General features: G+C 40.9%; 95 protein-coding genes and 2 pseudogenes (2 of these 97 only partly in view). 50 read left to right on the forward strand and 47 right to left on the reverse strand.

Features of this window, described 5'->3' with window-relative positions; genetic code table 11:
* From LV83_RS13360 to LV83_RS13410, 10 genes are all read left to right on the forward strand, one after another.
* Positions 1-61 carry the 3' end of a tetratricopeptide repeat-containing sensor histidine kinase gene (locus LV83_RS13360; RefSeq protein ID WP_111612045.1) on the forward strand. It extends 1,877 nt beyond the left edge of the window, so the window shows 61 of its 1,938 coding nt (coding positions 1,878-1,938); its start codon lies beyond the left edge, outside the window; its stop codon occupies positions 59-61.
* Positions 62-216: 155 nt separating this feature from the next.
* Entirely contained in the window at positions 217-1,425 is a 1,209-nt protein-coding gene (locus LV83_RS13365) for a glycoside hydrolase family 18 protein (protein ID WP_245947056.1), read from the forward strand.
* 135 nt (positions 1,426-1,560) lie between these two features.
* The gene (gene purH, locus LV83_RS13370) at positions 1,561-3,087 is read left to right on the forward strand and encodes a bifunctional phosphoribosylaminoimidazolecarboxamide formyltransferase/IMP cyclohydrolase (protein WP_111612047.1); all 1,527 of its coding nucleotides are present in this window, start codon (positions 1,561-1,563) and stop codon (positions 3,085-3,087) included.
* A 126-nt stretch (positions 3,088-3,213) separates the two neighbouring features.
* Positions 3,214-3,483, forward strand: coding sequence for a type II toxin-antitoxin system HicA family toxin (locus LV83_RS13375; protein WP_111612048.1), 270 nt, complete (start codon positions 3,214-3,216; stop codon positions 3,481-3,483).
* A gap of 71 nt (positions 3,484-3,554) precedes the next feature.
* Entirely contained in the window at positions 3,555-3,773 is a 219-nt protein-coding gene (locus LV83_RS13380; protein ID WP_211320483.1) for a type II toxin-antitoxin system HicB family antitoxin, read from the forward strand.
* Between the two features lie 307 nt (positions 3,774-4,080).
* Positions 4,081-5,571 (forward strand): cysteine--tRNA ligase, encoded by a 1,491-nt coding sequence (gene cysS, locus LV83_RS13390; protein ID WP_111612050.1) that lies wholly within the window; start codon positions 4,081-4,083, stop codon positions 5,569-5,571.
* The gene (locus LV83_RS13395) at positions 5,561-6,541 is read left to right on the forward strand and encodes a M28 family peptidase (protein WP_111612051.1); all 981 of its coding nucleotides are present in this window, start codon (positions 5,561-5,563) and stop codon (positions 6,539-6,541) included. Before cysS ends, LV83_RS13395 begins: the two co-directional genes overlap by 11 nt.
* A 70-nt stretch (positions 6,542-6,611) precedes the next feature.
* Entirely contained in the window at positions 6,612-7,634 is a 1,023-nt protein-coding gene (locus LV83_RS13400) for a LacI family DNA-binding transcriptional regulator (protein ID WP_111612052.1), read from the forward strand.
* Between the two features lie 4 nt (positions 7,635-7,638).
* Positions 7,639-8,784 (forward strand): galactokinase, encoded by a 1,146-nt coding sequence (gene galK / locus LV83_RS13405; protein ID WP_111612053.1) that lies wholly within the window; start codon positions 7,639-7,641, stop codon positions 8,782-8,784.
* A 127-nt stretch (positions 8,785-8,911) separates the two neighbouring features.
* The gene (locus tag LV83_RS13410) at positions 8,912-12,349 is read left to right on the forward strand and encodes a ThuA domain-containing protein (RefSeq protein ID WP_111612054.1); all 3,438 of its coding nucleotides are present in this window, start codon (positions 8,912-8,914) and stop codon (positions 12,347-12,349) included.
* Positions 12,350-12,447: 98 nt separating this feature from the next.
* On the opposite strand, the gene LV83_RS13415 is transcribed toward LV83_RS13410, so the two are convergent.
* From LV83_RS13415 to LV83_RS13440, 6 genes are all read right to left on the reverse strand, one after another.
* Positions 12,448-12,810, reverse strand: coding sequence for a hypothetical protein (locus LV83_RS13415; protein ID WP_111612055.1), 363 nt, complete (start codon positions 12,808-12,810; stop codon positions 12,448-12,450).
* 70 nt (positions 12,811-12,880) lie between these two features.
* Positions 12,881-13,627, reverse strand: a complete 747-nt coding sequence (locus tag LV83_RS13420) for an NIPSNAP family protein (RefSeq protein ID WP_111612056.1) — start codon at positions 13,625-13,627, stop codon at positions 12,881-12,883.
* An 83-nt stretch (positions 13,628-13,710) separates the two neighbouring features.
* On the reverse strand, positions 13,711-14,073 hold the full coding sequence (locus tag LV83_RS13425) for a transmembrane 220 family protein (protein WP_111612057.1): 363 nt from the start codon (positions 14,071-14,073) through the stop codon (positions 13,711-13,713).
* Positions 14,074-14,727: 654 nt separating this feature from the next.
* Positions 14,728-15,747, reverse strand: coding sequence for an SMP-30/gluconolactonase/LRE family protein (locus LV83_RS13430; RefSeq protein WP_111612058.1), 1,020 nt, complete (start codon positions 15,745-15,747; stop codon positions 14,728-14,730).
* Positions 15,748-15,924: 177 nt separating this feature from the next.
* On the reverse strand, positions 15,925-17,412 hold the full coding sequence (locus LV83_RS13435) for an arylsulfatase (protein WP_111612059.1): 1,488 nt from the start codon (positions 17,410-17,412) through the stop codon (positions 15,925-15,927).
* Between the two features lie 28 nt (positions 17,413-17,440).
* Positions 17,441-18,715 (reverse strand): sugar isomerase, encoded by a 1,275-nt coding sequence (locus tag LV83_RS13440; protein WP_111612060.1) that lies wholly within the window; start codon positions 18,713-18,715, stop codon positions 17,441-17,443.
* A 778-nt stretch (positions 18,716-19,493) separates the two neighbouring features.
* Here LV83_RS13440 and LV83_RS13445 point away from each other — a divergent pair.
* The 6 genes from LV83_RS13445 (at position 19,494) to LV83_RS13470 (ending at position 26,824) form a co-directional block, all read left to right on the forward strand.
* Complete coding sequence (locus LV83_RS13445) at positions 19,494-21,614, forward strand: bifunctional aldolase/short-chain dehydrogenase (RefSeq protein WP_111612061.1); 2,121 nt, start codon at positions 19,494-19,496, stop codon at positions 21,612-21,614.
* A 57-nt stretch (positions 21,615-21,671) separates the two neighbouring features.
* Positions 21,672-22,706: a GntR family transcriptional regulator gene (locus tag LV83_RS13450; protein ID WP_111612062.1), complete on the forward strand. Its 1,035-nt coding sequence runs from the start codon at positions 21,672-21,674 to the stop codon at positions 22,704-22,706.
* Between the two features lie 10 nt (positions 22,707-22,716).
* The gene (locus LV83_RS13455) at positions 22,717-24,042 is read left to right on the forward strand and encodes an FGGY-family carbohydrate kinase (protein ID WP_111612063.1); all 1,326 of its coding nucleotides are present in this window, start codon (positions 22,717-22,719) and stop codon (positions 24,040-24,042) included.
* A 111-nt stretch (positions 24,043-24,153) separates the two neighbouring features.
* Positions 24,154-24,912, forward strand: coding sequence for a (Fe-S)-binding protein (locus LV83_RS13460; protein ID WP_111612064.1), 759 nt, complete (start codon positions 24,154-24,156; stop codon positions 24,910-24,912).
* The gene (locus LV83_RS13465; RefSeq protein WP_111612065.1) at positions 24,909-26,267 is read left to right on the forward strand and encodes a lactate utilization protein B; all 1,359 of its coding nucleotides are present in this window, start codon (positions 24,909-24,911) and stop codon (positions 26,265-26,267) included. Before LV83_RS13460 ends, LV83_RS13465 begins: the two co-directional genes overlap by 4 nt.
* Complete coding sequence (locus LV83_RS13470; protein WP_111612066.1) at positions 26,264-26,824, forward strand: LutC/YkgG family protein; 561 nt, start codon at positions 26,264-26,266, stop codon at positions 26,822-26,824. Before LV83_RS13465 ends, LV83_RS13470 begins: the two co-directional genes overlap by 4 nt.
* Here LV83_RS13470 and LV83_RS13475 read toward each other — a convergent pair.
* The 3 genes from LV83_RS13475 to LV83_RS13485 form a co-directional block, all read right to left on the reverse strand.
* Entirely contained in the window at positions 26,821-28,128 is a 1,308-nt protein-coding gene (locus LV83_RS13475; protein WP_158530576.1) for a sensor histidine kinase, read from the reverse strand. The genes LV83_RS13470 and LV83_RS13475 overlap by 4 nt on opposite strands.
* A gap of 113 nt (positions 28,129-28,241) precedes the next feature.
* Complete coding sequence (locus LV83_RS13480; protein WP_111612068.1) at positions 28,242-28,622, reverse strand: VOC family protein; 381 nt, start codon at positions 28,620-28,622, stop codon at positions 28,242-28,244.
* A gap of 46 nt (positions 28,623-28,668) precedes the next feature.
* On the reverse strand, positions 28,669-29,712 hold the full coding sequence (locus LV83_RS13485) for a 6-bladed beta-propeller (protein WP_111612069.1): 1,044 nt from the start codon (positions 29,710-29,712) through the stop codon (positions 28,669-28,671).
* A gap of 88 nt (positions 29,713-29,800) precedes the next feature.
* On the opposite strand from LV83_RS13485, the gene LV83_RS13490 reads away from it, so the two are divergent.
* From LV83_RS13490 to LV83_RS13510, 5 genes are all read left to right on the forward strand, one after another.
* Positions 29,801-30,640 (forward strand): sugar phosphate isomerase/epimerase family protein, encoded by an 840-nt coding sequence (locus LV83_RS13490; protein ID WP_111612070.1) that lies wholly within the window; start codon positions 29,801-29,803, stop codon positions 30,638-30,640.
* Between the two features lie 127 nt (positions 30,641-30,767).
* Complete coding sequence (locus LV83_RS13495; protein WP_111612071.1) at positions 30,768-31,913, forward strand: geranylgeranyl reductase family protein; 1,146 nt, start codon at positions 30,768-30,770, stop codon at positions 31,911-31,913.
* A gap of 84 nt (positions 31,914-31,997) precedes the next feature.
* Entirely contained in the window at positions 31,998-32,603 is a 606-nt protein-coding gene (locus tag LV83_RS13500) for a DUF2911 domain-containing protein (RefSeq protein WP_111612072.1), read from the forward strand.
* Between the two features lie 133 nt (positions 32,604-32,736).
* Positions 32,737-34,509 (forward strand): arylsulfatase, encoded by a 1,773-nt coding sequence (locus LV83_RS13505; protein WP_111612073.1) that lies wholly within the window; start codon positions 32,737-32,739, stop codon positions 34,507-34,509.
* Between the two features lie 11 nt (positions 34,510-34,520).
* Positions 34,521-35,108 carry a hypothetical protein gene (locus LV83_RS13510; protein WP_111612074.1) on the forward strand — a complete coding sequence of 196 codons (588 nt, stop codon included), beginning with the start codon at positions 34,521-34,523 and terminating at the stop codon, positions 35,106-35,108.
* Between the two features lie 84 nt (positions 35,109-35,192).
* Here the strand turns inward: LV83_RS13510 and LV83_RS13515 are convergent, their stop codons facing one another.
* The 4 genes from LV83_RS13515 to LV83_RS13530 form a co-directional block, all read right to left on the reverse strand.
* The gene (locus tag LV83_RS13515; RefSeq protein WP_111612075.1) at positions 35,193-36,077 is read right to left on the reverse strand and encodes an energy transducer TonB; all 885 of its coding nucleotides are present in this window, start codon (positions 36,075-36,077) and stop codon (positions 35,193-35,195) included.
* 308 nt (positions 36,078-36,385) lie between these two features.
* A complete protein-coding gene (locus LV83_RS13520; protein WP_111612076.1) occupies positions 36,386-37,600 on the reverse strand; it encodes an exo-beta-N-acetylmuramidase NamZ family protein in 1,215 nt (404 codons plus the stop codon).
* Between the two features lie 254 nt (positions 37,601-37,854).
* Positions 37,855-38,178, reverse strand: a complete 324-nt coding sequence (locus tag LV83_RS13525; RefSeq protein WP_111612077.1) for a nucleotidyltransferase domain-containing protein — start codon at positions 38,176-38,178, stop codon at positions 37,855-37,857.
* A 148-nt stretch (positions 38,179-38,326) separates the two neighbouring features.
* Complete coding sequence (locus LV83_RS13530; protein WP_111612078.1) at positions 38,327-38,902, reverse strand: hypothetical protein; 576 nt, start codon at positions 38,900-38,902, stop codon at positions 38,327-38,329.
* Positions 38,903-39,653: 751 nt separating this feature from the next.
* Here LV83_RS13530 and LV83_RS13535 point away from each other — a divergent pair.
* The gene (locus tag LV83_RS13535; protein WP_111612079.1) at positions 39,654-41,222 is read left to right on the forward strand and encodes a PKD domain-containing protein; all 1,569 of its coding nucleotides are present in this window, start codon (positions 39,654-39,656) and stop codon (positions 41,220-41,222) included.
* 313 nt (positions 41,223-41,535) lie between these two features.
* On the opposite strand, the gene LV83_RS13540 is transcribed toward LV83_RS13535, so the two are convergent.
* The 4 genes and pseudogenes from LV83_RS13540 to LV83_RS13555 all read right to left on the reverse strand — a co-directional run bounded on the left by LV83_RS13540 (position 41,536) and on the right by LV83_RS13555 (position 46,565).
* The gene (locus LV83_RS13540) at positions 41,536-43,896 is read right to left on the reverse strand and encodes an ABC transporter permease (protein ID WP_111612080.1); all 2,361 of its coding nucleotides are present in this window, start codon (positions 43,894-43,896) and stop codon (positions 41,536-41,538) included.
* A gap of 108 nt (positions 43,897-44,004) precedes the next feature.
* The gene (locus LV83_RS13545) at positions 44,005-44,700 is read right to left on the reverse strand and encodes an ABC transporter ATP-binding protein (protein ID WP_111612081.1); all 696 of its coding nucleotides are present in this window, start codon (positions 44,698-44,700) and stop codon (positions 44,005-44,007) included.
* Between the two features lie 119 nt (positions 44,701-44,819).
* A pseudogene (locus LV83_RS13550) lies at positions 44,820-45,188 on the reverse strand (four helix bundle protein).
* A gap of 129 nt (positions 45,189-45,317) precedes the next feature.
* Entirely contained in the window at positions 45,318-46,565 is a 1,248-nt protein-coding gene (locus LV83_RS13555; protein WP_111612157.1) for an efflux RND transporter periplasmic adaptor subunit, read from the reverse strand.
* 329 nt (positions 46,566-46,894) lie between these two features.
* On the opposite strand from LV83_RS13555, the gene LV83_RS13560 reads away from it, so the two are divergent.
* The 3 genes from LV83_RS13560 (at position 46,895) to LV83_RS13570 (ending at position 50,680) form a co-directional block, all read left to right on the forward strand.
* On the forward strand, positions 46,895-48,283 hold the full coding sequence (locus LV83_RS13560) for a sigma-54-dependent transcriptional regulator (protein ID WP_111612082.1): 1,389 nt from the start codon (positions 46,895-46,897) through the stop codon (positions 48,281-48,283).
* A complete protein-coding gene (locus tag LV83_RS13565; protein ID WP_111612083.1) occupies positions 48,273-49,625 on the forward strand; it encodes a sensor histidine kinase in 1,353 nt (450 codons plus the stop codon). The genes LV83_RS13560 and LV83_RS13565 overlap by 11 nt, the downstream gene beginning before the upstream one ends.
* 533 nt (positions 49,626-50,158) lie before the next feature.
* Positions 50,159-50,680, forward strand: coding sequence for a TerB family tellurite resistance protein (locus LV83_RS13570; protein ID WP_111612084.1), 522 nt, complete (start codon positions 50,159-50,161; stop codon positions 50,678-50,680).
* Between the two features lie 100 nt (positions 50,681-50,780).
* Here LV83_RS13570 and LV83_RS13575 read toward each other — a convergent pair whose 3' ends face one another.
* Entirely contained in the window at positions 50,781-53,153 is a 2,373-nt protein-coding gene (locus LV83_RS13575; RefSeq protein WP_111612085.1) for an outer membrane beta-barrel family protein, read from the reverse strand.
* Between the two features lie 185 nt (positions 53,154-53,338).
* Between LV83_RS13575 and LV83_RS13580 the strand changes: the two genes are divergently transcribed.
* Together LV83_RS13580 and LV83_RS13585 are read left to right on the forward strand one after the other, a co-directional pair.
* A complete protein-coding gene (locus tag LV83_RS13580; protein ID WP_111612086.1) occupies positions 53,339-54,373 on the forward strand; it encodes a sensor histidine kinase in 1,035 nt (344 codons plus the stop codon).
* Positions 54,370-55,056, forward strand: coding sequence for a LytR/AlgR family response regulator transcription factor (locus tag LV83_RS13585; protein WP_111612087.1), 687 nt, complete (start codon positions 54,370-54,372; stop codon positions 55,054-55,056). The genes LV83_RS13580 and LV83_RS13585 overlap by 4 nt, the downstream gene beginning before the upstream one ends.
* A gap of 368 nt (positions 55,057-55,424) precedes the next feature.
* Here the strand turns inward: LV83_RS13585 and LV83_RS13590 are convergent, their stop codons facing one another.
* Complete coding sequence (locus tag LV83_RS13590) at positions 55,425-56,132, reverse strand: LytR/AlgR family response regulator transcription factor (protein WP_111612088.1); 708 nt, start codon at positions 56,130-56,132, stop codon at positions 55,425-55,427.
* Entirely contained in the window at positions 56,129-57,040 is a 912-nt protein-coding gene (locus tag LV83_RS13595) for a sensor histidine kinase (protein WP_245947057.1), read from the reverse strand. Before LV83_RS13595 ends, LV83_RS13590 begins: the two co-directional genes overlap by 4 nt.
* A 382-nt stretch (positions 57,041-57,422) precedes the next feature.
* On the opposite strand from LV83_RS13595, the gene LV83_RS13600 reads away from it, so the two are divergent.
* The 7 genes from LV83_RS13600 to LV83_RS13630 all read left to right on the forward strand — a co-directional run bounded on the left by LV83_RS13600 (position 57,423) and on the right by LV83_RS13630 (position 63,573).
* Positions 57,423-57,872 carry a nuclear transport factor 2 family protein gene (locus tag LV83_RS13600; RefSeq protein WP_111612090.1) on the forward strand — a complete coding sequence of 150 codons (450 nt, stop codon included), beginning with the start codon at positions 57,423-57,425 and terminating at the stop codon, positions 57,870-57,872.
* 114 nt (positions 57,873-57,986) lie between these two features.
* Positions 57,987-58,400: a helix-turn-helix domain-containing protein gene (locus LV83_RS13605; protein WP_245947058.1), complete on the forward strand. Its 414-nt coding sequence runs from the start codon at positions 57,987-57,989 to the stop codon at positions 58,398-58,400.
* Between the two features lie 170 nt (positions 58,401-58,570).
* A complete protein-coding gene (locus tag LV83_RS13610) occupies positions 58,571-59,464 on the forward strand; it encodes an alpha/beta hydrolase (RefSeq protein ID WP_245947059.1) in 894 nt (297 codons plus the stop codon).
* Between the two features lie 39 nt (positions 59,465-59,503).
* Complete coding sequence (locus tag LV83_RS21750; protein WP_317046682.1) at positions 59,504-60,121, forward strand: sugar O-acetyltransferase; 618 nt, start codon at positions 59,504-59,506, stop codon at positions 60,119-60,121.
* Positions 60,122-60,174: 53 nt separating this feature from the next.
* The gene (locus LV83_RS13620; RefSeq protein WP_111612093.1) at positions 60,175-60,669 is read left to right on the forward strand and encodes a cupin domain-containing protein; all 495 of its coding nucleotides are present in this window, start codon (positions 60,175-60,177) and stop codon (positions 60,667-60,669) included.
* A gap of 163 nt (positions 60,670-60,832) precedes the next feature.
* Positions 60,833-61,291 carry a (2Fe-2S)-binding protein gene (locus tag LV83_RS13625; protein WP_111612094.1) on the forward strand — a complete coding sequence of 153 codons (459 nt, stop codon included), beginning with the start codon at positions 60,833-60,835 and terminating at the stop codon, positions 61,289-61,291.
* An 11-nt stretch (positions 61,292-61,302) separates the two neighbouring features.
* Positions 61,303-63,573 (forward strand): xanthine dehydrogenase family protein molybdopterin-binding subunit, encoded by a 2,271-nt coding sequence (locus LV83_RS13630; protein WP_111612095.1) that lies wholly within the window; start codon positions 61,303-61,305, stop codon positions 63,571-63,573.
* Positions 63,574-63,644: 71 nt separating this feature from the next.
* Here the strand turns inward: LV83_RS13630 and LV83_RS13635 are convergent, their stop codons facing one another.
* The 8 genes from LV83_RS13635 to LV83_RS13670 all read right to left on the reverse strand — a co-directional run bounded on the left by LV83_RS13635 (position 63,645) and on the right by LV83_RS13670 (position 74,213).
* On the reverse strand, positions 63,645-65,267 hold the full coding sequence (locus LV83_RS13635; RefSeq protein ID WP_111612096.1) for a hypothetical protein: 1,623 nt from the start codon (positions 65,265-65,267) through the stop codon (positions 63,645-63,647).
* Positions 65,264-67,432, reverse strand: a complete 2,169-nt coding sequence (locus LV83_RS21630; protein ID WP_245947060.1) for a hypothetical protein — start codon at positions 67,430-67,432, stop codon at positions 65,264-65,266. The genes LV83_RS13635 and LV83_RS21630 overlap by 4 nt, the downstream gene beginning before the upstream one ends.
* Complete coding sequence (locus LV83_RS13645) at positions 67,429-68,601, reverse strand: BatA domain-containing protein (RefSeq protein WP_111612097.1); 1,173 nt, start codon at positions 68,599-68,601, stop codon at positions 67,429-67,431. The genes LV83_RS21630 and LV83_RS13645 overlap by 4 nt, the downstream gene beginning before the upstream one ends.
* A complete protein-coding gene (locus tag LV83_RS13650) occupies positions 68,601-69,470 on the reverse strand; it encodes a DUF58 domain-containing protein (RefSeq protein WP_111612098.1) in 870 nt (289 codons plus the stop codon). Before LV83_RS13650 ends, LV83_RS13645 begins: the two co-directional genes overlap by 1 nt.
* Positions 69,457-70,455, reverse strand: a complete 999-nt coding sequence (locus LV83_RS13655; RefSeq protein WP_111612160.1) for an AAA family ATPase — start codon at positions 70,453-70,455, stop codon at positions 69,457-69,459. The genes LV83_RS13650 and LV83_RS13655 overlap by 14 nt, the downstream gene beginning before the upstream one ends.
* 5 nt (positions 70,456-70,460) lie before the next feature.
* On the reverse strand, positions 70,461-71,075 hold the full coding sequence (locus LV83_RS13660) for a DUF4159 domain-containing protein (protein ID WP_111612099.1): 615 nt from the start codon (positions 71,073-71,075) through the stop codon (positions 70,461-70,463).
* 155 nt (positions 71,076-71,230) lie between these two features.
* Positions 71,231-72,553: a TldD/PmbA family protein gene (locus tag LV83_RS13665; protein ID WP_111612100.1), complete on the reverse strand. Its 1,323-nt coding sequence runs from the start codon at positions 72,551-72,553 to the stop codon at positions 71,231-71,233.
* A gap of 16 nt (positions 72,554-72,569) precedes the next feature.
* Positions 72,570-74,213 carry a TldD/PmbA family protein gene (locus tag LV83_RS13670; protein WP_111612101.1) on the reverse strand — a complete coding sequence of 548 codons (1,644 nt, stop codon included), beginning with the start codon at positions 74,211-74,213 and terminating at the stop codon, positions 72,570-72,572.
* A gap of 497 nt (positions 74,214-74,710) precedes the next feature.
* Here LV83_RS13670 and LV83_RS13675 point away from each other — a divergent pair, with 497 nt between their 5' ends.
* The gene (locus LV83_RS13675) at positions 74,711-75,436 is read left to right on the forward strand and encodes a PA3715 family protein (RefSeq protein WP_111612102.1); all 726 of its coding nucleotides are present in this window, start codon (positions 74,711-74,713) and stop codon (positions 75,434-75,436) included.
* A gap of 137 nt (positions 75,437-75,573) precedes the next feature.
* Here LV83_RS13675 and LV83_RS13680 read toward each other — a convergent pair whose 3' ends face one another.
* From LV83_RS13680 to LV83_RS13690, 3 genes are all read right to left on the reverse strand, one after another.
* Positions 75,574-76,182 carry an alpha-ketoglutarate-dependent dioxygenase AlkB family protein gene (locus LV83_RS13680; protein WP_111612103.1) on the reverse strand — a complete coding sequence of 203 codons (609 nt, stop codon included), beginning with the start codon at positions 76,180-76,182 and terminating at the stop codon, positions 75,574-75,576.
* A gap of 13 nt (positions 76,183-76,195) precedes the next feature.
* Entirely contained in the window at positions 76,196-77,038 is an 843-nt protein-coding gene (locus LV83_RS13685) for a methylated-DNA--[protein]-cysteine S-methyltransferase (protein ID WP_111612104.1), read from the reverse strand.
* A 523-nt stretch (positions 77,039-77,561) separates the two neighbouring features.
* Positions 77,562-78,707, reverse strand: coding sequence for a cystathionine gamma-synthase (locus LV83_RS13690; protein ID WP_111612105.1), 1,146 nt, complete (start codon positions 78,705-78,707; stop codon positions 77,562-77,564).
* Positions 78,708-78,743: 36 nt separating this feature from the next.
* Between LV83_RS13690 and LV83_RS13695 the strand changes: the two genes are divergently transcribed.
* On the forward strand, positions 78,744-79,532 hold the full coding sequence (locus LV83_RS13695) for a TVP38/TMEM64 family protein (RefSeq protein ID WP_111612106.1): 789 nt from the start codon (positions 78,744-78,746) through the stop codon (positions 79,530-79,532).
* 77 nt (positions 79,533-79,609) lie between these two features.
* Here LV83_RS13695 and LV83_RS13700 read toward each other — a convergent pair whose 3' ends face one another.
* The 8 genes from LV83_RS13700 to LV83_RS13740 form a co-directional block, all read right to left on the reverse strand.
* Positions 79,610-79,750 (reverse strand): DUF2256 domain-containing protein, encoded by a 141-nt coding sequence (locus tag LV83_RS13700; RefSeq protein WP_111612107.1) that lies wholly within the window; start codon positions 79,748-79,750, stop codon positions 79,610-79,612.
* The gene (locus LV83_RS13705) at positions 79,747-80,376 is read right to left on the reverse strand and encodes a flavin reductase family protein (protein WP_111612108.1); all 630 of its coding nucleotides are present in this window, start codon (positions 80,374-80,376) and stop codon (positions 79,747-79,749) included. The genes LV83_RS13700 and LV83_RS13705 overlap by 4 nt, the downstream gene beginning before the upstream one ends.
* A 17-nt stretch (positions 80,377-80,393) precedes the next feature.
* A complete protein-coding gene (locus LV83_RS13710) occupies positions 80,394-81,506 on the reverse strand; it encodes an FAD-binding domain-containing protein (RefSeq protein ID WP_111612109.1) in 1,113 nt (370 codons plus the stop codon).
* Positions 81,506-81,769: a TIGR03643 family protein gene (locus LV83_RS13715; RefSeq protein WP_111612110.1), complete on the reverse strand. Its 264-nt coding sequence runs from the start codon at positions 81,767-81,769 to the stop codon at positions 81,506-81,508. Before LV83_RS13715 ends, LV83_RS13710 begins: the two co-directional genes overlap by 1 nt.
* A gap of 552 nt (positions 81,770-82,321) precedes the next feature.
* Positions 82,322-84,505 carry a xanthine dehydrogenase family protein molybdopterin-binding subunit gene (locus LV83_RS13725; RefSeq protein ID WP_111612112.1) on the reverse strand — a complete coding sequence of 728 codons (2,184 nt, stop codon included), beginning with the start codon at positions 84,503-84,505 and terminating at the stop codon, positions 82,322-82,324.
* A gap of 7 nt (positions 84,506-84,512) precedes the next feature.
* A complete protein-coding gene (locus tag LV83_RS13730; protein WP_111612113.1) occupies positions 84,513-84,983 on the reverse strand; it encodes a (2Fe-2S)-binding protein in 471 nt (156 codons plus the stop codon).
* Between the two features lie 577 nt (positions 84,984-85,560).
* Positions 85,561-85,767 carry a GDCCVxC domain-containing (seleno)protein gene (locus LV83_RS21635; RefSeq protein ID WP_111612114.1) on the reverse strand — a complete coding sequence of 69 codons (207 nt, stop codon included), beginning with the start codon at positions 85,765-85,767 and terminating at the stop codon, positions 85,561-85,563.
* A gap of 172 nt (positions 85,768-85,939) precedes the next feature.
* A complete protein-coding gene (locus LV83_RS13740; RefSeq protein ID WP_111612115.1) occupies positions 85,940-87,583 on the reverse strand; it encodes a serine hydrolase domain-containing protein in 1,644 nt (547 codons plus the stop codon).
* 675 nt (positions 87,584-88,258) lie between these two features.
* On the opposite strand from LV83_RS13740, the gene LV83_RS13745 reads away from it, so the two are divergent.
* Positions 88,259-89,125, forward strand: a complete 867-nt coding sequence (locus LV83_RS13745; RefSeq protein WP_111612116.1) for an alpha/beta hydrolase — start codon at positions 88,259-88,261, stop codon at positions 89,123-89,125.
* Positions 89,126-90,165: 1,040 nt separating this feature from the next.
* On the opposite strand, the gene LV83_RS13750 is transcribed toward LV83_RS13745, so the two are convergent.
* The 5 genes from LV83_RS13750 to LV83_RS13770 form a co-directional block, all read right to left on the reverse strand.
* Positions 90,166-92,499 (reverse strand): ABC transporter permease, encoded by a 2,334-nt coding sequence (locus LV83_RS13750; protein ID WP_111612117.1) that lies wholly within the window; start codon positions 92,497-92,499, stop codon positions 90,166-90,168.
* 375 nt (positions 92,500-92,874) lie between these two features.
* Positions 92,875-93,177 (reverse strand): type II toxin-antitoxin system RelE/ParE family toxin, encoded by a 303-nt coding sequence (locus tag LV83_RS21800; protein WP_111612118.1) that lies wholly within the window; start codon positions 93,175-93,177, stop codon positions 92,875-92,877.
* The gene (locus LV83_RS13760; RefSeq protein WP_111612119.1) at positions 93,161-93,394 is read right to left on the reverse strand and encodes a hypothetical protein; all 234 of its coding nucleotides are present in this window, start codon (positions 93,392-93,394) and stop codon (positions 93,161-93,163) included. The genes LV83_RS21800 and LV83_RS13760 overlap by 17 nt, the downstream gene beginning before the upstream one ends.
* A gap of 238 nt (positions 93,395-93,632) precedes the next feature.
* The gene (gene porU2 / locus LV83_RS13765) at positions 93,633-98,651 is read right to left on the reverse strand and encodes a putative type IX secretion system sortase PorU2 (protein WP_111612120.1); all 5,019 of its coding nucleotides are present in this window, start codon (positions 98,649-98,651) and stop codon (positions 93,633-93,635) included.
* Positions 98,648-99,781, reverse strand: a complete 1,134-nt coding sequence (locus tag LV83_RS13770; protein WP_449353832.1) for a putative type IX sorting system protein PorV2 — start codon at positions 99,779-99,781, stop codon at positions 98,648-98,650. The genes porU2 and LV83_RS13770 overlap by 4 nt, the downstream gene beginning before the upstream one ends.
* A 677-nt stretch (positions 99,782-100,458) precedes the next feature.
* On the opposite strand from LV83_RS13770, the gene tnpA reads away from it, so the two are divergent.
* The 10 genes from tnpA to LV83_RS13820 all read left to right on the forward strand — a co-directional run bounded on the left by tnpA (position 100,459) and on the right by LV83_RS13820 (position 110,847).
* Entirely contained in the window at positions 100,459-100,905 is a 447-nt protein-coding gene (tnpA, locus tag LV83_RS13775) for an IS200/IS605 family transposase (protein ID WP_111612122.1), read from the forward strand.
* A gap of 505 nt (positions 100,906-101,410) precedes the next feature.
* On the forward strand, positions 101,411-101,740 hold the full coding sequence (locus tag LV83_RS13780) for a PadR family transcriptional regulator (protein ID WP_111612123.1): 330 nt from the start codon (positions 101,411-101,413) through the stop codon (positions 101,738-101,740).
* 94 nt (positions 101,741-101,834) lie between these two features.
* A complete protein-coding gene (locus LV83_RS13785; protein WP_111612124.1) occupies positions 101,835-103,829 on the forward strand; it encodes a PspC domain-containing protein in 1,995 nt (664 codons plus the stop codon).
* Positions 103,830-104,283: 454 nt separating this feature from the next.
* Complete coding sequence (locus tag LV83_RS13790) at positions 104,284-105,684, forward strand: MBL fold metallo-hydrolase RNA specificity domain-containing protein (RefSeq protein WP_111612125.1); 1,401 nt, start codon at positions 104,284-104,286, stop codon at positions 105,682-105,684.
* A gap of 47 nt (positions 105,685-105,731) precedes the next feature.
* Positions 105,732-106,199, forward strand: coding sequence for a carboxypeptidase regulatory-like domain-containing protein (locus LV83_RS13795; protein ID WP_111612126.1), 468 nt, complete (start codon positions 105,732-105,734; stop codon positions 106,197-106,199).
* A gap of 272 nt (positions 106,200-106,471) precedes the next feature.
* A complete protein-coding gene (locus LV83_RS13800) occupies positions 106,472-107,041 on the forward strand; it encodes an RNA polymerase sigma factor (RefSeq protein WP_111612127.1) in 570 nt (189 codons plus the stop codon).
* On the forward strand, positions 107,034-107,837 hold the full coding sequence (locus LV83_RS13805) for a prolipoprotein diacylglyceryl transferase (RefSeq protein WP_111612128.1): 804 nt from the start codon (positions 107,034-107,036) through the stop codon (positions 107,835-107,837). Before LV83_RS13800 ends, LV83_RS13805 begins: the two co-directional genes overlap by 8 nt.
* Before the next feature lie 117 nt (positions 107,838-107,954).
* The gene (locus tag LV83_RS13810; RefSeq protein ID WP_111612129.1) at positions 107,955-108,986 is read left to right on the forward strand and encodes an outer membrane beta-barrel protein; all 1,032 of its coding nucleotides are present in this window, start codon (positions 107,955-107,957) and stop codon (positions 108,984-108,986) included.
* 118 nt (positions 108,987-109,104) lie between these two features.
* Positions 109,105-109,905, forward strand: coding sequence for a hypothetical protein (locus LV83_RS13815; protein ID WP_111612130.1), 801 nt, complete (start codon positions 109,105-109,107; stop codon positions 109,903-109,905).
* 12 nt (positions 109,906-109,917) lie between these two features.
* A complete protein-coding gene (locus LV83_RS13820) occupies positions 109,918-110,847 on the forward strand; it encodes a DUF4097 family beta strand repeat-containing protein (protein ID WP_111612131.1) in 930 nt (309 codons plus the stop codon).
* A gap of 280 nt (positions 110,848-111,127) precedes the next feature.
* Here LV83_RS13820 and LV83_RS13825 read toward each other — a convergent pair whose 3' ends face one another.
* Positions 111,128-111,670 carry a hypothetical protein gene (locus LV83_RS13825; protein ID WP_158530578.1) on the reverse strand — a complete coding sequence of 181 codons (543 nt, stop codon included), beginning with the start codon at positions 111,668-111,670 and terminating at the stop codon, positions 111,128-111,130.
* Positions 111,645-112,748 carry a ferredoxin--NADP reductase gene (locus LV83_RS13830; RefSeq protein WP_111612133.1) on the reverse strand — a complete coding sequence of 368 codons (1,104 nt, stop codon included), beginning with the start codon at positions 112,746-112,748 and terminating at the stop codon, positions 111,645-111,647. The genes LV83_RS13825 and LV83_RS13830 overlap by 26 nt, the downstream gene beginning before the upstream one ends.
* Positions 112,749-112,967: 219 nt before the next feature.
* On the opposite strand from LV83_RS13830, the gene purB reads away from it, so the two are divergent.
* The 3 genes from purB to LV83_RS21410 all read left to right on the forward strand — a co-directional run bounded on the left by purB (position 112,968) and on the right by LV83_RS21410 (position 115,256).
* Positions 112,968-114,311, forward strand: coding sequence for an adenylosuccinate lyase (gene purB / locus LV83_RS13835; RefSeq protein WP_111612134.1), 1,344 nt, complete (start codon positions 112,968-112,970; stop codon positions 114,309-114,311).
* 144 nt (positions 114,312-114,455) lie between these two features.
* Positions 114,456-114,833: a hypothetical protein gene (locus tag LV83_RS13840; RefSeq protein WP_146613722.1), complete on the forward strand. Its 378-nt coding sequence runs from the start codon at positions 114,456-114,458 to the stop codon at positions 114,831-114,833.
* A 285-nt stretch (positions 114,834-115,118) separates the two neighbouring features.
* Positions 115,119-115,256, forward strand: a complete 138-nt coding sequence (locus tag LV83_RS21410) for a hypothetical protein (RefSeq protein WP_158530580.1) — start codon at positions 115,119-115,121, stop codon at positions 115,254-115,256.
* Between the two features lie 19 nt (positions 115,257-115,275).
* Here the strand turns inward: LV83_RS21410 and LV83_RS21720 are convergent.
* Positions 115,276-115,343: pseudogene (locus LV83_RS21720) on the reverse strand (arginine deiminase-related protein); its annotated part runs 49 nt beyond the window's last position; the annotation flags it as partial.

The following is a 115,343-nucleotide window of genomic DNA, read 5'->3' on the forward strand; positions in this document are numbered from 1 at the left end:
TGCTACTATTTCTGTAAGTAGCGAGCTAGGAAAAAGCACAACTTTTAGATTAGAATTTTAAGAAATGCAGGGTGGATAAATGTGATCATTCCAATTTGAATGAAATTTATTGCCAACTTCTATTCTTTTAACCTGTGAATTAGTGGTGAATATTTTAAATTAAGTAATTTCAACTTATTCGAAATTATTTAATAAGTATCATAACCCACTACTCCTTTGAAAAACCTTAACTTCTCCTACTTACTTCTCTTTTTTAGTATCCTCAGTTGCTCTGCGCCCGCTGACAATCAGACTACAGAACCCCAAGTAACCTTTTTGACCCCTGATCCAGTAATCATGGCCTATTATGTAGCGGAGCGTGATTATCAACCAGAAAAAATTCCGGTAGAAAAACTCACTCATATCATCTACTCCTTTACGAATGTGATTGGCGGAGAAATGAAATTCCGAAATGAAGAAGTCGCTGGACCTAAGCTTGAAGCGCTAGTAGCTCAAAAGGAACGAAATCCTGATCTAAAAGTAATGATCGCCTGTGGTGGTTGGGGAGCAGACGGTTTCTCAGATATGGCTTTGACGGAGGAAAGCAGAGCAAAATTTATCAAAAGTGCTTCTGAATTCATCAGTAAATATCAACTTGACGGCATGGATATGGACTGGGAATACCCTGGAATATCCGGTGCTGGCACAATGGCTCGTCCAGAGGACACTACAAATTTCACAGAATTAATGAAGGGCCTGAGAGAAATGCTGGATGAGTTTGACTCCCCAAAAGTACTGACTTTCGCTTCAGCAGGCTGGAAGCGCTACTACGATTTTGTGGATATGGATGAAGTGATGAAATACGCAGATTACACCAATGTGATGACTTATGACCAAGTCTCTGGCGTGTCCATTTATACAGGTCACCACACGCCTCTTGGAGATGTAAAACGTGCAGACATAGAAGGAACTCCCTTTCAGGCACATCTCGATAGTTTGTTCGCAAATGGAAACAATCAAGATCCAGATCCAAGATCTGCACAGAAAATCGTTGATTTCCTTATTGAAGAAGGAGTGGATCCAAAACAGATTGTGATTGGTGCAGCATTCTATGGCCGTGTATGGGCTGGTGTACCACCTGTGAACAAGGGTTTACACCAATTAAGTGGTGGGCTACACATTGGCTGGATGGCCTATCACCAGATTCGAGAGAAGTATGAAAAAGACAGCAACTTTCAGCGTTTTTGGGATGAAAAAGCAGAGGCGCCTTATATGTACAATGCGACTGATAGCCTATTTGTATCCTACGACGACACAGTTTCTGTGGCTTTAAAAACCAAGTACACGATGGAAAAAGGTCTAGGTGGAATCATGTTCTGGGAATTAGGAAACGACACTAAGGATGAAGGTAGTTTGCTTGATGCCATTTATAAGGCTGCAAACTAAAAGGCATTTAACATATCCTTACCCTTTGGAGTAAATCTAAATTCGAATTTTGTAATTCAAATTTCTTCTACCTCCCTTCCAAGCAATTTTCTTACCTTTGCAGCTTGCTAAGTTTTCTAATCAACCCATTTCCAAATGGCAACAAAAAAAATAAAATCCGCACTTATTTCTGTCTTTTATAAAGACAACCTTGAACCAATCATCGCCCTTTTGAAAAAACATGATGTCACCATTTATTCTACCGGTGGTACTCAGAAGTTTATCGAGGAACAAGGTGCGGAAGTTATCCCAGTGGAAGAGTTGACCAGCTATCCTTCTATCTTTGGAGGCAGGGTAAAAACCCTTCACCCTACTGTTTTTGGAGGGATTCTTTATAGAAGAGAAAATGAAGGCGATTTAGCCCAAGCGGCTGAATACAACATTCCGGCGATCGATTTGGTCATTGTGGATTTGTATCCCTTCGAAGAAACGGTAGCCTCTGGAGCTTCTGAGCAAGATATTATCGAGAAAATCGACATCGGAGGAATTTCATTGATCCGTGCTGCCGCCAAGAACTTCAAAGACGTGACCATCATCGCTTCCAAGGATCAATACACCGAATTGGAAGGTAGATTGACTTCTCAAGATGGAGCTACTACCCTAGCCGACCGTCGTTATTTTGCTGCACAAGCATTCCAGGTTTCTTCCAATTACGACACTCATATTTTCAATTACTTCAATGCTGAGGAAAATATCCCTGCTTTGAAAGTATCTGAAACCAAAGCAAAAGCCCTTCGCTACGGAGAAAACCCACATCAAAACGCCCACTTCTATGGAGACATGGAAGCACTTTTTGACCAATTGAATGGAAAAGAGCTTTCTTACAATAACCTAGTCGATGTAGATGCGGCGGTGAATTTGATCGCAGAATTCAAAGGAGAAACAGCCTTTGCTATCTTGAAGCATACCAACGCCTGTGGAGTGGCTTTGGCACCTACGGTAAAAGAGGCATATCAAAAAGCATTTGACGCGGATACTACTTCTGCATTCGGAGGTGTTTTGATCACCAATCAAACCGTGGATAAGGATGCCGCTGAAGAAATGCATTCCTTGTTTTTCGAAGTGTTGATCGCTCCTGACTTCACGGAAGAGGCTTTGGAGGTCTTGATGGCTAAGAAAAATAGAATTTTGCTGAAGCAGAAAATGGATCTTCCTGGTACTAAAATGATCAAAACGCTATTGAATGGCGTGATCGAGCAAGACAAGGATTTGGCTACAGAATCAAAGGCTGATTTCACCGTTGCTACCAAAAAAGCGCCTACAGAAGCTGAGCAAAATGCGTTGGTATTCGCAGCCAAAATCTGCAAGCACACCAAATCTAACACGATCATCCTTTCTAACGACAATCAATTATTCTCTAGCGGAGTTGGGCAAACTTCCCGTGTGGACGCCTTACTTCAGGCAATTGAGAAAGCGAAAGCATTTGGCTTTGATCTGAACGGTGCTGTGATGGCATCCGATGCATTCTTCCCTTTCCCAGATTGTGTTGAGATCGCTGGCAAAGCTGGCATCACCGCAGTAGTTCAGCCAGGCGGATCGATCAAAGATCAGTTGAGCATAGACTACTGTGACGCTAACGGCATCGCTATGGTGATGACGGGTGTGAGACATTTTAAGCATTAATTACTAGATTATAGAATCAAGATTCAAGACCTTCGGAAGTAAACATTCCGAAGGTCTTTTTTTATTCAGGAAAGATTTTAGGACTGTGAAAAGCGTTGGAAATCAGAAGTTTCTATATATTTATTCATGGGAAAGTATGAGAAGATCCTATTGAAAATCCTTAGAGGCACATCAGATCAAAACATTGATTTTGAAGATCTTAAAAGGTTATTACTCGTTTTTGGGTTTGAAGAAAGAATTAAGGGCAGTCACCATATTTTCTCTAAATCTCATTTAGAAGAAATTATCAATATTCAGGAAAAAGGAGGAAAAGCTAAACCTTATCAGGTCAAACAAGTAAGAAATCTTATATTGAAGTATAGATTAAGGCTAGATGATGAAGCTGCTAATGACTAATAAAATCATTTAGAACCATGATTTTATCCTTACCTACATCATATGATCTTTCAAAATCAAACATGAAAAAAATGAAAATTAACCCTCGCTACGAGATAATCATTTACTGGAGTGAAGAAGATCAAGCATTCATTGCAGAAGTGCCAGAATTGGCTGGTTGCTTGGCCGATGGAGAATCATACTCAGAGGCATTATCCAATGTTGAAATCGTCATTGCGGAATGGATTGAAACAGCAAAATCTTTAGGAAGATCCATCCCTGTCCCTAAAGGGAAATTGATGCATGCTTAAAATTACTCTGTTTTTATGCTAAAGTAAAAACGGAAAGTGGCAGACACTTTTTAAATTGTATATAAAATTAGTCTCAGTTTAAATTTCTATAATAACCTCAAAACGGAATTGATTGAGCTGCTGAGATCAGCTGGTCCACTATGGCCTCAGAGCAAATTCTTATTGATTGAAAAAACATAGGTATCCTTACCGAAAGGTTATTTTCATTCCCTTTCATTTCCCCGCCTGAATCCCCTATTTTGCAGGCTGAATCAATTATGGGCTTTCCCTGTTCTTGGTTCTTGATACTAGAATCTTGATTCTCAACATGAAATCGCATAATCTCAAATTATACAATACACTTTCACGTCAGAAAGAGGAGTTCCAACCCATCAATCCGCCATTTGTAGGCATGTATGTCTGCGGTCCAACCGTTTATGGTGACGCTCATTTGGGGCACGGTCGACCTGCTATCACTTTCGACACAGTCAACCGCTACCTGACTCACCTAGGCTTTAGAGTTCGTTATGTTCGAAACATCACCGATGTAGGTCACTTACAAGGAGATGCAGATGAGGGCGAGGATAAAATCGCCAAAAAAGCGAAGCTAGAGCAGCTGGAGCCGATGGAAGTTGCCCAACAATATACAGACAGCTACCACCGTGACATGGCTCTTTTGAATACTTGGAAACCTAGCATAGAACCTCGTGCGACTGGTCATATTCCTGAGCAGATTGCTTTGGTGGAAGCTATTTTGAAAGAAGGATTGGCTTACGAAATCAATGGTTCTGTTTATTTCGATGTCTTGAAATACAACGAAACGAGCAATTATGGTAAGCTTTCAGGACGTGATTTGGAAAATCTCTTGAGCGGAAGCCGTACGCTGGATGGTCAAGATGAAAAGCGAAACCCTGTGGATTTTGCACTTTGGAAAAATGGCTCCCCTGAGCATCTGATGAAGTGGGATTCACCTTGGGGCATTGGTTTTCCGGGTTGGCATCTTGAATGTACAGCTATGAGTTCCAAATACCTAGGCAAGCAATTCGACATACACGGAGGCGGAATGGATTTACTTTTCCCTCACCACGAATGTGAAATCGCTCAGGGAAATGCTTGCAATCATCAGGATCCTGCCAAATACTGGATGCACAACAACATGATCACCATCAATGGTCAGAAGATGGGCAAGTCGCTGGGTAATTTCATCAACTTGCAGGAGCTTTTTACCGGAAATCATAAACTTCTGGATCAGGCTTACAGTCCGATGACCATCCGTTATTTTATTCTGACGGCACATTATCGCTCTACTTTGGATTTTTCCAATGAAGCACTTCAGGCTGCGCAAAAAGGCTATAAAAAACTTATAAATGGACTCCGAATCGCCAAGCTTTTGAAATATGAAGTGAGCGAGGACGAAAAAGATGAAGAGCAAATCAAGCAAGTGGAACAAATCATTACCAATGCCTACCGAGCGATGGACGATGATTTCAACACCGCGCAAGCGATTGGGCATTTGTTCAATTTGCTGAAGAAAATCAACTCCATGTACACCGGACAGCTGAAGTCCTCGGTCTTTGGCGAAGAGGTTTTCAATAAACTGATTGAAACATACACCATTTTCATTTCAGATATTTTAGGATTGATCGAAGAGAAATCAGACAGTCAAAATGAAATGCTGAATTTGCTGCTACAACTCTATTCTGAGGCTAAAACCGCCCGTGATTACGGGAAAGTGGACGAGATCAGAGCAGGATTAAAAGCGCTAGGGTTTGTAGTGAAAGACATGAAAGATAAAATTGACTGGGCATATGAAGAATAGATTTTGGTTGGTCGGCTTGCTTGCGCTTGCTTGGGCTTGTAGCAGTCCAGAGAAAAAAACTGAGGCAGTTGAGCAAGCTCCAGCAAAGCCCTACCCTACTTTTAACCCGGATTCTGCCTATGCATTTGTGCAGAAGCAAGTGGAATTTGGTCCACGTGTTCCTGAAACCGCGCCTCACGAAGCAACCAAAAATTGGCTTTTGGGTAAATTTGAGAGTTACGGATTTGCGGTAGAAACACAGGATTTCCAAGCAAAAACCTACGATGGCCTGACTTGGGACCTGAGCAATATTATTGCTTCACATAATCCAGAAGCTACCAAACGAATACTTCTTGCCGCGCATTGGGACACCCGTAGAATCGCGGACAAAGACACCGAACGATTGGATGAACCCATAGATGGGGCTAATGACGGTGCTAGCGGTGTGGGAGTTTTACTGGAAATCGCGCGAACCATTGCTTCTCAGGATCTAAAGCCAGATGTCGGCATTGACATCATCCTTTTTGATGGGGAAGATGACGGGGAGCCGGAAGGTACTCAGGCTAGGAATAATGAGCAAGATTTCTGGTGGTGCTTGGGCTCTCAGCATTGGTCCAAAAACAAGCATAAACCGAATTACTCAGCCTATTACGGAATCTTAGTGGACATGGTAGGTGCCAAAGGCGCGCGTTTCTACAGAGAAGGTTATTCACGCCAATATGCCTCAGGGATTTTGAAAAAAGTATGGGATAATGCCCACCAGATAGGCCAAGGAGACTTTTTTATCTATAAAGACGCTCCTGAGATTTTGGATGACCATGCTTTTGTCAATGAATTTGCTAAAATCCCAATGATCGATATAATCGAGTTTTCCCCAGATTTTGGCTTTGCGCAGTATCACCATAAGCACAGTGATACAATGGAAATCATTGACCGCAGAACTTTGCAAGCCGTAGGAGAAACTGTTTTATTTACCGTATACCAAGAGTAAAAGCTTATCTTTCCATCTTAGAATCGTCCAATCTGGAAGATTTGAAGTGATAGTTAAATGATTTTGCCCCATGAAGAAAGGTCATCAGGTTACGATGAAAGAAATCGCCAAGAAATTAGGCGTTTCTGTATCGACTATTTCCAGAGCACTAAAAGATTCTCCAGAGCTTCACCCCGACACTAAAAAGCGAATCGTGGAAATGGCGAAGGAGATGAACTATCAGCCAAACCTCCTAGCACAAAGCCTTCGTATCAGTCGCACCAATACACTGGGTGTAATCGTCCCTGAGATCACTTCCCACTTCTTCGCCTCTTGTATTTCAGGCATTCAGGATTATGCCAACAAGCGTGGTTATAATGTGATGATTTGTCAATCAAACGAGACTTTAGAGCTTGAAAAAGCAAATATCAGAACCTTGGTTAGCTCGCAAGTAGATGGCTTGCTGATCTCCCTGAGTAGAGAAACAAATAAATACGATCACCTACTGGACCTATACAATAGAGAAATTCCTTTCCTATTGTTTGACAGGGTGAATGAGGACATTCCTGTATCCCGTGTGACATTTAATGACGAAGGTGGCGCTTATCAAGTAACCAAACACCTGCTAGAAACGGGTTGCAAGCGGGTGATGTATGTATCTGGTCCAGAGGACTTATACATTAGCAAGAAAAGAAAAGAGGGTTACCTTCATGCACTGGCGGAGTTTGGAATCACACCTGACCCAGAATTGGTAAAAATCTCTGACCTGACTTCAGAAGGCAACATGAAAATTGCCAATGAAATCGCCTTTATGAAACAACGTCCAGATGGAGTGTTCTGCATGATTGATCCGATCGCTTTGGATTTAATGTTCGTCTGGAAACCTATGGGAATTAAAATCCCTGACGACATGGCCCTGGCTGGATTTACCAACAACCCCGCTTCAGCAGTAATAGAACCTCCACTGACTACCGTGGCTCAGCCTGGCTATGAAATGGGCAAACTGGCAGTCACCCATTTACTCGATCAATTGGAAGGTCAGGCCTCGGATGATCCTATTTCCATTGTTTTAGAAACCACCCTGCTACCCCGTCAATCGACAAAAGCACTTTAAATTAATGAAAGATAAAATTGCCCAATCCTTTGAGAATCTCTTTGGAAAGAAACCTATTCTGGCCTTTGCACCTGGAAGAATCAATTTAATCGGCGAACATACAGACTATCAAGATGGTCTTGTTTTTCCAGCTGCTGTAGAGCAGGGCATCTGGGTAGCTATACAAAAAAACGATCTTACCACATCCAGAATTTTCTCGGAGGATTTCCGTGAAGAGTTTGTTTTTGACATCAATTCTTTTTCCCCAAAAAAAGGACACTGGGCCAATTACACCATGGGAATGGTATCCCAATTTCAGCAAGCCGGCTATAAACTGGCAGGGTTTGACTTGGTTTTTGGAGGAAATATTCCAGCTTCAGGACTATCCTCTTCTGCAGCCCTTTCAGTCGCTATAGGAACTGCACTTTCTGCATTATTTGGTTTGGAGATTTCCAAAAAGTCAATTGTACTTTACGCTCAAAAGTCAGAGCATTTATTTGCAGGTGTGAAATGCGGGATCATGGATCCTTATGCATCCGCCTTCGGCAAAGAAAATCATGCACTAATTTTGGATTGCCGTACCAATCAGCACAAAGATGTTGCTGTGAATTTCGGCTCACATTCCCTTTTACTAGTCAATTCTAAAGTGAAACATAACCTCGCTGATTCAGCCTATAACAAACGTAGAGAATCATGTGAGGAAAGTGTGAAAATACTGCAGTCAGTTTACCCAGACGCAACCACACTAAGAGATATACCGGCTAAAGATTTGGGAAAAGTCAAAGATATCTTACCTGCCGCGCTTTTTTCCAAAGCAAAGCATGTGATCACCGAAATAGAGCGAGTTAAGCTAGCTTCAAAAGCTCTAAATGAAGGTGATTTAACTGCCTTTGGGAGCTTACTAAAAGAGTCTCACAAGAGTCTGAGCAAAGACTTTGAAGTCAGCTGCGCCGAGTTGGATTTCTTGGCAGAACAGTCGTGGAAGTCAGCAGGAGTCCTAGGTTCTAGAATGATGGGTGGCGGTTTTGGTGGCTGCACTATCAACCTGATTTCCAACGAGAATTTGGAAAGTTTCCAAACTGAAATGCGAACCGCCTACCAAGAAAAATTCGGTATAGAGGCTGATTTCATTTCAGTTGCACTTTCCGAAGGGGCTAGAATTCTGGGCTAATTTACCGCTCACAGTTTCTATTGTCTTTAGAAGGTATTTCCTGAAAGTTTTTCCAAAAAAATCGCCAATTTGTAGCCGTAACTCTCAATTGAGTATAATTGCCTATTATCCTAATAACATTAAACCTATGAATTTCCCAAAAAACCTAAGAAGCTTACTGCTACTTGGAATGATAGCGAGCGTAGGTTTCTGGAGCTGTAATTCTCGCTCTGGCAAACCAAAAGTGCTCGTCTTTAGCAAAACCGCAGGTTACTATCATGCCTCTATTCCCCAAGGTGTCGCAGCTATCCAAAAACTAGGAGCTGAAAATGAATTTGAGGTGGATACGACTACTCAGTCGGATATGTTCACTGAAGAAAATTTAGCGCAATATTCAGCCGTTATCTTTTTAAGCACGACCGGAGATGTATTGAATAACTACCAAGAAGCCGATTTCGAACGATACATTCAGGCAGGAGGAGGTTTCGTGGGTATCCATGCAGCTGCGGATACAGAATACGATTGGGGCTGGTATGCTCGTTTAGTTGGTGGAAACTTCGCTGACCATCCTGGTATCAATGATCCAAATCCAAACGTTCAACCGGGCGAAATCACCGTGGTGGACGAAAGTCATTCTTCTACTTCGTTTCTCCCAAGCCCTTGGTCAAGAACTGACGAATGGTACAGCTATAAAAACATGAATCCTGAGGTCAATGTGCTTTTGACACTGGATGAAGCCTCTTATAAAGGTGGAATGGATATGGGTGAGCATCCTATCGCCTGGTATCACGATTATGATGGAGGGAGAGCCTGGTACACTGGAGGCGGCCATACAGATGAATCTTATTCAGAAGAACTTTACCTAAAGCATGTACTGGCAGGCATTGAGTATGCGATTGGCAATAATTCCGAATTGGATTACTCGAAGGCTAAAAGTAAAAGAGTACCAGAGGAAAATAGGTTTACCAAAACTTCGCTGGTAGGTGCAGAATTCACAGAGCCTACTGAAATGACCATTCTTCCAAATTTGGATATACTTGTAGCGCAAAGAAGAGGAGAGATTTTGTTTTTTAACCACGAGACAGAAGAACTTACTGAAGTGGCAAAATTTGACGTTTACTGGAAAACTGATGTAAGGGGAGTTAATGCTGAAGAAGGCTTAATGGGAATTCAAAAAGACCCCAATTATGCTGAAAATGGATATGTGTTTGTTTACTATTCCCCTTCAGGAGACGAAGAAATCAATAGACTTTCCAGATTTACTTTCAAAAATAATACCTGGGACATGAGCTCTGAGGTAGTAATAATGGATATTCACTCGGATCGAGATATCTGTTGTCATACTGGAGGTTCTATAGCTTTTGATAAAGAAGGCAACTTATACCTTTCTTTAGGAGACAACTCCACTCCTTTCAATCAGCCTGATTCTGAGTTCAAAAACAATGGTTTCGCACCTTTAGATCAAAGGCCTGGTTTTGAGCAATATGATGCGAGAAGATCTTCCGGCGATGCCAATGACCTGAGAGGTAAGATCCTTCGGATCAAAGTAAATGAAGATGGTTCTTATGACATTCCAGAAGGAAACTTATATCCTGTTGGAACTGAAGGAACCAGACCTGAGATCTACGTCCAAGGAAACAGAAACCCATACAGAATCTCCATAGATCAGAAAAACGGCTACTTATACTGGGGGGAAGTTGGCCCAGATGCCAATGAAGACATGTTCGAAACACGTGGTCCTAGAGGCTATGATGAAGTAAACCAAGCCAGAGAAGCAGGTAATTTCGGTTGGCCATACTTCGTGGGAAACAACTATCCTTACCGGGAATATGACTACGTAACTGGGGAATCAGGAGCTGCTTTTGATCCCAAGGAACCTATTAATACATCTGTAAATAATACAGGCAGAAAGAATTTACCTGCTTTGGCGCCTGCCTTTATTTGGTATCCATATGGAGAATCTGAAGAGTTTCCACAGTTAGGGACAGGAGGACGAAACGCAATGGCTGGACCTGTTTACTATGCTGACATGTACAGTGCGGACACTAAGTTTCCAGACTACTATGATTCCAAGGTATTTATTTACGATTGGATCAGAGGATGGATCAAAGCGGTAACCCTGAAGGAAAATGGAGATTATGATAAAATGGAAGCTTTCATGCCTAGCACCAAATTCAACTCCATTATCGATATGGAAATGGGGCCTGACGGAAGGATATATATCCTAGAATATGGAAATGGCTGGTTCGCTAAAAATCCAGATTCAGGGCTTTCAAGAATTGACTTTAATGGAGGAAACCGAGCTCCTATTGTAACTCAAATTTCCGCTGACAAAACCTCAGGAACGAATCCTCTAACCGTCACTTTCACCACCGAAGCTTCTGATCCTGAAAATGATCCGTTGACCTATGTGTGGGATTTAGGAAATGGGGAAACCAAAACCACCGATGTACCCACGCTTACGCATACTTTTGGGACCATAGGTGAGTACGAGATAAAAGTAACCGCAAAAGATCCTGCTGGTTTGACGGGTAACAGTGGAATCCAAAGCATTTACTCAGGAAATATTGCTCCAGAAGTATCCATCACTCTAGAAGGTAACCAGTCTTTCTATTTCCCTGGAAAAAAAGTAGGCTATAGCGTAACCGTGAAAGATGCTGATAATCCAGAGGCAGCTTCAGACATGAGTACGCTGTATGTATCTGCAGATTATATAGAAGGATTAGATCAGGCAGAATCTGATATGGGGCACAAAGTCATGACTGAAGCGATGATGGGTAAATCACTCTTCACCACCTTGACATGCAAAACCTGTCACAAAGAAGCTGAGGCATCTGTGGGTCCTGCATACATTGATGTGGCTAAAAAATACAATCAACGAGATGCCGATTACCTAAAGAATAAAATCAAAAATGGAGGCGGAGGAGTCTGGGGTGAAGTAGCTATGCCTGCAAATCCGGATATGAAAGACTCTGACTTGAATGCATTGGTAGCATACATTCTTTCCTTAGACCAAGTGACGACACCTTCTCTTCCTGCTTCTGGAACGGTGGACCCTACCGCAGGCAAAGAGCCAACAGCAACAGGAGTATTGATGCTGAGTGCATCTTATACTGATCAAGGGGGAGAAAACATTAAACCTCTTTCAGGTTCTTCTACCCTATTTCTGAAGAGCAATACGATAGATTTGGGTAAAGCCGAAGAACTAATGGGTGGATATGCTGTCAGTAGTTATGAAGGAGCAAACTTCCTAACTGTTCCTAAAGAAGATGGCTCAGCTCTTATCAGCACAGTAGATTTGACTGATGTTGGCTCGGTCACCCTGAGCACCTTTACAATAGGACCGCTAACTGGCACTTATGATTTTGAACTCAGGCTAGACAGTCCATCTGGAGATTTAGTAGGAGAAGGTACCTTCAGCCCAACAGCCTCCACCGGCCGAGCGCCAAACCAAGGATCGCTGACTATTCCATTCACTGGAAGTGCAGATGGAAAAATGCACAAGGTGTATTTGGTTTCTAAACCAAAAAACTCTGGCGATGAAGGAAGGTTTGTAATTCGATCTTTCACTTTCAACGCAAAATAATACCAATCTTAATGCATAAAAAAAGCCATTCCTATTCACGGGAATGGCTTTTTTTATTAGGATTTAGCTTGTAAAAAACATATCCTACTCAGGTAATCTTACTCTGAAAAAGCACACTGGTTGTCGGCCGTTTGCCAAATCACCTCATTATCTTCAAGATCATCAAAGCCGATTTCATTGGTTAAAGTTTTTCCCTCACAATCATACAGTATCAATGCCCAACTGCAATTGGGGCAGCAAGATCCCAAATAAAATACTCGCTTTCCTTTATATTTTGCTTTTGCTATATAAGCAAACTCTGAAAGCCCTCCACTAGATGCATTCTCAGCCATTTGTTTTAGCCAGGGCAAGTTTTCAATAGGATCCGAAACCCCACAAGCCATGGCAGGATCTTCGTTTTCCGTGCAGGAAACGCTAATTAACAGGCAACATAAGAAAATCGGGTAAATTAACTTTTTCATACAAGTAGGTTTAGTGAAAAAAGAAGTTAAACCCATGACGAAACGAATAAACCGAACGCTACCTTTCGGTTCATTTCATCGGTGAAAAAGGCAAGGTTTTGAAGAACACAGCATCTACATTTTCAACGATCTTCCCATCAGCTTCAGACATTTCCTTTGCTTTTATCCAAGCTGGATCTTTAGCGAAATTTTGAAAATTAGCTTCAAAAGAAGCTTGATTTCTGTCACCCAATAGATAAACCAATTTAGGTTGGCTTCCATCCTTTTCGACTGTAATCCAATAAGGATAGTTTTTCAAGCCCTGCTCCGCAAACAATTCCTGCGTGTGGTCTTTGAATCTAGTTATCAAATTATCAAGTCTCCCATCGAAGCAAGTGTAGATTCTCATCTGAAAAATCCCGCTGGCCTGTGGAATTGGTGTCTCATTCAACCCAGGAGCAAGTTTCATAAAAGTTTGATCTATGCTTTTCACCAAAGCTCCATTTACCCTGGATTCTTCATAGGCCTTTTTCCATTCAGGGTCGTTCAAAAATCTCCCCCACATCACATCTCTTGACTTCTCATCTGGATAGCCAAGTATATAAGTCAGTGAATTATCTTCATTATTGACAGGTAGAAAATAGGCGATATTTTCCATCCCACTTTTCTCGAAAAGCGAAAGCGTATGATCTTGAAAACGCTTGATCAGATCTGGAAGCTTTCCTTCATTGGCATAATACTTTCTAATTTCGAAGTAAGTCGAAGTATCACTCAACTTTTGCGCATAGCCTGCGAAGGCAAAAAGCATTGCAATCATACTGAAGATAATTTTTTTCATGAGTAGTGGGTTTTTAGGGCAATATAAAAGCCATGTTTTCCGGCTAATTCCTTTGATATTTTAGCAATGGTAGAAGATAAAGTCTATTTCTCCCATGCCTTCCAGATTGCCGGAAACAACGCAACTAGGATAATTAATAAACCAAAAGTCTCCCTTGATTCTTCCATGGACTGAGTTTTCATACTTAAATTATGCTGCTTCACTTCTTCAGAAATCCAACCTCCCACATCTCCTTGCCAGTAATAGATAGCACCAAGGACACAAGCTATTGCAAGAATAGTCAATGGAATTTTGGGGAAAATACCGCGTACACCCAACAGACAGAATATAATTGCTACACCATAAATACTCACCCAGATTTCAGGGTCGGGGTCGTTGAACTGCCAAAAAGCAAAAAGCGCGAATATGAAAATCCAGATGCCAAAATAGATTTTGTTAAACTTCATAATATTTCAAGGGTTTGTCCAAAACTACATAAAACGGAGAATTTTATTAACCTTAAAATACTAAAAACTATGGAAGCCTAGCTGAGTAAGGTGAAAAGTGATTTTCTATACTACTGGAATGCTTGAAATATCCAAAATCACCCAATATGCTTAAGAAAGAAAATCCTGAAAAAGTAATAAACCAGTAAAACAAAAAGGGAAACCCTCTTGCGAACGCTTCCCTCTCTCTTATAACCAACCTTAGTTAGCTTTAAGAGCCAAGCTACAGTTAAAAGACTTTTTCTCCAGTTACCCGGATTTTTAATACCGATCTACTAACTCCGTCTTCTTCACCTTTCGGTTTTGAAGATTTCAATAAACACTTTTGTGGAAAACCATCTCAGACAAAATCCCTAAGGACGCTGACCTTTCATGTTAATTGTGAGTTTTCAATCTTTATCCGAGATCGTATTCTCGGTCTTTTTATCTCTTACTTGGTTTAATAAATATCTCCTTAAATTAGCCTAATCGCAAAGATTCAGACACTTAGTTTCCCACTATCTTTCCACCAAATAATCTTCTAAACAAACAGACTTATCAACCATAATTATATGGTTATCAACTTTTTAATCACATTTTTACGAGATACTGCTTAATTCTCCCAATAGCTTCTCCTTATTTCAACCTGATTCGCATTAGAAACGCATCTGCAGTCATGTATAAATATTTCTCCTCACTGTCAAAAGCGCAATTAGCTGTGCCTTGCCCGGTCTTTATAGTACCCAAATGTTTTCCCTCTGCACTGATCACCCAAATCCCACCTGGACCCGAAGCGAACAATGTCCCTGAACTATGAACTGTCAAGCCATCTGGTAATCCAGGATTTTCTCTACCTATACTTGATGTAGCATCCATTAAAACCTTCCCTCCTATTACATCACCATTTTCATCCAAATCAAAAGCATAATATCTCGCTTTTTCAAAATCAGATTGTGCGATGTATAAGGTTTTCTCATCAGGACTCAACCCTATACCGTTTGGCCGGCTCAGTGAATCCACAAGCAAGTTTAAATTCCCATCAGGATCTAGCCTATACACACCCTGAAAATCCAACTCCTTGGTGTTCCAAGGATCCAAACCATAGGGAGGATCATTGAAAAACAGCTGTCCTGATTTATTGAATACTAAATCATTTGGGCTATTGAGCATTTTCCCTTCGTAATCGGAAACTAAAGAAATAAAATCAGCTTTAGGGCTTGAAAGGGAAGCATTCATCTTTGCTATTTGTCGCTCTCCATGCTGGCAAAGTATTAGCTCTCCATTTGCATTCAATGCTAAGCCATTGGATCCTGGTTCTTTCTTATTGGTCTCAGTTCCCAAATATCCAGAAGGCTCCAAGAATAAGCTTAAACTATCTTGCTCCGTCCACTTCCATATTTTATTGGTTGGCACATCTGAGAAGATTAATGCCTTTTGATCTTCCAGCCAGAGTGGCCCCTCAGACCATTCAAAACCAGAGGCGATTACTTCGATCTTGGCATCTTCAGATAGGAATTCATTTAGATCCGTGTCCAATCTTTCAATGGAGCCAACAGCTTGATAATTGAAGTCATCCACTTCATTAGTGGTTGAAGTTTTGGGATTAGAACATCCCGAGATTAGGATAAGGAGCAATAGGAAATTTGAATTTTTCATTTGTATCAAAGTATAGATTACAATAGGGTTATACTAAAAGGAAAATACATCAAAAGGACTTTAAAAAATCATCAGACCGATTCTTCATCAAAAATCCACTCTTTACGAGTTTTATGGCTTGAATGATTGAGCAAAGCAAGTGAAGGTGAATCTTGGCCATTTCTCTTTCAAAACAAATTAATTTTCAGACTTCCGCTCGGATGGCAATAAACCGAAAATTGGGTTTGAGCTGTGTGATGAATTCATCAAACCTTCCAACTCCTTCACCTTTTCTGGATTTTCAGCAGCAATATTATTCTCCTCCCCAATATCAATACTTAAATCATAAAGCTCAATGGTAGGCTCACCCCCACCAAAAACATGGAGTTTTATAGCTTTCCACTTTCCTTGTCTTACAGCCTGTTTACCTCCTTGCTCATGAAATTCCCAGTATAAATGCTCATGCTCTTTCTGTTCATTTTCTCCAAAAAGTGCTGGCAAAAACGAAATTCCGTCAATATCCTGAGGGATCGTAGCTCCTGCTACATCTGCAAAAGTTGGTAGCAAATCCCAAAATGCGGAAATGTGATCACTCTTAGTTCCTGCTTTGATTTTACCTGGCCACCAAGCGATCATTGGCGTTCTAACTCCACCTTCGTACAAATCTCTTTTATATCCTCGAAATGGCCCATTACTATCAAAAAAGTCAGGATCCGCACCACCTTCCTGATGTGCACCATTGTCAGATGCAAAGATTATCAAGGTATTTTCTTTCAACCCCAATTCATCAAGTTTAGCTAGTACTTCTCCAACGTAAATATCTATTCGCTCCACCATGGCTGCAAAGGTCGCATGGGGATAAGGTTGTGATTGGTAGGCTGAGATATTTACATCAGGGCCATATTCTGAACCTTCCCGTACTGGGAAAGCCTTTTCCTCACCGAATTTTTCTCTATACTTTTGAAATACTGCATCATCAGGAGCCGCTAATTCTGCATGCGGCATTACGATTGGCATGTATAGGAAAAAGGGATCATCCTTATTCTTTTCTATGAAAGAAATAGTCTCTTTTTGGATCAGGTCTGGCGCATAAACCGCTTTCTCTTCCCATCCATTTCCTTCGAGAATCACTTTTTCGTCATTGTGCCACACATGAGCTGGATAGTAACGATGGGCATAACGCTGGCAGTTGTAGCCATAAAACTGATCAAACCCCTGATGGCTCGGATCACCTGTGGTACCAATGAAACCTAGGCCCCATTTTCCAAAAGCTCCGGTCGTATAGCCAGCACTTTGCATCACTTTGGCTATTGAAAGAAGAGAATCTGGCATTGGATACTGGCCTTCTGGTTGAACTTCTCGATTGCCTCGAATGGGCGTGTGACCGGTATGCAACCCTGTCAAAAACGATGACCTAGAAGGTGCACAGACCGTGGCTCCAGAGTAATGATTGGTGAAAAACATCCCTTCTTTCGCGAGACGATCAATGTTGGGAGTTTCTATGTATTGCTGTCCCAAAAACCCAAGATCTCCATACCCTAAATCATCCGCGAGAATAAAAATGATATTAGTCTTTTTCTCTTCTTCTATTACTTTCGTCTGATTTGGACTGGTACTGCAGCTGCAAAAAGCAAAGAAAACAGAAAGCAACAGGGAGGTTAAAGGGAGATTCTGGGTTTTTATCATGCCCCAAGATAATAAGAAATGGTTCTGACTAAAATAAGTAGCTGTATGATTTTGCTCCTCGTTCCTGTACCAGTTTATTGCGAATCATCAGGGTTCTATATGCCTCTAAAGGCTCGGCAACTCCACCCGAGCGAAGCCTCGCTTCGCATACCAAAGGTCTCACATCAGTCAGATACGCCATTTGCAAAATTTCTTGAGCTTCGGAGCTTTGTCCATTCTGCTGACACTCATTGAGCTTTTCCCGGTCCACCAGCAATGCTTTAGCATATGCTTTAGTAATAGCTTCCAATGCTTGAATCAAATCGACTAAAGGATCCTGAGTATTGTAGCTGGCATCGATCATCCAGGAAATACTTTCCCAGGCCTGAGCACCATCTTGGGCTCCTCCGATAAGCTCGTTAAAAATCAGAAAAAGTTGATATGGTTTGATACTACTTGGGTTCAAATCATCTTCTCCGTACTTACTATCGTTGAAATGAAAGCCTCCTAGGAGGTTTTGATACATCAGCGTAGCTACTATCTGTTCTATGTTTGTTTTAGGCAGGTGATATCCTAGATCTACAAGCGCTTTGGCTCTTGACCCTAACCGTTTTGCAAGCATACAGGAAGTGCCCCAGTCAGGAACCACCGTATGGTAGCAATTAGGCTCATAGGGTTTGTACTCAAGCATCAAATCCCAATCCAAAGGCATGAATTCATATATTTCACGAAGTGACTCCTCAGTCCAGCCTAGGGTATTTCTGAAATTTGACTGACCTGGAAAATTACTTCCATCAGCCATCCAGACGGTTAATCCTTTACTTCCAAGTTTTTTACCTATGCTAATCACCTCCTCATTATGAGCGATAGCTTCTTGTCGGATAGCTTTATCAGGATTTCCTAAAGATCCTAAATTGGCATATTTCTGCTTGTTTTCATCTTGAGAACTAGTACTATTCATTGAATCAAATACGAGATCCAGATCAGCAGCTAACTCTTTAGTCTCCATATAATCCTCAGGCATATCCCAAGGGATATAAACAGAAATAGAATTAGTCTTTCTGGTCAATTGTTGCAAAAGACCGACATCTTCTAGTTTTTCATTTAGATTTCTAGGCTCTCCTCCTGTTCTATGCATTTTTGCACCTGCCCTACCATTTCCCAATGCAGCACTTGGAATGGCGATCTGAAACCCTTGAATCTTACGTATGATGTCATCAAAATCCAATCGCTGATTTGAGAGTCTAACTCTCAACAGATCTAGTGATCTGTAATGAAAATTATTGGTAGAAAATGATGCTAGTTGATCCTCAGTTATTTTCATAGAATAGGCGGTACTGTAACTTTTTTACTCATTTTGTTCAAAAACAGGCCAAAAATCAGGCATATAGATGCTTCAAAAACCTTCCGAATTGGATTGAGAAATGATGTGATTTAGAATTCAATTTTTCTCTGAAAACTGGTAAAAAGCTGATTCTCATTTCCTTTTTAACTACTCTTTCATTAACTAAATCATCCTAAATCAGCAGAAATCAGCTTTTTAGAGAAATTAAGACCTTATTAATTGAGCATTCTCACATCAGATTTATTTGGAGAAAAATCATTGAAATCCATTCCTAATCAATGAAAGCATTGGCGATTGTTATATTCACTAGTCATCAAATTGGTCGCCAAAAAAAAGGTTAATTGAAACAATTTCTCACCAATGAAATAAGCATTAAACCACAAAAGTCTAGAAGTTGAAAAAGAATTGAGTCAAAGTTTTACCTGCAATCCGGCCCCGTGATCTTTATGGATTTTGGATTATACTTTTTAGATTACAGTCATAAAAATATAACTGTAGGTAGTAGCAAAACTTTAGAATTAAATAGTACAAATAGAAAATCAAATACTATAGACCTAGTCAGATTCTTTCAATCAAAATTTAATTCTGACTTTTAGTAGTCTAAAGAATAAATATCTAACAGAATGATGTTTTGCACAATATAGTAGCAATAAAACTCAAAATAAATAGTATTAAGCTTTAGGTATTCAAGACAGCACAGGATACCTGAGGCAAACTTTTCACCCATATTCACTTTCAGAACAATCTGCTAAACGCAATGAGCATAACAACAAAAAACTTTAAGCATGTAAGTTACCTCTGGGATGATGCCGTAGCATCTAAACTTGAGGGAAATGAAGTTGACCTTCTAATTTATCGATCAAATATCCTTGGAGCTGATCTGAGAATCACCAATTACGGAGGTGGAAATACCAGCTGTAAAACTTACGAAGCAGATCCGCTTACCAACGAAAAGGTAGAGGTAATGTGGGTCAAAGGCTCAGGTGGCGATATCGGGACTTTAACTAAAGCTGGTTTGGCTGGACTTTATGTAGACAAGCTGCGTGCTTTGAAAGGTATATATAGAGGGCTGGAATTTGAAGATGAGATGGTCGAACTATTCAACCATTGTATCTATGATCTCAAATCCAAAGCTCCTTCCATTGATACCCCGCTGCATGCATTCCTTCCATTCAAGCATATAGATCACCTTCATCCTGATGCAGCGATTGCAATTGCTGCTGCCAAAGATGGAGAGCAGATCACTAAAGATCTTTGGGATGGTCAAATCGCTTGGGTACCTTGGCAAAAACCAGGTTTTGATTTGGGCTTACAATTGAAACAGGCGCTTGATGAAAACCCTGGGATCCGAGGAATTATGCTTGGTGGACACGGACTTTTCACGTGGGCAGATACTGCTTTCGAATGCTATATCAATAGTTTGGAAGTAATCGAAACTGCTTCGGAATACTTAGCACAGAATTATGGCAAAACCCGTCCAGTTTTCGGAGGAGAAAAAGTAAAATCTCTTGCTCCAGACCAGAGAAAAAGTCAAGCAGCTAAGCTTGCACCCTTGCTGAGAGGTCTTGCATCTTCTGAAAATCTAATGGTGGGCACCTTCACTGATGCTCCAGAAGTACTTCAGTTTATCAACAGCAATGATCTAAGCAAACTAGCTCCGATGGGTACAAGTTGTCCAGATCACTTTTTGAGAACAAAGATTTCCCCTTTGGTTCTTGATATTCCAGCTGACAAGGATCTGTCTGACCTATCGGCGTTGAAAGAACAAATCAGTCTCGCGTTTCAGTCATACAGAGAAATGTATGCTGACTACTACGAAAATCATAAGCATTCCAATAGCCCAGCGATGCGGGACCCAAACCCAGTAATCATCATCTGGCCTGGCGTTGGGATGTTTAGCTACGCAAAAAACAAGCAGACAAGTCGCGTTGCTAGTGAGTTCTATATCAATGCAATCAATGTAATGCGTGGTGCTGAGGCAGTTTCTCAATACGTTTCTTTACCACTACAAGAAGCCTTCAATATTGAATATTGGTTACTCGAAGAAGCAAAACTTCAAAGAATGCCTAAGGAGCAACCACTCTCTAGAAAAGTGGCCTTGGTGACGGGCAGTGCAGGAGGAATTGGATTGGCAATTGCAGAAAAATTCATACAGGAAGGGGCTTGCGTCGTGGTCACAGATATTGATGGCGATAGATTAAAAACCACTGGAGATGCACTTTTGAAAAAATACGGAAAAGACGCATTTCTAACTGTGAAGCTAGATGTAACTAATGGTGAAAGCTTGGAAGCAGCGATTGAAGCTACTTGTCTTCAGTTTGGCGGAGTGGACATCATGGTGAATAATGCCGGTATTTCTATAAGCAAATCGTTCGAAGATCACACGGATCAAGATTGGGATAGGTTGAACGACATCTTGGTAATGGGTCAATACCATATCTCAAAAGCTGGAGTAAAAATCATGAAGCTTCAAGGTCATGGTGGAGACATTGTAAACATTGCAAGTAAAAATGGCTTGGTCGCAGGTGCAAAAAATGTGGCTTATGGTACTGCCAAAGCAGCACAATTACACATGTCAAGGCTGATGGCTGCAGAATTAGCTGCAGACAAAATCAAAGTCAACGTGGTAAATCCAGACGCTGTGATCGAAAACTCCAACATCTGGGAAGGTGGCTGGGGCGAAAATCGCGCAAAAGCCTATGGAATTGATGTGAAGGATTTGCCTCAGTTCTATGCTAATCGTACCTTATTAAAAGAAAGTGTAAAGACAAGCGACATCGCAAACGCTGCATTCGTTTTCGTAAGCGGTCAGCTTGGCAAAACAACAGGTAATATGCTGAATGTAGATGGTGGATTAGCCGCTGCATTCCCAAGATAGATTATGAATCAATAAACCTCGATTACCCCTAATACCTCCAAAATAACCCAAAATGCCATGTTAGTCGATAAATCAGAAAAGATCCTAACGGATTCTCGAACTCCTAAGTACATGCAAGTGGTCAATCTAATTCTAGACGATCTAGATAGTGGTAAACTGAAAATCGGCGATAGAATACCTTCTATCAATGAAACCAGTTTCGACTTTTTGCTCTCTAGGGATACTGTAGAAAAAGCCTACAATGAACTGCGAGACCGTGGAATAATCACCTCCGTAAGAGGCAAGGGTTTCTACGTTAATTCGACTAACATGGCTAATAAATTGAAGGTGTTGTTGATTTTCAACAAACTGAGTTCTTATAAGAAAATCATCTACTATTCCATCATAGAGACTTTGGGAAACCAAGCGACGGTGGATCTTCAAATCCACCATTATAACCGCACCATTCTCGAAAACTTATTAGAACGAAACTTGGGTAACTACAACTATTATGTCTTAGCACCGCATTTCTTTGATGAAAACAATCATCCGGAAACCTGCTATGACTTGATTCAGCAGATTCCAAAAGATAAGCTTCTGATCATGGACCGTGATGTTAAGAATCATGAAAATGAATTCCCGGGAGTTTATCAGGATTTTGCCAGAGATATATTCGAAGCACTGGAATCGGGTATCATTCACTTGCGAAAATATTCCAGGTTAATCCTCGTGTTTCCTAAGGGAGACATGTACCCAGTAGAGATTATTGACGGTTTCAAACGTTTCTGTTATTTCCATAACTTCAACAATCTCATCCTAGATGGAATCGATGACGAACCACTTTACGAAGGAGATTCATTTATCGTCTTAGCAGAAACTGACCTTGCCAACATCGTAAAAAAATCTCGGGAACAGCAGTTACAACTTGGTAGCGACATAGGGATTATTTCCTATAATGAGACTCCTCTCAAGGAGATATTGGCAGAGGGAATCACGACTATTTCTACTGACTTTATGCAAATGGGGACTACCATCGCAAACCAGATCCTAGGTGCAGAGGATAAAATCCCTCTGAAAAGTCCATTCAAAATGATCATTCGAAAATCGCTTTGATAGCGTAGCTATGAGTAAAATTCCAGTAACGGCTGTTTTTGATATCGGCAAGACCAATAAAAAGTTCTTTCTTTTTGATGAAAATTTAACCGAAGTCTACAGTTCCTATATTCGTTTAGACGCAATTCCGGATGAAGATAATTTTCCTAGTGAGCCCTTAGCACCACTTGAAGAATGGATGCTGAAGACTTTTAAAGAGGCGTTAAAATCAGAAGAATATCTGATCAGACGACTGAATTTTTCCTGCCACGGAGCTTCATTTGTACACACAGATGAAAACGGAATTCCAGCAACTCCTCTTTATGACTACCTAAAGCCATTTCCAGATGAACTTCTTAGCAGGTTTTATGAAGAGAATGGTGGAAAAATGACCTTCTGCCGAGCTACATCCTCCCCGCCTTTAGCGATGCTAAATTCTGGTCTTCAGCTTTATTTCATCAAGTACGAAAAACCAGATTTCTTCAAGAGAATCAAACACTCATTTCATTTCCCTCAATACTTGAGCTTCTTGTTCACCGGAGAAATGGTGTCTGATTATACCAGTATAGGTTGCCATACTGGACTTTGGGATTATGAAGCAAACGATTACCATGCCTGGGTAGATCGGGAAGAAATCAGAAGATTATTACCTCCAATTGTCCCTGGAAATACGCTTTTGAAGACTAAACCTGAGCTCGGAAATATCCCATGTGGGATAGGTGTACATGATTCATCTGCAGCTTTACTTCCGTATATCAAGCAAGAGATAGAACCATTTGCTCTGCTTTCCACAGGTACTTGGGCTATTTGCCTCAATCCATTCAACAAAACTACACTCACCAAAAAAGAGCTTAAGCGTGACTGCCTACAGTTCCTAAGCATCAAAGGTGACCCGATCAAAATCTCACGACTTTTCATCGGGGAGGAACATAAATATCAGGTAGAGAAGCTGTATGAATACTTCCAAATGCCTTTAGGAACCTACAAGAAACTAAAATTCAACTCTACTCTATTTGAAAAAGTAAGGGACAATAAGTCCAAAAAAGTCCATTTTCAATACTTAAAGCCTGAGGATTATGGGTTAGATCAAGCAAAGGAAAATGATTGGTCATGTTTCTCTGAATTCAATGAAGCCTACTACACGTTTATTCATGAGCTGACAGATTTGCAAACTGCAGCTATCAAACTAGTAACGAAAAATGCTCCTGTCGATAGGCTATTTATTGATGGCGGCTTCAATGCAAATGATATTTTTGTAGAGATGCTTCGGAGAAAATTACCTGAATTAAAGATCATTCCAAGTGACTTCCCTAATGGATCAGCATTAGGAGCAGCCATGCTGGTATCAATGGAATAGATGGTTTAATTTACATCACAATTGAAATCAAGCTATACTCGAGCGGTACAGGAAAGTATGATAATCCATAATTACATCGCGATGTCCTGCGAAAATCAAATTACTCAGTAGATGAAAATAGAATCTCCTCATATTGGCCTGTTTATCCCTTGCTACATTGATCAGTTTTATCCCAATGTCGCAATAGCAACCTTAGAATTGCTGGAAAAACTAGGCTGCAAAGTCACCTATCCTTTAGGTCAAACTTGCTGTGGGCAGCCCATGTCGAATGCAGGATTTGAAGCTGATACTGAGGGGACTACTTCCAAATTTATCCGTGATTTCGCCAGATTTGACTACATAGTTGCTCCCTCAGGAAGCTGTGTTTTGCATGTCAAAGACCATTCGCCTAAGATCAAAAACCTTAAAAAGAATCAGGAACACATACAATCGAATATCCACGAACTCAGCGAGTTTATTACTGATATACTGAAAGTTGACTCGATTCAAGGGAGTTTTCCGCATAAGATTGGATTTCATGCTTCCTGCCATGGACTTCGGGGTTTGAGACTAGCGAGTGATTCAGAGAGAAATGAGTCCGCTTTTAATAAAACACTCCAATTGATGCGCGATCTAAAAGGGATGGAAGTAGTCGAACTCACGAGAAAAGATGAATGCTGTGGATTTGGAGGGACTTTCGCAGTTAGTGAAGAAGCTATTTCAGTACAAATGGGAAAGGATAGACTTGCCGATCACATTGATAAAGGCGTAGAAATTATCGTTGGTGGAGACATGTCCTGTATCATGCATATGCAGGGAATTGCAGCCCGGGAAAACGAATCTATTCAGCTTATGCATTTTGCGGAAATCCTAAACCAAGCCATCTCATGAGTCATCCAGAGAACGCCACAGTATTTCTGAAGGATAAAGCACGTGCAAAATGGCATGATGAGACACTTTGGATAGTTCGTGAAAAACGCGATGCAACTATCCATCAAATCCCTGAGTGGGAGAAGCTTCGGGAATTAGCATCTCAAATAAAAGATCACACACTTTCCAAGCTTGATTTTTATCTAGAAGAGCTGGAGAAAAATGCCACCGCAAACGGGATAAAAGTGCACTGGGCTGAAAATGCTGAAGAACACAATCGGATCGTTGCGAAAATATTAGAGGAGAAAAATTGCAAGGCAATTGTAAAAAGTAAATCTATCCTCACCGAGGAATGTCATTTGAATCCTTATTTGGAAGAACGAGGCATAGAAGTGGTAGATACTGACTTAGGTGAGCGTATTATCCAATTCCTAAAGCAACCGCCAAGTCACATCGTAATGCCTGCTATCCACTTGAAAAAGTCTGATATCTCGGATATTTTTCACGAAAAGCTACACACAGAAAAAGGAAACGTAGATCCAGTTTATTTGACGCACGCAGCCCGTCTTCACTTACGTGAGAAATTCCTCCAAGCCAAAGTGGCCATCACAGGCGTTAATTTCGCGGTAGCAGAAACAGGTGAATTTGTGGTCTGCACCAACGAAGGCAATGCAGATATGGGGGTTCATTTAGCGGATACCCACATCGCTTGCATGGGAATCGAAAAACTTATTCCCAGAAGAAAAGACCTTAGTGTTTTCCTGAGATTATTAGCTAGATCCGCCACTGGCCAATCAATCACAAATTATAATTCGCATTTCAGAAGTCCGTCTCCAGGTAAGGAGCTTCACTTGATCTTGGTCAACAACGGCAGAACAAAGCAACTTGGAAGAGAAAAATTCAGAAATTCCCTCAAATGTATCCGATGTGGAGCCTGCATGAATACTTGCCCGATTTACCGCAGAAGCGGCGGATTTAGCTATGGAAGTACTGTTCCAGGCCCTATTGGCTCCATACTTTCACCAGGGATAGATCTAAAAAAATTCAGCACCCTACCTTTTGCCTCCACACTTTGCGGCAGCTGCTCTGACGTCTGTCCCGTGAAAATCAACATCCACGAGCAACTCTATGAATGGCGTCAAGAAATAACCAAAGCAAACGGATCATCCCTAAAGGGTCTGTCTATGAAAATGGCAAATGGAATTTTCAAGAGTCCACTGGCCTACAGAATCTCTGGCAAAATGATGCGGGCATCTTTGAAGAACTTGCCTGATAGCATTATTTACAACCCATTGAACACCTGGGGAAAAGGCAGAGATCTACCCGATTTACCCGAAGAATCATTTAAAGCTTGGTACAAAAAGAATAGACCATGAGCAGCAAAGAATCCATATTAGCAGCAATAAAAGGACTGAAATTGGAGGAAAAACCTCTGCCAGATATCCCGGATTTTGAGATTGCCTCAGACTTAGTTGATTCATTTAGTCTTTCTCTCAAAGCCAATAAGGGAACCGTCGCGAGCAAAGAAGAAATTGAAAAATTGATATCAGAAACTGAATTTCTGAAAATTTACAGTGCTTCGCCTGTATTTGAACAGTATAGCAACTGCCAAGTACCTGAGCATCCAGCAGATTTTGCTGACTTAGACCTGGCGATTATAGAAGGACAATCTGCATCTGCTGAGAATGCTGCTATTTGGTTGGACGAGAGCAATTTAGCCCTTAGGGCCCTACCCTTTATCGCAGCTCATTTAGTGATTGTGATCAGAAAAGAAAATATCCTCGGAAATATGCACCAAGCGTATGATCGCATAGGGCTGGCAAAGTCTGGGTTTGGAATATTCATAGCTGGGCCATCGAAAACGGCTGATATAGAACAGTCTCTAGTTGTTGGTGCTCATGGTGCCATGAGCCTCCGAGTGGTGATACTCTAAGCAAGCTTTCTAGATAAAGTGAAGCAATTCTTATAGTCCTTGCTGCTGGAATATTTCAATTGAAAATTGATCTTATCCGCAATTCTTTTGCAAAGAGGCAAACCAACTCCGGTTCCTTTTTCTTTCCTCGTACCATATGAAGTTCTAGCCCTGAAATCAAATAAATTCTTTTGATCAGCAGCAGAGATGGTAGCCCCTTGATTACATACTAACCAACTTAATTTATCCTCATTGATCTTAAGTTTGAGGTGAATAGTTGAATTAACCGGTGCAAATTTGATTGCATTATCCATCAAATTTTTTAGAATGATTTTAATCTCGTTGATCTCTAACGAAATATTCTTATCGTCCCCTTCTATTGAAAAATCTATCGTTTGATTTTTCTCCTCTGCCTGCATTGCCATCATATCCTTCATCTCCTTAGTCAATTCACTCAAACTAATCTCATGAAGTTGTATAGGCGTATCTTCTAATTCAGTCATCACCCAACTTAATGTGTTGTTGAGCACCTTATTCAGATGGTAACTTTGCCCTTTCAAATTAAAAAGGATTTGCTCCATTTCTCCTGGTTCAAAAGCATCTTTCTCTACTAGACCTAGCGTAGTGTGAAGCATCCCTATAGGATTTTTCAAGTCATGCGAAAGCAATGCAATGAGCTTGTTTTTCTGATCATTAAGCATCTTCACTTCCTCGAGTGAGCGATCCTGCCTTTCCTTGATCGTGTGAAGCAGTTGACTTTGGTTTCGATAACTTTTAATAAAAAAGTGTAATACTGTAAAAATAAAAGCGCTTATCCACAAAATTGCGAGCGTATGATCAACAAACTGATTCTCTACTCCACTATAAAAATTCTCAACAAGTATATACCCCTTCACTTCACCATAAAAAAGAATGAAAAACATGGATATTGACCCTAAATACCAAGCCAATTTGAGCCATCCCTGAATAAGCAAGGAAGACACAACAAGCATTAAAAAAAAAGCATAAATCGTGGGTCCGTCATTTCCATCATTATATTTAAAATTGATGCAAATAATTACGTGAGCCACTATCAAAAGTATATTGACTATCAGCTGCGACTTCCCATATTTTGAAACTAAGTAATAGGAAAGAATGAATGTAAAGGAAAGCGCGATTTTAGATAAATAAATTACTGGGGACATCCCAAGCATAAAATCAGAAAAACCTAAGATCAATAACAAGAAGAAAGTCAACAGCGAAAATATTTTAGCCATCTGTCTTTGGATATATCCTAGATCAGTGACATTCTCCTCCGAGAGCATTAAACCTTTTGTGATCAGCATAAAAGTGGGTGTAAACAAACTAGATTCGAAAATAATAAACTTTAGCCCCTTACAAAACCTGGGCATTCTTAAACTGTACTTAAAAGTTAAAAATCACATTCAAAAATTTAATTCTAACTAAGTGAATGTAGAGCAATACGATTACCTTCTGAGTCCAGAAAAACACCCATATAACCATATTCAGGAGAAATCATTTTTTTTTCGATTTGCACCTTACCTCCAGCTTTTTCTACTATTCCCAGCACATCAGCTACATCTTCACATGAAAAATAAATAAGCGGACCAGCTAGCTCACTTGATTTGTAAAAATCCTTATGTGAAACTAAGCTACCGCCAGCGCCGCTTCCTTCTGCTTCGCCTGGAAACATTGCCATTTTAAAGTCACCCATATCCATCTTTTGAAGGGTACAATTAAAGACCTTTTGGTAGAAAGAAATTGCTCTATCCATATCATTAACCGGTATTTCAAACCAGCCTACAGTTACATTTTTCATAATAGAGAATTTAAAAGGTTAACTAACTCAAAAAACGTCAATCTAGCTACACGCGGGTCAATTTAATCGGGTAAGTTTTACCCGCATTCCACTGGCACACATAAATATTTTCATCTTGATCGATACACACATCATGACAATGCTTAAAGATAGGCTCGGATTGAACCATCAATTGTAATTCACCATTTCTGTACTCAGGGGCCGTGCCGCCTGGATTAGAAACGACCTTATTTTCTTTATTTAATATAGTCACAAAACCAGAATCAGGGGTTTGCTCCAGATATCGAAGCCTAGACCAACATACTCCCGCATAAAGGTTGTCCCCATGAATCACCGGACGACATACGAAAGCACCTGGTAGGAAAATCGTTTCCACATACTCCCCATCCATAGTAAATCGCTTGAAGGAATTATGTCCCCGAGAAGTACAAAGCAAAGTAGGCGCTTTGCCGCCACGCTGATCTACTGTGATTCCATGAGCTGTACTAAACTGATCATCGCCTGATCCGCTTCCTCCGAATTTTCGGATAAATTTTCCATTTTTATCGTACTGAAGAAAATATTGAGACCCGTATCCATCCGCAACATACAAGTCACCATTTGGCCCTACAGTGGTCTCAGTTGGTACAAAAGACATTTTCTCTGTATAAATCCCTTCTTTAACCGGGGCTGTAATCTCTGAAACCAAAGTGCCTTCAAGTGTAGTCTTTACCACCCTGCCGGCATTATCGGAAATCCATAAATACTCAGCATCTCCTTCATCCACTAAGGTCAGTCCATGGGCGCGGTCCATCCCAAGTGTCCATTCTCTGAGAAATTTGCCTGATTGATCGTATATGATTACATTATTTTTAGGCTCATCAGTGACCATGATCATCCTACCTTTACGATCCATTACCATCTCATGGCAATTATTCACTGGAACTTTGGCTGGGTCCAAAAGGCCCCATTTGGCATCAACTTGATATTTAAAATCACCATGACCAATTACTTGATCTGGTCTACGGGCAATGGATAAAGAAGGTGAAATAGTCATAGCTAGTCCCATCAGGGAGGTATTTTGGATAAACTTTCTTCGATCGGAATTCATAAGTAAGGGTTATGACTGGAATTTAACAATTACTTACGAAAATTGAATAATATTCTATAGTTTAGGTCAAACCCTAACTAAAAAGAAGATGAAAATATATTACAAGCAGCTAATTCTCTTTCTAATTGCATTATTCCCACTAGTACAAATTCAAGCACAGGAAATTGCCCTGCAGCTCTATTCCCTGCGGAATGAAATGAAAATAGACCCGGTGAAATACCATGAGCTTATATCTGAATGGGGCATCTCTGCGCTCGAAGGTGGCAGCACTTATGGAATGACTGATGCTGAATATTCAAAACTACTGGCCGATAATGATCTCAGGATCATTGGCGTAGGTGCAGAATACCTTCAACTCACCAAGGACATACAGCCCATCATAGATCAAGCAAAAAAATATGGCGCTAAATATGCGATCTGCTACTGGATTCCGCATGCGGAAGGACCTATATCTATGGAAGAACTTAAAATAGCTACCGCACTTTTCAATGCTGTAGGAGCAGATTTGAAAAAAGAAGGAATTACTTTTTTGTATCACCCACATGGGTACGAGTTTGCTAAGGATAGAAACAAAGTGAGATTCAATTACATGCTCGAAAATGCTAAAAACTTCGGCTTCAACATGGATGTCTTTTGGGTGAAAATGGGAGGAGGTGACCCTTTGAAGATTATGAAAAAATACCCAGGAAAATTCCCTATCCTCCATCTTAAAGATCGTAGAAAAGGAACTCCAGGCTCCAAAAATGGGCAAGGTGATGTAGAATCAAATGTAATTCTAGGAACTGGTGATATAGACATTGCCGGAATCATCAAGGAAGCCAAAAAGCAAGGAACAGAATACTTGACCATAGAAGATGAAAGCTCCAGATCAGTTACCCAAATCCCAATCAGTGTAGCATTCATCAAGCGAGAACTGGAAAAAAACTAAGGAAATCGAATTCACTCTCATCTCCTCAAGTGCAAGTCTATTTGAGATATTTTCTTCAAACTTGGAGCAATGTTTCAATTTTGCATTTTCTTTACGCTGAATATTTACATTGATTTCAAATGCACGCATGAATTATTATGATGTTGCGGTCATAGGCAGTGGGCCCTCGGGAGCTATGGCAGCCTATTATTTAGCTAAAAAAGAGATTTCTACAGTTATCATTGAAAAAGAAACCTTACCAAGGTATAAGACCTGTGGTGGCGGATTGGTCTTCAGAGGAAGACGCAAATTACCCTTTGATATTTCATCAGTTGTGGAGCGTGAGTTTGACCGGATGAAGGTCTATATGGAAGGTGAGGAAAAAGTTCTCTCTACAGTTCGAGACGTTCCAGTCATCAGCATGGTCATGCGCGATAAGTTTGATAATTTTCTGATCGAAAAAGCCAGAGAAGCAGGAGCAATTCTCAAGCAAGAACATAAGCTAACTTCCATCACTTTTGGTGAAAAACCCATCCTTCACACAAGCCAAGGTGACATTCAAGTAAGGCTAATCATAGCAGCAGACGGGGCCCTCAGCCCTACAGCCAAACTTGCAGGCTGGGAAGAAACCCGCAAACTCATTCCTGCGCTAGAATATGAAGTCGAAGTAAATCCTGCAGATTTTGAGCGGCTTTCCAAAGAAGTGCGCTTTGATATGGATAGCGTTCCCCATGGATACGCATGGAGCTTTCCAAAGGAAAATCACCTATCACTGGGTATCGCTTCTACGCGCAGAAAGAGAATTGACCTAAAAGCTTACTACAAAAAATACCTTGAAAAGCTGGAGATCAAGGAAGTACTGAGCGAAAAAGCCCATGGTTTTCAGATCCCTATTACACCACGTACCGATGGTTTTTACAGGAAAAATGTATTACTGATTGGAGATGCCGCAGGTTTTGCAGATCCAGTGACAGCAGAGGGAATTTCCAATGCACTTTGGAGTGGGGAACTAGCCGCTGAAGCGATTATAGAGTCTAAGCTGAACCCAGAAAAAACAGGAGCATTATATCATCAAAAGCTGGAAAAGGATCTTCTTCCAGAAATCAGTACCTCTCAGACAGCAGCCAAATGGTTCTATAGCTATAGAATCATCCGGAACATGCTCTTAAGAAAATATGGGGACTATGCCATCAACTTCATGACAGATATTTATATCGGTCGTAGAGGTTACCCAAAGGACTTGATGAAAACCATTAAAAACAAAATCAGCGAATCCAAAAGGTCCTTCATGTGATCAGTTTATAAACTCTTTTCATAATATTAGCCAAATTTGATTTAGCTTTCCACAATTATAAATCCAATAACATTTCACTTACTCATGAAAATCAATAAACTCTTTTTATCGGCATTTGCGCTAATTCTCTTCTTCTCAGTTTCCACGACTTCTTTTGCGCAGCTACAAGCTCCTGCTCCTAGCCCTGCAGCTTATGTGTCTCAGAATGTAGGCTTCACCAAAATCAGCATAGACTACTCTGCTCCAGCTGTCAAAGGCAGAAAAGTATTCGGAGAATTAGTGCCATTCGGCTCGACTTGGAGAGCTGGCGCAAACAACCCTACCATCATCGAATTCAGTACTGGAGTGAGTATAGGAGGCAAAAATATCGGACCGGGCAAATATTCCATTTTCATCACGCCGCAGGAATCAGGCGAATGGACTGTTCACTTGAACAGCAAAGGAAATGCAGTCTATGCTTACACCAAGGATGGTAAAATCGATGAAGCGGCAGTAGCAAAAGACGATGCGGTAGCGATCAAAGTAACTCCCGTTCCTGCTCCTGAAACTTTCGAAAGACTGGCTTACTTCATCTCAGCAGAAGACAACAAAGTAGCTACGGTTACCTTCATGTGGGCAGATATGATGCTTTGGTTTGAGGTAGATACCCAAGTGGCTCAAAAAATGGAGCAATTCAAGGGAGTGTTCTAAGTCAAAATCCCTGGTTCAAAGTACTCAAGCCCGAATTTGATTCGGGCTTTTTTTGATTAAGACAATTCTACCTAAGTTGTCATGAGTATTTCCTTAAATTATATGGACTCAGCACATTTAACTTTATCCCACCATGACTAAAAGTTCAACTTGCATTTTCTATCTAATTGCTGGACTTCTGCTCTTCCAATCCTGCAAAACTGATACGAAAGAAATACGCAAACCCAATATTGTCCTCATCGTTTCTGACGATCAAGGATGGGGCGATTTAGGTATAAATGGGAATCCGCAAGTGCAAACCCCAAACATTGATAAACTCGCTCTCAATGGTGTTCAATTCAGCAGGTTTTATGTAAACTCAGTTTGCTCTCCTACCCGAGCAGAAATTCTCACTGGAAGATATCATCCACGTGGCGGAGTTTATTCTACTTCGCGAGGTGGCGAGCGATTGGATTTGGACGAAAAAACAATTGCCGAGATCTTTCAGGCAGGTGGATATAAAACTGCAGCTTTTGGGAAGTGGCATAACGGTTCCCAACCACCCTATCATCCCAATAACAGAGGATTTGAAGAGTATTATGGTTTTGCTTCTGGACATTGGGGCAATTACTTCAGCCCCATGCTTGAGCATAATGGAGAAGTGACTCAAGGAAAAGGCTTCATCATTGACGACCTCACAGATCATGCGATGGACTTCATAGTAGAAAATTCAAATGATCCATTCCTTGTTTACCTGGCTTACAATACTCCGCACAGTCCCATGCAGGTTCCTGATGTCTGGTGGGACAAATACAAAGACGCTCCCATCGATTCAACGCATCGCTATGCTGACAAAGAAAAGATAGACAAAACTCGGGCAGCCTATGCTTTATGCGAAAATCTAGATTGGAATGTTGGCAGAGTCGTAGACAAACTGGATAGCCTAAAGCTTCTGGAAAACACGATCGTCATCTACCTATCTGACAATGGGCCAAACGGTTGGAGATGGAATGATGGACTGAAAGGCATCAAAGGAAGCACAGATGAAGGTGGGGTTCGTTCTCCTTTTATAGTGTATTGGAAGGAGCAACTGAAACCGAAAATCATTTCCCAGATTGCCAGCACGATCGATATTTTGCCCTCGCTGATGGATTTAGCCGGAATCATAAATCCATTTGACAACTCTCTAGACGGAATGAGCTTAAAACCACTGCTTACCGGAGCACCTGAAGAATGGAAAGATCGATACGTCTATAGTCATTGGAGTGGCAATGTCAGCATCCGAAATCAGCAATACATGCTGGATAAGGACAATCAGCTCTTTGATTTAAGTGCCGATCCCGGACAGTTTCATCCGATCGAGCAGCCTTCTGAGGCCATTTTAGCGCCTATAGCTAGAGCCAAAGAAGATTGGATCAATTCAGTATTATCAGAACTTGACCGGAACAGACAGGAAATATTCCCAGTGGGATATAAAGACAGCAAATTTACGCTCTTGCCTGCTAGAGATGGTATTCCGCATGGTGGTATTGAGCGATCCAGTATTCATCCCAACTCATCCTTTTTCACCAATTGGACTTCCACAACCGACAGCCTGACTTGGGATACAGACATTCTAACTTCCGGTAAATATAAAGCCACGGTCTATTACACCTGCAAAGACTCCGCTGTTGGCTCCATCCTACAACTGAGGCAGGGTGATAATGAAGTCAGTACCTCCATCAAAGTATCTCATGATTCAGATTTTCTAAACGTGGATTATGATCGCTCTCCTCGAGATGAATCATACGAAAAAGATTACATGCCTTTGGAAATCGGAATTATACAACTAGACAAAGGACATCATCCAATTATCATGAAGGCTGGTGAAATTAAAGGTTCTGAATTTATAGAGGTTCGGTTGCTTGTTTTGGAGAGGGTTAACTAATTTCCGGAGCAATGTACAAACTTTTATTCGTCCTTACTTTCTTTATTCTTTCATGTAGTACAAGCAAGCAGATTTCAGAAAATGAAGATTCAAAATTGATTATAGAGCTAATAGAGAAATTTATTGCGCATGATTCACTCTATAATGCCAGAACAATTAATGAATATTTATTGCCCTACGAATATTATGACCAGGAATTTACAGAAGATGGGTACCTAGCGCCACCTCCAGCTACAATAAATCCAAATGCCTCGAAAAATGAATTCGACATTGCTAATTTATTTGAGTTGACACAATTTTTTAATGACTCCGCTTCTATGGCCCATGTAAAGGATCAACTATTAAATTCTAGAGAAATTGCTAAAAACTATAAATTACACAGACTTGATTTAGTCAAATCAGAAATAAACAATAAAATTCCAAATTCATGGTATTCCTTTTACCCTCCAATTTTTAATTCAGACTCCTCGGCAGTTTATATGGAATATGATTTCTATACCAACGGTATGGGAAGCGTTGGGTATGGCAATGGAGCAGTTTTAATTAAGAAAAAAGGTTTGTGGGAGTATAACGCTTTCATTCCGGGTTGGGAGAATTAAATCCGAAATCAAACATCCGAAATCGCACTCATTCACACGTTAAACTCTAGCTTCTAGTGAGTTAAAATCACTATTTACTCACCATTAGAACCTAAAAGGTACCTTTAGATTCGTCGCAATCGGCTGGTTATCGTCAACTTGGGCAGGAATAAACTTAGGCAAGGAACTCATCACTCTAATGGCTTCTGCCTCCAGTGCTTCTCCGCCTGGAACAGTCTCCAAAACCGTCACCTCACTCACCTCACCAAGTTCATCAATGCGCACGTTCAGGAGAATTCTCCCCTTAACTGAAGATTGGGGAGCCTTGAGATTTTCTCTGATATGCTGGGATATTTTGGCGTTGGTACATTTATCAATCTCCTGTGAAGTGCCAGCATCCTCGCAGCCGTAGGCGATAAAACTCTTTTCGTTCACCTTTCGATCGGGTTTGATATAGGAGAAAGGCTGTCCATTCACATTCAATCCTACCATTCCAACACCTTGTTTATAGAACAAATTGTAAACAGTCCCCTTCCGCAGCGAACTTTCAGTTTTCACCTCCAAAAGATCAACAAATTCACAAAATGGAGTGGAATACGTGCTAGTCAAACTCAGGATTTCATATGTCCATTCTTGATCTTTACTTGACCACTTTGTCCCCACTTCATGTGTCTCCGGCAGCTCCAAAGACTCTATTTTCTTCTCCTGACTCCAGCTATAAACCGCGCCATTCTCCTCACGCCAGTACCGGGCTTTGACATCTCCATTTGAAAATGTCTGCGTTTCTTCCAGGTAATAGTTTCCATCGAACTCCACACTATCGCCTTTAAAGCTAGCTAGGTAAGAATTGTTGCCGTAAGTGAGCGTTTTCTTCAAACCCGCTTTGACCGGCCAGTAGGAACCTGAGGCATTTTCATAGCAGGCGTTTTCTTGGCCAAAAAGCTGGGCGCAAGACAACAAAAAGAGTAGTGCAGATAAAGTGAATTTCATAGGGTGGGTGTAAGTAGCCTCAGAGGCTAGTCAGTTAGTCTTTTTGGTGAACTGGGTATTCTCGGAAGGTAGTCCTGTACCCTTTTTGGTGAATTGTGTAGCCTCAGAAGGTAGTCATGTGCCTTTTTTAGTGACCTAGGTACCCTCGGAAGGTAGTCATGTAGCTTTTTTTGTGAAATGGATAGCCTCGGAAGGTACACCTGTACCTTTTTTTGTGAACTGGATAGCCTCAGAAGGTAGTTCTGTACCTTTTTTTGTGAACTGTTTGCCCTCAGAAGTTACTTCTGTACCTTTTTAGAGTCATTCTTTTATTTATACAACAAATACTTCAACCTCATTTCCTTGTAATCCTTTAGCCCAGGCTCCCAACCTGCTCTGATCGTCTCCATAGGAACTCCGTCGATAATCTGCTTCCGGAAATCGCCTCGACCGATCTGCATTTCTATGGTATTCATCTGGTTGCTGAGCTTAGAATCAAAGAATTTTTCCTTTTCAGGACTGGCATTGTAAAGTTCTGTGATCCAATCAAAATTGATTTGCCCAGAAGCTCTTAATTTCTCAGTATCATACTCACGTAGGTCAATTCCATAGCAAACCTGATCCATAAAAAGTGGAGTTTCTGCCATTCCTTTGATGCCTGTTGGTGTAAAACTGAACTCATAAATTCCCTTGTAAGCAGGGCTTCCCAATACGGTAAAAGGAAAATATGTACCTCGACCCAAATTGATATAGGTACCCTCAAACATGCAAAGACTTGGGTAAAGCAACACGGACTGCGGAGTATTCAAGTTTGGCGAAGGACTAACCGGCAATTCATACCGCATGTCATGGGTATAATTCGCCACCGGGATCACTTGGATATCAGCTTTCACTTGATTGGCAAGCCAACCTTCCCCATTTGCCATCATCGCAAATTCTCCCACGGTCAATCCATGAGCCATCGGTAGCGGAAACATACCAATCCCAGATTTGTAATTCATATCCAGCACCGGACCATCGATCAGGTAACCATTGGGATTTGGCCTGTCTAATATTATCAGGCGTTTGCCATTCTCCTCGCAGGCTTCCATCAGCCGCGCCAAGGCATTGATATTGGTATAAAACCGTACGCCAACATCCTGCAAGTCATAGATCAAAATATCCACATCTGCTAAATCTTCTTTACTAGGCTTGCTCTTTCGGCCATACAGGGAAATGATCGGAATCCCGGTACGCTCGTCTTTCTCATCACTCACCTTTGCGCCAGCGCTGGCATTTCCTCTGAACCCATGCTCTGGCCCAAAGACTTTCACGATGTTGATCCCCAAAGTCTGTAAGCTGTCCACTAGATGAGTTTTGCCAATAATGGAGGTCTGATTGGCAAGGACTGCAACACGCTTACCTTTCAAAAGAGGAAGGTAAAGCTCGGTTTGATCGGCTCCGGTTTTGATTTCTTCACGAGCTTTCTCGGGTTGCTCCGCCGGAAGTTTGGTGGTACAAAAGCAAAGGAGTATGCTGAGCGCAAAAAGTGAAATGGATTTCATATGTTTATAATTTGTCTTTTAGAGGCCATATGGAATCTCGCAAGGCGGATAATCATCCCAGTGTGTATCGCGTTCGACAAGCTCGATTTCATATATTTTGGGGAATGTGATTTTCTAATTCTTCAAAGATATTGATAGAATCGATGCTAAGAAATGTGATCGAGGTATATGCCCAACTAGTTAGGACGAAAAATCTTTCGCCCTTACCCAAATCTCGCCGAGATCCCTAAGCCACCCACCACCAAGAAAAATTTCTAACTTTTAGAGGCTAGTTCCAAATCATAGATCTTGATCCCAACTCGTTCTATATGCTTTATTAACTCTGGCTCCTTTATTTTTTCAAAATGAACCAGATCAACAGCCTGAAGCAACTCAATATCATCCATTGCGATTGAAATATTCAGTAGTTGCTCAAAATCCAACTTATCTCCAAAAACAGCAATATCTATATCAGAACCTTCGTAAAAGTTACCTTTTGCCCTAGAGCCAAAAAGAACTGCCTTTTCTACTTCAGGGAAGCTGGAAAAAACAGAGGTTATTTCAGATAGTGTACTTGAGTTGATTCCAGTATTTTTCATTTGTTTATAATTGTTTTTTAGAGCTCATATGGAATGTCCAGAATTAAATAAGTTTTTCTCCAATCCCTGTAAATGATATATGGTCTGAGGAATGCACAACCTGAGTACGGGCGAAAAATCTTTCGCCCCAACACGAATCGTGATCGCACTACAATCCCAACCTCCTTGCCACCACCGCATCAATTATTTCAAAAAGCTGCTTGGGGTGACGAGTCCGCCAAATTACATCATCCAACCTTCCTCCCATCACCAAGTATCGGTCGATCCCGAATTTGCTCATTTCAGACAAGACATGATCGCGCAAGTTTAGCGTGACTATCCAGCCCTCTTCCAATTCATCCTGCCATTCCTCGTAGTAATCATCAGCCTCCAGATCGCCGTGGAAGTTGAGCACATTCTCGCAGATCAGAATGTATTTATTGATCCCCTCTCCGGTCATCAATTCTATGATATTTCGCTTCAAAGTCATAATATCATTGTTCAACAGGTCATTCCACTCTCCCATCAATTCGATCACTGCAAAACCTAGGTTATAATCTGCATAGATTACTTTCAGAAACAGCGTCTCAGATTCCATGCTATCCCACTGTGGGTGAATTAGGAAATTGTAGATGGTATCCGTGAAATAAACCTCGCTGTTCTCGTATTCATAGAAAGGCGAACGTGGATCCTCCGCAGCGGTGTATAGATTTCTCCAATTAAAATATGGCTCAAGCGTATGCATGTTAGGTAAACAGAACTACAGGATGCAAAGTTGCAGGGGTTTGCGTGAATATAGGCTATTATCGTGGTCTGTGAGACATGCTGGGAGTCTAAGTGTAAAAAAAGCTGACACAGGCAAAATAGAACTTATTCAAATCGCTTGATTTGAGCTCTAAGAATAAGAAGGCCATTTTGCTTATTTCAAAAAACTTCTAACTAAGATTGCAACAGCACTTGTCAAAGATCTATCTGGAAATCAGCCTAAGCACTATATATAATCAGCCTACTTTATTATAGCAGTTTTCAGCTCATTCTGTAAGTTGGCTTTCTGCACGTCAAGACAAAACCATCATAGAAGTTGTTCAAAGTCAATCAAATGCTCAATTTCCATCTTTTGCTATTCATAATTTTCCAGGTTTCAGTTTTTGTTCTATAAACAGATAAAAATCATTAAACCTCAATTTTACTTAAACTTCAATTACGTTTATTTTTTATGAATAGGATGGTAATTAAATAGGTCTATTGTCTGAACATACACCTAGCTGATTTTTTTTTAAAATAAAAAATATTTAGTCCTATAAGATATTTTGAAAAATATTACTTACTTGCACCTTACATATTGTATAATCAAATAGTACATTTGATTTAATTAAAAATATAAATTCATCAGATTTAGAAGTAGCCTGTTGTATTTAAAAGGTAATCTTAATATAAAAATATTTACGAGTATATAATATTGTTTTTCAATATTCATTTAATGGATTTCAAAATAAATGAAAACAACATTAAAGCATAAAATAATAATAGTAATTGCATTTATTACAATAGCAATTACAAATTCTTATATGCTTTATGCTCAAAATTCATGTACCCAAAACAACATAGTTGCAACCAACTATCAACTACGAAACTCTTCAGGCCAACCGTTTAGTGTAACCGATGATTATGAGTTGGGTGACCCAGTTACAGGAGAATTGTGGGTGACGTTGACAAACAATACTGGAGGAGGGTATAATATGCGAATGTTTTATGACCTCTACCGCAATAACAATATCTCAGCAACGGATCAACAAGATTGCCTCTTTATAGCAACCGAAATATTAGCAAACACCTGGGTCAGAGTTAGACCTATTAGCTGGAATTGGGGGGACGTCATCGAGGTCAAAAATATTTTCATAGACTGGACTACGGGTACTGTAAAATCAGGAACTACCTGTGACTTTGGCGCAGTAAAGAAAACCTCACAGTGCTACTCCAGTCCAACTGGATTCACTGCTGCAGTTCCTTTGTTCCCTAAGTTTGATTTTGCTGATAATGGAATTTGTAACACTACTATTCAATTTACAAGTGAGACCATAGGCGGATCGCCACCTTATAATTATACCTATCAATGGGATTTTGGTGGCTTAGGCACAGCAACTGGAGCAAATCCAGTTTTTAACTTTCCTGGTACTGGGACTTACACCATTGGCATGACTGCCAATGATGGAGTTACTACAACTACCATACAAAAGGACATCTACATAGACCCCAATTTTGGAATAACGGTGGATATTTTCCCTACCAAAAAAGATGAATCATCTGGGATGATTTACACCACCGTAGGCGGAGGCACAGAACCGTATACTTATTCATGGACAGGGCCCGATGGATACACTAGCACTTCAAAAGACATATTTAACTTGAGTGATGGGACTTATAATCTACTTGTTACAGATTCAAATGGCTGTCAACAAACAGAAGAATACACACTTGATATAGCGAGCATCCTCGGTTTTAATCTGGCAAAATTTCAAGTTCTTGCAGAAAAATCAAAAATCCTGATTAATTGGGAAGTAACAAGTGAAACAGAGAATTCTGTCTATGAAATTGAACGAAGTAATGGCAATGCAAAGGCATTTTCCACAATAGGTACCGTAAGTGGTGATGGGGCAAAATCAACTCTCACTAACTATTCATTTATCGATCAATCTTACCCTTTCTATGAGAATAGGTTTTACTATAGAATCGCCAAAACATCATCTTTAGAAGTCAGTTACAGCCCAGTAAAAATGGTTGAAAAACAAGATTTTTTAGAAAGCAAAAACTCATGGCAGGTATATCCAAACCCCTGCTCAGAATGCAAAATAATCTTAACAACTATTGAAAACGAAAATCCAAGCAATGTTCGTCTTGAATTGTTAAATTCATACCAACTCTTACAAGCAAAAGATCTAATTCTGGATGATTCGGGTGTCATTGACTTAAACGCTGTGTTCGGATCAATCCCAAAAGGACTATCTATTCTAAAAATAGAATGGGGTACTAAAATAGAAACTATTAAACTGATAGGAGCAAATTAATTAGTTCAAGCTTAATTTTTAAGCCCACCTAAGTTAAGTCAGATCGTCTTTTAGACTGGGTGGAATTTGTAGTTCCATCCTGATATCGCTATTCATTTGCAATGAGCTAAAAATCCTCACCTTATTCCCCTAAACCTTTTCCCCACCAGTCCATTAAAAACACAATAAAGAGGAAGTCAAAAACACAAAAACTTTCGAGGTTTTGAAAACCTCAAAGGTTAAACCAAGCGATTTTTCAGACTTTAGATTTTAGCCTCCAGACTTTAATTTTGGCTTTCCTACCTGCTACTTAGGTCTTGATACTTTCTACTTCCTATTCACTCTTGAGCGAATTCACCGGATTTTCAGAAGCGGCTTTATAAGCCTGTACTCCTACTGTAATTACAGCAATAAATACCAGCAGAATGCCCGATCCAGCAAAGATCCACCAACTCAGATTCGTCTGATATGCATAGCTTTGAAGCCAGTTATTAGCGAAATACCAAGCCAGAGGAACAGCGACAAGTATGGCAAGCAAGATGAGCTGCACGAAGTCTTTCGATACCAAAGTCAGAATACTAACAGTAGATGCACCCATTACCTTGCGAACGCCAATTTCCTTTTTGCGCTTTTCCGCGGTGAAGGCAGCCAAACCAAACAAACCTAGGCAACTCAAGAAAATCGCCATCACACCGAAGTATTTTGCCAGCTTGGAAACTCGCTGCTCAGAGGCATAAAGCGATTGGTAATCAGCATCCATAAAGGTATAATCCATTGGCTGGGCTGTTTGCTTTACAAAAAGAGCGTTAACGCCAGCGATGATTTCCTGCTGATTTTGAGGCCTGATTCTCACCATGATTCGCTGCGCAAAACCCGGATCATATTTTAAAAAAGCAGGTTTGACGGTTTCTCTCAAGGACTCAAAATTAAAATCCTTCACTACCCCTATCACCTCTTTGTCCTCTCCCCAAAGATTCACAAGTTGACCCACAGGATCCTCAAAACCAATCGTGCGGACAGCGGCTTCATTCAAAATTATCTTAGAACCTTCTTCTCCAAATTCCGGTGAAAACGATCTTCCTCCCACCAGTTCAAAACCCATGGTTTCGATCAATCCCATATTTACCGATACATTTTCGAACTTCACCTGCTCATCCGGGTTTTTCCCTTCCCAGGTAAGCCCAATCGTCGAGCTGTTTAACCCCACCAAAGGATGACTCAAACTGGAGGCATTTTCCACTCCGGGAGATTTCTTAAGTTCTGCCAGGAAGGAATCCAACTGATTTGGATTGATTCCAGAAGAATTGATTTGTAGGAGTTGACTCTGATTATAGCCTAAGTTCTGATTTTGGATAAAGGACATTTGCTTGCCTATCACAGAGATGCCTATGATCAGCAAAAGAGAGATCGCAAACTGAAATACCACCAGCCCTTTTCTCGCCAGCAATTCTCCAAAACTTCCCTTGATATTAGATTTCATCACCTCCACAGGCTTAAACTTGGAGAGATAAATGGACGGATAAATCCCTGCCAAAAAGCTGGTAAGAATCCAGATTCCCAGTAAAATAAGGATCAGTTCTGGCTGAAATGACATGCTTAGTGTCTTGGAAGTCACCTGATTGAAAAATGGCTGTAGGAGGTATGTGGCTACAACTGCAAGCACCAAAGCAAAGAATGTCAACAGAAACGACTCCACCATAAACTGTCCAAATAGTCCTCCTCTACTCGCTCCCATAGACTTTTTGACTCCTATTTCCTTCAATCGACTCATTGATCTAGCCGTGGTTAAGTTCATGAAATTGATGCAAGCGATGATCAATATGAAGATTGCGATAGCGGAAAAAAGCTTCACATAACTGATCCTTCCTCCCGCTACTTTTCCGTCTTCATACGTGCCATACAGGTAAGTATCTCCATAGGGCTGAACAAATGCCGAGACATTACTTCCTTCAGCCTTAGCTTTGATAAAACCTGCTATTTGGTCATTGAAAGCAGCTACATCAGTGTTTGGACTAAGCAATACATAAGTAGAGGCATTGTAGTTGTCCCAATGAAGCGCGTCTCCAAGCATTTGCTTGAAATAGGAAAATGAAAGGAAATAGTCAGGTTTATCTACATCCATAGAACCGAAATCCTGATAGACGCCGGTCACTTCCACCTCATTGTGAAAATCAAAAACTTGCCATTTTACAGATTTCCCTAATGCCTCCTTTGGTGAACCAAAAAGTTTGGTGGCCATGGTCTCTGATATCGCCAAGCTGTTGATGCCTGTCATCATCTGGCTTGGATTTCCTTCTAAAAAATCTACGTCGAAAATATCGAAGTAGTCCTGATCTACAAAAAGCCCCGCTCCTGTCATCTTGGTGGTTCCATTTTCAAAAGCAACCCCATCAATAAACGGGGAGGTCCCAGCAGCCGATTCCACCTGAGAAAGTTCAGCTTTCATGGCTTCTGCCATATCACCAGGGGTGACCCCTATGGTGACTATTCCACCGCTATTATCGTGATTGGTCATCACCGCGTAGATACGATCTATTTTTTCATGATAGCGATTGATGCTCAGTTCATCTTTCACCCACAGCATGATCAACACCACTGTCGTCAGACCAATCGCCAACCCAAACAGGTTGATCGCAAAGAACTTTTTGAACTTCATGAAACTGCGGAAGGCAAGGGTAAGTTGGTGGCGGAGCATGGGGAGTGGCTTAGTTTATTAATGATGTGTGAAGTATAAGCTGACCGATGTTTGATGTCTGATGACCGGTGCAAACACCCGACCTCCCTCACCTAACATCGGGCAAAATCAAACGTGAAACTGCTCTCTAATATTCTCAGTCACCACTTTACCATCGAATAGATTGATAATCCGGTGGGCATAGTTCGCATCATGAGGGGAGTGAGTTACCATTACGATGGTGGTTCCTTCGTTATTGAGTTCTTCCAAAAGACGCATTACTTCTTCGCCATTGGTGGAATCCAAGTTACCTGTAGGTTCATCGGCAAGGATCACAGATGGCTTGGCGACAATCGCTCTGGCAATCGCCACACGCTGCTGCTGACCACCGGAAAGCTGCTGAGGAAAGTGGTTTCTTCTATGCATGATATTCATGCGTGTAAGCACTTCTTCCACTTTTTTCTTTCGCTCGTCTGCAGGAACTTTTAGGTAAAGAAGCGGCAGCTCCACATTTTCAAATACAGTCAGTTCGTCGATCAGATTAAAGCTCTGGAAAACAAAGCCAATGTTTCCTTTTCTAAGCGAGGAACGCTGTCTCTCGGAGAACTTAGCTACCTCATTGTCCAGAAAGTAATACTCTCCATCATCCGGATTATCCAGAAGTCCGATGATATTCAGAAGGGTGGATTTACCACAACCTGAAGGACCCATGATGGCCACGAATTCGCCTTTTTTGATTTCGATCTGGATGCTATCCAAAGCGGTTGTTTCTACCTCTTCGGTAGCGTACATTTTGCGGAGATTTACTGTTTTGATTACGTTCATGTTTTTTATTGTTGGATGTCGGATGTCGGGTGACCGATGTATTGGGAACCTCTATCGTTGGTTACTAAATATGTTTGATGTCCGATGTCGGATGCCCGATGTTTTGGGAACCTCGATCCTTAATTTATTTTTGATTTGAAGGCTTGCATCATGTTCATTAGATGAAAAGCCTCTGCATATAATTCATTAAACTGCTCTTTATCAATATATTTCCTTCTTTCTGCTTTATGTAAGCAAGTGACTACTTCAGCTAGGGATCGAATAGCATAACCCAAGAATTTCTTGTATTCAGGGTTACTTTGGGAGATAGATCATTCAGCGATATTTAGCGCAATGGAATCTGCTGCACGTCTAGCCTGCGAAATGAGATTGAATAATTCATCCTTTGGGAAAGCTTTAGAAACGCTAAATATATCCTCTCCAAAGTCCATAGATTTTTGCCAAATCTGAAGCTTTTCGAATTTGAAATGAGGCACATACTCTTCCATAACTATTCATTTTAAGTCTAGAAATCATCAATCTACTACTCACAACATCGGTCACCCGACACCCGGCATCAAACATCGGTCATCCGACATCCGACATCGGTCTCCCGTCTCCCGTCTTCGGTCTTTTTCTCACTTCAAATCCAAAATCTCATTCTTCCCGAAGTTCTCATACCCAGAAATAATGACTTTTTCACCCTCTACCAATCCTTCCAGCACTTCGTAATATTCTGGGTTTTTATTGCCAAGTCTGATACTTCTCTTCTCTGCATTTCCATCTGAATTGATCACAAATACCCAGTTTCCTCCCGTATCCTTGAAAAATCCTCCAGTTGGTAATAACAAACTCTGCTCGCTATCGCTGAGCTGCAAACGAATCCTTACACTCTGCCCTCGTCGGATTCCTTGTGGACTTTCTCCGGTAAACTTCATATCCACTTCAAATCGTCCATTGGTAATCGTAGGATAGATCTTCATAATCTCCAACTCATGGTCTACTCCGCTTAAAGTAAATTTACCTCTCAGCCCACGACCGATTCTCGGCAAATACAACTCATCGATTGGCACGCGCACTTTAAATTCGTCCTGCACATCGATCTGTCCATATCGCTCACCGGAGTTGATGGCCTGACCTACCTCGATTTGCTCCATGGCTAGTTGACCTGCGATTGGTGCTTTGATCACTAGGTTATTCAGGATCTGCCCTACTCCATTCAGCGAGGCATTCATTCTGTTCTCCGATTGACGAAGTTGTGCCAATTGATACGCTCTTGCAATAGAATCACTCTTGTAGGATTTATAGGTTAATTCCTTTCGTTTCAGGTTGTACTGGTATTGCTCAGCGACTTCCTCAAATTCACGATCAGAGACCAGTTTTTTCTCATGAAGTTCCTTGAATCTTTTGTACTGCGGCTCCAGCAAGCTGATCTGGTAATCGATCTCTGCTAATTGTCCTTGCTGACTCAAGTCATTTTGATCCAGGAAAAGCCGTGTCTGACGCAAATTGTTGATCTGCTCATAAAGCATCGTCTCGCGCTGCATGACGTCCAACTGCAAATTAGAATTGGCCATAATCAAAATCGTATCCCCCACTTCCACCACGGCACCTGACTCACGTACAATCTCTGCTACCATACCTCCTTCGACTGCGTCGAGGAAAAAAGTCTGTGCTGGTTCTATCTGTCCTGATACTAATATATAATCGGTAAACTCCCCTTTCGAAACAGTCGCAATGCTCAATCGATCCTTCTCCACATTCATAGTAGAGCGATGATCTGCAAATCCGATTTGATAAATAATTCCTGCAACTAAAACTACTCCACCTACTATCCAGGCGATTCTTCTAGGGGTCCAGGTTTTCTTAGCTAATTTTCTATCCATTGTGTGTAAATGCCATTTTCGGGCTACCCCCATTATGCCAAATGGTATGCCATGCAAAAAATACCTTCTAAGAGCCAGTTTCGTTGATTTCTCAAAAAAAGACAGCCTGACTCGCGAACATTTTCGTCCGCAAGCGAACAAAACATTTCAAAGTCGAATAATTTATTCCTAATTTATAATCCTTCCCAGTTTACCAAAAACAGGCTCAAATTGTCCGAAATCAAACGTTTCGAAGCAAATTTAGATCATCTATTTTTTCGGTATACTTTTGGAACAACTGCCCACAACACGACGGATATTTTTCCGGCCTTGACCAAATTCTTTTAATCATGAGCGAGCAACGTACAGGTAAGATCCTTATAGTAGACGACAACGAAGACCTTTTAAAAGCAGCGAAGATTTTTTTAAAGCGGCACTTTTCTCAGGTTGATACGGAGACCAATCCAGACCTACTTCCCATCCTCACGCATAATGAATCTTACGACGTGATTTTGCTGGACATGAACTTCACCAAAGATGTGAGCTCGGGCCAGGAAGGGTTTTATTGGCTGGATAGAATTCTTGAGCTTGATCCTTCTGCGGTGGTAGTTTTGATTACGGCTTATGGCGATGTAAATCTTGCGGTGAAGGCAATCAAAGAAGGTGCAACTGATTTTGTACTGAAACCATGGGAAAACGAGCGCTTGTTGGCCACATTGAATTCTGCTTTGCAGCTTCGCAAAAAGAAGATGGAAGTAGATCTGCTGAGAGATCAGAAGCAGACCATGGAGAAAGACATGGATAATAAGTTCAAGGATATCATTGGTCAAAGTCCTGCCATGCAGAAAGTTTTTGAGACGATTGAGCGTGTGGCTGTGACCGATGCAAACGTCTTAATTTTGGGCGAAAATGGTACGGGTAAGGAATTGATTGCACGTGCAATTCATAGGCATTCCCGTAGAAATCGCGAGGCTTTCGTAGGTGTGGATTTAGGTTCCATTACGCAAACGCTTTTCGAATCGGAGCTATTTGGACACAAAAAAGGCTCTTTCACCGATGCAAAGGAAGACCGAGCTGGTAGATTTGAGCAGGCACACAAAGGGACGCTTTTCCTAGATGAAATAGGAAACCTGCCTCTAGCGCTTCAGTCAAAACTTTTGGCAGCACTTCAAAACCGTCAAGTGACACGCGTGGGCGCTAACCGTCCCGTGGACGTAAATATCCGTCTGATCTCCGCTACGAATATGCCCATCCATAACATGGTTTATGAAAATGGCTTTCGTCAGGATTTGCTTTACCGTATCAACACCATAGAAATTCAGCTTCCACCACTTCGGGAAAGAGTTGAGGACATCTCACTTTTGGCCGATCACTTCATTGCTTTTTACTCCAAAAAATACAACAAAGACATCCGAAAAGCTTCGGAACCGCTGGTGAAGCGCATGACCAAGTACCACTGGCCTGGCAATATCCGTGAGCTACAGCACAGCATCGAGCGCGCCGTGATTATGTCAAATCACCATGTGCTTCAACCTGAAGATCTGTTTTTGCAGAAGATGGCTCAACCGGAGCGTCAGGATGAATCGGTAAGTTTAGAGCATTTGAACATCGAAGATGTGGAGCGAATCTTGATTCGCAAGGCGTTACAAAAGCACAATGGGCATATCACCAGAGCAGCGGAAGAACTTGGATTAACTCGCTCCTCACTTTATCGCAGACTGGAGAAGTATGGTTTATAAGCGGTTTTCCTTCGGCGTTGGACTTCGGATAATCGGAATCATCCTGAATATCTACCTTGCTCTTTGGCTATATTACAGTCAAGAGCTCTGGTTGGCTCCGGCTATTTTAGGCCTGATTGCAGTGATTCAGATTGGGGAAATGATTTATTATGTCAACGCGATCAATCATAAATTGGCGAGATTTCTCGATTCCATCCGATATGCTGATTTCTCAAGTTCCTTTACATCAGACAGTAAAATGGGCAACTCCTTCAGGGAGGTAAATACCTCTTTCAATGAGGTGATGGAGGTTTTCAAGCAAACCCGTGCCGAAAAGGAAGAACAGATGCTCTTCCTGCAGGTCATCATTCAGCACATCAATACCGGGATTATTTCCTTCAATTCTGCAGGAAAAATCGGCGTTATCAACAATGCTGCGAAGCATTTGCTTCAGATTCCACAATTCCGAGATATCACGGACTTGGGAAAATTATCTCCAAAACTTCTCGAAGATGTGATGGAGATGAAGCCGGGACAGCGGCTTTCCAAAAAAGTCAATCCTTCTCTTCACCTGATCATTCAGTCCACTTCTCTGAAGATGGGTGGGCAAAGTTGGACCTTGCTTTCCTTGCAAAACATCAATGCAGAACTTCAATCCAACGAACTCGAAGCTTGGCAAAACCTGACCAAGGTGCTACGCCACGAAATCATGAACTCCATTACGCCGATTTCCAGTTTGGTGGAGTCACTTCGTACAATTTTGGATGAGGATAGTTATGTGCAGCAGGAAGGATTTTTGATCAAAAGAGATGGGTTTATGGACATGCAGGAAGGCTTAGACACGATTGCAAATCGTAGTCGGGGTCTGGTGAATTTTGTAAATGCCTACCGAGATTACACGAATATTCCAGCTCCGAAAAAGGTAACCATGCCTGTCTGTCAGCTTTTCGAAAATGTACTCAATCTGATGAAAGAGGACCTAAAATCGGCTGAAGTGAAAATAGAAACAAAGATTCATCCAAGTGATTTGACGATCCATTGCGATCCGGATCAGATCACTATGATCTTGATCAATCTGGTGAAAAATGCCTCTGAATCCCTACAAAATCAAGCTGATCGTATGATTTGGCTTTCCTCTATTGGACAGGGAGACTTAGGCTTGATGATACAGGTAGAAGACTCAGGACCTGGTATTATTCCTGAAGCTCTGGAGCGGATTTTTGTGCCTTTTTACTCTACCAAAAAGACTGGTAGCGGCATTGGATTAGCGATTTCCCGACAGATCATGAACTTGCACAAAGGAAGTTTGGAAGTGACTTCTATTCCGAATGAGCGGACTGTATTTACGATGAATTTCAGGTAATCATTGAGGTTTTCAAAACCTCGATGGTTTTTGATTTTTGTAGAAAATAGTTTTTAACCACAGAGCCCACGGAGGGAAACACAGAGGCCACAATTTGGAATTACTCTTAAGGAGTCTAAGACCTGTACAAAATGCGGCGGGCTTAGGTCTAACATATCCCATTCTTCAGATTGATAACTTTTTAAAATTAATAACAACCTATAGAATGATCGCTTTGCTAGGTTTTTCTATGTGACTATGTGGTTTATTCCTTTTTCACCACATAGAATCATAGCGTCCATAGAATTGAAGTAGCAGATCGAGCTGTTTCAGTTCTTCTAACCTGTCCGACACTAGGCTAGCTTAGACTAATTGTGCTCTCATTTTCAAACTGACTACTTTTTTATATTTAATTACAATCAATGGTGGATCGCTTTGCTTTGTTTTTCTAGGTGACTATGTGGTTAAACTTTTCATCACCTTCGAAAAATACCACGCCAACTTCATTTCATTGTTTATCAAGACTTTGTATCTTATACGAAACTGTAAACACTATGGAAACAAACTTTTTAACACAAACCCAAGTAGCTTTTCACAATTTAAATGGCTTAGTAAATGGTATTGCCATCGATGGCCGAATCACCAGAAACGAATATGAGGCACTCAAAGCTTGGTGCCACACGCATGAGGGACTTTGCTCTCAGGAACCTTTCAACTCTTTTTTTGAGGAAATATCTACCAAAGTAAAAACTGGGAATGTAGGCTCAGAGGAGATATATGAACTCAAAGAAATTCTGAAAAAACATGCGTTGAACTTCGAAGAAAAGGATAAAACAAAAGCTGATCTTCACTTTCTCCAAGGCGTCTGTTATGGTATCATGGCGGATGGAGACATCAATAAGTATGAGATAGAAATGCTCAAAAAATGGATGGATGAAAATAATCAATTGAGCGAAACCTATCCATTTAATGAAATCTACGAAGTAGTGGCCACTGCAATCTCAAAAGGCAAAATTGACTCAGAGGAATACAAAGAATTAGTGAAATACTTTAAGGAGTTTATGAAGATTGAGTAGTTGTTTTACCGAGCTAACTCACGTTTCAAAGAAAAATCCAAGCTCAAATGAGCTTGGAATTTCTAATTATAAAACCCTATGCTGTATTAAATTTTTTCTTTTAAAACCTTCTTCTTCCGCCACTATATTCCATGGCTTCACCTTTGCCGAAGCCGTAGCTCACCCCTAAGGTCACGAAGCGTCCTCTCCTTCTATAATTATATTGGTAGAAGTCAGGATTCAGTGTTTCGCTCTCCGAGATTCTCGAAGCAAATACATCTCTAACACTTAGATTGACGATCACCTTGCCTTTCACAATTTTCTTTCGAATTCCTATATCTGCTGTAGCAAACCCTGAAATATCCCGCTGAAAAGTCTGGTAAGAAGAACGATAGTCTCCAACTATTTCCAAGGAAAAATCAGCTGGCAACTCAAACTTGTTGGTCAGCCTGGCAGTCCACTGATTTGACTTGAAGCCAAAAGGCACAGCCTCATAGGTCCCTGATCTATCGAAATAATTATAATTAAAATCAGCACTCATTGACCACCAGTTTGATGGAGTCATTTTGCCGTTCACTTCCAAACCAGTCACGTTATTGGTACCAATATTCATAGGCTTGGTAATATTGATATTGTTCTCAAAAGTGGTTACATCCTCTATAGTCTGGGTGATGTAGCGATGGTAAATCGATGAACTAAGCGAGAAAAGCGGATGATCAAAGATACCTGTGACCTCATAGCTATCGGTGTATTCCGGCAACAGATTTGGATTCCCGGTAGACACACTGAAGGTATTTCGGATATTCACAAAGGGATTCAGGTCAAAGAATCTAGGTCTGGAGATCCGTCTGGAATAACCACCTTGGACAGAAAAATTTTTAGCCACTTTGTAGGAGGCATGAAGCGTAGGGAACAAATTGGCGAAGTTCTGATTATTCTCTTCGTTGGTTTCTTCGAGGAGCGTTTCAATACTTGTATTTTCCATTCTCAGTCCTAGCTTCAACCCAAACTTATCATTCTCATAAGCTCCAGTTCCGTAGAGTCCAAGTACTTTTTGCTTGTAAAAGAAGTTATTGGAAAGTTCAGGAATGACTACCCATACACCATCATTTGACTCAGAAATAGCATAATCATTTTTGACTTCTGTAATGAAATACTGACCACCCGTCTCCAAGGTGAACTTCTCCCCAAATGGACGAGTATAATCTGCTTGAAATGTATATTCTGCCTGAGAGAAGTCATTGTCACTCAATTGAGCATCTGACCTTGCGCCTTCACCAAAGGTTGGGCTGTTGGTGAAATCGGATGACTGGTCCTTCGAAAACGAACTTCCTATCGCAGAAAGCAGGAGAAAGTGTTCTTCTTCATCTGAGAAATCACTTTTGTATTGCATCTCATATTGCCATTTGGGATTGGTTGCCTCAGTAGTTTCTTCACGTAGCCATCCAGACATGGGAGCCATGTTCCCATCAAAGGTGCTGAATTCCCCTCTGGAGTATTCTGCTTCTGCTTCAAATGCATAATTACCGGAAACGGTGATGACATTTCTATCATTGAAATAGTAATCTGTCCCCAGTATCAGATTGACAAAATTTTCATTCTTCTCTACATCTCCGACACTTTGCACCTCATTCAATGTGCTGGAATTTCGATTGATTGTTTCAAAGTCTTCTGGCATAGTACGCTTGCCTATTCCGATTTGGCTGAAAAGATTGAATTTCTCCGTACGCTTATTAATACTAAAACCCAAACTATGGTTATTGGGAACACCTGTATTTAGACTCATGGAGCCATTTACGCCTTTTTTCTCCTCCTTTTTCAGCACAATATTGATAATGCCCGAAGTCCCCTCCGCATTATACTTGGCCGAAGGATTGGTGATCACCTCCACCTTTTCTATCATATCAGCTGTCAACGTTCCTAAGGCATTCCCTCCATCTCCGGTGAGCACTGAAGGCTTGCCGTTGATCAGCACTTGAACACCACCCGTACCTCTCAATAGAATTTGACCTTCAATATTTACAGTCACCGAAGGCACATTATTCAACACATCCAAAACACTGGCTCCGGTGCTGCTCAGATCCTGACCCACGTTAAACACCCGCTTATCCAGCTGAAACTCCGTCGTAGATCGCTGTCCTTGAACTATTACCTCGTTCATTTGCTGCACATCCTCCTCCAGTGAGATAGTACCCAGATCCACTCGATTGTTGACTACTTCAAAATCAGTAAGTTGCTTTGTAACAAACCCGATAAAACTCACTTCCACGGTGAAGTCCTTGCTCTCTGTAGCGAGTAAAAGAGTACCATTGGACTGTGTAGTCGTACCTGCCAGCATGCGATCTGAATCCTTAGCAAGGATCTTGATCGTTGCAAATTCAATCGCTTTCTGACTTTTAGCATCCACCACTTTTCCTGATATTTCTATACCTTGTGCAAAAGCTGTGGCTATAGCAAGGATAAAAAATAAGAAGCAGCTAAGAATGTTTTTCATGTCGGAGTCGATTAGATTCAAGTCAAAACTGATAGTAAAAAAGCGCACCTAAAAATATATCCGATGAACGACCAGACTTTCCAGCCAAACAACATACCCGGAGCTTTTGGGTTGTTTGGCAGGTAAAAGCTGCCGTTCAACGGCTAAATTATTCTACTCAACTTAGCTGGATTTACATTGCATCGATGAAATCAATCAAACTTGAACCGAACTCTGCCAAACGAGAATGGATATTTCAGATCATTTTGCATCTACTGGTATTCCATTTTGTGATTATGGATCACAAACAAGGGCAGTTGATCTACGAACTCTATTGGTACCAATTGGCTTTTTTCATGAATTATATATGGGCTAATCTTCTGATCAGCTATGTACTCTTACCAAAATTTTTGTACAGGAAAAAGTACCTCCTATTTGGCCTACTCACCTACAGCTGCGTGGTAGTGGTGATTCTGATCGAGGAGTTTGTTTTGGAAAAAATCTATTTCCCGTTTACAAGAGGTGCGGATTTCAGTGGTATTTTATTGAGTATGGGAGAAATTCTCTCCGTTTTGGTTGCATTGGTAGGGATGAAAATCGCCTGGGATGCTATCCATCGGCAGCGGGAAATGGATGAATTAAGGGTAATGGCCAAAGAAAGTGAATTGTCATTTCTAAATTCTCAGATCAATCCTCACTTTCTCTTCAATAATCTCAACAATCTCTACTCCTATGCAGTGGAGAAATCCCCGAAAACACCTGAACTCATCCTGGGACTTAGTGGTGTTTTGCGTTACATGCTCTACGAATGCCGAGAGGAAACGGTGCCCTTGACCAAGGAAATCGATCATTTGCTCAATTTCATCCAACTCTACGAATTGCAAATCGAGGGAAGGGGAACGGTTGATTTCTACACGGATAACATAGAAGAAAGCTACCGGATCTCTCCGTTGATTCTGAGTGTATTTGTGGAAAATGCCTTTAAGCATAGTCAAGCCAGCCAAACAGAAAAAATCAACTTAACAGTTTCCGTATCTGTGGATAGGAAAGGCATGTTAACCTTCACCTGTAAAAACAATTTCCTTCCTGAATACGCTACTCAGACTAAGGAAAAAGGCATAGGGCTCGAAAACGTCAAGAAAAGACTCAATCTACTCTATCCCAATACCCACGAATTGAGAATAGAACCTACCAATACAGAGTTTTTTGTGTGCTTAAAAATCCAATTGAATAAGGAATGAACTGCATCATCATAGAAGATCAGCCACCGGCACAGAGAATCCTGAAAAAATACATTCATGATATTGGCTCTCTTAATCTTGTCGGGACATTTGGAGATGCTATTCAAGCAATAGACTTTCTTCAAAAGGAAACTGTCGATCTGATGTTTCTCGATATTAACCTACCCAAACTTTCCGGTATTTCATTTCTAAAAAGTCTATCCAACAAACCGCAGGTCATATTCACAACGGCCTTTTCTGAGTATGCCCTAGACGGATACGAGCTCGACGTGGTAGATTATCTACTGAAACCTTTTTCATTCGAGCGATTTGTAAAAGCCGTTGCAAAAGTAAAACGAGAGGCGCAAGCTACTATCAAACCGGAAACTCAATCTAAAAAAGAGCACTTTATCAAAATTGGGTATGAGCACGTAAGGATAGCCTTTGAAAATATAATCTACTTGGCAGCAGATGGGGACTATTGTGAGGTGTTTTTGGAAGACAAAAAGTATTTATCGTCTGAACCTATGAAAAAGTGGCTAGAGCTTCTGGATGAGGCAAGTTTCCACAGAATTCACAAATCTTATTTGGTCAATATACACCGGGTCAATAAGATCAGCGGAAACCAAGTTTACTTGGTAAATGGCAGCATATTGCCGATCGGAAGAACTTACAGAGAAGATTTCATGGATAAATTTCTCTAAGAAAGAAGCAGCTGTCATACAACTTATTATTTCCTTTTTTCATGGGTTTGGGTTAACTATTTAATGAACTATTTTCCACGGAAAACATATTTCATTTACGTTTTATACAGGCAACAATTAGGGTCAACTGCAAGCACATCCAAGGAGTTCCCAATTCCTACGTAGTTACCGACAGGATCGGGGAACAAAATTCTACTTTAGCTTTTTGTATCAGGACAATTCCTGACAAGCGAATATCAAGCTGTTTTTTTTCAGAAATAGAATAAAGACCATAAAAAAGCTAGGAGAAATTAGCTCATAGAAGCTCCGAAAAGGAGGTTTGGATCAGTTAACTCTTAACAGAATTTGCGGTGTGACCTTTTAAATCCTTATATCAACTTCCCATCCTCAAGCTTTGCCAGAAATACATCTCTATAATTTCTGCTAATTGGAAATAGGTCTTTCCCAATCAAAACCTCATTGGATTGTACCTCATCGATGTGTCGCATGTTGATTATAAATGAACGATGAATGCGGACAAACTCACTTGGCAATGCATTAGCAATATTGGTCAGGGAAACTAGTGAAAGCACTTTCCTAGTCGGAGTGATGATCTTAATGTATTCCCGTTGTGCCTCGATTGCCTGCACCTCGGAAAACAGGAATTTCACAATTCTAGTATCCGTTTTGATAAAAAAGTATTCAGGTTTGTCTGTTTTTTCATCAGCTCGAACTTGTACTGAAAGGTATTCCGTAGCTTTTTCAATGGCTTTGGTGAATCGCTCGAAAGAAACCGGTTTCATCAAATAATCGATCACATCCAGTTCATATCCTTTCAAAGCATATTCCTCATAAGCTGTTACAAAAATTGTTAAGGGTTTTTCAGGTAGTTCATTCAGCAAATCCACTCCTGTCATCAGCGGCATACGAATATCCAATAAGAGTATGTCAACTGGATTTTGCTTTAAAAAGCGTAATGCCTCCTCCCCATTGCTGCATACGCCGGCCAATGCAAGATTTTCAACTTTGGACACATAGTCCGAAAGTAACTTCCTAGCTGGAGGCTCATCGTCAACGATTAGTATCCGGTAGTTCATTGCAGGTTTATGGTTAATTTCACTTCAAAGGAGGTAGCATTCTGGTCAAGCTCCAATTCATGTTTGGCAGGATAAATTAAGTTTAACCTCTTCTTCACATTCGTAAGGCCTACTCCACTTTCTTCTTCAGCAGTCTTTCTTCCTGCTATCACATCATTTCTAATATAAAAAAACAACCTATCACCAGCATTGATATTCAGGTTAATTTCAATAGTCCCATCAATCGTATTCCCATGCTTAAAGGCATTCTCCAAAAAGACGAGAAATATCAAATGAGCAATTTGATGCCTGTCTTTAATCCCTTGGTGTGTAAAAATAATCTTCGGCTTCTCATCGAGCTTTAGTCTCCAAAGCTCAATAAAATTCTCCATGAATGTGATCTCTTTAGAAAGTGAAACAAACCTTCCTTGATCCTCATATAGCATATGGCGCATCATTTCGGACAGCTTCATGATGGCTGGAGCGGTGTTATTTTCCTTGAAATATGCCATTGAATAAATATTGTTTAGCGTATTGAAAAGGAAATGGGGACTGAGCTGTAGCTTCAAAAACTTAAGTTCGGAAGCTAATTGGCTGTTTCTAAGTTCTATTTCATTTCGCTGAGCTTTGATCAAATTGGCAAAAAACCAAACGACCGTAGTGATGAGGTAAAAGCCAATTGCCGGTACCGATCTGATAAAATAGGTATAGGTCATCGATCGGTGACTTAGGCCTATGATACTCACCCGGACTATAACGATTGATGCAATCAATAGAACAGATAATATCACATACAAACCATATTTCCCTTTTCCATAATACTTTGGCAATAGCCAATAGTAATTCAGGTAAGCGATAGCCGACGAAGCCAACACATCAGAAATAACTATGTGCCATAGCTCTGTGGTAGATACCACCCAATTACTCATAGAGGCAAAAAGGATTGCTCCATAGCATAACCAAAAAAGGATATGCAACGCGTATAATATTGGACGCGATAGTAAGTTAGTTTGCATTGCGAAAATTAAGATTTTAAATAACATCAAATCTGAACGATCATCCAACTGACAGCTGCACTCTACAGAAGACCTCCTTTATCCCACAAGTGGCAAACGCCAAGATATTTTGCAGTCTATTCAAACAAGTAATTTTCATTCGTAGATCAAATCCGTTGTCTGGGTGAGAGAACCTTGCTTTCTATTGATTTCATCCAAATGATATGATTATACTTCGTCTATTAGTATTGATTAAGTGGACTTACAAGACTTTTGCACGCTGAACTTCAAAATTTTAACACTGAAACAAACAATTATGAAAAAGTTATTAATAGCACTCTTATTAACTCTCATGAGTTCCTCCTTGCTTTTGGCGCAGTCATCTACGGAGCAGGAAGTCACAAAACTCTCCATGGAGAAGTGGCAGTGGATGGCAGACAAGGATGTGGCAAAGTTGGAAAAACTCTTTGACGACAAAGCTAAATTCGTCCATATGAGCGGTAGCTGGAAAAAAGACCGTGAATTAGAGATCATTGAGTCAGGGAGTATTTGGTACAAAAAAGCGGATGTGCACGATACGGCAGTAGAGATATCAGGAAATACGGCAATCGTTTGGAATCGCATCACCTTGACAGCATTTGTACGGGGAGCAGATGTAGTGACCGAATTTACGGTGACGGAAGTTTACCAAAAGCAAGGTGAAAACTGGAAAATGCACGCATTGACCTTCAGCAGCGTTCGGGATACGCATGAGATTGAACATTGATTTATTATTAACCTCCTCACTCATTTTAATATCGCTAATAAATTGAACAAAAACACAAGTGGGTGAAAACACTCCCTATGGCGAAGAATATTTAATGCGGAATCCAAAATGTTCATGATTAAGACAGCAATTAAAACTCCAGAAAGGAATAAAACTGAAAAGTCAACCCATACTGCCGCAAACAGGATCAGTACAGATTTTATGGAACTGTTGGAAAGTCAATTTCCTGTGACAGATCTTCGGAATACAATTAAACTAAGAGCAGCTTCGGACTTTGCCCAAAAACTCAATATCCATGTTAATCATCTTAACAGGAGTGTTAAATCTATTTTCAATAAGGCAACATCAGTGATTATCAGGGAAAGAATTTTGGCAGAGTCCAAGCGTCTTCTAAAGCAAAGCGACTGGAATGTATCAGAAATTGCCTATGCCTTAGGTTTTACAGAAGTGACACATTTCAACAACTTCTTTAAAAAGGAAATGGAAATGAATCCCTCACAATTTCGCAAATCATTAACCGATAATTGAAAAAACATAGATAGATCTGGTAACAAGAAAGCCTAAGTCCAGGTGGGCTTGGTTTTTCTAACTCAATATTTGAAGTTCAGTATAGATTGTTCAGTCGGAAAACCCTTTGTTAAACCACTCACTTGAAGTACCTTATAAGTATCTCCAACTCAACTCAAACTATCAATAAAATGAAAAATACATTTTTAGGCATACTTCTAAGTTGCTTCATCGCTTGCCAAAGTTTTGCACAATCAAACCGTGTCATGAATCTATTCCCGGAAGGAACAATTCTGCATGGCAATATCCCCTACCAAAGCGACACCTTGAAAAAGCATTTGTTGGACATTTATCTACCTGCAAATGCCACAGGTAAAGTTCCTTTGATTGTATTTATTCATGGAGGTGGATGGCTCAGCAATGATAAATATGCCGACATGGGATATATGAAAGAAACCGTTTCTGAAATTCTGGAAAGCGGATATGCTTTGGCTTCTATCGATTATAGATTCAGCACGCAGGCAGTTTTCCCTGCTCAAATGCTAGACTGTAATGCGGCTATTTCTTATTTGGTTGACAATGCAGACAACTATGGATTTGACACAGAGCGCATGGCTTTAATGGGATTTTCGGCCGGTGGTCATTTAGCGTCTATGATTGGACTGGCGAATAACAATAAGGTGGATGAATTTTATTTACCGAATATCAATCGATCTTTTGGTTTCAAAGCAGTGGTAGACTTTTATGGACCGGCTGATTTGACCCTATTTCCGGGTGCGATCGATGCCAAATCCCCAGAAGGATTATTGATTGGAGCGGCTCCATTGGATAGACCTGACTTGGCAAAAATGGCAAGTCCAGTCAGTTATGTGGATGAAAACGATCCTCCTTTTTTGATCATTCATGGCGAAAAGGATGACTTGGTTTCTCCAAACCAATCACATTTATTGAATTCCTGGCTTAAAGTAAAAGGAGTTCCCACGGAATTGATAATCGTCAAAGATGCTCCTCACTTCGGCCCCATGTTCGATGTGGAAGAGATTAGAATTAAGGTGATTCGCTTTCTCAATGAAGAATTAAAATAATTCCACAAAGGACTCAAGCGCTTAGTAACATATTAATCAATGGAATTACAAATGGCAGAAAATCAAAATAAACTGAAAGCCCAAGAAAAATTGGTGGAAATCAGACAAGAACTTTACTCAGATACTCCTACTCCTTTAAGTCATCCTGCTTTTAAGATAATCAATTCCATTGTCCAAGAGTCACTTGTCTTGGTAGCACAGATGAATGCCTCAGGAAAAATCGAAGTGGCTAGAGATTTCCTGAGCAAAATCACAGGGCAGGAACTGCATGAGTCGGTGACGCTCTTCCCTCCTTTTACTACCAATTTTGGGAGATTCACAAGCATAGGGAAGGATGTGTTCATCAATCACGGCTGTTCCTTTTTGGATCTTGGCGGCATTACAATCGAAGATCAAGTACTGATCGGGCCACATGTAAAATTGGTTACTGAAAATCATCCTTTGGATCCAAAACTTCGAAGAGGAATGCTGGCCAAGCCAATTTTGATTAAGAAAAATGCTTGGATCGGAGCTGGTGCAATAGTTTTACCTGGGGTAACCATTGGTGAAAATTCTGTAATAGCTGCCGGAGCAGTAGTTTCCAAAGATGTTCCAGACAATACGGTAGTTGGTGGTATTCCAGCAAAAATCCTTAAGACCATCGAAGATTCTCGTTAGAGACATTTTAAGTCTAAAACAGAAACTTCTTCCTTTCATCCAAAAATTATCCTATGAAATACGCAAAAAATTTATTCTTATCTACAGGTATCCTATTTCTACTTTTTTCTTGCAACTCAGAAGAAGTTCAAAAAGAACGAATTTCGGAAAATGGAGACGTTGATACCATATTTCCACAAGGAAATCAAGGACCAGCAGAAAACTTCATAGGCAAAGCATACGCGTATAACTTAGTTCCAAATGACACTACGCTAACAACCCTGGTTGGTAATGTATATTTCGAACCCGGTTCAAGAAGTAACTGGCACACCCACCCAGCAGGACAGATTCTCATCATCACTTCAGGAAATGGTTTTCACCAAATCGAAGGACAACCAAAACAAGCGTTGAAAAAAGGTGATACAGTTACCTGTCCTCCCGACGTGAGACACTGGCATGGAGCCAGTCCAGAATCGGGCATGCAACAAATCTATATCCTTCCAAACACAGAGAAAGGAATTGTCAATTGGATGGAAGCTGTAACGGATGATGTCTATAACGCTCAATAATTATCCAAAATGCATTGGGTATTTATAAATCAATTATATAGCTAGCTAACATTTTAGAACCCTTTTAAATAGTGGAAGAGTGGCTTTAATAATACATTCCGTTTGAAATTCGTAAGACCCGAAGCATTGTAAATCACTAACTTAGAATCAAATACTTAAACTCATGGCACAATACAACCTTAAAATTAACGGAGCTACCAAACAAGTCGATGTCGATCCAAGCACTCCTATGCTTTGGGTGCTACGGGATCATCTAGACATGGTAGGCACCAAATTCGGATGCGGCATCTCTCAATGCGGAGCCTGCACCATTCACTTAGATGGCACTGCTATTCGCTCCTGCCAACTCCCAGTTTCGGCTGCTGAAAATGCTGAGATCACTACAATTGAAGGTATTTCTGAGAAAGGTGACCATCCTGTTCAAAAGGCTTGGTTGGAGCATGATGTGCCACAGTGTGGGTATTGCCAAGCTGGGCAAATCATGTCGGCTGTTGCTTTGCTTAAAGATAATCCAACTCCAAGCGATGCCGATATTGACAATGCGATGAATGGAAATATCTGCCGCTGCGGAACGTACACCCGTATCAAAGCAGCCATTAAAACAGCCTCTCAATCAGCCTAAACCCAGATATCATGACCTTAATCGATAAAAAAATAAATAGAAGATCATTCCTGAAAGTTTCTACACTTGCAGGAGGTGGCATGATGCTGAGCTTTAGCTGGTTGGCAGGTTGTAAACCTACTCCAGAGGAAGTATTGACGATGCCAAAAGAATGGTTTGAAATCAATAGCTATATCAAAATTGGAGAAAACGGAGCAGTCACCCTTTTCAACCCAAATCCTGAATTTGGTTCTAATGTAAAAACCTCACTTCCTATGCTTCTCGCCGAAGAGCTGGATGTAGATTGGAAGAACGTATTTGTAGAACAGGCAGATTTTTACCCTAAGCGATATGACCGTCAGTTTACCGGTGGTAGCCAAGGCATCAGATCAGGCTGGGTTCCGCTAAGAACGGCTGGGGCAACAGCGAGACAGTTACTTGTGAATGCCGCAGCCCAAACCTGGAATGTTCCCGCTTCCGAAATCACAACCAATGCTGGTTATTTGGAACATAAGGGAAGTGGCAAAAGAGTAGGTTATGGTGAAGTAGCTTCTTTGGCCGGAACCTTAGATGCTCCAGATCCTGAAACAGTTAAGCTGAAAGAAACATCAGACTTTAAGATCATTGGTAATTCTAAAAAGAATGTTGACGGTTTGAAGATAGTTACCGGCAAACCTATGTATGCAATGGATCATAAAGTGGAAGGCATGAAATATGCCGCCATTGTGCATCCTCCGGCTTTTGGAATGAAAATAAAGTCTTTTGACAAAGCTTCTGTGACCTCCCTGCCAGGGATTCAGGACGTATTTTCGATCAAGTTATTTAAGGAAGGTTTTGAGCGACATGCTTTTGATACAACTACTTTTCCAGAGATCATCGCCATCGTAGGAAATTCCACCTGGGAAGTGATGCAGGCTAAGAAAGTATTGAAAGCAGATTGGGAAATAGCTCCCGAAAGTAATTTCAAAATGGGTGGTTGGGGACCAGGTGTCTCAGAAGTAAAAGTCCCTAGTGGGCTGGAAAACTCATCTACCCATGCTGAAAAAATGGCTGAATACATCACCAAACCAGGTAATATTCTTAGAAAAGACGGTGATCCTGAAGGAGAATTCAAGAAAGCTGATCGGGTAATCGAACGAACATATACTGCACCTTTTTTAGCTCACAATCCCATGGAGCCAATCAATTGCTTTGCTGATGTGAAAGGCGATAAAGCAATTATCTATGGTCCATCGCAAATACCAGATTTTATCCATGGTACTATAGCCAATAGCCTTGGGTTAGAAAAAGAGAACGTTCAGATAAATCTTGCCCGGATGGGCGGAGGATTCGGAAGAAGGGCCTACTGCCATCATATGACGGAAGCAGCATTGATTTCTCAAAAAATTCAGGCTCCTGTCAAAATGGTGTATACCCGTGAGGATGATATGACTGCAGGTGTATACAGACCTACTTACTCAGCGACTTATCGAGCGGCATTAGACGAAAACAATAACCTATTAGCACTGCATGTGAAGGCGGGAGGAATTCCTGAATCACCGATTCACGCGAATAGATTCCCAGCAGGAGCTATTGACAATTACTTGGCTGAAGGCTGGCAAATCGAATCAAACATTACCGTTGGAGCTTTTCGGGCACCTGGCTCAAACTTTATTGCGGGAGCAGAACAAAGCTTCTTGGATGAATTGGCAGAGGAAATGGGGAAAGATCCGATTGAATTCCGGCTTGAATTGCTGAAAAGAGCTGAAACAAATCCAGTGGGAAAAGACAATGACTACATACCGAAACGCTACGCCGGAGTTTTGGAATTGGTCCGTGAAAAGTCAAATTGGAGCAATACAACTCCAGGAATTCACAAAGGAGTTTCTGCTTATTTCTGCCATAATTCCTATGTAGCAGAAGTCATAGAAATCAGCATGAAGGACAATCAGCCAGTAATTGAGAATGTCTATGCAGCTGTGGATTGTGGGATTGTAGTCAATCCTGATGCCGCCGCCAATATGGGCGAAGGAGCGATTGTAGATGGAATCGGGAATGCTTTCTATGGAGAAATGGCTTTTGAAAACGGTGTTCCTACCAAATCAAACTTTGATACTTACAGAATGATTCGTCACAAAGAGGCGCCGAAGAAAATCGAAGTTCACTTTGTACAAAACAATGAGGCACCTACAGGACTGGGTGAACCACTCTTCCCTCCTGTGTTTGCAGCTTTGGGAAATTCCCTTTACAAGGCAACAGGCAAGAGATTATATGAGCAGCCATTCCTGCCAAAACTCATGGAAATGGAAAACTTGAGGATGTAAAGATTAACGACTTAGGCTATTCCACTGTACTTTATTCTAGAGTTCATTGCACATAGCCTAAGCCTAATTTGCTACCGAATTAGTTTAGGCTCCAGCCAAATCAAGGTTAAAACCAACAAAAACATCCCAAGCCAAAGCCAATCTGAAATCTTCTTTTCGATTTCGGAAACCTGAGTTCTAGTAGTATTTCCAGTATGATCAGATAAAAAGTCAGCTCTCTGCTTGGCTGTTTTCAGACTTACCCATTCAGACGAAGGATAGCTATACATCTCCAACTTATCGCCAATTGAGATCCACCCGGAATCCAAGCTCACAAAGCTCCCAGACTTAGAAAAAGGATTGACAAGGGACTGTTGAAGAAAAACTGAATCAGATTCAATTTTTATAAAATTATCTTCAAACTCTTTCTTATTTACCAAAACTTCTCCACTCATTCCCGTAAAAACAGGTTGCATTAGTTCTATTCCGCCTGCTTGCTGTGGCAACATTGCGCTAAGAATTTTTTGCCAAATCTCTTGATACCTGAGACTATCGCCAGCCAATTTGACAGGAAAAGTCTGCCCAAGTAGGCTCACTCCCACTTTCGCATTTCCGACTTGCTGCACTGCAAATCCCTTCTCAAAAAGTACTTTTTGTGCGATGACTTCTTCGAATTCAAATGGCGCTGATTCCAAATCAGTTTCTATCCTCCGACTTTCTTCATTCGTGCTTCTGTTGGTCTTGAAATTGGTCTCAAGAGCCTTATTAATCGAAGAAATATCATTTGCTACATCGGTTAGGTTCATCACCAAAACCGAAGCACCGTCGGCAATTGCTTCCTGAATTGATTTCTTTTTCAGTTGGGCCGGATCTATAACCAAAAACTGCAGAGAATCCGTTTCCGCTCTTCCTGATGTGATAGTTGCGCTTTTGGAGATGTCGATTTTCTCGCTCACATTTTCACCAGAAGCAATAAGGAACTGGCTCAAAAAGCGGATCTCTGAGGTTGGAAACGCAAATTGCAAGCTATATCTAATAGGCTTGGCTGCTGTTGTGAAAAAGTTGATACTTCCATAAAGGCTATCGTTAACCATCAAATCCAGCTGATTTCTTCCCAAAATGCTAGCTGGAAATTGAATTGAAAAGATACCTGAACTTGGTGCTACTCTTGTTTCGCTGAGCAATTCTCCTTGCTGAGATAAAGAGATTTTCAAGGAATCTTGGGCTACAATTCTCCCATTTATAGTCTGCATTTCACCTTTTCGGAGGATTCCTTTCCATTCTAAAAATGAAATTGAACTAGGTTCAGATTCCGAAATCCATAGAATCTCCTTCTCACCCAAACTCAATAAATCAACCTTGGAAAAGTCATTACCAAGTAAGTAAACAGGGTTTCCTTCTCCTTTATACTTGGTGATATCATAGGATTTTTTCAGATCCAGACTATCCCGAAAATAATTGAGGGTACTCTTTTGGGTAGATCCTGAATACACCAAAACGGCTTGCTCAGGATTGCTTGACCTCCAACTAGGCTGAAAAATATACCCAATCAAAAGTAGTGAGAAGAGTGCATTCAAGCTGCCTTTTATGGCTTTTCCCGAAGGTTTCAAATCCGACTTTCCAATCCAAAAGAGCTGAACCACCAAAATAGTCAGAATCACCACGGCGAATAGCCAAGCCCAAATCCATGATAGTATAGGTTCGAAATGAATCATTGCAGCTTGCTCCAAAAGGCTTTTTCCAATTTTTGATTTTTGAGAAAAGATGCATTTACACCTTCACTTTGAGCGATCAGCGGATAGAGTTTTTGGAAAAGTAGCTTCCTGCCCTCTTCATCAATTTTACCAGAATTCAGCTCCTGAAGCTCCAATAAAACCGACCAATCCTGCATTCCGGTATAATTCATTCGCTCAGTCCATAGCTCACCGAATTTCTGCACCACTGCTTTATCATTTGCTGAAAGTTCCTGCTTTGGAAGTAATCCTAACACTTGAGAAGCTAAAGGTGCGAGGCGATTTTCCACTTCTATTTGCTCCTTTTCAAGTTGATTTTTTAGATCGTCCAGATCACCAGTCAGTCTCTTTTCCTCTTCTTTAAGCGGTGGAGGGTCAAAACCCGATCTTTTCACATAAGCCCGAGATTTTTGCTGTACTGTCTTAAGGTACTCCAGCGCTTTTATCTGAAAAGGCAATGCTTTCTCAGGTTCGAACAAGCGAAGGTGCAACTCAGATTCCCACATTTCCTCTATGGCAAGTTTCAGCAGGTATAGCGAGGATGTTTGATCAACCTCAGCTTTGGTTTTAGTCTGGGTATTGTTCAGAAATGCACTCATAAGCCCCCCAAGCCCATCTTCACCTGTATTCTGTGGTGCTGTTACAGCAGTGCTGTCTTTAGTTGCAGTTTCTTTGGTAGGAGTAAGATTAGGAACAATTCCTTCATGACTGTGATCATGATCGTGTCCTGCAAGGAAATCTACTGCCTCGGAGCCAGCATTTGTGTCTGAGTTTTCCTCACCCAAATACTGCCCATAGCGCATCCGAAGAAGCTTCTGATCACTCCCGATTTCATTGGAAGTAGAATTAAACTCTTTCTCAGACTTGCTCTTTTTTGTGGAAATTAAGTTCTCCGTATCAATGATAATTTGTCGCTGACTACGAAAATACTCCGGCATCACATGAATTGCCATCCCTATCAATTCCTGTTCATCCACACCCGTAGAGTCCACATAATTGATAAAATAGGTGTCGCTTCGCGAAAAGTTGGGTTCAGGCAATCTATTATCCATAGCCGCCCAGTAGTAGTATAACTCATCGCCAGGATTGAAATCAAAGGAATTCAAATCAAGGGTAACAGTGAGGTCTCGGGACTTAAAATTCTGCTGAGGAATGGGTATACGACTTTCCCTAAATCTCACATTTTCACCGGAGCCTCTTGCCAGCGTAGCTACCAAAAACACCTCCTTAACAACAAAATCATCCGAGACTTTTGCGGCTACTGAAATGGTTTTTGGATCCTTGGTAAAGTGGTATTTGTAGAGTTCTTTTTCAGTTGGCTGAATCACTGGAGCCAAATCGTCTATCGCCTGCAGTGGAAAGAAACCAGTCTCAAAAACGACCTGCCCATCTTTGCTGGCCCTAAGAGCATAAATCCCTGAATTTACCACGCGGTCACGGAGAGTAAAACTATCTTCATTTTTGGCAAACTCAAGCCCATCTCCATTTGAGTTAATGAGTTCAAGCTTTAAGTCCTGTGAGTTTGAAAGCGAAATAACCCATTCTACATCAGAGTTTTTGATGGCTTCTATCTCAAGTTCTGATTGAGTCACTTTTGGTAAGCGAGTATATCCCGGAGGAACGATGTTAACCTCAGTAGATGTCAGCTCAATTGGTAAATTGACCGCTGCAATTGCTGGTGATTTATACTCATGTTTAGACAGAGTAAGTGGAGAATTTGTCTCTGGAGAACTCAAGTGGTATAACCCAAAAACACTTGATGCAATCGCCAACGCAACCAAAAATGGCCCTGTATTCTTGAACCAAAGACTAATATCGCCACCTCGGAATTGCTCATTCACCCGCTCGAATTGAAGCTTTTCAGCTGTATTTTTATCAGCTTTATCAAGGAGTTCCAAACTGAATTCCAAATCCTGAAACTGCTCGTGCATCACCCGAACTGCCTGAAATCGCTTACTTCGGAACAATCCCAGAAAATGAGCTGCTACACCAAAACTCGCTAAAAGCACTAAACCAATAGCCAGAGTAGAAGTCGTGAAAATCATCGAAAATATGGCTACGGATAACCCTGCAAGAAAAGCTTTCAGAGCAGTTTGTATTCTCAGCTGCTTGTCAATTCTTACGATATACTGCTCGATCTTGCTCATATCCCTTGTCGGTTAGCTAAGAATCGCTCCGCAGCAAAACACACCGTGAAAAGCCCTAGTAACAACAAATTGAGATTGCCTCTCTTTTCCTGAGCACGCTCACTTTCCACCAAAAACCTATTTTCCAGTTGCCCTCGACTTAGTGGTACATCTTTTTTCTCAACACCAGAAAAGTCTAAAAACCTCTCGAGAATCACTTCAGGAAGCTTTCCTGATTGAACTAGTTCTGAGTGCTCAAAGTCCAATTGATCCGACAAGGAAATCAGATTGGATCGCTCAGCAAAAGAGAAAGTATCAGAGACAAAGTAGATTTTATCTAGAGTATCCACTTTTGGAGGATTTGCAGTAAAAATCAAAGTAGCATCCTCCATACTTTCCTCCTCCACAAAATCAAACCCATAAACCTCGGTAATCGCATCAAGTGACGCTTGTACAAATACTCGCTCAGAATCGGTTATTTCGCCCAGAAAGTAAGTGAAAAGCGCTTTGTCCAAGTTGATCACTGAAGCCTCTCCTAAGGCATCAGAAATAGAATCCAGTAACCCATTTTCACCTATTTCAAGAGCTTTTACTCCATCAATTGATATCACTTGAGTCCCTGATTTGAGAAGTTCAGCACTGCCTAGAAAGAGATTTGGCTTAAGAGGACTTAGGTAGAAATCAGATTTCAGGGCATTCACAGAATTGCTCAGATAGAGATTGAGCGAAGTCGCATCAGGAGAGATCTTGTCTAGAGCAGCTTGCAAATCGAACACTTTTCCACCCTCTTCTAAATCCTCCAAGCTTTCAATTGGCGTCAGGTTTTCATCTGCCCAATAGACTTCTTCTTCATTTTCTAAAGCTTGCTGAAGTTCAAATTTATACTCTTCTGCCAGTTGCATATCGGGCTGAAATAGATGAAAGATTCTAGGCTCAGCAATGGTATTTGTGGAGGAAAAATAAAGCTGACTCAGCAGCAAAACCAATAATATCAGCATGAGTATTCTCAGCAAAAGAACCAAGAAATTCTCCAATCGAACCCCCTTAGCAACTGAACTTTCCTGTTCGGAGAGCCAGTGCATTGCCGCCCAATGAATCACCTGACCTTTCTTGCCTTGCCACAGGTGGATGAGGATTGGGATGCTGATTCCAAGCAAACCCCAAAGCAATATGGGCTGAAGAAACTGCATCAGGATAGGGATCTTTCGGAAAGAAATTTACTAAGAACAGCTGAAATCGAATCTGTCAATCGCACTTGAAACAAGTGAACTTTAGGTAGAAGTAGTGAATTCTTAAATCCTGATAAATAAGTTCTTATAGATTCATTATAGATTTTATCTATTGCCTTGTTATCCAGAATTACTGAACGATTTGACTCCAAATCATGGAAGTTGAAATTCCCCTTGAGCTCAAACTTTTCCTCCTGCTTTCCTAAAATCTGGAACAAGACAATTTCTTTTTTCGGGTGTCGCATTTGCTCCACTATGTCCAGCCACTCATTTCCCTTTTGCAAAAAATCAGAAACGAGAATTATCAATTCCTTTTGCTTGCTTTTCAAAACCGGAAAGTCCTGATGAGACACAGGCCATGCTCCGGCGGCTGTCTCCTCTTCCAAAAAATATAGAATGCGCTGGAACGCTTTTGGCGATGCCGCCACCTTCTGCTCTACCCTACCATCCTTGAGCGCAAAGTAATTCAAGGAATCGCCTTGCAAGTGCGCAAGATAAGAAAGCGAAGCAAGCAGGTTTTTAGCGTAGTCAAGCCGTTTAATTCCGTTTTCGGTATAGTTCATCGATCCAGAAAGATCTAGCATCATACGTATGCTTAAATGGCTTTCTGTCTGGGATTCTTTGATCATGTATTTCCCTGAGCGGGAAAAGTACTTCCAATCAATGCGCTTGGGATCATCACCGGGCTCGTAATACCGGTACTGCTCAAACTCGGAACCCACACCAACTCGCTTTCCAAGGTGCAGTCCGTTTTTAAGCTGCTCACTAATGATCTTAGCGGCTAGCTTCAAGTTGTTCAGTTTGATGATTTCAAGATTACTTGCCTGCATGGATAGGAAGCGCTTCTAGGATTTGGGAAATAACCGCATCAGCTTGGACGCTCTCCGCCTCTGCCCTGAAATGCAGGGAAAGTCTATGTCTCAAAACAGGAAAAGCCAATACCTTGATATCTTCTGGAGTGACAGAATAGCGTCCTTTCACCAGTGCTCTGGCTTTGGCACAAAGAATCAATGCCTGCCCGGCGCGTGTACCAGCTCCCCACTCTACATAGTCTATAACAGACTGTATTTCTGAAGTATCAGGGCGAGTAGCTCGAATTAACTTATTGATGTAAACGAGCAATTGAGAATCAATATGAACTTCTCTTGTAAGCTTTTGCAAGTGTTGAATATCTGAACCGGTAAAAACTACTTCAGGCTTACCCTTGTAAGTTCCTGTCGTTTTTTCCAATACATCCAATTCCTCCTGCTCGGAAGGATAGCCAAGCTTGATGTATAAAAGGAAGCGATCGAGCTGTGCTTCGGGAAGCGGATAAGTGCCGGATTGCTCAATGGGATTTTGCGTAGCGATAATCAAAAAAGGAACCGGAAGCGGATGCTGCTGCCCTCCGTAGGTCACTACCTTCTCCTGCATCGCTTCCAGCAAGGCAGCTTGGGTTTTGGGAGGAGTTCTATTGATCTCATCTGCCAATACCATATTGGCGAAAATAGGCCCACGATTGAACTTGAAAAACTTCTTTCCTGTCTCGTGATCTTCCTCCAGGATCTCAGTGCCCAAAATATCTCCTGGCATCAGATCTGGAGTGAATTGAATTCTTTTAAAATTCAACTCCATTCCTTGTGAAAGGGAATTTACCATCAAGGTTTTTGCCAAGCCCGGAACACCTTCAAGAAGGCAGTGACCGCCTGCAAAAAGGGTAATGATGATCTCCTCGATCACAGATTCCTGACCGACGATTACTTTTGCAATCTCCTTTTTGAGCTGAGGAATCTTAGCCACCAGCTCCTGATATAATGTTAAATCTGTGTTTTCCAAAATCATTATGTTATTGCATAAACCACTATGTTGACTCCAAACTTGGTATTATCAACCTTTAAGAATCGCTTGTTTCTGAAGTCATAATCCCACTCACAGCCGTAATCTTTATTGCTATAAAGAACTCCAATTCTGCCATTTACGACAATAGCTTTCAAGTAATCATGAATGAGGTCATCTCCCCAGCCGTTAAGCTCGAATGAAGTAGCCGGCGGGCCATCTTCGAATTCAAAGAAGCAGGAATAAATTGGGTGGTTATTGGGGATTTTCTGGAGCGCATCAGCTCCAAAGGTTTTAGCCATTTCGGCTTCAAAGGATTTTGCGAAAAGCCCATCAATGTCATGATTGCAATCATCAGCAAAGACAAAGCCTCCGTTTTCTACATAAGTCTTGAAGTTCTGACGTTCTTCAGTAGAGAACTCCACCAACTTATGTCCACTGATATAGCAGAAGGGACTTTTGAAAATCTCCTTACTACTCAGCTCAACTATTTTTTCCTTCTCATCCACTGGAATGGTAGTATATTCTACCAAGGAATTGAGCAGGTTGATCGGCATTCGCTGATCTGTGTCCCAATTGCCGGAATTGTATTTTATTCTGGTGAAAAAGAAAGGTTGCATTTCGGTGATTAGTAAGCAGTGATCAGTCGCAGTAGTCAGTCACAGTAGTCAGTCGCAGTAGTCAGTCGCAGTGAACAAATCGTAATCATGGACGACTGTAAACCGAGACTGCAAACTGACCACTGTAAACTGACCACTGTAAACTGTAAACTGATTTAAACTGCGTCTGACAAACTAGTGAACGTAAAGTCCCGAATCTTCATCGCAGGAATTAGATCACCTCCTACTCGCTGAGGTTTGCCCATTGATTCAATATTGTTCAACATGATAATCGGACTTTCGTTGAATCGGAAGTTTTTCACAGGGAATTTGATCTGACCATTCTCAATGTAGAAAGTACCGTCACGGGTCAAACCAGTAAACAACAAGGTCTGAGGATCGACAGCTCTGATGTACCAGAATCTAGTCACAAGCACACCTCTTTCGGTACTTTTGATCATATCTGCAATGGATTCATTTCCACCAGCGAAGATATAGCCACCTCTTCCGGGACTTGAGAGCGGTGGTACACCTTGCTTCTCTGCCCAATAGCGCGAATAGGCAAGATTTTTTACCACTCCATTTTCTACCCAGGTAGTCTTTTGCCGTGGCAGGCCATCGCCATCCCAAGGAGACGTAGGAATTTCTGTATTGGTAGGATCAGAAGTGATGGTCACACGCTCGTCAAATAACTTCTCTCCAAGTCGGGTTCCACCGCCTTTTTTACTCATAAAGCTTCGTCCCTCGTCAGCACTTCTGGCATCAAAGCCTCTTGTGAGCAAGCCTAGCAAATCTCCGGCTGCTGTAGGCTCCAATATCACGGTATATTTACCTGGCTCGATTGCCTGTGCATTTGCAGAAGCTTGCGCCTTTTGCATCGCGATGCTGGTCACATCTTTCGAGTTCAAAAGATTGACATCATTGAAATCACGTGTAGCATATCCAGATCCTGTCCCGTCGGTAGTTCTCACTGTGATAGAAAAATCCACCGAGGTGCTCGTATTATAACCGAATAGCCCTTTACTATTTCCAGTTGCTACGAACCCTGAGAAGTCTTCCAAGTAACCTGCAGCCGTCAGATCTCCTACACTGCTCACTTCGATACTATCTCCAGCTAACTTAGCACGGAATTCTGGATCAATTTTATCGGTAGCCGCACTGAATGTCGCTGCTGCAGGATAAGTTTGGGGTCCAAGCATCGGCATGTACTCCGGATTTTCTGGAGCTAACTTTGCGATTTCCTCCGCTCGTGCTACGACTTTTTTGAGCGATTCATCATCTAGTTCACTGGTGGATGATGATCCCACTTTTTTGCCAAACACCGAATTGACACTTAGTCGAATTTCGTTGGTTTCACCACTGGTGTTGACCGTGTTTCTGGCGTATCTAATATTGCCTGTTCTTCCCCCGAAAATGGAAACTTCCATCTCGTCCGCCTTGGAATAGGAAAGTACTTTATCTATAATTTGCATTGCTTGTTCTCTAGTTAATATGGCCATAATTTCCGCGTTGAGGTTAAATATTTCTTCCCGTATTGATCACGTTCACCCCGTCAAAACGGGTAGTTGAACTGCCATGAGAAACTGCTGATGATTGTGAAGGTTGGCCTTTGCCATCATTGAATGACCCAAAGAACCTGTAATCATCTTCGTCGCATATCTGGGAGCAAGAATTCCAAAATTCCTGCGTGTTGGACTGGTAGGCTACATCTTCCAGCATACCGGTGATTTCGCCATCTTTGATTTCGTAGAATAATTGACCTCCAAATTGGAAGTTGTAACGCTGCTGATCAATGGAGTAAGAACCTCTTCCAAGGATGTAAATTCCTTTTTCAACATTTTTAATCATATCTGCAGGACTCAACTTTTCTTTGCCAGGACGCAAAGAAACGTTTGGCATACGTTGGAACTGCACTGAACTCCAGTTGTCTGCAAAAGCACATCCATTGGATTCATTTTCACCCAAGATTTGTACCTGATCACGAATAGCCTGATAATTCACCAGAATGCCATCTTTGATCAGATCCCACTCCTTACATTTCACTCCTTCATCGTCATATCCTGTATTTCCAAGGGAATAAGGCTGAATCTTATCTGCAACAATATTTACTTTGTCAGAACCGTATTTGAAGTCCCCTGATTTCCATTTGTCCAGCGTGGCAAAGCTAGTACCTGCGTAATTTGCCTCATAGCCCAGCACACGATCCAACTCAAGCGGGTGTCCTACAGATTCGTGAATCGTCAGTCCCAAGTGATCAGGGTCGAGTACCAAATCATATTTTCCTGGGATCACTGATTTCGCGGAGATTTTCTCGGTGGCATGTTTCGCTGCGTTGACTGCATCTTCCACCATATCATAAGAATTCTTGTAGCTGTTAAAGCCTGCAGGATTCATCATTTTATCCTTTTCCAAGCCATCCATGTATTCATAGCCCATTCCCATAGGCGCGCTTAATGCTTGTCGGCTACGGAATCCGCCTGCTCCTTTGTTTACTGCAGTGACTGAAAACGTTGGCCAGATTCTATGAATATCCTGATCAATATAAGATCCGTCTGTAGAAGCGAAATACTTCTGCTCATTGATTATAAATAAGGCGGAATTGACAAAAGCAGCACCGTTGTCCATCGCAGAGTTGTTGACGTTTAGCAAAAGATCGATTTTATCCTTAACAGGGATTTCCATCGCATTCTTCTGAATCGGGGTATTCCAGGTCACTTCACCATGGCCGCTTACTGGAGCTAGCACAACGGGTTCTTTTTGCAATTTGGAATTAGCTTTTGCGATAGCTACAGCAGTTTCTGCACAGCTCTTAATTCCATCTGGGGTCACATCTGAAGTGGCAGAAAATCCCCATGTGCCATTTGCTATCACTCGAATACCAACGCCAAACGTCTCAGAGTTTGAGATATTTTGAACATTCTTCTCTCGTGTGCTTACGTTTTGGCGCAGATATCTTCCGATCCGAACATCTGTATACGTAGCTCCTTTGGACTTAGCAGCATTCAAAGCAATGTCTGCAAGTACTTTTTTGGCAGCCGGATCCATTCCTGGTATAAGCAGCTGCTCAGCCGAGACAGGATTTCCCATCATGACTAAGCCGGATGTGGCTAGAGCGCCGAGCCCCATTCCGGAAAGGTGGATAAAATCTCTTCTTTTCATCTATTTGTAATTTGATTTATTGTGGTTATCCCAGTACTATCGGGAGGAATCTCGCATCTCCAATGAACATCCCAGTGTGTCTCGCCTTCGACATGCCTGGCTATCTCAGATAGGCTAGATTTCTTGTGTTATTTATTTGATTTTGATTGGTCACCCCAATTAATCGGGGAAGTCTTTGGAATCTCTCAAAACGAATATTCATTATTCTATGTGGGGCATAGTGTCATGTTCGATTTCAATCAATCCTTTTTTAACGTGTATGGTTTATATTACTAAAATTACAATGGGTTTAATACTTCTCTCAAAGTACTCTTATCCTTGGATTAAGAAAAATAAAAATACAGACTCGGTAAAAAATCAGGGTGCAAATTGAAAAATCCCTTTTGACTACACGGGATTCTTAAATATTTCACCCTACTAACTCTAAAATCTATAGTGTTAAATCTGATTAACTCTTTCCTATAATATGCTTTTTACGGCCAAAAATAAATCTTAGTATGTTAGCGCAGATGCTCAAGCCATTCTTACTCGCAATTCTTTTTTGCTTATCTCAGAATTCATTTAGTCAATGTCTCAGCCCTGCTTTATTTGAGCATGTGCTTGCTCAGCTGGATGTTGAAGAAGACAAATGCTATATGCCTTTAGTCAATTGCCTAGAGATCTCAAATGAGGAAACAATTCTGGTGATACCTGAGATAGCAGAATCGGGTGAAGGCTATGTTGTGCTAAACAGTCACATCCTTGTCGTAAACAGTGCTAATGGAGCTATCAAATCTTGCTTTTATAAAGAGAAAGCTTGGTTAACGGACGCTCTAAAAATTAATAGTCTTGAAATCAGCTACCAACCATACAAGCTAAATTCTACTTCTGAAACCATTGGAATCACTATTGAGTATGAAGGAAGCAGTAGTGTATATCTAAGTGGAATTGAGGAGCTGAGTTTGTATGAAAGGAAAGGCGAAGAGATAACCCTTCTACTCGAGAACTTTGAAATTTTAAAGTTTAATGGGGATACCGATGGAATGACTAATGGAAAGTTTGAGGTACATAACAAAGCGATTGAACCAAGTTCAGTTCTTACTAATGGTTATTTCGATTTGATGGTAAAGGATTCTGTATCCAACTACCAGTTAATAGAAGGTGAAGAGAAAAACATCAATAAAAAGCTGGAAACTGAGGTTTTGATATTCGAAAATGGTGAATACCGAAGGAGAGAAAACTGATTTAAATAGTCTGAACTCTTATTCCATTTTGGATTTTTGCTTAGAACATTAGCCGTCTAGCAACTACATTTTTTCAGTTTCAAGCCTGTCCAATCCTCGGAAAGGCCAAGGGACTTGAACTAGTTTTCAGCAAAAGATCACCTCACAATCGTCCGAAAAGTCAAATTGACCCTTGGCTTGGACACAAGCTTAGTTGGAGGCAATCTATGCACCCAATGTGTCTGTGTGATTCCCTTCATGACCAGCAAACTCCCATTTTCTAGGACTTGCGAAACCGTCTCTTTGGTTACTTTGTGCTTGAAAGCAAATTTCCGCTCAGCCCCGAAGCTCACCGAAGCAATCGCTCCATTCTTTTTCAGATCAGTTTCCCCATCACTATGCCAGGCCATTCCCTCCGATCCGTTGTGATATAAATTCAGTAAGCAAGAATTGAAAGTTTCTCCAGATTTCATTTCGACGAACTCTTTTAATTCTAATAATTCTTTGGTCCAAGGCAAGGCAGTTTTTGTAGTATTAGAATAGGTGTATTCAAAAGGTTCTTCGGCGTACCATGCTACTTTTCGTTTGGTTTCTATTCTCTTCCCAAAAATTATCGCCACATCATTCTTCCATTGAATCTCATTCAACAAGTATTCGAGATAGCTTAACGCCTGAGTTGTAGGCATGATTTTTCCAAAGTAATTCACCATACCATCCTTTGGAAGCAGATTTACATTTTCTTTCGATTCCTGATTGAATAAATCCATGTTCACTATAAATTCATATGTTGATCTGGGCAGCTTCCCATCCAATAATCGCTGATTTCCTTGTGTTACCCCACATATATCCACCGAGCTTGCCGCTAGCTTGGATTACCCGATGGCAGGGAATCAAAAAAGCAACAGGGTTGCTCCCTATGGCAGTTCCAATGGCGCGGGAAGCATTTGGTTTATCAATTTCAGTCGCGATACTTCCATAGGTTTTCAATTTCCCCAAAGGAATCTTCAAAAGCGCATCCCACACTTTCAATTGAAATGGAGTCCCATGCAAATGCAACTTGATCTGATTGAGTTTGTTCCAATCGTGTTGAAAAATAAACAAGGCTTCCTGCTGAATTTCATCTAGCAGTTCATGATAATCTGCATTTGGAAAGCGGGCTTTCATCGTTGCTTCTCCTTCGTTTTGATCTTCGTAAAATGCGAGGTGACAAATACCTTTTGGAGTTGAGGCAACGATGATTTCCCCAAAGGGAGTTTCAGCAAAGCTGTAATTGATTATTAGGTTCTCTCCACCATTTTTGAATTCGCCGGGAGTCATTCCTTCAATTTTCACAAACAAATCATGTAGTCTGCCTGTACTGGAAAGTCCAGTTTCTTCCGCCACTTCAAAAAGCGTTACTTCCCTACTCTGCAAAAGCTGCTTGGCATATTCCACGCTGAGGTACTGCATGAATTTCTTGGGGCTCACACCTGCCCAATCACTAAAGATGCGCTGGAAATGGTGAGGACTGAGGTGAACCTGCTCCGCTATTTCATCTAAAGAAGGTTGTCTTTTGAAGTTCGTTTGGAGATATTCAATCGCTTCTGCGATGCGTTGGTAATTAATGGATTGGCTCTCGCTCATATTCTAGATGCTAAGTTATCCAAAAGTACCCGGAATAGGGAAATTGCAAAACCCGAATCTTGCGGAGTTTGGCAAAATCGGAAATACAGAATAGAGTTGAGATTTATATTACCGATCGTGCCTTTGGTACTCATTAAATGTATCAATATCTACGAAAACCCAGAATTGCATTCTGGGCTTTAACTGGCCTTACCGTTGGCAAGGGGTCTGGGGTTGAATATGATCTTTCACGATAGATAAAATAGATAGTAAACAGGTATTTAGCCATTTTGATTGTTTTTCTAAACCTGATAGGCTTGCACTCTAATTTTGACTTTTGCCAAAGGCAAAACCCATAACAGCCCCGAATACAGCGAAGCGAAATTCGGGGTTAAAAGGTCAGAACGAAACGCAAGAGTGCCAAAGGCACGATCGGTATTCGACCTAAACTTGCGATCTCCGTGAAACCTCTGTGATCACTGTGGTTTTAAAAAAAAAGCCGTTCGCTTTTCGCGAACGGCTAAACTATTCTAACACAGAAATCTTAAATTTTTGAAAGGGCTTTGGCCAAATCATTCTTTAAATCTTCGGCATCCTCTACACCTACGCTTAGTCGGATGAGGGAATCTACTAATCCTATTTTCTCTCGGTCTTCCTTTGGAATACTTGCATGAGTCATAGAAGCTGGGTGACCGCAAAGTGACTCTACTCCTCCAAGTGATTCTGCCAAGGCAAATAAATGAAAGCTTTCCATCACTTTTCTAGCATCAGATTCTTTGTTTCCAACTAGTGTGAAGGAAATCATTCCTCCGTAATCACGCATCTGCTTTCTGGCTATTTCATGATTGGGATGATCTTCAAAACCCGGCCAGTAGACCTTTTCCACCTTTGGATGATTCTTCAGGTATGCCGCAATGGTTTTTCCATTTTGAGAATGGCGCTCCATTCTTAGGTGTAAGGTTTTGATTCCTCTGATTACCAAGAAGCAGTCTTGTGGTCCAGGTGTAGCACCTGAAGCATTCTGGATGAAAATCAGCTTTTTTGCCAGCTCATCATCATTTACCACCAAAGCTCCCATTACCACATCGGAATGCCCACCGAGATATTTGGTCACTGAATGCATCACGATATCTGCACCAAGATCCAGCGGAGTTTGCAGGTAAGGTGAAGCAAAGGTATTATCTACTGCTACAATGATTTTATTGCCTTTTCCCAACTTTGCTACTGCAGCAATATCGATGATATTCATCATTGGGTTAGTAGGCGTTTCCACCCAAATCATACGAGTTTTATCAGTGAGATGATCAGCAATAGAGGCTGCATCTGACATAGGCACAAACTTGAATTTGATCCCATATCGCTCATATACCTTAGTGAAAAGCCTGTATGTCCCTCCATAAAGATCATTTGTGCTGATGATTTCATCACCCGGATTAAATAGCTTGAGTACTGCGTCGATAGCTCCCAGTCCCGAGGAAAAACAAATTCCATGCTTTCCATTTTCCAGCGCTGCCAGATTGTTTTGCAAAGCTGTGCGGGTAGGATTATGCGTACGCGAATACTCATAGCCTTTGTGATCACCAGGTGACTTTTGCACATAAGTGGAAGTCTGATATATCGGTGTCATGATCGCTCCTGTGGAAGGATCTGGCTCTATTCCGGCATGAATCGCTTTTGTTCCAAATTTCATTCGTAATTGGTTTAGGTTATTTTGGATCAGTGGAAAATGAAAATCAGTTACGATTTTCAGGGTAATTTTAAGAAGTGCGTGTTAAACTTGCAGACATTCCCAGTAAATCCAATAGGTGAGAGTTCAAATATGACAAAAAAGGGCAGGATATTCAAAACTATCCGAAGGTACTTCGGCAGTCACCCTGCCGGAATTTTTGCTTGGCTTTGGGTGACTACCATGCCTTTTATAGGAAGTGTGATTTTTGCTACAAAATATAACCTGTTAGATGCATATCAACTTGAAAGTGGGTTAGATTTCTTCATATATACTGCTATTGGGGCGCTGCTGATGGGTTTGGCGCTGCTGCCTACTACGCTTATCGCGCTGGCTTCCGGATTCTATTTTGGTTGGATATCCTTACCCTTTTTGATTTTGGGCTACTCACTAGCTTCCGTTTTGGGATATGTTTTAGGTAAAATCACCAACATGGGATTCACAGAATTACTTTTTAAGAAAAATCCGAAATTCAGGAAAGAAATAGAATCCAGAAAGGAAAAAGAAGGCTCTTTGGTCTTCTTCGTACGGATCTCACCGATTGTCCCTTTTGCCGTTTCAAATTTCCTCTTTGCCTCGATGAACATCAAGATTTGGAAAGTATTGGTATATGGCATTCCTGGGATGCTGACTCGGACAGTTCTTGCTTTCGCCGCAGGTGTGATTGCCAGTTCTTATCTAGCTGCCAAAGAATCTATGAATAGTCCATTACAGTGGGGCATTGGACTTGCACTTTTGGTAATCGGTGTGGCGGGGATTTATAATTACCTGAGGAAAAAGAAAAAATGAACAATCTGCAGTCCTCAATATTCAATGGCCAAGGTTAGACACCAATTCTAGGTTCTCGTATTTGATTTATAATTTCATCAGAGTCTTTCTGCTTTATTTCTCCTACATCGTTCACTGCAGTATTTCACCTCTTCCCAGTTCTTTTCCCACTTTTTTCGCCAGGCAAAAGGTCTTTTGCAAACTAGGCAAAGCTTGGTAGGCAAGTCAGATTTTTTCATTTGAATTCAGGAATTTCATTTTCTCTCACATAGGGAAAAGAATCCAGTTTTTTTAATCCATAGTAGGTATTCAAACCAGAAATCCCAACTCCTGAATAGCCTTCTAAATCCAGTTGCCCTAAGTCATTGATAGTATCATCTGGGCAGATAATCATCTCCACCGAACCAATCACAAAAATACACCCGTTGGGCAGAGGAATACTTTCCTCATGCTTCATCCCGATTTTAACTGAACTTTCCTTTACAAAAGGCGCATGGAAGTCTCCAATATATTCTACTTCAAGCTGCATTCGTTCAAATTCAGACTCTCCTTTCTCCAACTTCGCTGAAGTGTAATGGGCTTTCTGAATAAAAGCTTCTGAGACATGATTAATCGTATAAAACCCAGTTTCCATAATATTGGGATAGGTATCGCGGGGAATATCAGTTTGAGGCCTCATGATAAAAGCCAACTGAGCTGGACTTGATCCCAAATGTACCACAGATGAGAAAATAGCTACATTTTCCTTGTTAGTTGGTGACTTTGTTCCAATCAAATTTGCAGGTTTGATTCCACTGATCGAGTTGATCAAGTTCAGTCTATATGTACGCTCTAAGCGCTCTATCTCTTCTTTTTGTAGTTGCATAGTGGTAATAATTGAATCTACTTTTCCTTATCAGATTCGTATTTAATTTCCTTTTTACACTTTTTCCAGAAAGCGAAGAAAGACGGGAAATAGCCTTTTGCACTGCTCATCCACTCTCTGGATTCCTCCTTTCCTAGAAAATGTCTATTCGTGGGATGCTCTTTGTAAATAATTTGCTCTGAGTTTATCAACTCCATCAATTCAGAAAACTCCCCTACGAATAGTTGAATTCCTTGAATGTTTCTTGTGAGATCGAGTGCGAAATCCAGACACTTTTGACTCACTGGATTCTTTTTGAAAAATGAAGGTTCTAGCAAAAAAATTCGCTGTACATCTTCATCTTGGTGCCAATAGGGGTCGATGTTGTAATAATTGTAAATAAGCGTTGTCTTATTCATTGCAACTTTTAGATCATCAAGAGATGGCAGGATAGTTTCCAGGTGGAAAGGGCTGGTATCAAGCAATTGACTTGGAATCTGCATATTCTCAAATTCCTCATATTCCACATCTAGGAAAGTACCTTTCTGGTTATCGTCAAAATAGGTATTGATATTCCACTGATTAGCAACGTATTTCTTACTTGAAAAAGCGCCTGCGACCCACTGCCAGCTCAGTTGATTGCTCGCTAAATCTCCATCCAACAGGTGGCTATACATCCATTGTGCAGGCTGCAACCAATGTGACTTAGCGATATTGCAGCAGATCGATGCGACGTACATTCGCATGTGATTATGCATATAGCCAGTCTTGTATAGCTCCTTGATCGCCAGGTCAACGGCATTGATTCCAGTCTCGGCGTTGAGAATGGCGGATGGGATTTGATGATTGGAAATTGGAGCTTGCTCCTGCTTGAGATCTTGGTTAATCCCCTCCCCTTTTGCTATCCAAACCTGCTGCCAATAGTCTCTCCAAGCTAATTCCTGAATGAGTTTTTCAGTTTGGTACCACTTTAAATCCAGCGTCTTGATATACTCAAATACTTGCTTGGTGGAAATCACACCGCGCGAGATATAAGGGCTCAACCTCGTAACTGCTCCTTCTTTATAATTGCGCGAGGAGGCATATCTTACGGGATCGATCGCTTGAATCCTGCTTTCTATTGAGGGTAAATCCGTGGGAAAATGATTCACTAGCTGATTTTATTCAAGGAAATACTTCGTTGTCGGGAACACTTGAATCGCTCAATATGAGGATTTCTCTTTTTTAAGTGCTTCTTACTCACTCCTGAATTCACACGCTTTCGCCACATTTTAAAGGAACTTTCTTTGAGTTCCCTTCGCATCAGCTTTATCACGTCGGATTCATTCACTCCAAATTGTGTCTCTATGGCTTCAAATGGCGTCCTATCTTCCCAGGCCATTTCTATTATTCTATCTGTCTCTCGCTCAGTCATTGGTAGAATTCATATTGTAAAACTCATTTTTCGAGAAAATTTGCTTTTACTCTTTACAAGATTTAAAGCAAGCAGTCGTCAGAAATGTTTTGAGGAATGCAGATTTACTTAAATAAAATCACTCAGATTGGAAATGAATCTGCTCCTACCAAATGAACCTGCCGATGGTAATTATTGTGCATAATGCTAGCGCCACAAGACTTACCATTAATAAGGCGGGTCTTTCGTTTTGTAAGATGAATTTTACGCCAATGAATAAAAAAACAAGCTGAGCGAACAGAAATGGAATGGTCAATAGCTCAACAAAAAATCCAATTATAAAAAAGTCTAACTGAAAGTAATTCGCCAGCCAAAGGAAGATGAAATAGCCGACAATTATAAAGTTGATACCTGTCAATGTTCTATCATTAAATCCTCCACCCATATTTTGGCTTATTTAAAATTACAACTTGACTATAGGCAAATCGCCTAATCGTTCTTGGTTCATAATTTCATTTCTACGACCCTTCTTTTTTCATCAGTACCGCAATCCCACATTGCTTTGGTAAGCACTTAGCTACGCAAAGCTTCCAAGACACGCTCCGGGGTAAAAGGCATATGCCTAAGGTGTTTTCCTGTTAATTTCAAAAATGCATTTGCTATGGCTCCTCCAACCATTGGAGTGGCTGTTTCTCCTACACCTTCGGGATGATTTGTGGATTCCAGAAGTGAAATTTCAATACTATCAGGAATATCTTCCATTCTCAATAAAGAATAATCATTGAAATTAGATTGCTGGATTTGACCATTTACAATCGAGATTCTTTCGCTTAATACACTGCTAATTCCCATCATGATACCACCTTCCATCTGTGCTTTGACATTGTCAGGTTGGACAATTATCCCTGCATCCAAAGCAATCCAAAAATGATGGACTTTGATTTTTCCAGTATTCCGGTCCACTGATATTTCACAAACTCCAGTTCCTAGCGAACCATGCTCCACAAAAGAGATCCCTTTGGCACGACCTTCAGGAAGAGGCGCATTCCAATTTGAAATTTCAACTACCTTTTCTAAGGTGGCCAAAGCTTTTGGAGCCTCTTTCATTAAGTTCCTTCTGAGTACAACAGGATCGATTTTCTGATCAAATGCTATCTCATCTATCATACTCTCGATGGCAAATTTATTTGGGCCATGCCCTACAGATCGCCAATGCTTTAATCGAATACCGTGTGTAGTTTCTCGCCATTCTGCCAGCTGATTTTTAATGGCATAGTGACTATTATCAACTCCACTTGCGACCAAATTCCCGCCATCTCCAACCACGACATGCGAGAAACCAGCGATAGTTCCATCAGCATCTACAGCAGCAGTAATTCTTTGCAAGGACTGAGGTCTATAAGTTCCATACCTCAAATCATCTTCCCGAGTCCAAATTAATTTTACTGGTTTGGGAGCAACTTCTTTCGCTAAAACTGCACACTCTTCCACGAAATCACTCATACTTCTTCTTCCAAAGCCTCCCCCTAGAAACTGTAGATGAACGTTCACATTTTCAGGAGGAATGCCTAACACTCCTGGGACGCCCAATTTTGTATCGAAACCCTGTTGGCTACCAACCCATACTTCTGCATGTTGCAGATCTTCTGAAACTTGAATGACAGAATTCAAGGGTTCCAGTTGAGCATGATATACATAATCATTTTTGAAGTCAGCAGTGTAGATTTTGGAAGCAGATTTTAGAGAGTTGCTAAAGTCTCCTTTTTCAGAAACAATAGAACCTTTCTCAGTTCGGTTAGCTATTTTTTCATAATCATCATAAATCTCCTCCGAATTAAAACCTGTTGCTTGTGATGTGCTCCAGTCTATTTTTAGAAGACTTTTAGCTTTTAAAGCCAGCTCCAGATTATTCGCTATAATTCCAATGGCATAGTCAAAAGGCACAATTTTAATGACGCCTTCCAGTTCCAAAATCTCGGGTTCATTTAACAAGCTTGGTTTAGAGCCATGCAAATTCCCTCTTTCTAGGACTCCATAGACCATATTTGGAAGTCTAACGTCAATGGCAAACTGTGCGGTGCCATCAACCTTTGCAGGTATTTCGGTTCGAGGGACGGTTTTTCCGATTAGCCGAAAATCTTTGACTTGTTTGAGTTGCTCCTCTGAAAAATCTGGAATTGCATCCGGCAAGACAAGAAAAGGAACTAGTTCACCATAACTGATTTCTTTACCTGTTTTTTCATGGGTGATGACACTTGCTGATGAAGTGAGTTCTGCTACCGGTACATTCCAATGTTGAGCAGCTGAATTGAGTAGAATAAATCGGGCCTGTGCACCAGCCTTTCTCATAGTTGAGAAATAGCTGTTTGTAGTTCTGCTACCCACTGTAAACATCATTTTGGTATCAGGAGACCAACCCGGAGAGCCATACATATCGCTTTCTTGAGGTGAGAATTCAACGCGAACTTTGGACCAATCTGCATCCATTTCCTCTGCAAAAATCAAAGGGAGTGAAGTCATTGAACCTTGGCCCATTTCTGAAGCAGGATTGTAAATGATTAATTCTCCATCCTCAGATAGTTTTACCCATGCAGACACACGATGCTTTTCTAATTGCTCATTGATCTTTTTGTTTTCGCTACAAGAAACCAAGACTGGAAATAATCCCGAGGCTCCGATGAAAAGGGCAATTCCACTACCGGATTTTAAAAATTCTCTTCGATTAAGAGACATGGAGTTTTTTGAATCTTTTTTCATGATCAGCTTATTTTGCGGCAATAGTTTTACCTGCCATTTCGATGGCTTCAATGATGCGTAGGTAGGTTCCACATCTACATAAGTTCCCATTCATGAAAGCTTTAATTTCATCTCGTGAAGGGGTCGGGTTTGCTTCTAATAAAGCAACGGCTTGCATGATTTGGCCAGAATGGCAATAACCGCATTGTGGAGCCTGTTTTTCTATCCAGGCTTGTTGTACAGGATGGTCTCCATCTTTAGATAAACCTTCAATAGTGGTGATTTTCTGTCCATCTGAAAAGTCATCAACCGACAGAACACAAGCTTTCATTGGATTGCCATCGATATGAATGGTACAAGCGCCACATTGTGCAATACCGCAACCATATTTTGTCCCAGTAAGGCCTAAATGCTCTCGAAGCACCCAAAGTAGAGAGGTGCCTTTCTCCACATTTACATCATGTGTTTGATTGTTTATTTCAAGTTTATAAGCTGCCATAATAAAAGAAATGGTTTTGATCAAGGTACTGAAAATAAGCTGTTTGCCAAAGGCAGAAATGACTTGATTAAATTAAGCAATAGCATACTTCAAGTTCTTTCCTGCATTGCATTCTAAAAGTAAGCTTTGGCAGATTTTTCTAAAAAAAATTTTCATTGATTAGCGGTCTGTGATACTGAAAAGCCAAGACCTACAATAATGAATTCAGAATAATAATCACAAGGCCTTGTTCTTCCACATCTGAATCCCTTTTCTTAAAAGTATCAATTGAAATGGAAATTAAAATCCTTACTACTATTTCAGACTAACAAGACCTGTTCATTTATAGCATTTTAACAGCTTAAAAGCTCTGTCGAATGGATAAATAATAAAGCCTATATGAATTTCCCTTGGTGGCTCTCTACCTAGTCTACTGAGTGCTAGTGAAAACTACTCAAGTATGCTAATACCAAGAAAACTGAGCTTTCAAAAGTTGTGACTTCTTATCCAACTTTAACTTACCAAACACTCAAAGTAAAGTGATTACCCAAGAAGTCTCTTATTCTACCTACTTATACCAGCATTTTCGCTTAATGAACTAGCAGCAACTTGATCCTTGTTGCATGGGAGGGCATTTTTCTGTCCCATAACTACAATAGACACAACAATCTCCCTTTTTTGGCTTGATCACTTGATGACAATTTTCACACTCGTAAAAGAATTGACAAGCATCTGTGGGCATAACTTCTTCTTTTTTATGGCCGCAGTGAGGGCAGGTTATTGTTGATTTTAGAACCACGTTCATTTTACTTTTTTCTTGTCTATCACTGAATCCCCAGTTGCTTCAATAGCTTTCATTAGTTTTACGCAGTCAGTTTTGGTTTGGTCAAATTCTATACTTGCGTTTCCCTTAACTAATAGGTCATAGATTTAACCAGTAACGCTTTAAGTACCTAAGGTGATATTTTAGTAGTTTTTTATTCCTTCTTTTCAAACCATAGGTTTCGAACCCTACCATCTATATCAGTTACTCTCAAGCCATTAATTCTGTTATTTTCATCTCTAGAAAAATGAATATTCCTAAAATATCGGTCTTCACTTTCAGTTGTATCCATTGCTATCGAACCGAAAACAATTCGTCTGTTCTTAGGCGACTCGGCAACTAACTGATTATTATCAACTTTTAAAGAGTAACTGACATCTAATTCAGGTGAATAATAAATTCCTGTATAATCAGATAAGTCAATGGTATGAGAAACCTCTTCCGGTGTGATTCTGGGAAATTTCAATTCATTATCTGGCATTTTTAATATCACATATTGCCCTGCTTTGTCAAACTCAAATTGTACGGGAGTATTGGGTATTACAAATGTCGTTTCATTCAAAGCAACCAATAAATCTGCCCCTTGAGAACTTAAAGCGTAAAGTTGACTGTCTTTAATTTCAAATTCTGGTTTAAATTGCTCGGCATCATAAGTACCTGCATAAATTTCCAGGATTTCTAGTGGAACCTCAAGTTGAGGTTCAATTTCAGTAGTTAAGTTCTTATTTTTTGAATTTAAAATACCCACAATTTCCTCAGCCAATCTTATTGGTTCATTACTATTAAGGTTACTCAATAGAATAACATCTAACTGTTCCATTGGATAGTATGACATAAAAGATATGTATCCTACACCATCTCCGGTATGATAGATCTGTTCAATATCTCCTTCACTAGATTTCACAACATAAAGCCCCATACCATAAGGAAAACTGGAGGAACTCTCACCTAACCACATATAATTCAGGCTATGCAGGTATCTCTGCCATTTCACTAGGTCTTCGATGGTAGAATATATGCCTGTCGCCCCATAATCTAACCAGTCCATTCCCATTGTTTGCTTATATCCATCTCCATTTTTTTCATATGGTATAGCTTTATTAGGGTCTTGTTGAGCTTGGCCTGATACTACTATCGACTGATTCATATCTAGTGGCTGAAATACATTTTGTTCTAGCCATTCTGAAAATTTCATATTGGAAATTCTTTCAACGATCGTTGCTAGAAGTATATATCCAGAGTTACTGTAACCAAATTCGGAACCTGGGTCGAAGTTTAATTCCTTTTGAGCAAAAATAAGTTGAAGGGCATTTTCTTGTGTCAAAATCGTTTCATAAAAATCGTCTTGCAGTAAGCGTAACCTGTTTGAGCTTCTTAGACCCGAAGTATGATGTAAGAGATGATCTATAGTAATTACTCTACCGAAATCATTTAATTCAGGTAGGTAGTTACGAATATCATCCTGATAAGACAATTTACCTTGTCCTTCTAATTGAGCGATAGCAAATGCTGTGAATTGTTTCGTTAAAGAAGCAATATGAAACTTTGTCTCATTCGATATTGGAACATTGAGCTCGATATTGGAACTCCCGTAGGCTTTTTTTAGAATAATTGAATCATTTTTCATAATTCCAATTATTACTCCTGGCTCATTCTGATTAGAATATCCAATAAATAGACTGTCAACTATTTTTTCTAAATCCCCAGAATTAGTTTGGGAAAATGTGTGTATTGGGACCAAAAGAAAGGCTAACAGAACTGCCGATAGTACTATTTTAATCAGATAACGATTTTTCATTATTCCTATCTTTAAGTTCGACAATGGCACATAGTACAAGCTGACTAGGAGCACTAACGTCCTGAATCGTGCTATTGCATGTAGGTTTTGATAGCAGGATATGCTCTTATATTTTTTCAATATGGGTTTTCAAAGTCTGCCTAACCAGAAAGCTAAACCCAATTAAACTTAGGCCTTCGACCAAACCTCTATTCACTAATACAGGTCAATTTTGACCGTTCGATACGTAGCCAAGTGTTTCCCTCCTATCTATAAAAATACAAGACTTGCAGGAATAAATGGGTTTTCAATTAGCTTAAAGTCAGGCTATTTTTCAATCTCCGAAGGTTATTTTCAGTCAAGCTTGTTTATTACAGATAGTAGAAAATAGCTAGTCCTAGCCCTCGTACTATAAAAGTTCGTGATGATCATTGGGCGAAGTTTGCAATTTCACCCTAACTATCAAGATACCTTTCAAATTGATAGGGACTTGAAGGGATAATTAAATATTACACCTAGCAGCCTCAACGCCTAGACTACACTCAGTGAGGGAATTGACCATCAGAAAAACTTCCCGACCACAAAAAAAGTAAGGGTTTTTATAAATTCATCTTTATGGTAGATTAATGCATTGAAAGATTCTTTGTCCAAAAAATCAAACAGCTACTCAACTCAAACCCAAATTCCCATTCCGATATGAAAAAATACTCACTTGCTTTATCCTTCTGTTTACTGTTTTCAATTGTTGCTTTTGCACAAGACAGTAAGGTTTTTGACCAAATGACTTTGCAGAGTAAAATTCTCAATATGGAGCGCAAGTATGCGATCTATCTGCCACCGGGATATGAGACCTCGCAGCGCTCCTACCCTGTCTTGTACCTCCTCCACGGAGGCGGAGATGATCAGACAGGTTGGGTGCAGTTTGGAGAAGTCCAATATATTGCTGACAAAGCCATCTTGGAAGGAAAATCCACGGCCATGATCATTGTCATGCCTGATGCCAATACTGGTAAGCGGGGTTACTTCAATGATGTCAACAATGACTGGAGATATGAAGATTTCTTTTTTGAGGAACTGATGCCTGAGGTAGAAAAAAAGTACCGAATCAAATCTGAGAAAAGGTACAGGGCAATAGCTGGCTTGTCCATGGGAGGCGGTGGCACATTTTTCTACGCCATGCACCGCCCTGACTTGTTTTCTTCCGCTTGCCCTTTAAGTGCAGCATTGAGGAGTAACACTTTTGAAGAATTCAATCAAGGACTTCAAAACAGTAATACCGAAGTAAAGAATACTAATTCCCTCCAAGGCTATTATGACCGACATTCGGCACTAAGGCAAATCGAATTGAATGAATTGGAGGCGATGAAATCTGTGAAATGGTATTTTGATTGTGGGGATGATGATTTTCTTTATGAAGGAAATAGCCTAGTTCATATCGCATTGAAGAAAAAAGAAATCCCCCATGAGTTCAGAATAAGGGATGGCGCACATAATTGGACTTATTGGAGAGAATCCCTTCCTGAAGTGTTATCATTTGTATCAGATACCTTTCGTCAGAAATAGGCCTGAGGTAGATTTGAAACTTTCCTTGTAGGAGTAATTCGGGTGATTTTAGTCTTTGGGTGAAATCAATAGCTTGCTGGTAGGCTCAAAGAAGGGGTTTCTCTCTCAAATGTACTTAATGTTCAACCCATTCAGGGTTGAGAATACAGAAAAGTATGCAGATGTAACTTCGCCCTCTCCTTACTATCAATTTCAAATTGATAAGGATAGGAAGGTGTAATTACAAATTACACCTAGCGGCCTCAATGCCTAGACTACGCACAGTGGGGGTTTAGAGCATTAAATTTGACTAGAGGCTGTCTCATAAGTAGGGACAGCCTCTGTTTTATTCGGGTCGGTATCTGAGTCAATTTTCATACAACCAAATCTCAGACTCTTGAATTGACTTATGAGACATACTCATTTTATTTTTCTGGATTTTTAATTCAACTTGGCCAAAACAGTTCTAAGGCTTCACTGTCGATGAATCTTCTGGTCTAAGCATAGCTTATATCTACGCTTTTCTATTTTGGGAATTTGTAATTCCTATCTCAAAAGTTCAACTCCTTCAGAGTTGTCATCCCCATCAAAATTCAATTACCCCGCATTTCATACGGGGCTAATCATGGTTTGACCACCCCGAAATCGCTTCGCTCATCGGGACTGTCGCTTCATGCTCGATCTATGAAATATATAACACCAACAGTAATCAACGCTTCAATCTAATGATCCCAACGGGATCGAACCATGAATAGCCATGGGTGAAACCCATGGAAAACGACAACCATTTTGACATCCCCACGACCCCAACGGGGTCGAATCTATTTAAATTGATACCTTCCAAAACTCCTAACTATCACTATCAACTTCAAATTGATAAGGAAAGACAGGTGTAGATACAATCTACACCTAGCAGCCTCAATGCCTAGACTACACTCAGCCAGAGTGTTAGGTTAGATTTAGAATTTGAATGAATAGCAAATTAAGAGACCATTAGATTTCTCTCACAGCGAGTCGCTGAGTAAAAGTTTCCAAAGCTGTCAAAATAAATTTTACTCTTCTTATTCTGATTTTAAAACTTTTACCGGCTCAATTTGCCCTGCTCGAATGGTTTGGGATAGGACGACCAGAATCCCGAGTATGGCTATCAAACTAAAGCCTAAGCTTACGTTTACAAGACCCAAATCAAGAGGAGTGCCCGTTTCCTCTTTTAATAAATCACCGCAAAACAAGCCCAATGGAACGCCAATAAGTCCAGCAATCAGAATTAGTAAACCAAATTTCCCGGTAACCGTCCATATCAGCTTTAAGCTGTTTGCACCCATTACTTTCCTTATGCCCAGTTCTTTAGTACGCGTTTCGACAGAGTAACTTGCTATGCCTAAAATGCCCAAAGAAGCTATTATTAAAACTATAAGGGCTAAGCCACCAAAAATCTCCATTTCTCCACTGATTTTCTCTGGATAACGCTGCGCTTTTAGGTTATATAGATTTGCTGTATTTTCAGGAAAGTTGTTTTTCCATAAGGATTGAATGGCTCTTGTTGCTTCCACTTCTGTATTAGGCTTTATTTTTATAAGCAAGGTGGCTATCTCATTTGGCAAATACCGATATACTAGCGGGCGTTGTTCGCCAATATTTTCATTAGGCATGATGCCAATGACCTGTACATAGGCGGAGTCAAGTAATAGATTTTGCCCTACTAGATTCTCCAACCCTGGGGCGAATAATTTTGAAGCAGCTTCATTCACCAACACATATTGCTCTGAACTCTGGGGCATATCTTTAGGGAAATTCTGTCCTGATTTTAAGCTGATGCCTTCTGTTTCAATTGTTTCCGGGTCAATACTTACGTAATTCATTTCCAAAATTTTATCCTGAAATGTTACAGAAGATTTACTCATACGCATCGGTTCATAATACCAGTTAGTTGCCAAAATCGTCTCCACTTGATTTAATCGACTTAGTTCGTTTTGCAAGTTTTCATATGATTCACCTTTCAAATCAAGCGTGAGCACATTAGGTGAAATACTTGAGTCAATGGCTGCCTTGTTTTTTCTATCGTAATCGCCTACTATGACAACCAATATCATAAACATGATGGTCACTGAAAATTGTAAGACAATCACGACTTTATAAACAGCAACACCCCGGAACAGCTTTATATTTTTCATTTTACGCAAAACCTCAATAGGCTTGAAGGCTGACAAAAGCCATGAAGGAAATGCTCCTGCTACTAATCCTGTGATAACGGCGTAGGTTAACAAACATAGAATTAGACCTATGTCCCAAGAAAAAGCCAAGTCATCCATATCGGGTATATAGTGGGCTAAAATAAGGACACACGGTACAGTCAAGAACAAAGCAAATAAGGAAATAAGGGTGGCTTCAGTTAAAAATTGCCCAATAATTTGCCCTCTTGTTGCGCCTATCGTTTTGCGGACACCTACTTCCTGCGCCCGGGAGAAGGCACGGGCTAGTGACAAACTGATGTAGTTAAAAGCAGATAATAGGGTTAAGGACAGAATTATGAAAAGTTGGATTTTTATAGCTGCCCAATCGGCTCCCGCATTAGAATCATTTTTAATGTCATTGTTTCGAGGGGTAATATCTTTTACGGGTTGGGCAATAAACTGAAGCTTACTGTTGTCCAGTTGGTGATTGTAATTTTGAAGCGATGTATTGAGTTGGCTAAAATTATCTTCGGATTTCAAACGTGCGTATATCGCTGCACCCTTGAACTCTCCCCAATCTTGCGAAATACTACTGATTGCTCCATTTTTTTCAAGCATTTCAGCAGAGTTAATGGATAGCATTGCCTCTATCGGTAAATGTGTTTCTAAAGGTGGGTCTTGGATGATTCCTTCTACAGTAAAAGAACCTAACTTTTCAAATTGAACTGTTTGACCTACTGCATCAGCGCTTCCAAAAATCTTTTCCGCTGTCTTTTCAGTTAAAAAAAGAGTACTGGAATTAGTGGTAAGGTTCTGTGCATTTCCCGACAACAAATTGAAGCCAAAAACATCAAAAAAGGAAGGCTCAGAAAACTTAATATCAATTGGCACGTCACCTTTGTCCGTTTGAAGGTTATATTTTCCTGCCACACGCACTTTCACCGTATTTTCAACAAAGGAGAAATATTCTAGCTGAGATGCCAATGGCAATGGAGCTGTTGCCCATTTTGTTTGTTCCCCGGCTATTGTTTGCTGCGTGAGTATTCGCACGAGTTGATTTAATTCTGGATGAAACCCGTCCGTATCGAAAGTGGCTTTTAGCCCTGTAAAAATGATAACACCAACCGCCATACTCAATGACAGGCTAATGATATTGATTAATGAAAAAAGTTTGTTTTTCCAGAGTATTCGGAGTGCAAGCCTTAAATTGTTCTTTATCATAACTAAAGCATTGATGTACTTATTTTATTTAGGCGGGATACTAAGATCAGGGACTATACTCTAAGAAGGTGGCAAAATCCACGCTAACACACATTGTATTAATTATCAGAGTTATACCAATTGTTCATTAAAAACTCTGCGCGATTTTCGTACACTTTTGTAGCGATTTGACACATTCAAGTAAAAAAATCTGGTTAAGTGAGTCTGTGTCCTATGCTATTGGCACAATAAGAAAGGTGTAGATACAATCAACATCTAGGGATCTCAATGCCTAGACTACCCTCAGTGGGGGACGCGGTAAATATAGACGCCGTTGGCTTGTTGGTCCCAAACGGTGAAATATGAGAGGGAAAACAACCCCGCAAGCGCATAACCTTAAAATTTTCTTCTGCTAGGGCTTTGTCGATTCGAAAAGAAGGAAAGGATTTCTATTGTTTCCTTCACTATTCTATAGTACATCGTGTTATGCTTCGCCACTACCGCTTGTCGCACTCCTTTTTTGTCAGGCGATTCTTGAAAAATTGTAGGATTTTTTGAGATCAGTTCCAGAGTATGCTCAATTTTCAAGCCTAGCTTCACTAGTTCTTTTTCAGTCCAATTATCTTCTAGATATTTAAAAGTAGATTCTAACTCAGATAAAGCGTGATCAGTCCAAAAAATCTTAAAGCCACTTCCCATATATTTTTTGAGCTTCAGAATTTGGCTTTAGTTTACCCTCATTCGCATCATCAATCCCTTTTTGAATTGATAATCTCTCCTCATCAGAAATTGCCCCCCACCAATCGGATTTCTCTCTTTCTCTAAACTTCATCAGCTTATCAATTAAAGAGGAGTCTTCCAAAGTGGATAACCATTGTATCAATTCTATCTTTTTGTTTTGAAGTTCTAAATCCATAATTCTAATATATCAAGAAAAAAATACTGAATCCCATAAATTCTTATGTATGCCCTTTTATCCGCCAACGATGCTCAAAAACATCGTAAGCATGGTAAACTCAAGCTTCAAGCCAATTCACCCTGCCTCGGCGTAAACACACTTCCGTCTCCCGTCTTCGGCCTTCCGTCCACATAAGAAAACACCATGACCTAAAACATTGCAGATTACCTTAACAAAGCAGATTCCTGAAATAAACCTATCTCAACAAATACATCTTCCCATATCCCTTCTTAAATGCCTTGTCTCCGGCGGTAGGTCTGTGCTCCATAAATTGGCCGTTTTTGCGGACTAGAACTCGGTAGATATAGACGCCGTTTGCGAGTTGGTCGCCAAACTCATCCTTGCCATCCCAAGCGTACTCGGTTAGGTTATTTCCTATTCGTATCGGACCTAGTTCGTTTTGCAGGATTTCCCGTACGACCTTGCCCGTGACGGTCATGATCTGGATCTTGATCTCGTCAGGCACTTCCATACCCGTCACCGTAAAGACAAAGCGCACCGAGGTGCTGAATGGATTCGGATAAGGATAAAAATTAGTGATCTGGGATTCGTTGATCACTTCGAAGGTGATCTCATAGGGTTCGCTGGAATCCTCATTCGTGATTCTCAGCGTATAGATCCCATCTTCGAGCGGTCCAGGAATCAGGGAAACTTTAAAGTCTTCGTCTTCTGATGCTGGTGTCCAAGTCAAGTTAGGATTGGAGAAATTCACCCGCTTGAAGTCACAGGATTCACAGTTTTGCTTCAGGAAGAGCTCCAATCCGACAGTATCTTTTTTATAAATCAGGGTTTGATCATTCTTCAACAAAGCCGTGATCAGCACATTTGGTGAGACTATATCTCCGTCCATAATGTAGATTCCGTCGAAGTTCACATCTAGCAGCGCCGTGGAGTTATCCCCCTCCACGATGAAGTAGGAACCCAGATCCACCTGATTGTTGCGGAAAGTCTGCTCCCGCTGTATTCTAGGATTCGCAAAAATTTCCAGTTCGTTCTCCCCTGCCTTTCCTATGGAATTGAATTCTATGGTAAAGTCAAATGCCTCCCCTGCTTTCAGTGCTGGGAATTTCTTTGAGAACTCTTCCACTTTTTTACTCGTCAGATTGGTCATTTTCCAATCCACCTGAATAGAATCCAGGAAGTTGTATTTTGAAATATTTTTGAACTGCAATTCCAGCAAGCCCGTTTCTCCCTCGCGCAGATTCACTTGCTCCTTAGCGGATTTGAGAATCAAAACTCCCTCTGGCACTCCGGTATAATTCACCTGCCACTTGTCTAGCTGAGCAGGTGCCGTTGACTCGGGATCGTTCATACTATAGCGTAGTTTCAAATAGGGATAAGTAGCCGTACTGATAAATGACAGATCCATTTCCCGGTCGTAGGTATTCTCAATCAAAAGCTCTTCTTCGCCATTATCCTTTACTCCGATGATGTCGAAGTAAGTTCTCTCTTCCTCATTGATCCAGTTTCTGGCATTTACATGTTGGAAGAAACGCTCCCAAGATGACGCAGGACCAACTCTCGGTGTCAAAATCATCCCTGAAGTCAGGTATCCCGAAAGCTCGGTATCAAAGGAAAGAGTTTGCTGAGAAGCCGGAACTTCCATGTTTTTATTCCCTACAATCTCAATCGCTTCCCCAGGACGCATGCCTTTTCTACCGTAAAGAATATAAGGCTCACCAGTTTTCAAAGCCCTCAGCGTAGCCTCGCTTGCTCCAAATTCCTTCAACTTTTCAAACGCAATATCTGGCCAAGCTTCAAAGGTGACATTGCCCACAGAGAAAATCACCACATAATCCCCGGCTTTTACATTATTCACATAGTCAACTAGCATCGTTTGCCCAGGCGTAGTAATCCATGAGTTTTGAATACTCTGAATCATTTGCGGCACTCGACCACAAGCTCTGGAATCCAGTATATCAAATCCAGGAACCGGAATCGCCAAATATGGCATGAGGCTTTTTTGCTCAAAAGCCACCAAACCCAAGGAGCCATTCGGACAGAGACGGCTATTGGCATTGTTCACATTATCGATGATCTGCGGAATCTGATTTAGGTAGAACTGCGTGTTTCGGAATGATAGGGTATCCACAGCCGATCCTACCGTAAAGACCCCAATAGTAGCTTGCTGATCCAGGTATTTCCAGCTTCGATCTGACTCTTTGAGCTCCAAATTGGTCAACTGATCCTCATCAAGCTGGTAAGTCGTACGCTGAGTCCAGCCTTCAGGACCGGATGGGATAAAAGAGAAACTGGAATTAGTCCAGGCATCCGTCTCGCCAGGATTGGCCTCCTGAAATTTTGATCGCCAATAGAAAGTCGTGCTGTCCGAGAATGCAGTAAGCGGCAAAGGCATTTCTGCCAGCCCTCTTGTGGTCACCCGAACTTCTCTGCGGTACGCGGAATTGAATGCTGCCGCAGTATCCAACTGAATGATGATGGTCCGGTCATCAATGATTTTGCCTGGCGCCTGAGCGACTAGCTTCGTCTCAGTTCCACTCACAATACCATACTCTAGTGGATAGAGATTGAGCGTGCCACTGAGTGGAATAAACTTGGTGTAGCTGACCGAATTATTAGCAAAGGTCATTTCCTCCACTTCCATTTTCGAATTCACCTCAATAGTAAAGGTGTTTTCACCAGCTGAATTCCTGCCGATATTCGGAATAGTAAAATTGAGCGAATCAATTCTTGCTATGTAGGGGATTTTTATCGGGTCAAAGTTTTCAATAGTTCCATCAGGCAATCTTCTACTCACCTTATATTCTATGGAATCTGTATCGACTCTACCGATATTTCTCAGGACAAAACTCAAGTTCAAACTATCTGAAAGCACGGAAATCGGCACTTCGTCAAAACTATCAAGAGAAACTTCCTCCAGTTTGACCGCATAATCAGCTTTGTCCGCAGGAAAAATCCGCACTCCTGGATCACCATAATTGATCATCTGCTCCATATGGGAATAAGAAAGAGGATCTGTTCCGTACTCATCAAGATAGGCAGTTTCAGCCTCCATTTTCACTTCACCAAGCGTGCGATAGATGAGTGTGCTGTCTGAAAAGGCCTTTTTGTAAAACATATCGGTATAGCGGCGCAGGTAGACATCCACCCCGATAGAGGAATTGGCCATAACCGAGATCCCTCCCTTCTCCGGCGTGATCACCCAATCCTCACCTTGGGTGTAGCTATTTCCATTGGCACTTCCATAGTCGCAACCGTTAAAAAGCATGATCGGATATTTGCCTTTATTCTGATAATTCAGCGTGGGATCAGAGGCAAAACCTATTTCTATATCGATAACAGTCGGTGATCCATGGCCGAAAAACGTCAACATGGATCGGCCTTCGTTTAGATCTCCTGTGATATCAATTACCTCAATGGTAGAATTGGACCGCTTGCGATAGGTGGTGACATTCCCTCCCAAATAAAGTCCCTCAGCAATGGTTTTGAAGCCATTCATGAAATTGAAAAAGCGCTCCAGCTCAAACTCTGACACTCCGCCCGATAGGTGAATCAACTCCTTTTGCCAAGAATCCGAAATACCAACTTCATCTTTTTCTATTGCTTTGCTCAGGTAATCCGCCAAGTGTTGTGAATTTCTAGCTGGAATCCTTCCTACTGCGAGAGCGGGAGCCAAAGGTTTGTCTGGGTCAAGCCCAAGGGTGTACACATTATCCGAAAAAGGAAATCCACCTGCAGGAACTAGATCACGAAAGCTAAAAGCCGAGGGGTTGTTTCGGTAGAAATAAGTGACTCCACCTGCTCTAGCAGTAGAAAAAACCGCTAAGGCTCTTCCCGCAAGAAGCATGTGCGTAGGCTTATGCACTGGATAATAGGCTCTCAAAAACTCATAGATCGCAGCGGGAGTATATTCTCCATAGGAAAACTGATTGTACAAATCCTCCATTTTCACAATGAGCGTATCAAAACCTCCTCCCGCAGGAGAAGCTCTGTGATCTGCATAGGCTTTGAGTGGATTGTCAAACTGCGTGCTCGGCTGCTCCAAGGCGGTATGACCAACCAAAATGTAATTAGCGGCTTGCGCTAAGTAATTCCTGAATTTGACCGGCTCAAGCCTAGCAATGGGGATGATATTTTCCTCATTTTGCACCCAAACTTTGCTCGAATCACTTTGAATAGAAGACCTGAAAGACAAGGTCTGTCCAGTTTTGCTGAGCTGTACTTTTTGAGGATTAATTGGATCCGCGATATCTATAGCTGAATAATTACCGGAAATTCCCGAGAGCTGGATTCTCTGATTTCCGGATGGGGAAATGAACAGCTTCGAAGCAAAATCACCAGAACTAACATTATTTCTATAAGTGATTTTGGCATAAGCCACAGAAATATTATCGGCAGATTCCGGTCCTGCCGAATTCACGCCAATGACTATACTCCCGTCGGAATTGAAGTCACTCATGGCTAGGTCTAGCGTAACTTGCGGAGACTCGAACTGAACACTGGAAATTGTACCAACCAGTCGTTGATTTGTCGGGGTAGGTCCAGCCAAAATTCTAGTGGTGTGAGGATTGAAAGACCTTCCTACCAAACCGATTTCAAGCTTGGCGGTTCCAGCGCCCATCACTCCCAGCTCATTTAGTGTGAGTTGTCGGGTGCTCCCTTTTGTGATGATGCCAGACATCCATCCCTGTCCTTGATCGAACTTTGACAACCTAAAACCCAGTGCATATCCCACTCCCAGCGAGTACTGCTCACCTATCGCCAGCAATTTCTCTGAGGAATAGCTTGTGGCTGCCGGCAAAGCAACCTCAGGTGCAGATCGTAGGACCATCCGCTTTCCATTCTGTCCGGTGGTAACAGTTAGGAAAAAAGCAGTGGAGTCAGAATTCGTATTGAAATATGGATTTGGGATCTTTTCAAAGTCTGTGTACAGCAATTTATCAAGCGTACCATCATTCCGTTGCCCAAAGAAATCTATGTAATCGTCCCCGTCAAACCTCCCGTCATTTTCTCCTTCTATATGAATCGCAACTTCTTGTCCTCTATGATAAAGACGGATATTTCTTGGGTCTAAACCGGTGAGATTGATCCCCGAACCACTTAAGGAGGAGGCAGAGATCCGGTGAATGCCATCCGAGCCAGTTGGGATTTTATAGTACGTTTGGTTGTAATTGTACCAAACCGGCTCCTGAGCTAGAGCTAAGTTGGAAAGCACGAGAAATCCCAGAAAAATGAACGTGAGTTTTTTTATCATTTGTCTGTCCAGCTTTTAAATTCCCTGAAATCAGGATCCAATTTCTCCAAACTTACTTTCACACTGAATATATGGGAATAAGGTGTCTCAGAAACATTTCCAATATCTGAAAGTGCATAATCGATCTGAAATCGCTCACTGATAAAAACCCCGATCCCCATACTTGGCTGCATATTCAGGCTTTCATTCCCTTGGAAATCCTTGATGTATTGAAAGTTACCAACACCTGCGCGTAAGAAAGCAATATTCTGAAAACCAGCTTCTAATCCAAACCTTGGGTCTATGCTTAGCAAAGGAGTGCTGATCACCGTATTTCTCTCCCCATCAAATGTCATATCCAAGTCAAGTGTCGTCAGTAAATTGAATTTGCTCCCAAACTCAAACGTGTAAGCTACAGAGGAAATCGCCCTTGGCAAGGTCAGCTCCACAGAATTCACAGGTATTTCATTATCAGTCTGGGCGTAGATCTCGCGTACCAATTCTGCATTGTGCGACCAGGCATTGAAAGTCGTCGTGATATCACGTACCATTAAGCCCAGCGTCAGCTTGTCTTTCACATAGATTCCTCCCACATCCAACCCAAATCCCCAAGCTTGCGCAAATTTTCCCACATTTCTATGGATGATTTTAGCATTCATACCAACCTTAAATTTATCCGAAAGGTCTCGGGCATAGCTCAGAAGCATGGCATAATCTGCCGCATTGAAAAACTGTATGTTATTGTAATTCAAAGCCCCATTGGCATCGTACAGAAATCTGGTATCGGGAATATCATCCACTCCGAAGCGGATAAGAGAAACAGCAACTTGGCTTTTATCCTTTATTGGTGTGGTAAAACTCAGGTAATCATATTGGGCCACCCCTGCGAAGTATTCTGAGTGCATTAGGCTGAATTCGTATTTGTGCTGAACTCCCATCAGAGCAGCCGGATTCCAATAAGCCGCCGTTACATCCCGGACGGCTGAGACTTGGGCACCGCCCATACCAAGTGCCCTTGCCCCTACTCCTATGCTTAGGAATTCATTGGAATACTTGGGCGACAAATCCTGGGAAAAAACACGCGTACTCCCCGCCATTAGAAGGAATAAGAGAAAGGAATAAAAAACTGAAGTTGCTCTGCTAAAATTCACCTTTCAAAATAAACCAAATAATCAGTCCAATGGCAACTCAGGTAAAAAATAATGAAATAATGCTACTATAATTATCTCCAGTGATGCCATCAAGCTTACTTTCTTTTCTTAATTAGCAGGAAGACCCCTGCCCGAACTGCAGGCGGGGGTGACCGAAGACCGAAGACCGAAGCAGCTTCAATGCTTGGGTTAACCATATAATTAAGTCAGAATTATACCGATCGTGCCTTTGGCACTCTGGCAATCCTTAATTCACTTTGTTACCCCGAATTTCGCTTCGCTGTATTCGGGGCTGATATGGATTTTGCCCTTGGCAAAAACCCTTGCCAACGGCAAGGCCAATAACAGCCCAGAATGCAATTCTGGGTATGTATCGTTTAGTTATATTTATAGAGTGCTGTTAGCACGATCTATATTTTTCTATCAATGCAAATCATGATTCCGATTAATTATTGATCGTGCCTTTGGCACTCTGGGGATTCTCAATACACCTTTTTACCCCGAATTTCGCTACGCTGTATTCGGGGCTAATATGGATTTTGCCCTTGGCAAAAACCCTTGCCAACGGCAAGGCCAATAAAAGCCCAGAATGCAATTCTGGGTATGTATCGTTTAGTTATATTTATAGAGTGCCAACGGCACGATCCATATTTTTTCTCACCATAATCTTTTCGATCATGCCACAATCTTTAGCAAAAGTCTATTTACATGTGATATTTTCCACAAAGGATAGAAAGCCATTTGTAACCCCGAAAACAAAACCAATTCTGGAAGCCTACATAGTTTCTGTAGCTTCCAATTTGGGGATTTACACAGAAGGAATTTATATGAACTCTGATCACGTCCATTGGTTGTGTACGCTTCCTCGGACATTGACAATTGCGGATATGATTCAGAAGGTCAAAATCCCGAGTTCTAATAAAATGACTGAAATTGGGCCAAAGGATTTCCATTGGCAAAAGGGATATGGCACATTTTCAGTCAGTCAATCAAAATTAGACATTGTCAAAAAGTATATTCAAAATCAGGAAGAACATCATAAGCATATGACATTTCAAGAAGAATACCTCAAGTTCTTGGAAGAGTATGGAATTGATTATGACCTAAAATATGTTTGGGATTAATTGAGAAGGATCCTTTATTATTGATCGTGCCGTTGGCACTCTGGCAATCCTTAATTCACTTTGTTACCCCGAATTTCGCTTCGCTGTATTCGGGGCTGATATGGATTTTGCCCTTGGCAAAACCCTTGCCAACGGCAAGGCCAATAACAGCCCAGAATGCAATTCTGGGTCAACGACACGATCAGTGATCAATTTGCTTCTGCAAAAGTCATGTTCACCTGTCCGCCCGCGTACATAAACATGTTCAGAAATTTAACATTTTATTAAAGTTGAAAAGCCTATAATTTTTTGAAAAACTTTTTCCACTGCAGGATCAAAAAATCACAAACATCGATCTGAGCGAATTAGGAGGACTTTCACAGCTATTTCCCTATACCTACTACCTGCTTATGGCAAGGAATTAGGTTATACAAGGTAGCTTGGAAAAGATTGGTATAATTTTTCTCTATCAAGAAAGGACGGGAATAGGTATTTCCCGCAACATTGACACATAATCACCTTAACAATGAATGTCGCCAACACACAGATTCAAATGCGCAAAGGACTCTTAGAGTTTTGCGTGTTGCATATCATCTCTCGAGGCGAGGTTTATACTTCAGATCTGATCGAAGAGCTGACCCAAGCTCAAATGATTGTAGTAGAAGGCACACTATACCCACTACTCAATAGACTGAAGTCTGCCTCCTTGGTAGAATATCGCTGGGTTGAGTCCGAATCTGGACCTCCTCGGAAATACTACTCCATCACAGAAGAAGGAAAAGCCTTTCTGGGCACACTCTCCAACACCTGGGATTCTCTAGTCAATTCCACCCTTCTTATCACCTCAAAGAATTGATCATGAAATCAAGCATTTCCCAAGACACACAATTAGGAAAGATCATCCGTAATGCGAGATTCCATCTGACCTGTGAAAAGAAAATTATAAACAGATGAAAAAGACTATAAGTATAAACATCAGTGGGATTCTTTTCCACATCGAGGAAGACGGCTACGACACGCTCCGAAAGTATCTGGATGCAATCAACCAGCACTTTTCTTCCTATAAAGATAATCATGAGATCATCTCTGATATTGAAAATCGAATTGCTGAGATCTTTCTAAGCAATCTGAAAAACAATAAGCAGGTAATCTCTGCCGAAAACGTAGATAAACTTATCGAGAAGATGGGTACCATAGCGGATTTTGCCTCAGTAGAAGAGGAAAAAATTGACTATGACCAAGAAGAAGAAAACAGCGCTAAGGACCAGGATTTCTACAAGTTTGTCACACCTCCGGATTCTGAGAGAAAAGGGTATAAAAAATTAATGCGCCTGGAAAATAAAAAAATCCTAGGTGGTGTATGTGCCGGAGTGGCTCATTATTTCACTATTGATCCACTTTGGACGAGGCTGATCGCTATCCTGTTGCTTTTCTCCGGCAACCTGCGTTTCAACTTTGGTTTCTTGGATATCTGGCCATTTGATGACTTCAGGCTGAACCTTAGCTTTGGGATCTTTGCAGCCATCGCATACATCGTACTTTGGATTATTCTTCCTGTTTCCTATGAAATAGAAGAGGATAAAAACATCAAGAAACTCTATAGAAATCCTGATGATAAGGTAATCGGTGGTGTAGCAAGTGGATTGGCGGCATACTTCGGGATAGAAGTGGTGTACACCCGATTGGCATTGGCCTTTTTGATCTTGGCCGGCGGATCTGGATTCTTAATCTATCTTATTCTATGGATTATCACCCCAGTGGCCAGTTCAATCACAGAGCGTATCCGAATGAAAGGTGGGGAAATCACCTTGGATAATATAGATTCTACCTTGAAGGAAAATATAAATCCTATTCCAAAAGCACCAGAGTCAAGAACTAGACAAATCCTGCTTACTCCATTCAGGATAATAGGTCAAGTGATAGAAGCGATTGGATCAGCCTTGGGGCCGTTGGGAAGATTCTTCCTGAATGTGATCCGAGTGATCTTCGGTCTGTTTGTTTTTTTCTTAGGGTTAGGCTTGACTATCACTCCGATCTTTACGATGGCAGTTTACTTGGGAATATTCACCAATGACGACTACCGCGTCCTTATGGATAACTTCCCAATCGAGCTTTTCTCCAATCTGATTCCAATATGGCTTGTGATCGGAGCATCGTTCCTGATGATCATTCCAGGCATTATCATCATCCTTCTAGGCTTAAGTGTTTTGATGCAAAAGAACCTGATAGGCTCACGATTTGGATTTGTAGCACTTGGATTATGGTTGCTTTGTGTAGGAATTTGTGCCTTCCAGATCCCATTGATCGTAGCACAATTCAAAGAAGAAAACTGGCATAAAATCGAAAACACAGTGCCCGTAACTGAAGGAATCATGATTCTGCGACTTAACCCAATCGGCGAAGAATCTACTTTCAACAATGTAAATCTGAAAATCGAAGGTACTTCTGATAGTATAGTTACACTTCGCGAGGATTTCTTTGCCAGAGGTAAGACAAAAGCAGAGGCTATGGATAATGCCAAAATGATCACCTACAACTATACGGTGCTTGACTCTATCGTTACATTCAATGAAGGCTATGACATTTCCAACTTGGATAAGTTCAGAGATCAACAATTGAATCTCTACTTGGAAGTTCCTTATGACAAACCATTTATTATGGACCGTTCCCTTCTCGAAATCCTAAGTAATACTATCAATAGAAATGGGTATAGAAATAATGATCTTTCTCAAAATACGATCTGGACATTTAACGAGCAGGGCTTGGTTTGCCTGACTTGCAAAAAGGAGAAAGAACTGAACGATAATGAAGAATCTGAAGGTGTAAACTTTGAAGTAGAAGAACCTGATACAGGAGAATTTAACCGCGCTGAGCTAGACAGCATCAGTCGGGCAAAATTCAATCAGTCTAAGGCTCCAGCAGACAGCTCATCAGTAATTGACTAATATTAAAGGCATCCACATGGGTGCCTTTTTTCTTTTAGAAACACCTCTTCAAACCATACTAGATCGTGCCCTCGGCATTCTAAATAAATATACTTCTTCCAGTTAACCCAAAATTGCATTCTGGCCTTTTACCCACCTTGCCTTTGGCAAGGAGATCATCAATCAATTTTTCTGAAATTGACAATGACAGCGGGACGATGCATTATTAAATAAAAAGGACATTTTAAACAATGAGTTCTGGCGACCATTGTGCCAACGGCACAACCCGAATAAGCTCCGAATACAGCGAAGCGAAATTCGGGGTAATTAATCCAAATTGAAACATAAGAGTGCCAACGGCACGATCGGTAAAAACAGAAACAAACTATTCTTCAATAAAACATTCATATCTATATCCATTCAAAAACCCTAAGTCATGAAGCTTTTGTATCTTTTGGTTTAAACACAAAAGATCATGGATGTTACTGTAAAATTTTTAGGCGGAGCAGGCACAGTCACTGGCTCCAGGTATTTGTTGGATCTGGGAGATTTTGAATTCCTAGTTGATTGTGGACTCTTTCAAGGCAGAAAAGAACTTCGGCGCAGAAACTGGGACAAATTCCCCATGCCACCGACAGACATGGAAGCTATTGTGCTTACTCATGCGCACATGGATCATATTGGTTGTCTGCCAAAATTGGTGAAAGATGGTTTTAGAGGACCAATATATTGCACAGCTGCGACGGCCGAGTTAGCGAAGATTCTACTGCTAGATTCTGGTAAGCTACAGGAAGAAGAAGCAGAGTTCGCCAAAAAGAAGGGCTATTCAAGTCATGAAAATCCAGCACCACTGTATACTGTGGAAGATGCAGAAGCCGTGTTTCCACTTCTCGTTCCGAAAGATTTCAAAAAGCCTTTTTCCATACACTCATCTGTGGAAGTGACCTATTACCATGCAGGGCACATCTTGGGAGCTGCTATTGTAAAGATTGTGATCAAAGGAGATAAGCAAACCAAAAAATTAGTGTTCTCAGGAGATTTGGGAAGATATCACGATCCCATTCTTTACCCTCCTACCCTAATTCCTGAAGCAGATGTTGTCTGGATAGAATCCACTTATGGCGATCGTATTTCAACACCTGTCAAACCAGAAGAAGAACTCGCCAGAGCTATTAATGACGTTTTCGACCGAGACGGCCTGGTGATTATCCCAGCATTTGCGGTAGGTCGGACACAGCTGGTGATGTACTATTTGTATCAGTTGGTGAAAAAGGGAAAAATACCAGATGTGCCTATTTACCTAGATTCACCCATGGCCATCAATGTCTCAACTTTATACAAAGATTTTCACCAAGATCACCAATTAATTGGGGTGTTAGATGATACGGATCAGCATCCATTCCAACATTCGCAGTTGCACTATTTCAGAAAGCAGGAGCAATCCCGCACCCTCAATGAGCTCAAAGGAAAGGCAATTATCATCTCCGCAAGTGGCATGGCTACAGGTGGTCGTGTACTTCACCACTTATTTCACCACCTTCCAAATGAAAAGAATGGAGTTGTTTTCGTCGGCTATCAGGCAGAAGGAACTCGCGGAAGGCGTTTGGTCGATGGTGAGCCAGAGGTAAGAATATATGGACAAGAGGTCCCTGTAAAAGCTAAAATCTATAGCGTGGAAGGACTTTCTGCACATGCCGATCAAAATGAGTTGATGGAATGGGCTGAGGGATTCGGAGAAAAGCCAAAACTCGCTTTTATTGTTCACGGAGAAGAGAGGAGCGCAGGCGTGTTAGCTCAAAAACTTAAAGATGAACTAGGTTGGAATACCATCATTCCTAATTATTTGGAATCATTTATGCTGTTTGAGGGAATCTGATAAGTAAGCGTATTTACTCTCGCAAGAACCAACTAATCTATAAACTCATGAACCAGCTACTTAAAATTATCTTTGCTTCCATTTTTGCCCTCGCTCTTTTTCAATGTGCGCCATATCAACCCGAAGGTCAAGGTGTGGTAGGTCAGATAACCTGGCTTGAAGGCAATCAAATGCCTATGGTGCTGGAGGAAGGAAAGAAAGATAAGGATACAAATACTGGAACCCCTGTGAAAAGAACTGTTCGGGTTTATCCATTAATTAAAATCTCTGATGTGACCTTGGAAAATGGCTTGTTCCAGTCGGTTGCAGCCAAGCCAATAACCGAATTCGAAACCGACGAAAACGGCAGATATTCTATCAACCTAAGTCCAGGCAGATACTCCATTCTTACTGTAGAAGAGGACGGCCTTTTCGCGAGCATTTTTGATGGAGATGGAAATATTCAGCCTGTCACAGTGAAAGAAAATGAATGGACGCTACTTGATATTGTGGTGAATTATAAAGCGGCATTCTAAACCTGAGAAATACGAACACCAATAATAAGGTCTACACTTGATAATATATTTTATCGAGTGGAGACCTTTTCTTTTTAATTCTTATTTTCGATAAAATAAAAAATACAGAAAAACGTATCGTTTTAAATACCCATAAACTACTTACTTTAAGACGATTACAAATAAAATAAGACCGAAGGCAACTCACTCTAGAAAAACAATTAACTTTTTTTCACTAACCCACGCAACCATTTTTTCAAAACGGGCATCTACCTAATTGAAAGCTAATTCAAATGTTCAGCAGAGTCAATTTTTCAAACGAATCAGATTTATTACAAGGATGTCTCAAAGGAGATAGAATGGCGCAGCGCCACCTGTATGATCAGTATTCTGGAAAATTTTTGGCCATCTGTATCCGATACTTAAAAGACCGGGAACATGCGGAAGATGTGATGATCGAAGGCTTTATGAAGATTTTTGAAAAACTACCTCAGTTTCAGTCAAAGGGGAGTTTCGAAGGTTGGATGAAACGGATCATCGTCACGCAAGCGCTCATGACGCTGAGAAGTCATCGTCATCTAATGATGGAGATCAACATGGAAAATGAAACTGAATATCAGGATCACAACTACGAACTCAATCACATGGAAACTGAAGATTTGATGAGAATGGTAGAAAGCCTCCCGGTAGGATATCGGACAGTGTTCAACCTCTACGCTATCGAAGGTTTCTCGCACCAGGAGATAGGAGATCTCTTGGGAATCACAGAAAGCACTTCAAAGTCCCAGCTCAATCGGGCAAGGAATACTTTGAAAGAAAAAATTGCCAGTCAAACACCAAAAGAAAGGAGAATCAATGGCTAAGGAAAAAAATAACCTCGATCAGTTTTTCAAAGAAAAACTGGAAAACCATACAGAAAGACCAAGCAAGCTCGCCTGGGAAAGGCTGGAATCTCAGCTTCCTCAGCAATCAAAATCCAAGAAAGGAATTTGGTGGGCAGCTGCTGCTTCTTTGACGATCCTATTTACAGTTGGATACTTTGTATTAAGAGAAGGAAATGTGTCTGTAGATAAGTCAATGCTTGCAGACAATACCACTGAGGAAGTAATAGAAACACCAATTCAAATTGAAGAAACAACTCCAGTAGAAACTGAAAAAGCAGAAAATGAAACTGAAAATCAGCAGGCAACTGAGGAATTGAATACTAAACCAACTACTACCACAAAATCTAATTCCAAGCCTGCTGATTCTTCTTCTAAAATACAGAAATCTCCAGCCACAACTCCTCAAAATCTAGTCGCCATGACCGAGACAAAAGAGGAACCAAAGCAAGGGAATGTAGAGAATGTAGAAGCTCCCAAATTAGAAGTAGAGACACCTAATTTCACAGAAGCTGAACTTCCTGCACTAAAACTGGAAAAAGCTGTGGCAGAAGCAAGTGAGCCTGCCATGGAAGAACCGACTTATCGGGTCAAAATCTACTCCAGTGGACTGACTGAAGAACCAAAAGATAAAAACCTAATCGCCGAAATCGGCAAAACTGTCAACGAAGTAGAGGACTTGTTGGGCAAAGTAGATCAAGGGTTTGCAGACCTGCAGGATGCAAAAAACAATCTCTTCGCTTCCATCACAACCCGAAAATCAAAAGCAGAAAAGTAAACTTCACCAACTCACATAATTCGAAACTCAACATTAAATTGGACATGATCCATGCATCAATGGGAGACCTTTTGCCCAAAATGCAGGATGCCATTTGATAGAAAACTCTAAATACCAATGAAAAAATACCTTCTATTATTTTGTTTGATGGCCATCGTGCAACTAGGCTTTGCCGGAACCATGCCATCGGTAGACCACAGCGTCCTGAGTGACAGTGTAGTGGTAGAATTCGGAAAATCCGGTAGAATAGTAATCACCGTGAATAGCAAAGAGGATTTTGAAAAGCTAAAACTGATGAACATCAATCAGATCATCCGTGAGCTTGACCTGGAAGAAAATGTAGATACAGGGGAAACAACCATCGTTGAAATCAAGAAAAAAGATGGTACATCCAAGCAGGTCGTAAAGGTGACCGAAGATGGAGCGGAGACAGAAGTATATATTGGAAATATGCGTCTACTCGTGGATGAAACCGGTGAGAATACAAAAGTCCGATTTGAACCTGGATTAAAAAGACGAAGTGATCCTCCATTCAGAACCTATTTCAATCTTGATTTGGGAGTAAATAACTACCTGGAAGATGGCAAATTCCCGACTTCAGATAAGCCCTATTCAGTTAAAGGCTGGGGATCTTGGAATGTTGGACTCAACTGGATGGCTGCTCAGCGTATCTCAAAAGGCTTCTACTGGGACTTTGGCTTAGGGTTTCAGTTCTACAACTTCAAATTTGAAAACAGAGACTACCAAGCAATTAGAGGTGATAATTATATTGGTTTCCTCCAGAGAACTGATGTAGATGGGTCCAAGAGCAAAATCTCTGCGTCCTACCTTACAGCCATGACTATGCTGGAGCTGGATTTTGGTAAAATGAATGACAATGGGCGCCGAGGAGTAAGAATCGCCGCTGGACCCTATGTGGGATACAGACTAGGCGGACAATCCAAATATGTATACAATGAGTTAGGTGGATCTGGACGTAAGAAAGACAAGCAGGATACCGGACTATATCTTCAAAATTTCAGATATGGTGTCCGCGGAGAACTGGGAATCGGAAGAGTTAAGTTCTTCACCACTTACGATCTAAATGAGTTGTTCCAGGATGACAAAGGACCGGCGCTTAACCCGATCACTTTCGGCATAGTATTCTAGAATACTGTGTTATCAATACTAAGGTCATATTGAGCGAAGTCGAAATTAACTGTCACATAGGCTTCGACTTCGCTCAGCCTGACACCTAAAAAACGAGTTTTTTTAAACCTTTTATACAATGAAAACTACACTACTACCACTAGTATTCTTCGTCTTTATTGCAAGCCAAGTTTTTGCGCAGAGCGAACCTGATACCATCATTTACACTAAAACCAAGGTGATCAAAGTATTTGGAAACACTTGGTCTTACAAGCAGAAAGAAGACGGTAAATGGATTCTGGATGTGCAAGAAAACGATGAAGTGAAAATTTCAGAACTTCAAAAAATGAGAAAATTCAGTGTTGGCTTAGATACAGAACTTGGGATCAACCAGGTAGCTCCCACTGACCAAATGCCAACTGTGAAACCATGGGGATCTTGGTATTATGCGATCAATTTAATGGGAATAACTAAAGTTTCTAAAAACTTTCATATCAACACTTCCCTTGGCGTTAACTGGTACAATTTCAAATTAGAGGATAGAAATCTGATTGCTGTGAAAAACCCAGACGGAATAGTTTGGGAAGAATTTGCAGGACCAGGCACTGGCACTAAATCTAAAATCTCAGCTTCTTACCTGAATTTCACTTTGGTCCCTACTATTCTCACCAATAACCAAAAACTTCGACTTGGTCTGGGTGGCTACGCAGGAGTGAGAATTGGTGGACGAGGCAAATTTGTTTATGACGATGAAAATGGCAAAAAGCAGAAGCAGTTTGAAAAGTCGAACATGTACGTGGAAAACTTCCGCTATGGCGCTCGTGCTGAGATCGGAGTCAGTGATGTCACTTTATTCTTTAACTACGATTTAAATAACCTTTTCCAAGAAAATTCAGACCTTGAAGTACAGGCAATCAGCTTCGGAGTCACTATCAGATAAACAACCAGAACTATGAACAGACTATTCAAATTTTCGAGCTTGGCCTTAGCCATGATACTGATCTCAGTGGTCAGCTTTGCGCAAAAAGTATTGGTAGACGCCAATAAAAACTACTCCAATATCAAGGCTATAGAAGTCAGTGGTGGCTGGCTGGACGTCTCTTTCACTGGAGGATCAAATTCAGACGTGAATGTGGAAGCATTTCTGGAATCTTCAAACGAAAACCAGGACATCATTTTTGTAACCGTGGGAGATGTATTAAAAATCTCGTATGAGCAAAGCTCAACCAATTCATCTTGGAGCAACAACCGAAACAAAGGCTACATCAAAATCACTGGCCCAATGAATATAGACCTGGATATGAGAAACTCCTCAGGAACACTCACTGTGAACAAAGTAGTAGGTGATAAGACCAACCTGAGAGTATCATCAGGCAAAATCACCGCAACGAATATCTCTGGGGATTTAGCTATCAAAGCTAGTTCTGGCTCACTCTATATAGACAAAGTATCGGGAGATATTGAAGCAGGAGTAACTTCGGGAAATGCAGATATCAACAATGTGGGCGGCAGTGTTGACTACCAATCAACAAGTGGTTCTCTGACCGCAGATCGAGTAAAAGGTCAGTTAAGTGTTGCCCTTACCTCAGGAAATGCAAAATTGAGCAACATAGGTTCTTTAGGTTCTATGAAATTCACCTCTGGAAATATCCGTGCTACCAATGCAGGTTTGAGTGGAAGAACCAATCTCAGTGGAACCTCCGGAAATTTCAAAATCCAAACATCTTCTGATTTGAAAAAATACAATTTCTCTTTACGAGCTTCCTCAGGAAATCTTAGAGTAGGTGGAATCAATACTGGTAAAAATTTAGAAATCGATAATGATGCCTCTGACTGGGTAAAAGGATCTATTTCATCAGGAAATATTTCTATCGAGAATTAAACATTAGCTATAATGATCCGAAAAGGCCAATCCACTTGGGTTGGCTTTTTTGTTTCCTTTTTTACCGCGGAGTCCGCAGAGCTTTACGCAGAGAACGCTTAGAATAATGGATTTTAATAACTAGTAATTTCAGCTTTTTCTAATAAAAAATCTCTAAACATTATGCCACGTTTTACAACCATATTTTGATCGTCTGATTCAACTATGTACTAGATTCTTGGCTCTAAATTCTTGATTCTTAAATCTTAAATCTAACGTCTTGTGTCTAACATCTTAACTATCATTCAGGTCTAGATGCCAACCTGATAATTTCAGCATCCTCCTTGTTCAGTTTTAACACCTTTTTTATTCGCTCCGGAGTTGGCTTGGCAACAGAAAAGAAGAAAAGTGCCACAGCAAATATCACGTTGAAGATAGCTGATCCGAAAAACAGTAATCCAGCTGAGCAAATCAGAGCGATCACAAAAAGGATTAGATATCGCTCTCTGGTCGCATTTGCGTAGATTTTTAATTTTTTCAAAAGATCATCCGTCAGGAAAACCGCCTTGACTTTTTTATTGAAAAGAAAATATTGAACAAGCAAAAGCCCAATTCCAGCACCTGATAATAGTTGTCCAAAAAACATCGGTAATTCAGGCAAGTCCCAGGTAATTTCTCCGCTGGATTGATACAAATAGATCATCCCAAATAGAGGCAAAACCAGAATCAACAGGATCAAAATAAGTTGATCTAGGCTCTTATAAACCCGCCTGAATTCTTGATTTTCCAGAATGGGAGTTTCATTATGACTCTCTGGCCTATTCAATGTTGATCTTGACATCATCTGTCAATGGATGTGAAACGCAACACAGCACATAGCCAGCTTCGATTTCATTTGGACTCAAACCTGCATCCTCATCCATTTTCACTTTCCCACTTTGCAATTTACCTCTGCATGCGGTACACAACCCACTTTGGCAGCTGTATGGCATATTCAAGTTCTGTGAAAGTCCAGCTTCAAGAATGGTTTTATCAGGAGACACAGTGACCGCATTCTCTTCACCATCCAAAATCACGGTAACATCTCTAGTCAACAAACCTCCAGTAATCCCATGAGCAGCGTCTTCATGAGCCTTATCTGCGGCGGAGGAATAGAAGCTCTCGCGATGAACTTTATCCCTTAACACACCTAATTCATCCAAAACCGCAACCACATTATCCATGATTCCTTCGGGACCGCACGCGAAATATTCCTTGTCAAACTCAGGATCCAATTCGGCTTTTTTCGCAAAATCAAGAATACTTTCTTTTGTCAAGCGACCTTTCATCCCCTTCCAAGAATCAGAAGGCTGACTCAAATTATGAATGACTTCCAGCCTATCTGGGTTCTTCTCGACTAAAGTCCCAAGCTCTTTTTTGAAGATAATTTGCTCCTCATTTCGGCTACAGTAAAGCAGGGAAACCTTGGAATTTGGCTCATTCACCAGTACGGATTTTAAAATACCCATGATTGGTGTGATCCCACTTCCTGCCGCTACCAGGAAGAAATGCTTCTTATTTTTGGAATGAAAGTCAGTGGTGAAATTCCCTAGTGGCTTTAGTACGTTAATTGTTTTACCCGGGAAGACACGCTCATTTAAAAAGTTAGAAAACTTGCCTTTTGGTACTCGCTTTACAGAAATCCCGGGGAAGGGATCCACAAAGGGCGAGGTGCACAGGCTATACGATCTTCGCTGCTCTTTACCTTCAAAATCCATTACAAGAGTCAGAAACTGACCTGGCTTGTAATCCAAAAATGGCTCTGGCTGCTCAAAATACAAGGTTACTGTATCTTCTGTCTCTCTTACTACCTCTCTCACTTTCAGAGGTAAAAACTGTGGAGCTTTTACCTCTTCCTTCTTTTTCTTAAATAAATTGAACATTCCTGATCTGAGCTTTTATTTGTTTTACGGTTGCAAAATTAACCCTGAAAGCCAAATATTATGGCTTGGGATTGATTATTTGCTCATGATAACTCAGATAATGCTAGAGTGGTTCGAATTATTTGAAGGATATTTCCCGAATTAGACATCTTAAAACCGGACTTTTGGCTTCAAAAAATTAACTTTGCAGCTTCCTAAAACCAAATTGATTAAAAAGAGATGGAATTAAATGCATTGACCGCAGTGACTTCTGTAGATGGACGCTATGCTGGCAAAACTGCTCCTCTGAGAGCCTATTTTTCTGAATTTGCCCTAATCAAATATCGAGTTCATGTAGAAGTAGAGTATTTCATTGCCCTTTGCGAACTTCCATTGCCTCAACTTAAAGGTTTTGATAATAGCTTGTTCTCAAACCTCAGATCGATCGTAACTGATTTCTCCATGAATGATGCCGACACGATCAAAGCCACTGAAAAGATCACAAATCATGATGTCAAAGCAGTCGAATATTTTCTGAAAGAGAAATTTGATGCACTTGGTTTAGAAGCACACAAGGAATTCATTCACTTTGGATTGACTTCTCAGGATATCAATAACACAGCAACTCCTCTGATGCTGAAAGAGGGACTAAATGACGTGATTTTACCTCAGTTAGATGCGGTTTTAGATAGACTGCAAGTGCTGGCCGATAACTGGAAGGATATTCCAATGCTAGCTAAAACTCATGGCCAGCCAGCATCTCCTACACGTTTAGGAAAGGAAATCGAGGTGTTTGTTGTCAGATTGAAAAAACAACTTGAATTACTTCACCACATTCCTTATTCAGCAAAGTTTGGCGGAGCCACCGGCAATATGAATGCGCATCATGTAGCTTACCCATCTTTCAAATGGAATGAGTTTGCTTTCCAATTTGTAGGAGAATACTTAGGATTGGAAAGAAGCTACCCTACTACCCAAATCGAGCACTACGATAATCTTGCTGCCATTTTTGATGGACTGAAAAGAATAAATACCATCCTGTTGGATTTATCCAAGGACGTATGGCATTACGTTTCCATGAATTACTTCAAGCAAAAAATCAAAGCTGGGGAGATTGGATCCTCAGCCATGCCTCATAAAGTCAACCCGATTGATTTTGAAAATGCTGAGGGAAATTTGGGCATCGCCAATGCCCTATTGGAGCACTTGGCGGCTAAACTTCCTGTTTCTAGACTTCAGCGAGATTTGACAGATAGCACTGTATTGAGAATCATCGGTGTGCCTCTGGGGCATATGTTGATTTCCTTTGAATCTTTGCTAAAAGGCCTTGGAAAATTAGAGTTGAATGAAGCTGCAATTCAGGCAGATTTGGAAGAAAACTGGGCGGTAGTAGCGGAAGCGATCCAAACCGTACTGAGAAGAGAAGGATTCCCAAAACCGTATGAGGCACTGAAAGACCTCACCAGAACGAATACAAAAATCACGGAAAAATCAATTGCTGAGTTTATTGCTAATCTTCCTATCTCTGATGAGTTGAAGGCGGAGCTGAGTGTGATTTCTCCATTTAATTATACAGGAATATAATTTAAGTTTGAAATCTACAACGAACCATACCTTTAAAGCTGAGACTGTTTAGACTCAGCTTTAATTTTTTCCCTGCCTAAATTATATCAATTAAACCTAAAAATAATTTTTTCGTTGTTAGTTTATAACTAAAGACCATATTTAATGAAAGTCCATCTCTCTCTTTTATTACTTTTCAGTTTCTGTAGTATAAGTACTATGGTATTAGGACAAAAAACCAGTCTTGACACCACAATAAAAGAACCTGTCACCATTAAATTAATATGCAAATCACGGGATGTACCTCCTGTATCTATGCTTATTTATTGTGATGGCAAAACTCTGTTCCTTCCAGCAAATCAAAAATCAAAAGACTTTTTCTCGAAAATTGATAGTAATTTAATAGATACCATTAGAGTCAAAAAAGACAAAGAGTTTCTCGCCAAGTATGATATTGAGGATGAAAAAGCGATTATTTTGGTGTATCTAAATCCTACTTTTATGGACTCATCTTCCAAAAAAATACGCTCAAAATTTAATTAGGAAAATAATCGCCAATCATAGATTAACTAGTTATTAATTCCAATAGGAAGTAAAGCGTGAGAAATACATTTTACTTGCTAAAGCCTACCGAAAAAATAAGTAGAATTTTTACCCGTCACGTTGGTTCTGTTATATTCAATTTTTGCAAACTGAATTACACATTAGCCATTTCGTTTGTACTTTTCTAATAAATTATCCGTAATTTACTCCAAACAAATAGTATAAATAGCAGTTTAAATACAATCAACTGCTTTTTAGAATATAAACTCTTTAACTCTTAATGCTATGAAAACTAAAAAAACAACAACTTCTACATCGACAGATGAAGTTACAAATGCAGCTACTGAGTCAGTAAAAAACCTCACAGAATTGGGCAAAACTGAACTAGTAAGAAAGAAGAAAGTAGATCCAGGAATTGAGTAAGATTTAGGATTTACTTCAATCAATTAGTTGCCAAGGGCAAAAAGATCTCAGCCATCATACAGCGCGCACTTCCTCCACCAAGCTTTT

Origin of the sequence: Algoriphagus yeomjeoni (assembly GCF_003259505.1) — a bacterium.
GTDB lineage: Bacteria > Bacteroidota > Bacteroidia > Cytophagales > Cyclobacteriaceae > Algoriphagus > Algoriphagus yeomjeoni.

Excerpts from the sequence above, each read along its gene's own strand:
- LV83_RS13460 (WP_111612064.1), top strand. The coding sequence starts at position 24,154 with ATGAAAATAGAATCTCCTCATATTGGCCTGTTTATCCCTTGCTACATT.
- LV83_RS13380 (WP_211320483.1), top strand. The coding sequence starts at position 3,555 with ATGAAAATTAACCCTCGCTACGAGATAATCATTTACTGGAGTGAAGAA.
- LV83_RS13815 (WP_111612130.1), top strand. The coding sequence starts at position 109,105 with ATGAAAACTACACTACTACCACTAGTATTCTTCGTCTTTATTGCAAGC.
- LV83_RS13515 (WP_111612075.1), bottom strand. The coding sequence starts at position 36,077 with ATGAAATTCACTTTATCTGCACTACTCTTTTTGTTGTCTTGCGCCCAG.
- galK (WP_111612053.1), top strand. The coding sequence starts at position 7,639 with ATGAAAGATAAAATTGCCCAATCCTTTGAGAATCTCTTTGGAAAGAAA.
- purB (WP_111612134.1), top strand. The coding sequence starts at position 112,968 with ATGGAATTAAATGCATTGACCGCAGTGACTTCTGTAGATGGACGCTAT.
- LV83_RS13410 (WP_111612054.1), top strand. The coding sequence starts at position 8,912 with ATGAATTTCCCAAAAAACCTAAGAAGCTTACTGCTACTTGGAATGATA.
- LV83_RS13620 (WP_111612093.1), top strand. The coding sequence starts at position 60,175 with ATGAAATACGCAAAAAATTTATTCTTATCTACAGGTATCCTATTTCTA.
- LV83_RS13750 (WP_111612117.1), bottom strand. The coding sequence starts at position 92,499 with ATGATAAAGAACAATTTAAGGCTTGCACTCCGAATACTCTGGAAAAAC.
- LV83_RS13730 (WP_111612113.1), bottom strand. The coding sequence starts at position 84,983 with ATGGCAGCTTATAAACTTGAAATAAACAATCAAACACATGATGTAAAT.
- LV83_RS13570 (WP_111612084.1), top strand. The coding sequence starts at position 50,159 with ATGGAAACAAACTTTTTAACACAAACCCAAGTAGCTTTTCACAATTTA.
- LV83_RS13495 (WP_111612071.1), top strand. The coding sequence starts at position 30,768 with ATGAATTATTATGATGTTGCGGTCATAGGCAGTGGGCCCTCGGGAGCT.
- LV83_RS13745 (WP_111612116.1), top strand. The coding sequence starts at position 88,259 with ATGAAAAAATACTCACTTGCTTTATCCTTCTGTTTACTGTTTTCAATT.
- LV83_RS13840 (WP_146613722.1), top strand. The coding sequence starts at position 114,456 with ATGAAAGTCCATCTCTCTCTTTTATTACTTTTCAGTTTCTGTAGTATA.
- LV83_RS13475 (WP_158530576.1), bottom strand. The coding sequence starts at position 28,128 with ATGCTGATCACAAAAGGTTTAATGCTCTCGGAGGAGAATGTCACTGAT.
- LV83_RS13510 (WP_111612074.1), top strand. The coding sequence starts at position 34,521 with ATGTACAAACTTTTATTCGTCCTTACTTTCTTTATTCTTTCATGTAGT.
- LV83_RS13800 (WP_111612127.1), top strand. The coding sequence starts at position 106,472 with ATGTTCAGCAGAGTCAATTTTTCAAACGAATCAGATTTATTACAAGGA.
- LV83_RS13795 (WP_111612126.1), top strand. The coding sequence starts at position 105,732 with ATGAACCAGCTACTTAAAATTATCTTTGCTTCCATTTTTGCCCTCGCT.
- LV83_RS13535 (WP_111612079.1), top strand. The coding sequence starts at position 39,654 with ATGAAAACAACATTAAAGCATAAAATAATAATAGTAATTGCATTTATT.
- LV83_RS13415 (WP_111612055.1), bottom strand. The coding sequence starts at position 12,810 with ATGAAAAAGTTAATTTACCCGATTTTCTTATGTTGCCTGTTAATTAGC.
- porU2 (WP_111612120.1), bottom strand. The coding sequence starts at position 98,651 with ATGATAAAAAAACTCACGTTCATTTTTCTGGGATTTCTCGTGCTTTCC.
- LV83_RS13400 (WP_111612052.1), top strand. The coding sequence starts at position 6,612 with ATGAAGAAAGGTCATCAGGTTACGATGAAAGAAATCGCCAAGAAATTA.
- LV83_RS13695 (WP_111612106.1), top strand. The coding sequence starts at position 78,744 with ATGAAAATCAGTTACGATTTTCAGGGTAATTTTAAGAAGTGCGTGTTA.
- LV83_RS13425 (WP_111612057.1), bottom strand. The coding sequence starts at position 14,073 with ATGAAGTTTAACAAAATCTATTTTGGCATCTGGATTTTCATATTCGCG.
- LV83_RS13605 (WP_245947058.1), top strand. The coding sequence starts at position 57,987 with ATGATTAAGACAGCAATTAAAACTCCAGAAAGGAATAAAACTGAAAAG.
- LV83_RS13525 (WP_111612077.1), bottom strand. The coding sequence starts at position 38,178 with ATGAAAAATACTGGAATCAACTCAAGTACACTATCTGAAATAACCTCT.
- LV83_RS13545 (WP_111612081.1), bottom strand. The coding sequence starts at position 44,700 with ATGAACGTAATCAAAACAGTAAATCTCCGCAAAATGTACGCTACCGAA.
- LV83_RS13810 (WP_111612129.1), top strand. The coding sequence starts at position 107,955 with ATGAAAAAATACCTTCTATTATTTTGTTTGATGGCCATCGTGCAACTA.
- LV83_RS13665 (WP_111612100.1), bottom strand. The coding sequence starts at position 72,553 with ATGGCCATATTAACTAGAGAACAAGCAATGCAAATTATAGATAAAGTA.
- LV83_RS13760 (WP_111612119.1), bottom strand. The coding sequence starts at position 93,394 with ATGGATTTAGAACTTCAAAACAAAAAGATAGAATTGATACAATGGTTA.
- LV83_RS13455 (WP_111612063.1), top strand. The coding sequence starts at position 22,717 with ATGAGTAAAATTCCAGTAACGGCTGTTTTTGATATCGGCAAGACCAAT.
- LV83_RS13395 (WP_111612051.1), top strand. The coding sequence starts at position 5,561 with ATGAAGAATAGATTTTGGTTGGTCGGCTTGCTTGCGCTTGCTTGGGCT.
- LV83_RS13675 (WP_111612102.1), top strand. The coding sequence starts at position 74,711 with ATGTTAGCGCAGATGCTCAAGCCATTCTTACTCGCAATTCTTTTTTGC.
- LV83_RS13485 (WP_111612069.1), bottom strand. The coding sequence starts at position 29,712 with ATGAATTCCGATCGAAGAAAGTTTATCCAAAATACCTCCCTGATGGGA.
- LV83_RS13505 (WP_111612073.1), top strand. The coding sequence starts at position 32,737 with ATGACTAAAAGTTCAACTTGCATTTTCTATCTAATTGCTGGACTTCTG.
- LV83_RS13635 (WP_111612096.1), bottom strand. The coding sequence starts at position 65,267 with ATGATTCATTTCGAACCTATACTATCATGGATTTGGGCTTGGCTATTC.
- LV83_RS13565 (WP_111612083.1), top strand. The coding sequence starts at position 48,273 with ATGGTTTATAAGCGGTTTTCCTTCGGCGTTGGACTTCGGATAATCGGA.
- LV83_RS13555 (WP_111612157.1), bottom strand. The coding sequence starts at position 46,565 with ATGGATAGAAAATTAGCTAAGAAAACCTGGACCCCTAGAAGAATCGCC.
- LV83_RS21635 (WP_111612114.1), bottom strand. The coding sequence starts at position 85,767 with ATGAACGTGGTTCTAAAATCAACAATAACCTGCCCTCACTGCGGCCAT.
- LV83_RS13530 (WP_111612078.1), bottom strand. The coding sequence starts at position 38,902 with ATGCATACGCTTGAGCCATATTTTAATTGGAGAAATCTATACACCGCT.
- LV83_RS13670 (WP_111612101.1), bottom strand. The coding sequence starts at position 74,213 with ATGAAAAGAAGAGATTTTATCCACCTTTCCGGAATGGGGCTCGGCGCT.
- LV83_RS13440 (WP_111612060.1), bottom strand. The coding sequence starts at position 18,715 with ATGAAAATAACTGAGGATCAACTAGCATCATTTTCTACCAATAATTTT.
- LV83_RS13520 (WP_111612076.1), bottom strand. The coding sequence starts at position 37,600 with ATGAAATCCATTTCACTTTTTGCGCTCAGCATACTCCTTTGCTTTTGT.
- LV83_RS13490 (WP_111612070.1), top strand. The coding sequence starts at position 29,801 with ATGAAAATATATTACAAGCAGCTAATTCTCTTTCTAATTGCATTATTC.
- LV83_RS13595 (WP_245947057.1), bottom strand. The coding sequence starts at position 57,040 with ATGAGTAATTGGGTGGTATCTACCACAGAGCTATGGCACATAGTTATT.
- LV83_RS13650 (WP_111612098.1), bottom strand. The coding sequence starts at position 69,470 with ATGCAGGCAAGTAATCTTGAAATCATCAAACTGAACAACTTGAAGCTA.
- LV83_RS13430 (WP_111612058.1), bottom strand. The coding sequence starts at position 15,747 with ATGAAAAATTCAAATTTCCTATTGCTCCTTATCCTAATCTCGGGATGT.
- LV83_RS13445 (WP_111612061.1), top strand. The coding sequence starts at position 19,494 with ATGAGCATAACAACAAAAAACTTTAAGCATGTAAGTTACCTCTGGGAT.
- LV83_RS13375 (WP_111612048.1), top strand. The coding sequence starts at position 3,214 with ATGGGAAAGTATGAGAAGATCCTATTGAAAATCCTTAGAGGCACATCA.
- LV83_RS13715 (WP_111612110.1), bottom strand. The coding sequence starts at position 81,769 with ATGACTGAGCGAGAGACAGATAGAATAATAGAAATGGCCTGGGAAGAT.
- LV83_RS13435 (WP_111612059.1), bottom strand. The coding sequence starts at position 17,412 with ATGATAAAAACCCAGAATCTCCCTTTAACCTCCCTGTTGCTTTCTGTT.
- LV83_RS13575 (WP_111612085.1), bottom strand. The coding sequence starts at position 53,153 with ATGAAAAACATTCTTAGCTGCTTCTTATTTTTTATCCTTGCTATAGCC.
- LV83_RS13450 (WP_111612062.1), top strand. The coding sequence starts at position 21,672 with ATGTTAGTCGATAAATCAGAAAAGATCCTAACGGATTCTCGAACTCCT.
- LV83_RS21750 (WP_317046682.1), top strand. The coding sequence starts at position 59,504 with ATGGAATTACAAATGGCAGAAAATCAAAATAAACTGAAAGCCCAAGAA.
- LV83_RS13580 (WP_111612086.1), top strand. The coding sequence starts at position 53,339 with ATGAAATCAATCAAACTTGAACCGAACTCTGCCAAACGAGAATGGATA.
- LV83_RS13590 (WP_111612088.1), bottom strand. The coding sequence starts at position 56,132 with ATGAACTACCGGATACTAATCGTTGACGATGAGCCTCCAGCTAGGAAG.
- LV83_RS13625 (WP_111612094.1), top strand. The coding sequence starts at position 60,833 with ATGGCACAATACAACCTTAAAATTAACGGAGCTACCAAACAAGTCGAT.
- LV83_RS13585 (WP_111612087.1), top strand. The coding sequence starts at position 54,370 with ATGAACTGCATCATCATAGAAGATCAGCCACCGGCACAGAGAATCCTG.
- LV83_RS21410 (WP_158530580.1), top strand. The coding sequence starts at position 115,119 with ATGAAAACTAAAAAAACAACAACTTCTACATCGACAGATGAAGTTACA.
- LV83_RS13540 (WP_111612080.1), bottom strand. The coding sequence starts at position 43,896 with ATGCTCCGCCACCAACTTACCCTTGCCTTCCGCAGTTTCATGAAGTTC.
- LV83_RS13465 (WP_111612065.1), top strand. The coding sequence starts at position 24,909 with ATGAGTCATCCAGAGAACGCCACAGTATTTCTGAAGGATAAAGCACGT.
- LV83_RS13705 (WP_111612108.1), bottom strand. The coding sequence starts at position 80,376 with ATGCAACTACAAAAAGAAGAGATAGAGCGCTTAGAGCGTACATATAGA.
- LV83_RS13500 (WP_111612072.1), top strand. The coding sequence starts at position 31,998 with ATGAAAATCAATAAACTCTTTTTATCGGCATTTGCGCTAATTCTCTTC.
- LV83_RS13610 (WP_245947059.1), top strand. The coding sequence starts at position 58,571 with ATGAAAAATACATTTTTAGGCATACTTCTAAGTTGCTTCATCGCTTGC.
- LV83_RS13820 (WP_111612131.1), top strand. The coding sequence starts at position 109,918 with ATGAACAGACTATTCAAATTTTCGAGCTTGGCCTTAGCCATGATACTG.
- LV83_RS13470 (WP_111612066.1), top strand. The coding sequence starts at position 26,264 with ATGAGCAGCAAAGAATCCATATTAGCAGCAATAAAAGGACTGAAATTG.
- LV83_RS13685 (WP_111612104.1), bottom strand. The coding sequence starts at position 77,038 with ATGAGCGAGAGCCAATCCATTAATTACCAACGCATCGCAGAAGCGATT.
- LV83_RS13680 (WP_111612103.1), bottom strand. The coding sequence starts at position 76,182 with ATGGATTTATTCAATCAGGAATCGAAAGAAAATGTAAATCTGCTTCCA.
- LV83_RS13740 (WP_111612115.1), bottom strand. The coding sequence starts at position 87,583 with ATGAAAAATCGTTATCTGATTAAAATAGTACTATCGGCAGTTCTGTTA.
- tnpA (WP_111612122.1), top strand. The coding sequence starts at position 100,459 with ATGCCACAATCTTTAGCAAAAGTCTATTTACATGTGATATTTTCCACA.
- LV83_RS21630 (WP_245947060.1), bottom strand. The coding sequence starts at position 67,432 with ATGAGCAAGATCGAGCAGTATATCGTAAGAATTGACAAGCAGCTGAGA.
- LV83_RS13790 (WP_111612125.1), top strand. The coding sequence starts at position 104,284 with ATGGATGTTACTGTAAAATTTTTAGGCGGAGCAGGCACAGTCACTGGC.
- cysS (WP_111612050.1), top strand. The coding sequence starts at position 4,081 with ATGAAATCGCATAATCTCAAATTATACAATACACTTTCACGTCAGAAA.
- LV83_RS21800 (WP_111612118.1), bottom strand. The coding sequence starts at position 93,177 with ATGGGAAGTGGCTTTAAGATTTTTTGGACTGATCACGCTTTATCTGAG.
- LV83_RS13825 (WP_158530578.1), bottom strand. The coding sequence starts at position 111,670 with ATGATGTCAAGATCAACATTGAATAGGCCAGAGAGTCATAATGAAACT.
- LV83_RS13805 (WP_111612128.1), top strand. The coding sequence starts at position 107,034 with ATGGCTAAGGAAAAAAATAACCTCGATCAGTTTTTCAAAGAAAAACTG.
- LV83_RS13780 (WP_111612123.1), top strand. The coding sequence starts at position 101,411 with ATGAATGTCGCCAACACACAGATTCAAATGCGCAAAGGACTCTTAGAG.
- LV83_RS13660 (WP_111612099.1), bottom strand. The coding sequence starts at position 71,075 with ATGCAACCTTTCTTTTTCACCAGAATAAAATACAATTCCGGCAATTGG.
- LV83_RS13690 (WP_111612105.1), bottom strand. The coding sequence starts at position 78,707 with ATGAAATTTGGAACAAAAGCGATTCATGCCGGAATAGAGCCAGATCCT.
- LV83_RS13700 (WP_111612107.1), bottom strand. The coding sequence starts at position 79,750 with ATGAAAAAATCTGACTTGCCTACCAAGCTTTGCCTAGTTTGCAAAAGA.
- LV83_RS13600 (WP_111612090.1), top strand. The coding sequence starts at position 57,423 with ATGAAAAAGTTATTAATAGCACTCTTATTAACTCTCATGAGTTCCTCC.
- LV83_RS13725 (WP_111612112.1), bottom strand. The coding sequence starts at position 84,505 with ATGAAAAAAGATTCAAAAAACTCCATGTCTCTTAATCGAAGAGAATTT.
- LV83_RS13480 (WP_111612068.1), bottom strand. The coding sequence starts at position 28,622 with ATGAAAAATGTAACTGTAGGCTGGTTTGAAATACCGGTTAATGATATG.
- LV83_RS13645 (WP_111612097.1), bottom strand. The coding sequence starts at position 68,601 with ATGCAGTTTCTTCAGCCCATATTGCTTTGGGGTTTGCTTGGAATCAGC.
- purH (WP_111612047.1), top strand. The coding sequence starts at position 1,561 with ATGGCAACAAAAAAAATAAAATCCGCACTTATTTCTGTCTTTTATAAA.
- LV83_RS13560 (WP_111612082.1), top strand. The coding sequence starts at position 46,895 with ATGAGCGAGCAACGTACAGGTAAGATCCTTATAGTAGACGACAACGAA.
- LV83_RS13785 (WP_111612124.1), top strand. The coding sequence starts at position 101,835 with ATGAAAAAGACTATAAGTATAAACATCAGTGGGATTCTTTTCCACATC.
- LV83_RS13630 (WP_111612095.1), top strand. The coding sequence starts at position 61,303 with ATGACCTTAATCGATAAAAAAATAAATAGAAGATCATTCCTGAAAGTT.
- LV83_RS13420 (WP_111612056.1), bottom strand. The coding sequence starts at position 13,627 with ATGAAAAAAATTATCTTCAGTATGATTGCAATGCTTTTTGCCTTCGCA.
- LV83_RS13830 (WP_111612133.1), bottom strand. The coding sequence starts at position 112,748 with ATGTTCAATTTATTTAAGAAAAAGAAGGAAGAGGTAAAAGCTCCACAG.